The following is a 111,892-nucleotide window of genomic DNA, read 5'->3' on the forward strand; positions in this document are numbered from 1 at the left end:
GGCGCCGGAGAAAATCCATGGATGGCGACGCAGCAGGGATTTCTCGCGTCCTTTGGCTAATACTAAGCGTGGGATAATGGAATCTGTCATGGGGCTACCTTTAAGCGACGGAGCGTCGGCACCGAAATAATGGCGCGTAGATTAGCATAACTGGCTGGGGCAAGCACCATTCCTGCCGCCGTCGGGCGGATGTTTTAGCGTCAGGCAAAAGCGAGTATGCTGGCGATAATTTGCTATGCTCTGCATCAGGATAGCGCAGTTGAGGAGGTAATAATGGCGAAGGTATGCACGATGGCGTGGGTTCACGGAGTCGTTCAGGGCGTGGGATTCCGCTATTCAACGCAGCGTGAAGCGCTGCAGCTGGGACTGACCGGTTATGCGCGAAATCTGGATGATGGCAGCGTGGAAGTGCTGGCCTGCGGACAAGCGGAACAGGTGGAAAAACTGATTGCCTGGCTTAAGGCCGGCGGTCCGCGTAGCGCAAGGGTCGACAGGGTGTTAACCGAGCCCCATCAACCCACCAGAGAGTGGCAAAAATTCGCTATTCTCTATTAAATGCACTTCACCGGTTTAGGCAGGCCGGCGATTTTCGTCGCCTGCTTGGCCGGCCCTTTGGGGAATAACCGGTACAGATAGCGGCTGTTGCCTTTCTCTTCACCGAATTTATTCGCCATTGCTTTGACCAGCATACGGATGGCTGGCGAAGTGTTGAATTCCAGATAAAAATCGCGCACGAAGCGCACTACTTCCCAGTGTTCGACGGACAGGGTGATCCCTTCCTGAGCGGCGATAACTTCCGCCATCGCTTCACTCCACTGAGTCGTCTCTTTCAGATAGCCTTCGCTATCGGTCTCTATTTCACTGCCTTCAAAGATAAACATGATTTTTCACATAATGCGGAAACTGCGCGCAGTGTAGCAAAAAATAAGGCCCCGCATAAGCGAGGCCTGGTGTTGCAGGAGAGAAGGTTAGTCTCTGCTGGCGAAGCCGAGGATGCTCAGCAGGCTGACGAAAATGTTGTACAGCGAAACATACAGGCTAACGGTGGCGCGAATGTAGTTGGTCTCGCCGCCGCGGATGATGTTGCTGGTTTCAAACAAAATCGCGCCGGAAGAGATAAGGATGAACACCGCGCTGATGGCCAGATGTAGAGCCGGCAGCTGCAGGAAGATGTTCGCCACCATACCAATCAGAACGACCACCACGCCCGCCATCAGCATGCCGCCGAGGAAGGACATGTCTTTGCGCGTCGTCAATACGTAAGCCGAGCAGCAGAAGAAGACCAGTGCGGTGCCGCCCAGCGCCAGGCCGATCAAATCGCCCATGCCTGCGGAGAGGTAAGCGTTCAGCATTGGCCCCAGAATGTAGCCGAGGAAGCCGGTAAAGGCGAAGGCCGCCAGAATACCGCTTGGTTTATTAGCCAGTTTGTAGGTCAGGAACATCAGACCATACATGCCCACCAGGGTGAGGATAAGCCCCGGAGACGGCAGCATCAGCACGGTGCTGGCGGTGGCGGTGATAGCCGAAAACGCCAGCGTCAGGCTGAGCAGAAAATAGGTGTTACGCAGAACTTTGTGCGTGCTGAGCAGCGATGAACGGTCACGCGATGAAGTAATTATACGATCCATGAGTCACTCTCTTATGACAGATGTAATTAGTTATGAAGCATAAGAAAAGCGAGCCGAAAGCCATAATGCTTTTACCCATCTTTACTCAGATCCCGGCGCCGGTGGGGTAGCTTTTTATTCTGGAAAAATGGATTACGACAGTATGTTTATGCGTTCAGCGGTGGAAAGCAGATCTGAATCTTATAGGTCACTGAAAAATATTGCCTTAATGTCAGTCAGCGACTAAGTGTGGAAGGGGTATCAACGAAGCATAAAGGCAAGGGAAATGAAACTACAACAATATAACCACATCACGCACGCATTACTGGTTTTGGGGTTACTCGGCAGCGCGGCCGCGGCAATGGCCGCCCAGGTCCCGCAGGGTACCGAACTTGCAGCAAAACAGGAGCTCGTCAGGAACAACGGTAATGAACCCGCCTCGCTCGATCCGCATAAGGTCGAAAGCGACGTTGAGTATAATATCATCAGCGATCTGTTCGAAGGGTTGGTGAGCGTTTCGCCGCAGGGCGAGATTCAGCCGCGGCTGGCGCTGAAGTGGGAGAATAAAGATAACCTCGTCTGGACTTTCCATCTGCGCCCTGGCATCACCTGGTCCGATGGGACAGCAATTACCGCGCAGGATATCGTCTGGAGCTGGCAGCGGCTGGTCACGCCGACCACCGCTTCGCCGTACGCCAGCTATCCGGGTAATATGCATATCGTTAACGCCCGCGATATTTCGGAGGGAAAACAGTCGCCGGAAACTCTCGGCGTAAAAGCGCTGGACGATACCACGCTGCAGGTCACGTTGGATCAGCCTAACGCCGCCTTCCTCGCAATGCTTGCTCACCCGTCGCTGGTGCCTATTGATAAGGTGCTGGTGGAGCGCTTTGGGGATAAATGGACTAAACCGGAACATATTGTCACCAGCGGCCCTTATACGCTTTCGAAGTGGGTCGTCAACGAGCGCATCGTGGCGCAACGCAATCCTAAGTACTGGGATAATGAACATACGGTAATCAATAAAGTGACCTATCTGCCGATTACCTCCGAAGCGGCGGATGTGAATCGTTATAAAGCCGGTGAGATAGATATTGTTTATACGCTGCCGGTGAACCAGTTTGCGTTACTCAAGAAAACGATGGGCTCGCAGCTGAATGTTTCTCCACAGCTGGCGACCTACTATTACGAACTCAATACCACTAAACCGCCCTTTAATGACCCCAGAGTGCGACGGGCGCTCAACATGGGGCTAGATAAAGATATCATCGCCGAGAAGGTGATGGGGCAGGGGCAGCGTCCGGCATGGCTGATTAGCCAGCCCGATATCGGCGGCGTTACGCTTAAACAACCGGATTACGCCAGCTGGCCGCGCGACAAACGCATTGCCGAGGCAAAAAAACTGCTTAACGAGGCGGGCTTTAACGAAAGTCATCCGCTGGTCTTTAACCTGCTTTATAACACCTCGGAGACGCACCAGCGCATTGCCATCGCCGCCAGTTCGATGTGGAAGAAAAATCTTGGCGTAGAGGCGAAGCTGCAGAATCAGGAGTGGAAGACCATGCTGGATACCATGCATACGCATAATTTTGATGCTGTGCGTTATGCCTGGATCGCGGATTATGACGATGCGGCGTCATTCCTCAATAACTTCCGCACCGGCGACAGCGAAAACACCAGTCAGTACAGTAACCCGGCCTATGATAAAGCGCTGCATGATGCGGCGAAGGCGGCGGATACCGCCGCGCGAGGCAAATTCTATCAGCAAGCGGAGGATCTGTTGGCTGAGGATGTGCCCGCGATTCCGGTTTATCACTACGTGCGTACCCATCTAGTGAAGCCGTGGGTCGGTGGGTTCGAGCCGGATAAGCTGGGCTATTACTACACCAAAGATATGTACATCATAAAACACTGAGTCAAAGGGCGTTCTTAACGCCGAATTTCTGCGCGAACTGCCTGAAATTCAGACGAATAACACAGATTTGTTTGTTTTTAAGGCAGTTGAACAAAATGATGCTTTACAGCATCGGCAGAGGTGTTTATAGTGCGCCCCATACCGGAAGCGTGGCCGAGCGGTTGAAGGCACCGGTCTTGAAAACCGGCGACCCGAAAGGGTTCTAGAGTTCGAATCTCTACGCTTCCGCCAAATTAAACAAGGGGTTACCGAAAGGTAGCCCCTTGTTGCTTTGGGCTGTTGGTATAGTGTTGGTATATTCACTTGGTATATTTTGCTGCCCAACTGCCGCTTTCACTTCTCCTTGCTCATCATCGGAACGTCCAGCGTCGGCGATATTTTGACCTTACAATCATACGTCACAACTTGGCTTTCTGTTTTGTGTCCACTAAACATCTGCTTCTCTTTGCTACTACCTTCATAGTCTGAAATTGCTTTGGCTTTAATATCGTGGAACGTACCCGGAACAGGGCGACCCAGTTTCACCGCGGCTTGCTTTTTCACATTATTCCACCATGTATTGAATGTTTTTTTATTCATCCGCCCATACATGCGCAACGGTGAGAGGGTAAACGACGATCGCCTGCAGCTGGATAACAACGTAATCATGATGGACTCGCTGGCAGCGGTAAAGGTGTTGATTAAGCGAGTAGACAAACTGGAGGAGAAATTATCTGCATTAGAAATCCAGTAATCGTGTTTATTTGTCCAGACCCCAACTGACAATTTGTGCATGCAGAATGCAATTAAATCTGACAGTCTGCTTTGAGCGAGGAGCGGAAACTAAGAGCTTCGATAGGGACGTAGCATGTTATGAAGGAGAAAGCTGCTTTACAAAAAACGCTGAGAAAGAATATATCAAGCATTCTTTCTCAGCAACAATTACTGAATAAATTTTCCTTCCAAGGAGTCATGTTATTCAATATTAATTTCTTCTTCCCAAGCCAATCCATTTTCTATATGAGCAAGCTTCTCTGAAAAAGAACTGATTATTTCAGATATGTCAGAGTCAGTGGATGCAGTTTGAACAGAAATCATTAACTCTTGGCTGAGGCTTCTAATATATTCTTCGGTCGATAAATTTTGACAGTGCTCTATTATAGAATTCATCGCTAACTGAACGTTTTTCCTAACAGATTCATGTTCAATTTTGAATGAGTCAATATTTTTAGGTATATAACTTAATGGCGGGTTAAATGCAACGTTAAACCTTGAAGACTTTCCTGCTGTAGGATTTAAACACAAACATTTAGATGATATACTCGAATGATTACCTAAAATAATAGAGAAATTAAATGCACCAAAAAGCTTTATATAAGCAACCAATTGGTGATTTACATTAGTTATAAATACAGTATGTTCAAAACCACATTGAATGGCGTTTGGGGTTTTTTCGTGTGGGTGTAAATTTGTAATGACAGGAAAATCATTTGTATAGTCCCATCCGCAATAATTTGTAATGTCAGGTTCTCCACTTCGTGTTGATACCCTAAGGCCCTGATAGATATCGGTTCTTGCTCGCGAATTGCCATACAAAACAACATAGGAAACTATAGCTATTTTCGCTATAGCACGAAAAATTTTATTTCCTTCAAAATTAATGCTAGCTCTTATAACAGGAGCCTTAGTTGTAACATATTTTGCATTAATATCTCCTATATTAAGTCCGCGCTTCTTAAGAATTCCTACAATCCTATTAGCATCAGCTTCATCTTGAGCAACGAAATCAAAGACTGTATTGCTATCAGTTTCATCTTTTGAAGGTATTCTTGACTTAGACACAATAGGTGTCAAGTTTGGTGCGAGATCATACTTGATGTTATCATCAAACTGACCTGCTTCCTTTATTGTTGGTGGTGGCTTTCCTCTTCCAGACCAAACATTCAAAGCATTCCTGATATAAATAAAGTTATCAGCCAGAGCGATCTCAACCGCATCTGAACTCACTTCTGAAAATAAATTGTTGCAACTTTTGCATGTCGCATGTGTTGTGGTAATTCGTCCGCCTAACGCACTAGGGAATACATGCTCTAGGCTCCCTTTATCAAAGGGAATATCACAAAAAATACACTTCTCTGGGTTTGTTTTCATGTTTATTTAACTTTTATATTAAAATAAGAATATTTAAGCATGTTTTAACTTACCATCATTGAACTAATTTGCATCATTTTTTGTCGTTAATCCTAGCAACACAACTTGATACCTGAAGGACCGCTTTTGGCACGAAGCGGACCAGATAACTGGGCTGGAGGTCCGCTGTGAGCGAGGAGCAGACCTTCACGCTTTTCGCTGTTGAGTGACATGAATTATCAAAGAGCATTATAAAACTTCACTTTTTCTAATTTCAATGCTTTATCAAAGTCAGCGACATTCAGGCTTATCAATTCAATATTAATATACCATCAGCATTATATAAGAGGTATTATGCTAACCATTTTGGATGCTCTTTATAAACATCATTAAACCACTCGGTCATTTCAGGTGAGTTCGTATCCTTTATCCAAGTTAACTCAAAGTCATCTCCCATAGATGCAAATATTGATTTCAATTGAGTTATGATTAAACCATAGTAAAATCCAAAAGTTTTTTCTTCATCCTCATTGACTAATGATTCAATATGACAACTGAGAATGAATCGAACTCGTGCCGCCGTTGAGGGATGTGTCGATTGAAAATGTTCATGAGGTGATAAGCCATCAGAAAGTTTGAAGTAGCACAGTATTAATAGCAATGAAAATGCAATTCCGCCTTCATTGCTGCTATAAAAATCAAGCAAGTTATCAAGATAAGATACCTTCTGATCAAATGCAGACTGTACATGTTTTTTAACAATATTAAGAGCAAAACCATCTGCAACTAATTCTCTTGCGTGGCTTGATATTAGCTCTGCGCTATTGATTTTTTTATGTCCTAAAACATCATCAAAGATAGTGTCAATAGATTGCTTTTTTGCTCGGTCGCCATGTTTATTAATGAAATGGCCTACTTCGTGACTAACTATAAACAGCATTAGACAATCAAGAATAAACATAAATAAGTGTGATTCGGACTCACTTTCCTCTCTTATCTCATTGTTAAACCCAACAAATGGATTAGTAACGAGATGCAAGTCATAAAAGTTTAAATTAGTACTTTTCCCGGTTATCATCCCTGACCGAAAAATTAAGTCAGATAACTTACATAGTCTATCAAATGTGCCATAAGACATAAATATCAATTTTTCATCATAAATAATGCCGCATTGAAAATGTGAGTTGGTTGTAATGCAAAAATCCAGATCTAATTTTTGAACAGAGTCCATGTATTTACTAAAAAACGGCAGTACGAGACCATTATCTCTATCATTTATAAAATCATAGATAAGCCCCAATTGATTCTTTGAAAGAATTTCATTGATTTCATTAAGTTTTATTTCAAATCTATCCATAATTAGAACCTCTTAATTAAAATTTTAAATAATCCGCTTAAGCAGCTATGGGGATGTAATTCTAATACCCAATCCACTCATTCAATGGAAAGAATAGCATTACTTTAACCACACTTTTGGACTTGACTTACTTCCCTTAAAGCTTCTGGGCACTATGTTAGTAATGTCCGCTCTTCGCAGGCAGCGGACATTGCTAATAGCGGTCTATGTGAAACACGGGGAGTAGGTTAGTTTTAGCGTTAAACACAATAAGAGCACGATGAAGTATCAAAAAGGAAGCATTGCATAGATAATTTAGGCAAAAACCGAGCTTAAATTACATATCATTCGCTATCAATTCGGTTGAGAGAACCCTTGGAATCAAGCTACTTTTTGAACCATACTTTATATGCAGAAAGTCCATCATCTTTTCAACATCACTTTCATGCTCTACAATGACATATTTAATATCCTTATGTGAAAAGGGCAACCTGTCATCATCATAATATTCGTTATATTTTCTCTTGCCATCTTGAGTTGATATGTTTTTCGAAGCGGCGATCACTGGTTTTCCAATTGATTTTTCTATATCTGGAACAAATCGCCACTCCCTCTCATCTGCAAAAATATAGTTAGGTTTCTCCTGACCATTGCGTCGTTTCAAAGTTGCCTGGTAATTTTTCATATATCGCAAAGGATCTACAATTTTCTTGTAACTAAGAATCGCCGACTCATATTTCCGCTTTGCATTAGTTAATTGAGATTTTGTTCCTGAAGATTTTATTTCGTCCAAATGCTTTAATAACTTATTAACTTCTGCTTTTAAACGCCTAATCTCTAGATTATAATTATCAAAAACAGAAGAGTGCTTGGACATGTAAATTACTGGATTAAGTCCATTTTCGTTTGCCCAATCTTTTGATAATCCGATGCCATAATGGCCATAACTTTCAGTATGCTGGGTAAGCTGTGTTAGCCTGATATCACAAAATGAAACCATCGGTATACCGAAATTCCTATTCGTGCTCTGGCCTTGTATAAATTCTCTAGCGAAAGAAATCCGAAAATCACTTGAGTCAAGTATCTCAAATAAGGTATCTAACTTTTCAGTAAAATGAAATAAGGTGGTTGGGTATAAGCTACGCGACATAATGATCATCCATAATATGATGTATAAACTGAGTACCATAAATTAAGGTTATCAGTACTTTCCATACATCAGCAAGCGGATTTTGCGATAGTGACCTGCCCCTCATTAATCAACACTAAGAGCTGTTAGCCACTTCTGCTCCTGGCACGGAGCGGACTTTCAGATTATGTTTGGCTCTGTGACTTAAGAGTGTCAGATCAGATCTAAGATACAACAAATAATGTCATTAAATGACATGCTATCACCCAGTAACCGTCTGCAGGGGTTACCGGGTGGGGATAGTCTTCGATACCGGGGTATTTGGGGGCAGATTTTGGGGCAAAACGCGCCGTATTCAGCCTCGAAAATGACAGAGGTATACTATCTTCAGAGAAGTGGATAACTAACTGAAAAATATGGGCGTGAAAATGTCTAAATATACCAGTGGCTTATAATAACATGTTGATTTTAAATAACTTTTCCACAAGCTTGAAAACCGGCGACCCGAAAGGTAACCCCTTTTTGCTTTGGGCGCCTCCGGCACATCCCTGCTTCACCTATTCTCGTCATTAATGAGTCTCCTCCTCCCAGTAGGGCGGCATCCCAATCTTTTCAACCATAAAGTCGATAAATGCCCGGACTTTATGCGGCACTCTCCTGTTTTGCGGGTAGAGCATCCAGATGGCGGTTTCGCTGGGGAACATACTAAATTCCCACTCCGCGAATACCCGTTGAATGAGCCCTTGTTCTTCGGCCTGACGCGATAGCCAGTTCGGTAAAATCGCAATCCCGGTATGATTGACGCAGGCATAAAGCATGGCGGCGCTATCGCTAACGCTCAGTCGGTAGTGAATCGGGATGCGCTGCCATTCATCTTCTGAACCCATCTTACGCGTATACCAACCGGCGCCATGCAGACGAGAAAACATCACGATATCGATCTGCTGTTGATCGGCGCCTGGTGTTGCTGTAGGGCGGTTTTCCGCAATCCACCTTGGGCTGGCCCAGGCTGAGCGCGTTTGCGAAGCCAGTTTACGGGCATGAATCGATGAGTCAGGCAAAACACCGATGCGAATACTCAGGTCGATGCGCGTTTCAATCAGGTCCTGCACTTCATCGTTAAAACTGATATCCAGCGAAATGTTAGGGTGCAGACGAAGAAATTCATCCACGAAAGGCATCACGTGCAGACGGCCAAAGGTACTGGGGACGCTTAACCGCAGCAGGCCGGAAGGCTGTTTATCCAGTGCGGAAGTTAACTGGCGGGCTTCCTCCCATTGTAATAACAGTTGTTGGGCGTGCGAGTAAAAAAATGCCCCGGTTTCGGTTAATGCTAATCCACGGGTAGAGCGGTTAAACAACGTCACCTGTAAATACGCTTCCAGCTCGGAAATATGGCGAGAGACGGTGGATACTTCGATATTTAAGGCTTTGGCGGCAGCGCTGAAACTTTTATAGTCAGCGGCGCTAACGAAAGTTCTGATTGCGGATAAATGGTTCATCTGGTCTACGTCTCATTGATGATGAATGTTTCTCAGCAACCTATTCTGGTGTAGCCAACTACAATAGCGGTCCTGATGGCACAGCTTATCACTTTGTTTCTCTAATTATTCCCGGCAATATCTAAGGATAATTATTATGAGGGTATAAAAAAGGCTTCCCTGACTGCGGGAAGCCGGATAATTGATAGTGATATTTTATTTTGCGCTGACGCGCCAGACGGTATTACCGACATCGTCGGCAATGATTAACGCCCCTTCATTATCCTGCGCGAGTCCGACCGGCGCACCGTACAGTTCTTTCTCATCGCGCGAGACAAAGCCGGTGACTACACTCTCTGGTTTACCGACGGGTTTGCCGTCTTTAAAGGCGACGAAGCTGACTTTATAGCCATTCAGCGGCGAACGGTCCCAGCTGCCATGTTCGCTGATAAACACGCCGCCCTGATAGGTTTGTGGCAACATGTTTCCGGTATAAAACAGCATTCCCAGCGGCGCAACGTGGGAACTCAGGGCATAATCCGGCTTGATCGCTTTGGCGACCATGTCCGGGCGCGGCGGCTGTACGCGGCGGTCAACGTGCTGTCCGAAATAGCTCCACGGCCAGCCATAAAACCCGCCATCCTGCACCGAAGTCAAATAATCAGGTACCAGGTCGGCGCCGATTTCATCGCGCTCGTTGGCAATAGCCCAAAGCTTGCCCGTCTGCGGTTCCCAGCCGAGTCCGGTAGGATTCCTGATCCCGCTGGCGAAGATACGGCTTGCGCCGGTGGCCGTATCAACCTCCAGAATGGTGGCGCGACGATATTCAATATCCAGGCCATTTTCGGTGATATTACTGTTCGAGCCGACGCCTACATACAGCTTCTTACCATCCGGGCTTGCCAGTAATGCTTTGGTCCAGTGGTGATTGACGGTGCTGGGCAGGTCCGCCAGCTCGCTCCCCGCATCGCTGATACGTGTCGCCCCCGGCTGGTAGTGATAACGCATGATGTTGCCGGTATTGGCGACGTAAAGATTATTGCCGATTAGTTGGACACCGAAAGGCGAGTGCAGATGTTCAAGGAAAATATGTTTTTCCCAGCCGTTGGCGTTTTTACGCAATAGCGTAATGCGATTCCCGCCTTTCCCGCCTTTACCTGACTGATTTTTCACTATCCCGGCAATCAGCTGCTTCGGCGTAGTCAGCGGCTCCTCGCCAGGGCCGTTGCTTTCAACGACCAGCACATCGTTATTTGGCAGGACATAGACCATTCTGGGATGCAGGAATCCGTCGGCTATTTTTTCTATTTTCAGCCCCTGGGCAACCGTCGGTTGTCCATCTGTCTTCCAGCCTACGCCGCGGGGAACCTGCATCGGCGGCATCAGGAAATCCTGGGCCTTCGGCATTACGGGATCGGGCCCTACCTGCTGATCCGGGCTAAGTTTCGCTTTCTCATCGCATCCGGACAGGGCAAGCGCGGTGGCGAGCATAACGGGCAGGGGCAGTAGTAATTTATTCATGGCGAATCCCCTTATTATTAGCCAGGCAAGTGGAGCTGATAATATTGGCGACAAGCAGACAGATAACGGTAATCGATGAATAGATAACGTTCTGCGGCGCAATTGCCCATGCGTCGCGGCTATGAACAAAACAGTTTACCAACGCGGCAATAATAGCGATGAGATTTAGCCAGAAATCAATTTTTGCTGCCGGGCGTCGAGGAGTAAAAAACCAGACCTGCACCAGATTAATCAACCGCGGAATGATGGCAAAAATAAGGCCAAGGGCAATAAGCCAGCTGGCGCTTTTTCCCCACATCACGTTAGTACTGTAGAGGTAAATAATATCGAAGATAAGACCGGCGATAAAAAAGCCGTAAGGCACCGGATTGAGTAGATTATATATGACCATCGCAAGGCTATTACCTCGGTCATGAGAGCGTTCACTCATTGTCAATTCCTTGTCAGGGGGAATAAGGTAGGGTGAAAATAATGCTGACGTTCAAGCCGGAATATTGAATACCGCTTAGCAGATAAAATTATACATATCGTTAACAATTTCAGTATGCCAATCGCGGGAAATCTGTTTTGCGCAAATGGTCATACTGGCTACGGTAAGATTGTTGCAGTAGGGAGGAGGCGGGCCAGATGCTGACCGCGCAATGGTACGCTTAACTTTCTATTCGGGCAGCCAGCTGCTGGGCCATGTCGGCGAAAATCCTCGCCGCGGCTTTTGGTCGGGCGCCTTTGCGCTGCATTAACACCGCGGTTCTCTCAAGCGTTGCTTCCTCCAACAACCTGGTCACCAGGCCAGTGCGCTGGGCGGCGACATTCAGCGGCAGAATGGTCACTAATTGGGTTCGCTGGATGATATCGAGGATGGCATTGATCGAATGCATTTCAATGGTCACCCGCGGGTGGAAACCGGCTTGCTGTAAGCAGTGGTCAATTTGCAACCGGGTGGCGAAATGATGGTTGAGCAGAATAAATTCCTCCGCGGCCAGCTGGCGCAACGAAAGGGATTCTTCGCGGGCCAGCGGGTGATGGTTCGCCACAACCAGCGCCAGCACTTCCTGTAGCAGCGGGGTGGAAACAATGTCTGGCGTCACTCCCTCGGCAAAGGCAATGCCAATATCCAGCTCATTTTCCAGCAGCATGCCCTCCATTTTCTCCTGCGACATCTCCTGTATATCCAGCGTGATATGCGGATAACGCGCATGAAATTCAGCCACTAACGGCACGACGAAATAAGAAGTAAAGGTGGGCGTCACGGCAATGCGCAGAGAACCGCGACTGAGGTCTTCGACATCATGAATGGCGCGTTGGCCCTCATCCAGCAGCTGAAATGCCTGACGGGCATACTGCAAAAACACCTCGCCCGCATCCGTCAGGTGAATATACCGGCCGCTACGATCAAAAAGCTGCGCATCCAGGCTCTCTTCTAGCATCCTGATTTGTTGTGAGAGCGCCGGTTGTGAAATATGCAGGGCTTCCGCCGCGCGGGTAAAACCCTGATGTTCGGCGACGGCCAGGAAGTATCTAACATAGCGAATATTCACGCTTTCAATCCATAAGTTTTTTGGATGAATTTGATTATAAACAAGACTTTTATTTTATGCCATGCGCCGCGTAACCTCCCTGTCATTCCACAGCGAGGTAGACATTATCATGAAAGAAATCATTGATGGTTTTCTTAAATTTCAACGTGATGCATTTCCTGAACGCGCTGAACTGTTTAAAAGTTTAGCCTCCCGGCAGAGCCCCAGTACGCTGTTTATTTCCTGTTCCGATAGCCGGATGGTTCCTGAATTGGTCACCCAGCGTGAACCCGGCGATCTGTTTGTCATCCGTAATGCCGGCAATATTGTCCCTTCTTACGGTCCTGAGCCCGGCGGCGTGTCGGCATCGGTGGAGTATGCCGTAGCTGTCCTGAAGGTCGCGGATATTGTGATTTGCGGCCACTCCGATTGCGGGGCGATGACGGCAATTGCGCAGTGTAGCTGTCTGGATCATGTGCCCGCCGTTAAGCACTGGCTGCAATATGCGGATTCGGCAAAAGTGGTCAACGATGCTCGCGAGCATCGCGACCCGCAGGCCAAAACCGCGGCGATGGTGCATGAAAACGTGATTGCCCAGTTGGCGAATATTCAAACTCACCCTGCGGTACGCCTGGCGCTTGATGAAGGACGTCTGACATTACATGGCTGGGTGTATGACATTGAAACGGGGGAGATTGCCGCTTATGACGGCAATACCAGAGCTTTTATTTCGCTGGCCGGTCATCCGGATACCCGAGCGGTGCCGGTTTACGGTCAGTAATTTCATTTCACTACGATATAACGAGGTAACACCATGATTCAGTCACAAGTCAGCCGCGAAGTTCGTCTGGAGTTAGCGAATAAAATTTTGCTGATTAAAGCCAAAAAGGATCTCTCCTTTGCACAGCTTGTTGAAGGCACTGGTTTATCAGAAGCCTTTGTCACGGCCGCGCTGTTGGGGCAGCACCCGCTGCCTGCTGAAGTGGCGAAAATGGTTGGGGCAAAACTGGAACTCAACGATGATGATATTTTGCTGCTGCAAACGATTCCGGTCAGAGGCTCTATTGAGGACCGCGTGCCGACGGATCCGACCATGTATCGCTTCTATGAAATGCTGCAGGTCTACGACACCACCCTGAAAGCGTTGATTCATGAAAAATTCGGCGACGGGATTATCAGCGCAATTAATTTTAAGCTGGATGTGAAAAAAGTCAGCGATCCGGAAGGCGGACATCGTGCGGTGATTACTTTCGATGGAAAGTATCTGCCAACGAAACCTTTCTGATGACAATTAATCGTTAACAGCACGGGCCTGAACCACGATCCAGGCCCGTTGTTATCTGGCGGGTTGATAACGCATTTGCAATGTGGCGGGCAGATAACGCTGCAGCGGCTGTGGCGTTTTACCATCGATCAGCTGACTGATGAGATCGTAGCAGTGCCAGGCCAACTGGCGGTTGTCCTGCTGGATGGTGTCGATGCGTAGCGACAGCGAATCATACAGATAGTGGTCATCGAAGCTGGCTAAATGGATCCCGGAATCCAGCAGGTTATGCTGGCTCATATAGCGTAGTACCCCTTCCAGCAAGCCGCAGGCGGCGGTAAACAGCGCCCTAGGCGGCCGCCCGAGGCGGGCGCACAGCGCGGCAAACATCTCATAGCCTGAGCTTGGGTGATAGTTGCCGTTAATAATCCACTCCGGGCGCAACTCAACGCCTGCCTGGGCTAATCCCTGACTAAATCCGGCCAGCCGATCGCGCGAAGGCGAGAGCCGCGGCTGACCGCCGAGAAACCAGAACTCATCCGGGTGTTGGCCGGCGATACGGGCGATAAGTTCCGCCGTCGGCGCCAGTGAGTCGGTCATCACCAACGGCAGGGCGCTATCGTTTGGATTGCGATCGAACAGCACCACCGGCAGCTGTTCGCTGAGCTTCAGATAGTCGGCGTCGCTGTGCATACAAGAGGCGACAATCAGGCCATCGACCTGACGGGCAATCATATTATTGACCACCATGCTCTCCTGACCGGGATTCTCATCGGTGCAAGAGATAAGCAGCTGTACGCCTGCTTCGCGGCACAGGGTTTCCAGCTCGTGAGAAAAAACGGCAAAACCATAGTTGGTGATCTCGGGTACCACCAGACCAATGGTATGGCTGCGGCTATCGCGCAGTGAACGGGCGTGAATACTCGGCTGGTAGTGCTGCTCGCGGGCGATAGCCAGCACCCGTTCGCGCGTCTCTTGCGCCACGCGCAGCTCTTTGCCGCGGCCGTTCAAGACCAGGCTGGCGGTGGCTTTAGAGACGCCAGCCAGTTCGGCGATATCTTTTATGGTAATGCGTTTGGGTTTCATCACGAGCCAGGCGCCTGAAAGCAAAACGCTTATTCTACCATGCATGGCCGCAGCGGCCAGCAGCAGAATGCCACCGGCGTCGCGCCGCCGAATACCAGTTTACCTGGATAATCGGCAAAGAAGCGGCTGCTCATCGCCCCCGCACCATCATTAATAAAGATCTCGACGCTGGATCGATCGATGAGGATTTGCAGTTTATGCGCCGCGCCGCGCCAGTAACGGTAATCGACAGTATCAGCTATCAGGCTTCGACGGGCCAGGCGTACGCCGCGGCTGTCCAGCGAAAGCTGCAGCGCACCCGCGAAATCCAGCGTCAGCGCATCGCCTGGCGCAACCTCGAAGGCGAGTTCCATCGGCTGCAGCGCCAGCGGTTCGGGCTGCCAGTCCTGCGCCTCGCCGCGAAGCGCCGCCAGTTCGCGCACGGGATTTTGATACAGCGTGCCGTGGCGCCAGCTGAGTTCCCGCAGGCAGGTCATCTGATGGATCCAGCCGTGGGCCCGCGTAGGTTGCTGCATCTCTTCTCCGTCGGGAACTCCCATCCAGCCAACCAGCAGACGGCGGCCATCCTCCGCCAGGGTGGTTTGCGGCGCATAGAATTCGAAGCCGCTATCCAGCTCTTCGATCGCGCCATGGCGCCAGGTGGCGGCGGTTTGGTCGAAATGGCCCTGCATCCAGACTGCCGGATAGGTGTTCAGGAAGCGCTGTGCCTCGCGCGGCAATCCCTGCGGGCAGCTCAGTAAAATATATCGATCGCCGAGGGGGAACAGATCCGGGCATTCCCACATATAGCCGGCGTCTTTCAGGCCGTTAAGTCCGCTACCGGCTATTTCGCCATGGCTATTCCACTGCATCAAATCAGCGGAGCTGAATAGCAGAACCTTGCCGCGGTCGGCCAGATCGCGCGCGCCCAGCACCATCATCCAGCGTTCGCCATCGCGCCAGACTTTGGGATCTCGCACGTGGCCGCTATAACCTGCTGGCAGCGCCAGCACCGGGCCTTGTTTACGAAAAGTACCGTCGGGATTTTGCGTCGCCAGACACTGCCAGGCGGTACGGCTACCATCGCTAAATTTCACATTACCGGTGTAGCAGAGCGTCAGGACGCCGTTGTTATCTACCGCGCTGCCGGAGTAGCAGCCGTTGCGGTCGTATTCTTCGTCTGGCAGCAGGGCAATCGGTTCATGCCGCCAGTGCAGCAGAACCGGCGAACTCCAGTGCCCCCAGCCTTTATAGCTGTGATCGCAGGCAAGAGGATTCCACTGATAAAAAAGATGATAGCGACCGTCGAAGTGGATAAAACCGTTTGGATCGTTCAGTAGCCCGCATACCGGCGCCAGATGCCACTGCGGATAGTGGTTATCCCGCAGCGCGCGCGGCTGGTGGTTCATGACGGCCTGCAGGACCATCGGTAACAAAGAAGGCTGCGGCATTATTCAGCATCCGTTTTGTATTTGAGCGTCAGCGAAACGATAAAGGCGACCACAAACGCGATAGCCAGTCCGATGATGTAGTTAAGCAGGGAACTGGCCTGTACGATAGCCATTCCGGGGATGGCGGTCAGGCCGACGGCGGTCATATAGACGTGCATGGAGACCACCCAGGCGCCACCCGCCGCGCCGCCAATCAATGCGGCGATAAATGGCTTAACGAAGCGCAGGTTGATGCCGAATATCGCCGCTTCGGTGATGCCCAGCATTGCCGAAAAGGCGGAGGGGAGGGCAATGGCTTTCACTTTTACATCTTTGGTTTTAAACCACACCGCCAGACAGGCGCCGCCCTGGGCAATATTAGCCATCGCCCAGATAGGCAGCAGGAAATTGACGCCGATCGACGGGTTGCCGAGCAGCCCGGCTTCGATGGCATGGAAGCTGTGGTGAATACCGGTAATAACAATCACCGAATACAGCCCACCGAACAGCAGCCCCGCCAGCCAACCGGCGTGGGCAATGAGCGTGCTGAGAATAAAGGAGATACCGTCGCCGAGCGCGCGACCGGCCGGGCCGATAATCAACAGGGCGATAAAACCGGAGATAATAACCGTCAGGAACGGCGTGAGGATCAGATCCAGCGCGTCGGGAATCAGGCGTCGCAATTGCTTCTCAAGCAGGCTCATAAACCATACCGCCAACAGCACCGGGAATACCGTCCCCTGATAACCGATCATCGCCACCTCGAGGCCGAAGAAATTCATGGTGTGGAAGCCCGAAGCCACTCCCCAGGCGTTGGTCAGCGCCGGGTGGGTAAGAATACCGCCGAGGGTTGCGCCAAGATAAGGGTTGCCGCCGAATTCACGCGCGGCGGTAAACCCGATCAGGATTGGCAGAATAATAAAAGCGGCCGAACTACACATATCGAGGATCAGGTAGATGGCGTTGCCCGGATCGACCCAGCCGTAGGTTTTCACCATTCCCAGCAGTCCCATTAGCAGGCCGGAGGCGACGATAGCCGGGATAATGGGCACAAAGATGTTCGACAGCAGGCGAGCGATCCGCTGGAACGGATTCAGTTTTTTCGCCGCCAGGTCTGCGGCCTCGGATTTGCTCGACTCGCTGATACCGGCCGCCTGAATAAAGGCGGCATACACTTTATTAACCACGCCGGTACCGAAGATGATTTGCATCTGCCCGGCGTTGCGAAAGCAACCTTTTACCCCCTCAATTTTTCCGATGGCCTGCTGGTCGGCGAGCGCGTCATCGACCAGTACCAGACGCAAGCGGGTGGCGCAGTGCGCGGCGCTGGCGATATTTTCTTTGCCGCCGAGCAGCGGCAGCAGCGCGCGAGAAATCTGTTGAAAATCCATAGTACCCTCTACAAAGTCTGTCATCATCATGGGCTATTGGGGGCCTGGAATGCCCCGAATCGCCGCTTTGCTAATTTTGCTAAAACGTTTTAATTATTTTGCCTGCTTACATCGTTAAAACTGGCGGTTCACATCGCTCTGATACGGTAAGGCGGTCATCGCGCCTTTGGCGGTAGTCGCCAACGCGCCACAAGTTTGCGCCAGCGCGACGATCGGCTCCAGCGCGGTGACATTGTCAGGAAAGCCGTGTGCGCAGAGGCTGGCGAGTAGCCCGGCAACAAAGGCATCGCCGGCTCCAGTGGTATCAACGCTGACCACCGGACGGGCCGGGAAGTGAATATGCTGCTGATGGAACACTGCTTGTACTCCGGCTTTTCCTTGCGTGACCAGCAGCAGTTTTGGCTGAAAGTGCTCGCGGACTCGCGCAATACCGCTGGCAATATCATCGCTACCGCTGATAAAGGCCAGTTCCTCTTCCGACAGTTTCACCACGTCAGCCAATGCCAGCGCCCGTTCGAGACAACGGCGTAACAGCTGGGGATCCTGCCACAGATCGCTGCGGATATTAGGGTCGAAGCTGACGCTGCCGCCGGCGCGTTTAATCTGTTCCATCGCCGTAAAGGCGCTGCTACGGCTGGGTTCGGCGCTGAGGGCGATAGAGCAGACGTGCAGCCACTGCCCGGCCGCGAATTGAGGGAGATCGCCTGGTTGTAAAAAAAGATCGGCGCTCGGACGAACCATAAAGGTAAAGGTTCGTTCGCCGTGTTCATCCAGCGCCACCACGACGGTTGAGGTGCGCTGTGCGGGGTCTAAAGAAAGGTGGCTGATATCCACGTTCTCTTGTCGTAGCGTCTGGCGCATAAAATGGCCAAAAGGGTCATCGCCGACCCGGCCGATGAACCCGCTATTGCCGCCAAGACGCGCGACGCCGACCGCAACGTTAGCCGGTGCGCCGCCCGGACACTGTAATAAGCGGCCATCGCCCTCAGGCAGCAGATCGACGACCGCATCGCCGAGTACCCATACTTTACTGATCATACTTATAATCCTTGTAGCTAAACTTTGTTAAACCGGTTTAGCTAATTTAAACATAACCGAAAATCCAACGGAACGCGGAAGTGATGAAAATGCGATCGGCAACGATAAAATGTGATCCAGCCGCGATATTGCGCGCTTAGCGCTTTACTACAGCGCTGCAAATGTCTTTGTCATTTTCACCTACCAATAATAAGGGGGAGGGGGCAGAGCGATAGGTCGCTTATTGCCGAAGGAAAAATCCTCATATATCTATTTATTATTATTACTTCGCCGTATTTATACGGTTTAAAAATATATTCTTGATGGCTTTAAACTTGGGCTCAACGTCGTTAATTGATTCTCGATTTTTATTATTACAACATGTTAATAAGCTCGTTTCGTTAAAGGAATGTTAGAAAAATAACCCGGCGGAAATACCCATTTTGGGTAATGCGCCGGGCCGTAATTGTTATCGAAATTTTATCCATATCTGCAGGAGTTCAGCCACGAGAAGATGCGGGAAAATAGCGTCAGGCGCCGCGATATGAGGTTGTTAGATTGTATTTTGTACAATCATCCGCGCTGAAAGACTAGCCGATACCATCGCTTTATTGTACGTTTTTTATACTTTTTCCATAGGTGCTATTCGAGTATTAGATCTAATATCCCTGTATTACACCATGGTTATTTTTTACGGTGAAAACTAATGATTTGCGTTGAATTTACCGCTTGTTCAGATTTTTATTCTTCAATTTTTATAATGTTATTTTTTTGTTCTAAATGTACCAAAAAAAACTAATAGCAATGGTTGATAACACTTTTTTTAAGGTAATTCATTTACTTGTGATCGTTAAATGATCGAATGTTGGTTATAAAGTGATCGAAATGAGGTGTTGTTACCGGTATTATTTTTTGTTTTTGTGATCTATATCTCATTACATTCAAAATTTCCCCATACTTAATTGTGTGTGCTAATGATTCGGGAGTAGAGTTGCGCCGCCTTAAGAATATTCTTATAGAATTTCTAAAAATAGTTTCATGGCAATTCAACTCTCTCGAAGCAAATTCTTTACATCCTCCACTCCGGTTTGCACCTGTAACAAACTATTAACAGTGGGGCGAATTTGACGATTAGCTGAATTTTTAGCTATCGCGAGTGAGTGTTTTAATTGCCTCTTGGGGAAATAACTGAGGTCACGGGCGATTAAGTAACACGCCACGTGTATGTTTTCTAACATGGCTTATCGGGATAGGGATTATGGGTACCTCCGAATTACTTAAGCATATTTATGACTTCAACCTGTCGTATTTATTTTTAGCACAGCGGCTGATCAACGATGAGAAAGTGTCCGCGATGTTTCGTTTGGGAATTGACGAAACCATGGTTGATACCCTGGCGCAACTGACGTTACCGCAGATGGTGAAACTGGCTGAAACTAATCAGCTGGTGTGCAATCTGCGCTTCAGCGACCATCAGACTATCGAGCAATTGACCAAAGAGTCGCGCGTTGATGACCTCCAGCAGATCCATACCGGTATCCTGCTTTCCAGTCACCTGCTGCAAGAGCTCCGCGCCAAAGAAGGCGCTGCAGCGAAGAAAAGTGTTTGATAATGGCTGAGAAAAGTATTGTTCAGGAAGCGAAGGATATTCAGCTCGCCATGGAGCTGATATCTCTCGGCGCGCGTCTGCAGATGCTGGAGAGTGAAACTCAGCTCAGCCGTGGGCGCTTAATCAAACTTTACAAGGAGCTGCGCGGAAGCCCGCCGCCGAAAGGGATGCTGCCGTTCTCGACCGATTGGTTTATGACCTGGGAGCAGAATATTCATTCGTCGATGTTCTACAACGCCTATTTGTTCCTGCTGAAGAGCGGCAAATGCAGCGGAGTGGAAGCGGTGATAAAAGCCTATCGCCTGTATCTCGAACAGTGTCCGCAAGAAGCGGGCGAAGCGCCGCTACTGGCGTTGACCCGCGCCTGGACGCTGGTGCGCTTTGTTGATAGCGGTATGCTACAGCTCTCCGCCTGCAATAGCTGCGGCGGCTCATTTATCACCCACGCGCATCATCCGCAGCACGATTTCGTCTGCACATTATGCCAACCGCCTTCACGCGCCGTAAAAAGACGTAAACTTTCTCCGCAACTGGCCGATATAACCTCTCAACTGCTGGACGAGCAGGCTAAACGCGTCATGTAAGTCGCCGTTCCGACGACTTACGGCAATCCATTTCGACGTGTAATACGCAGGGGCGGCATGCCGCCCCCCATTCCCCGCCTGGTTTACGCCAGGGCGCGTTTGCCTCGCCCGCCATCCACATTGTTAATTTGAGGTATGCGTGTGCTAGTGATATTGGGTTATCTCGTGGTCCTGGGAGCGGTATTTGGCGGTTATTTGCTGGTGGGCGGCCACCTTGGCGCGCTGTACCAGCCGGCGGAATTCCTGATTATCGGCGGCGCCGGCATCGGCGCGTTTATCGTCGGCAACAACGGCAAAGCCATCAAATCCACGCTGCGGGCGTTGCCCAAAATGGTACGTCGCTCCAAATACAGCAAGGCGCTGTATATGGATCTCATGGCGCTGCTGTTCCTGCTGCTCGCTAAATCCCGTCAACAGGGGATGTTGTCGCTTGAGTTCGATATCGACAATCCTCAGGAAAGTGAAATTTTCGCTAATTATCCGCGCATCCTTGCCGATAACCATCTGGTGGAGTTCATAACCGATTATTTACGCCTGATGGTGAGCGGCAACATGAATGCTTTTGAAATTGAAGCGCTGATGGACGAAGAGATCGAAACCTTCGAACAGGAGAGCGAAGTGCCTGCCGGCAGCCTGGCGATGGTCGGCGACTCTCTGCCGGCATTTGGTATTGTCGCGGCGGTAATGGGGGTGGTGCATGCGCTGGCCTCGGCGGACCGCCCGGCGGCGGAGCTCGGGGCGCTTATCGCCAACGCGATGGTGGGGACTTTCCTCGGCATTCTGCTGGCCTATGGATTTATCTCGCCGCTGTCGACGCTGCTGCGGCAAAAAAGCGCCGAGACCGTCAAGATGATGCAGTGCATCAAGGTCACGCTGCTCTCCAGCCTCAACGGCTACGCGCCGCAAATCGCCGTCGAATTTGGCCGTAAAACGTTATACACCACCGAGCGCCCGTCGTTTGTTGAGCTCGAAGAGCACGTGCGCCAGGTCAAAGCGCCCGCCGCGCAGGCGACGGAAAGCGAAGAAGCATGAAACATAATCACCCGGTGGTACTGGTCAGAAAACGAAAATCGCACCAGCCTGCGCATCACGGCGGCTCGTGGAAGATTGCCTATGCCGATTTTATGACGGCGATGATGGCCTTCTTTCTGGTGATGTGGCTGCTGGCGATCGCCAGCCCGCAGGAACTGACGCAAATAGCCGAATATTTCCGTACGCCGCTGAAAGTGGCGCTGACCAGCGGCGATAAAAGCAGCTCGGAAAGCAGCCCGATCCCCGGCGGCGGCGAAGACCCGACCCGTGAAGTCGGGTTGGTCAGCAAGCAGATCAATACCGCGGATAAACGCGCCGAAGAGCTACGACTTAACAAACTGCGTGACAAGCTCGATCAGTTGATTGAGTCAGACCCGCGCCTGAAGGCGCTTCGTCCGCATCTGCTGATCAACATGATGGACGAAGGCCTGCGCATTCAGATTATCGATAGCCAGAATCGCCCGATGTTTAAAACCGGTAGCGCTCAGGTTGAAAGCTATATGCGCGATATCCTGCGAGCGATTGCGCCAATCCTCAATGATTTGCCGAACAAGATAAGCCTCTCCGGGCATACCGATGACATCCCCTACGCCAGCGGCGAACGCGGTTACAGCAACTGGGAGCTGTCGGCGGATCGCGCCAACGCCTCGCGCCGCGAGCTGATTGCCGGCGGCCTGGCGGAAGGGAAGGTGCTTCGGGTGGTCGGTATGGCGGCGACCATGAGCCTGAAGCAGCACGGCGCTGATGATGCCATCAACCGCCGCATTACCGTACTGGTGCTTAACAAAGAGACCCAGCAGAGCATCGAACATGAAAATGGCGAAAGCAATGCGCTGGAGATTAGTCAGCCGGATGCGCTGCCAAAGCTGGTCGCGCCCGCGCCGGTTAACCGCGATTCACACCCTGAGGTGACCCCATGAGCATGGATATTAGCGCTTTTTATCAGACTTTTTTTGATGAAGCAGATGAGCTGCTGGCAGACATGGAGCAACACCTGCTGGAGCTGGATCCGCAGGCCCCCGATATCGAACCGCTAAACGCTATTTTTCGCGCGGCGCACTCGATCAAAGGCGGCGCGGCGACGTTTGGCTTTTCCGTATTGCAGGAAACCACCCATCTGCTGGAGAACCTGCTCGACGGCGCCCGGCGCGAGGAGATGCGCTTGAGCACCGAAATTATCAATCTGTTTCTGGAAACCAAAGATATTATGCAGGAGCAACTGGACGCCTATAAAACCTCGCAGCAGCCTGACGCTGAGAGCTTTGACTATATCTGCCAGGCGCTGCGGCAGCTGGCGCTGGAAGCGCAGCAGCAGGACGCGCCTGCCGCGCCGCCCGTCGTGGCCCAGCCTGCGCCGACGGCCATCGCCGGCGGTATGCGCGTGAGCTTAACCGGGCTTAAAGCCAATGAAATTCCGCTGATGCTGGAAGAGCTTGGCAACCTCGGCGAGGTTCAGGATCCCCTGCAAACTGACAATAGCCTTGAGGTGACCCTGCTGACCACCGCCAGCGAAGAGGATATCTGCGCGGTGCTCTGTTTCGTTCTTGAGCCGGAACAGATCAGCTTTACCACGCCGCCACCCACTGCCGCTAAACCATCGCCGTTGGCCGAAGCTGTGCCGTCGCCGGTCGTCCAACCGCAGCCTGCTGCCGTCGAGCCGCCTAAAGCGCCGAGAGCGAAGGCCAGCGAGTCGACCAGCATTCGCGTGGCGGTGGAGAAAGTTGACCAGTTGATTAACCTCGTCGGCGAACTGGTGATCACCCAGTCCATGCTGGCGCAGCGCTCAGGTAACCTGGATCCGGTAACCCATGGCGATCTGCTCAATAGCATGAGCCAGCTGGAACGTAACGCTCGCGACCTGCAGGAATCGGTGATGTCGATTCGCATGATGCCGATGGAATATGTATTCAGCCGCTACCCGCGGCTGGTGCGCGACCTGGCCGGCAAGCTCAATAAGCAGGTGGAACTGACGCTACAGGGCAGCTCTACCGAACTTGATAAGAGCCTGATCGAGCGCATTATCGACCCGTTAACCCACCTGGTGCGTAATAGCCTCGACCACGGTATTGAGGATCCGCAAACCCGTCTGGCGTCAGGTAAGTCTGAGGTGGGCAATCTGATTCTTTCCGCTGAACATCAGGGCGGCAATATCTGCATCGAAGTGATCGATGACGGCGCCGGACTCAATCGCGAAAAAATTCTCGCCAAAGCGGCGGCGCAGGGGCTGGCGGTCAGCGACAGCATGAGTGATGAAGAGGTCGGAATGCTCATTTTCGCGCCGGGCTTTTCGACCGCGGAACAGGTGACCGACGTCTCTGGCCGCGGCGTCGGCATGGACGTCGTGAAACGGAACATCCAGGAGATGGGCGGTCACGTTGAAATCCATTCCCGCGCGGGCAAAGGAACCTCGATTCGTATTTTGCTGCCGCTAACGCTCGCCATCCTCGACGGCATGTCGGTCAAGGTCAATGAAGAGGTCTTTATTCTGCCGCTCAACGCGGTGATGGAATCGCTGCAGCCGCAGGCCGAAGACCTGCATCCGATGGCCGGCGGCGAGCGGATGCTGCAGGTTCGCGGCGAGTATCTACCGCTGGTGGAGCTCTACCGGGTGTTTGACGTCGCCGGGGCGAAAACCGAGGCTACTCAGGGCATCGTGGTGATTCTGCAAAGCGCCGGCCGCCGCTACGCGCTGCTGGTGGATCAACTGATTGGCCAGCATCAGGTAGTGGTGAAAAACCTGGAAAGCAATTATCGCAAAGTGCCGGGAATTTCCGCGGCGACGATCCTCGGCGACGGCAGCGTGGCGCTGATTGTCGATGTGTCGGCGCTGCAAATGCTCAACCGGGAAAAGCTGCTGAGCGCAGCGGCCGCATAACGACTCATCTCATAAAATTAACAGGTGCAGACCATGGCAGGATTAGCAACCGTCAGCAAATTGGCTGGCGAAACGGTAGGTCAGGAGTTTTTAATTTTTACCCTCGGTAATGAAGAATACGGCATCGATATTCTCAAGGTGCAGGAGATCCGCGGCTATGACCAGGTGACGCGTATCGCCAACACCCCGAATTTCATCAAAGGTGTCACCAATCTGCGCGGGGTGATCGTGCCGATTATCGACCTGCGGGTAAAATTCGCCCAGCAGGGCGTCTCTTATGATGAAAACACGGTGGTTATCGTGCTTAACTTCGGCCTGCGGGTGGTGGGGATTGTGGTCGACGGCGTCTCCGACGTGCTGTCTCTCACCGCTGAACAGATCCGCCCGGCGCCGGAATTCGCGGTGACGCTGGCGACCGAGTATCTCACCGGTCTTGGCGCGCTCGGCGAGCGCATGCTGATCCTTGTGGATATCGAAAAGCTGCTCAGCAGCGAAGAGATGGCGCTGGTCGATAACGTCGCCAAAAGCCACTAATCTACCGGGCGCGCTCTGCCGCGCCCGGTAAAAATAGTCCCCGCCTGGCATAAAGTTCCCCTCCCGCGCGCCGATAACCCTTTCAGTCACATACGTAAAGCCTGGCCGTTCAGGCTTCCAGGAAGGGGAAACATGTTTAATCGTATTAAGGTCGTCACCAGTCTCTTATTAGTGCTGGTGCTATTTGGCGCATTGCAGCTGATTTCGGGCGGTCTGTTTTTTTCGTCGCTGAAAAGCGATAAAGAGAACTTCACCGTTCTGCAAACCATCCGTCAGCAGCAGTTGCTGCTAAGTGAAAGCCGGGTCGATCTGCTGCAGGCGCGTAACTCCCTGAACCGCGCAGGGATCCGCTACATGATGGATACCAACAAAATCGGCAGCGGCGCGACTATCGACGAGCTGCTGGCGAAAGCGAAAGAAGAGCTGGCGCGCGCCGAACGTAACTACGCCGCCTATGAAAAAATCCCGCAGGACCCGCGTCAGGATCCGCAGGCGACGGAAAAGCTTAAGCAGCAGTATGGCATCCTGTACGGCGCGCTGTCGGAGCTGATCCAGCTGCTGGGCGAGGGTAAAATCAACGCCTTCTTCGACCAGCCGACGCAAAAATACCAGGACGATTTCGAGCAGACTTATAACGCCTATCTGCAGCAAAACGGCAAGCTGTACCAAATCGCCGTTGACGGTAGCAACAGCTCTTATAGCTCGGCGATCTGGACCTTAATTGTGGTCATCATCGTGGTGCTGGCGGCGATCGTCGGCGTATGGATGGGCATCCACCATATCCTGGTGCGCCCGCTGAACCGCATGATTGAACACATCAAACGTATTGCCTCCGGCGACCTGACCCAGCCTATCCCGGTGACCAGCCGTAATGAAATCGGCGTGCTGGCCGCCAGCCTCAAGCACATGCAGAACGAGCTTATCGAAACGGTAAGCGGCGTGCGTCAGGGGGCGGATGCCATCTATAGCGGCGCATCGGAAATCGCCGCCGGGAATAACGATCTCTCTTCGCGCACCGAACAGCAGGCGGCATCGCTGGAAGAGACTGCCGCTAGTATGGAACAGCTGACGGCGACGGTGAAACAGAACGCCGAAAACGCGCGTCAGGCTAGCCAGCTGGCGCTGAGCGCCTCCGAAACTGCGCAGAAGGGCGGCAAAGTGGTGGCCAACGTGGTGGAAACCATGCACGACATCGCCAGCAGCTCGCAGAAAATTGCCGATATCACCGGCGTTATCGACGGTATCGCCTTCCAGACCAACATCCTGGCGCTTAACGCCGCGGTAGAAGCGGCGCGCGCTGGTGAACAGGGCCGCGGTTTCGCGGTCGTGGCGGGTGAAGTCCGCAACCTGGCGCAGCGCAGCGCCCAAGCGGCCAAAGAGATCAAAGCGCTGATCGAGGACTCGGTCAACCGTGTGGATATGGGCTCGGTGCTGGTGGAAAGCGCCGGCGACACCATGGGCGACATCGTCAATGCGGTCACCCGCGTGACCGACATCATGGGCGAAATCGCCTCTGCTTCCGATGAGCAGAGCCGCGGTATCGACCAGGTCGGCCAGGCGGTAGCGGAAATGGATCGCGTCACCCAGCAGAACGCCTCGCTGGTGGAAGAGTCGGCCTCCGCCGCCGCCGCGCTGGAAGAGCAAGCCAGCTTGCTGACGCAGTCGGTTGCCGTCTTCCGTCTGAAGTCGGAAGGGCAGGAAGAGTATAAAGCGCCGGTCAGCAATAAAACCGCGCCTGCCGCCATCGCTACGCATAAAAAAACCAGCGCCAGCGACTACCAGGATAACTGGGAGACGTTCTAACGGGTACCGGCCGCCGCATCCCTACACGCGGCGGCCTCTCTTGCGTTGTAAGCCGGCCAAGACCGGCTACCAAGGAGATTGCTATGTTTAACCGAATCCGTATCTCTACCAGTCTTTTCCTGCTGCTGATCTCCTTTTGCATCATGCAACTGATCAGCACCGGGCTCTCTTACGTCGCGCTGCGCGCCGACAACCACAATCTTGAACGTATTACCGTCAGTAGCCAGCAGCGCGATGCGCTTAGCCTCAGCTGGGTATCGCTGCTACAGGCGCGAAATACCCTTAACCGTGCCGGTACCCGCGCGGCGCTGAAGGTGCCGCAGGAGCAGGTGGATGCGCTGATGGGCGGCGCCCGCAGCTCGCTGCAAAAAGCCGATCTCTACTTTAACCAGTTCCTCGACACGCCTCGCGTGGATGAGCAGGAGCAGCAGTTGGCCGATGCCACGCGTGAAAGCTACGAAAAGCTACGCGGCGCGCTGCGCGAACTGATCGTGTTCCTCGAAAATCGCAACCTGCAGGCCTTTATGGACCAGCCGACGCAGAAAATACAGGACCGCTTCGAGGCCGACTTTGTGCAATATCTGCAGCTGGCGAAGGCGACGACCGATGAAGCCAGCGCCTCCAGCCAGCGGGCCTACGGCTGGTCAATCTGGTTGGTTGCCGGGGCGGTGCTGATGCTCTTGGTGGTCACCCTCAGCGCGATGTGGTGGCTGCGAACCATGCTGGTGCAGCCGCTGAATATTATTCGTGGCCACTTTGAACGTATCGCCAGCGGCGATCTTTCCGCGCCGATTGAGGTCTATGGCCGCAACGAAATCAGCCAGCTATTTGCCAGCCTGCAGCGCATGCAACACTCGCTGATTGGTACCGTCGGCGCGGTGCGCGACGGTGCGGAGTCAATTCTTATCGGCCTGCAGGAGATTTCAGAAGGCAACAACGATCTCTCCTCGCGTACCGAACAACAGGCGGCTTCGCTGGAAGAAACCGCCGCCAGTATGGAGCAGCTAACCGCGACGGTAAAACAGAATGCCGATAATGCCCGCCAGGCATCGCAGCTGGCGCGTGATGCTTCTTCAACCGCCGCCAAAGGCGGCGAGCTGGCGGATGATGTGGTCACCACGATGCACGACATCGCCAACAGTTCGCAAAAAATCGGCGCCATTACCAGCGTCATCGACGGCATCGCCTTCCAGACCAATATTCTGGCGCTTAACGCGGCGGTAGAAGCGGCGCGCGCCGGTGAACAGGGGCGCGGCTTTGCGGTGGTGGCTGGTGAAGTGCGTAACCTGGCCAGCCGCAGCGCCCAGGCGGCAAAAGAAATTAAGCTGCTGATCGACGAATCCGTCAGCCGCGTCAAACATGGCTCGGTGCTGGTGGAAAATTCCGGCGCCACCATGCAGGACATCGTGCGCTCGGTAACCCGGGTCACCGACATCATGGGTGAAATCGCCTCCGCCTCTGACGAGCAGAGCCGCGGCATTGAGCAGGTGACGCAGGCGGTTACCCAGATGGATCAGGTCACGCAACAGAACGCCGCCCTGGTGGTGGAATCGGCTTCCGCCGCCGCTGCGCTGGAAGAGCAGGCGATTACCCTCGCCGATGCAGTGGCGGTATTCCGTCTGGCGGACGACAACTTCGTCGCGCCGGAAACCTCATCCACGGTAAAGGAGACCCTGGATTGTCAAACCGCATAAACCGCTCGTATTTTGCCGGTGCGTCGGCATGAAGCAGACAACATCAACCGCGCCGCGCGAAAGCGGCTCGGCGCTGGCGCAGATGGCCCAGCGTCTGCCGCTCTCCGACGCGCATTTTCGCCGCATCAGCCAGCTTATCTATCAGCGCGCCGGGATCGTGCTGGCGGCGCATAAGCGCGAGATGGTGTACAACCGGCTGGTGCGCCGTTTGCGTCTGCTGGGCATTCATGATTTCGGCGACTACCTGGCGCTGCTGGAAAGCGACCCGCACAGCGCCGAGTGGCAGGCGTTTATCAATGCGCTGACCACCAACCTGACGGCCTTTTTTCGCGAGGCGCACCACTTTCCGATTCTGGCGGAGCATGCGCGCTCGCGTCCCGGGAACTATAGCGTGTGGAGCACCGCCGCCTCGACCGGCGAAGAACCTTATTCCATCGCCATTACGCTCGGCGATGCGCTCGGGGAACGTGCGGGCAGTTGCCAGGTCTGGGCCAGCGATATTGACACCCAGGTACTGGAAAAAGCCGAAGCGGGGATTTATCGCCATGACGATCTGCGCACTCTGACGCCAATCCAGATGCAGCGCTATTTTCTGCGCGGCACCGGGCCGCATCAGGGGCTGGTGCGCGTGCGTCAGGAGCTGGCGGCGCGGGTCAACTTCCAGCCGCTGAATCTGCTGGCGCCGGAGTGGGCGCTGCCGGGGCCGTTCGACGCGATTTTTTGCCGCAACGTGATGATCTATTTCGATAAACCGACGCAGGAACGCATCCTGCGCCGCTTTGTCCCCTTGCTTAAACCGGGGGGACTGTTGTTTGCCGGTCACTCCGAGAATTTCAGCCAGATCAGCCGGGATTTCTACCTGCGTGGACAGACCGTGTATGGGCTGACCAAGGAGAAGTAATGAGTAAAATCAGAGTGTTATGTGTTGATGATTCGGCCCTGATGCGCCAGCTGATGACCGAGATCGTCAATGGCCACGCCGATATGGAGATGGTGGCGGTGGCCCCGGACCCGCTGGTCGCACGGGATCTGATCAAAAAATTTAACCCGCAGGTGCTGACGCTGGACGTCGAAATGCCGCGCATGGACGGCCTCGATTTCCTCGAAAAACTGATGCGCCTGCGGCCGATGCCGGTGGTGATGGTTTCGTCGCTGACCGGTAAAGGTTCGGAAATTACCCTGCGCGCGCTGGAGCTGGGGGCGGTGGATTTCGTCACCAAACCGCAGCTCGGGATCCGCGAAGGCATGCTGGCCTACAGTGAACTGATCGGTGAAAAGATCCGCACCGCCGCGCGGGCGCGGCTGCCGCAGCGCGCCAATGGCCAGCCGCCGGCTATTTTAAGCCACGGACCGCTGCTGAGCAGCGAGAAGCTGATCGCCATTGGCGCTTCCACCGGCGGCACCGAAGCCATTCGTCAAGTGCTACAACCGTTGCCGGCCACCAGCCCGGCGCTGCTGATCACCCAGCATATGCCGCCGGGATTTACCCGCTCGTTCGCCGAACGGCTGAACAAGCTGTGCCAGATCACGGTGAAAGAGGCGGAAGAGGGCGAACGCGTGCTGCCGGGACACGCCTATATCGCACCTGGGGATCGCCATCTGGAGCTGGCGCGTAGCGGCGCTAACTATCAGGTCAAGCTGCACGACGGCCCGGCGGTGAATCGCCATCGCCCATCGGTGGATGTGCTGTTTCGCTCGGTGGCCCGCCACGCCGGGCGCAATGCGGTGGGGGTGATCCTCACCGGCATGGGCAACGACGGCGCGCAGGGAATGCTGGAGATGCATCGCGCCGGGGCCTATACCCTGGCGCAGAGCGAAGCGAGCTGCGTGGTGTTCGGCATGCCGCGCGAGGCCATCGCCAGCGGCGGGGTCAGCGAAGTGGTTGAGCTGGAGCGCATGAGCCAACGCATGCTGGCGCAGATAGCCGGCGGCCAGGCGCTGCGAATTTAATTTCACGCCGCCGGGATGTCCCGGCGGCGTGGTGTGACGTGAGTTAAAAATGACACTGTTCAGGGGTAGTAATGGCAGATAAGAATCTCCGTTTTCTGGTCGTCGACGACTTTTCCACCATGCGTCGTATCATCAGAAATTTGCTTAAAGAGCTCGGTTTCAACAACGTCGAAGAGGCGGAAGATGGCGCAGACGCGCTAAATAAGCTGCGGGCCAGCAGCTTTGATTTCGTGGTCTCCGACTGGAATATGCCCAACGTCGACGGTCTGGAACTGTTGCAAACCATTCGTGCAGATAGCGCGCTGGCGGCGATGCCGGTACTGATGGTGACGGCGGAAGCGAAAAAAGAAAATATTATTGCCGCCGCGCAGGCAGGCGCCAGCGGTTATGTGGTGAAACCTTTTACGGCGGCGACGCTGGAAGAAAAGCTCAACAAGATTTTCGAAAAATTGGGCATGTAAGGAGAGGGCGATGAGAGAGATTCCAATGCCTGCCAGTGATGCAGCGACCGCGGGAGAGATAATCTCCCGTATCGGCCAACTCACCCGCATGCTGCGCGACAGCATGCGCGAGCTGGGGCTCGATCAGGCGATTGCCCAGGCGGCCGAGGCGATCCCGGATGCCCGCGACCGTCTTGATTACGTTGTCACCATGACGGCGCAGGCGGCGGAACGGGCGTTGAGCTGCGTGGAGGCGGCACAGCCGCGCCAGGCCGAACTGGAGTCCGGCGCCAGCGCGCTAAAATCGCGCTGGGATGAGTGGTTCGCTAATCCGATCGAACTGGACGACGCGCGCGCGCTGGTGACTGACACCCGTGAGTATCTGGATCGGGTGCCGGGCCATACTTCCTTTACCAACGCCCAACTGATGGAAATCATGATGGCGCAGGATTTCCAGGACCTGACCGGTCAGGTTATCAAGCGCATGATGGACGTGGTGCAGGAAATTGAAAAGCAGCTGCTGATGGTGCTGATGGAAAACATGCCGGAACCGCCGGTGAAAGAGAAACGGGCCAACGATAGCCTGCTCAACGGCCCGCAGCTTGACCAGAACGGCGTCGGTGTCATCGCCAACCAGGCGCAGGTTGACGATCTGCTCGATAGTCTCGGTTTCTGACCAGGCGGGGCGCAGGATGCTGCGCCCCAGCCGCCTTTCCCTCATCCGTGAAATAACCCCTCTTTTTCGCCGTTGTTCCGCCAATGACTTCGCCATTTTTTTGGCATGCTGACCGCCATTCTTTACCCTCCCGACACAGGAACTGCAGGCTTGGCGGAAGACAGCGATCTGGAAAAAAGCGAGGCCCCCACCGCCCACCGGTTGGAGAAGGCGCGTGAAGAGGGCCAGATCCCGCGCTCGCGCGAGCTGACCTCGGTGCTGATGCTGGTGGCCGGGCTCGCCATTATCCTGATGTCCGGCAGCAATATCACTCGCCAACTGGCGGAGATGCTGACGCAGGGTCTGCATTTCGACCACGGAATGGTCAGCAATGACAAACAAATGCTGCGCCAACTGGGAATGCTGCTGCGTCAGGCGGTGCTGGCATTGCTGCCGGTAATGGCCGGGCTGGTGCTGGTGGCGCTGGCCGCGCCAATGCTGCTTGGCGGCATTTTATTCAGCGCCAAGTCGCTCAAATTCGATCTTAAACGGCTGAATCCGCTTTCTGGTCTGAAACGCATGTTCTCCACTCAGGTGCTGGCGGAGCTGTTAAAAGGGATCCTCAAAGCCACGCTGGTCGGCTGGGTAACCGGGCTGTACCTGTGGCACAACTGGGCGGCGATGCTGCATCTGATGACCCAACAGCCGCTCGACGCGTTGGCCAATGCGCTGCAGATGATCCTCTATTGCGGATTTCTGGTGGTGCTCGGATTGACGCCGATGGTGGCATTTGACGTTTTTTATCAGCTGTGGAGCCACTTCAAAAAGCTGAAGATGACCAAACAGGATATTCGCGACGAATTCAAAGATCAGGAAGGCGACCCGCATGTTAAAGGGCGGATCCGCCAACAGCAGCGGGCGATTGCCCAGCGGCGGATGATGGCCGATGTGCCGAAAGCGGACGTGATAGTCACTAACCCGACCCACTATGCCGTCGCCCTACAGTACAACGATAAAAAAATGAGCGCGCCGAAGGTGCTGGCTAAAGGGGCGGGGGAGATTGCGCTGCGCATTCGCGAGCTGGGGGCGCAACACCGCATTCCGATGCTGGAAGCGCCGCCGCTGGCCCGCGCGCTCTATCGCCATAGCGAGATTGGCCAGCATATTCCCGCCACCCTCTATGCCGCGGTCGCCGAAGTGCTGGCCTGGGTTTATCAGCTGCGCCGCTGGCGGCGCGAGGGCGGTCTGATCCCGAAAAAACCTCAACGTTTACCGGTGCCGGAAGCACTGGATTTTGCAAAAGAGAGTGACTCTGATGGCTAATTTGGCCTCCCTGCTGCGTTTGCCGGGGAATGTTAAAGATACACAATGGCAGGTTCTGGCAGGCCCAATCTTGATCCTGCTGATTTTGTCGATGATGGTGCTGCCGCTGCCGGCGTTTATTCTCGACCTGCTTTTCACCTTCAATATCGCGTTGTCGATTATGGTGCTGCTGGTGGCGATGTTTACCCAGCGCACGCTGGACTTCGCCGCGTTTCCGACCATTCTGCTGTTCTCGACGCTACTGCGCCTGTCGCTCAACGTCGCCTCGACGCGCATCATTTTGATGGAAGGGCACACCGGGGCCGCCGCCGCGGGGCGGGTCGTGGAGGCCTTCGGTCACTTCCTGGTCGGCGGTAATTTCGCCATCGGTATCGTGGTGTTTATCATTCTCGTACTGATCAACTTCATGGTTATCACCAAAGGCGCCGGGCGTATCGCCGAAGTGGGGGCGCGTTTCGTGCTCGACGGCATGCCGGGTAAGCAGATGGCGATCGATGCCGACATGAACGCCGGGCTTATCGGCGAAGAAGAGGCGAAAAAACGCCGCGCCGAAGTCACGCAGGAAGCCGACTTCTACGGTTCGATGGACGGCGCCAGCAAGTTTGTTCGCGGCGATGCCATCGCCGGGCTAATGATTATGGTGATTAACGTGGTCGGCGGACTGCTGGTCGGCGTGGTGCAGCACGGTATGGAGCTGGGCGCGGCGGCGGAAAGCTACACCTTGCTGACCATCGGCGACGGGCTGGTGGCGCAAATCCCGGCGCTGGTGATCTCTACCGCCGCCGGGGTCATCGTTACCCGGGTGGCGACCGATCAGGATGTCGGCGAACAGATGGTCGGCCAGCTATTCAATAACCCAAAGGTCATGCTGCTGTGTGCCGCGGTACTTGGGCTGCTGGGGCTGGTGCCGGGGATGCCGAACCTGGTTTTCCTGCTGTTTACCGCCGCGCTGCTCGGGCTGGCCTGGTGGCTGCGCGGCCGTGAAAAACAGGCGCCGAAAGCCGCCGACGAACCCATCGTGCAGGAGAATACCCAGGCAGCGGAAGCCAGCTGGGCCGATGTCCAGTTGGAAGATCCGCTGGGTATGGAAGTGGGCTACCGGCTAATCCCGATGGTCGATTTTCAGCAAAATGGCGAGCTGCTGGGGCGAATCCGCGGGATCCGCAAGAAATTCGCCCAGGAGATGGGATATCTGCCGCCGGTGGTGCATATTCGCGATAACCTCGAACTGGCGCCCGCCCGCTACCGCATTCTGATGAAAGGCGTGGAAATTGGCAGCGGCGAAGCGCAGCCTGGGCGTTGGCTGGCGATTAACCCCGGCAATGCCATCGGCGAGCTGGCGGGGGATAAAACCATCGATCCGGCCTTCGGTCTGGAGGCGGTATGGATCGATAGCGCGTTGCGCGAGCAGGCGCAAATCCAGGGCTATACGGTGGTGGAGGCCAGTACGGTGGTGGCAACCCATCTCAACCACCTCATCGGCCAGTTCGCCAGCGAACTGTTTGGCCGCCAGGAGACGCAGCAACTGCTCGACCGCGTGTCGCAGGAGATGCCGAAGCTGACCGAAGATTTCGTACCGGGCGTGGTGTCGCTGACCACGCTGCATAAGGTGTTGCAGAACCTGCTGGCCGAGCGGGTATCGATCCGCGATATGCGTACCATTATCGAGACGCTGGCGGAGCATGCGCCGACGCAAAGCGATCCTTACGAGCTGACCACCGTCGTGCGCGTGGCGCTGGGGCGGGCCATTGCCCAGCAGTGGTTCCCCGGCAACGGCGAAATTCAGGTTATCGGCCTGGATACCCAACTGGAACGACTGCTGCTACAGGCGCTGCAGGGAGGCGGCGGTCTCGAACCGGGGCTTGCCGACCGCCTGCTTGAGCAGGCGCGGCAGGCACTGCAGCGCCAGGAGATGCTCAGCGCGCCGCCGGTGCTGCTGGTTAACCACGCGCTGCGCCCGCTACTGGCGCGCTTCCTGCGTCGTAGCCTGCCGCAGATGGCGGTACTTTCCAACCTGGAGATCAACGACGATCGCCAGATTCGCATGACCTCAACCATTGGAGCGGCCTGATGACGCGCTTTCTTCCTTTATTGTGCCTTTTATTGCCGGTTGCCGCCGGCGCGGCGTCGGGCTCATGGATTGCCGAAGGGCCCGGCGTCACTCTTGAACAGGGCGGGATGAGTGATTCTTCCGCCGCGCTGCTGCCGCCCAATACGCTACCCGGCGGCAATGCGCGCATCGAGACCGTTAGCTGGCGCTATCGCCTGCTGTCAGCGGAGCCGGCGGGGCTGCAGGTGCATTTATGTAGCCTGAATCGCTGTATTCCGCTGACCAGCGCCAGCGGTACCAGCCACGCGTTGGCAGGCGAGGCGGCAGAAGGGCCGCTGCGGTTTGTCTATTCCGTACAGACCCGCGGGCCGTTAAACCCGCCGCTGCGGGCGATTGCCAATCAGGTTATCGTTAATTATCAGTAGTCGCGGGGGAAAGTTTTGTATTAATACAGACCGTAGGCCGGATAAGGCGCAGCCGCCATCCGGCACGAAAATGGCTCGTTATCCGCGGTTATTGCCCGGCGGCGCTACGCTTGCGCGGGCCTACAGATCACATGCCGGCGTAGGTCAGGTAAGCGTAGCGCCACCTGACAAAAAACGGCGCTACGGGTAATCGTCACCAGCGGGGAAAATACAGAGAAAGGCGTTCAGACGCCGATTTTACGGCCCAGCAGACTCGCGGCGCGCGACTGGCCATCCGGCCCGTACAGCGATTTATTATTCTTGCTAAGAATTGCCAGCGCCTGCTGGTTATGGGCGATCTGTTGATTGAGCAACAGGCCGTTATGCTGATTCTTTTCACGCAGGCTCTGGCTTAACTGTTGGATCTGCCGCCAGCGTTCGCCGAAGCTTTCATTGCCGGGGTAAGGCGCGCGTAGCGCAAGGTTAGCTTCCAGCGCCGGCCGCTGTTGCTCAAGCCAGGCCACCGTCGCCAGCAGCTGGCTCTTGCTATCGGTGATGCGCTGCAGTGCTACGCCGGGCAGTTCATCCGCACACAGCAACTGTTGCTCTTGCGCCAGCACGTCATCCAGCGTCCGCAGGGTTTCCGCCAGTTTATCCAGCAGAGTGCGTAATCTGTCCATCATCAGGCCTTATCTGTTTTGCTACCGGCAAGGCGCTGGATATCGTTGTGCGCATCCTGCAGCAGGGCGTCGGCGATTTTGCCCGCGTCCATTTTCAGTTCGCCGCTGCGAATCGCCTGTTTGATGGCCTCAACCCGGTTCATATCAATATCCTGGGTGCCTGGCTGCATCAGCCGCGCCTGCGCATCGCTCAGTTTCACTTTGGTGGCGCTAACGGCGGTTTCCGCCACGGCGGCCTTACGCGGCTGAAGCGGGTTGTCGGCCGGGGTTTCACGCGGCTGCACCGTGGAAACCGGCTGTAACCGTTGGGTGCGATCGATACTCATGGTCCATCTCCAAAATGGGTTTCTAATGGGGTTATCGGCAGGGGCTGGCAAACCTTTACTTTTTTATAACGTAATACGGATGGATCCATCCTCCCCGGCGATACCGCTGACGATTTTGCCGGAAACCATGCGTACGCGCACGCTATCTTCGGCCGCCGCGTTATTCATCGCCTTACCGGCACCGCTGATGCTAAAGCCGTCGCCCTCGGCCATGACCTGCACCGGCTGACCGGCTTTAATCACCCACGCGCGACGCAGCATCGACAGCGTCAGCGGTTGCCCTGGGCTGATATTTCGCAGCGTCACGGCGCCCAGCGCTTTCTTACTGTCGGTCAGCGTACGCGGCGGCAAGGTATCGAGCCTGCCTGATTTTAGCACCACATCCGCCGGGGTCAGCGGCGTTCCGCCGCTAATACCGCGCGCCGCCGTCAGATAACGGCCAAATACCTGCACCTGGGTCTGAATAAACCGCCGCTCCTGTCCGCAGCGGGCGGAGACGCTGATATTGCCGCCGATTCGCGCATTGGGCGCCAGCGACAGCTGCGGTAATTCACACGGCGGCCACTGGGCGGGCGGCGTTCGTACCAGCACTTTCACCTCCACGGCATTAGCGTTGAATTTGCTTTTAATGAAGCTTTCGATTTGCGTCGCCAGCGTGTCGGCGCGGGCGCTCAGGCTGCACAGCAGGCCGACCAGCAGGATTTTACTTTTCATCGCGTTCCCCTCACGCCACCCGGAAAGGGGTTAAGTGTAACGGCTGCCCTGAGGGACTAAACAGATAAATAGCGCTCCATTTAGCCCCTATTCCCGCGATAGGTTGGCGCAGGGGGCGTTTATGCTGTCGGCTCCAAATTCTAACCTTGCGGAGGGAGCATGCTCGACAAACTGGACGCTGCTCTGCGTTTTGGCCAGGAGGCGCTGAACCTGCGCGCCCAGCGCCAGGAAATACTGGCCGCCAATATCGCCAACGCAGACACGCCGGGCTATCAGGCGCGGGATATCGATTTCGCCAGCCAACTGAATAAAGTCCTGCAACAGGGGCGGGTAAACGGCAACGGCATGGCGCTTAACCTGACGGCGGCGCGCCATATTCCGGCGCAAACCATGCAGCCGCCGGAGCTGGATCTGCTGTTCCGGGTGCCGGACCAGCCGTCGATGGACGGCAACACGGTGGACATGGATCGCGAACGCACCAACTTCGCTGACAACAGCCTGAAATATCAGACCGACCTGACGCTGCTCAACGGTCAGATCAAAGGGATGATGTCGGTGCTGCAACAAGGATAAGGCGAATGTCTTTACTCAATATTTTTGATATCTCCGGCTCGGCGCTCTCGGCCCAGTCGCAGCGGATGAACGTCAGCGCCAGCAATATGGCCAACGCCGATAGCGTCACCGGCCCGGATGGCGAACCCTATCGCGCGAAGCAGGTGGTGTTCGAAGTGGCCGCGGCGCCAGGGCAGCAGACCGGCGGCGTGCGCGTCTCGCAGGTGGTCGATGACCCGGCGCCCGCGCGGATGGTTTATCAACCGGGCAACCCGTTGGCTGATGCTAAGGGTTATGTGCGGATGCCGAACGTCGATGTGGTGAGTGAAATGGTTAACACCATCTCCGCCTCCCGCAGCTATCAGGCCAACGTCGAAGTGCTCAACACCACTAAGTCGATGATGATGAAAACCCTGACATTGGGTCAGTAACCGGAGATCCCGATGGCTATCGCCGCAACCACCAATGAATCGACCAATAACGCGGTTCTTGATTCCGCCAGCAAAAGCAGCACCAGTCAGGATCTGCATAACAGCTTCCTGACGTTGCTGGTGGCGCAGTTGAAAAATCAGGACCCGACCAACCCGATGCAGAACAACGAGCTGACCTCGCAGCTGGCGCAGATTAATACCGTACAGGGCATCGAAAAACTCAACACCACCCTTGGCGCGATCTCCGGGCAGATCAACAGCAACCAGTCGCTGCAGGCCAGCGCGCTGATCGGCCACGGCGTGATGGTACCGGGTAATAACATTCTGGTCGGCAGCAAAGAAGGCCAGGTCAGCACCACGCCGTTTGGCGTCGAACTGGAGCGCGCCGCCGATCAGGTCACGGCAACCATTACCAACGCCAACGGCCAGGTGGTGCGGACCATTGAGATTGGCGGCCTCACCGCCGGGGTGCACGCCTTTACCTGGGACGGCTCGCTGGATGATGGTACCGCCGCGCCGGACGGCGCCTATAAAGTGGCGATTAACGCCAAGGGCAACGGCGAGCAACTGGTGGCGCGCAGCCTGCATTTCGGCATGGTTAACGGCGTGATTAACGACAGCAACGGCGCGAAGCTGGATCTCGGCCTTGCCGGTAACGCCAGTCTCGAAGAAGTGCGGCAGATCCTGTAATTCGCACCTGATTTTATCGATATCCTCAATATTTGGAGAGTAACATGGCCTTTTCTCAGGCAGTCAGCGGCTTAAACGCGGCGGCCACCAATCTCGACGTGATTGGCAACAACATCGCTAACTCCGCGACCGCGGGTTTCAAATCCGGCAGCGTGTCGTTCGCCGATATGTTTGCCGGTTCGCAGGTCGGGCTGGGGGTTAAAGTTTCCGGGATCACCCAGAACTTTAAAGGCGGCACCACCACCGGCACCAGCCGCGCGCTGGATGTGGCGATCAACGGCAACGGCTTCTTCCGCATGCAGGATAAAGACGGCGGTATTTTCTATACCCGCAACGGTCAGTTTAAGCTGGACGAAAACCGCAATCTGACCAATATGCAGGGGCTGCAGCTTACCGGCTATCCGGCCGCCGGCACGCCGCCGACCATTCAGCAGGGCGCCAACCCGGTACCGCTGAGCATACCGGAAGGGATGATGAACGCCAAAGCGTCGACTTCCGGTGAAATGGTCGCCAACCTGAAGTCCACGCATAAAGTGCCGGAGAACAAGACCTTCGACCCGGCGAAGCAGGATAGCTACAACTACGTCAACACCATCACCGCCTACGATTCGCTGGGTAACGCCCACAACATCAACGCCTATTTCGTGAAAACCGACGATAACAAATGGCAGGTCTATACCCAGGACGGCAGCGCGGCTGCGGTCAGCGCGGGCACCATGGAGTTCAATACCAGCGGCAACCTGGTGAGCGTTAACGGCCAGGCGGGCGAGTTTAGCATGACCATTCCGATGAGCGCGAAAGACGGCGCACCGGCGCAGAACTTCACGCTTAGCTTCGCCGGGAGTATGCAGCAGAACGTCGGTAGCGATTCGGTGAGTAAAGTGGCGCAGGATGGTTATGCCGCCGGCGAATACACCAACTTCCAGATTAATGATGACGGTACCGTCGTCGGTATCTACTCCAACCAGCAGACCCAGGTCCTGGGGCAGATTGTGATGGCCAACTTCTCCAACCCGGAAGGTCTGGCGTCGCAGGGCGATAACGTCTGGCAGGAGACCGGCGCGTCCGGCCAGCCACGCGTGGGACTCTCCGGCGGCGGCGGTTTTGGCAAACTGACCAGCGGCGCGCTGGAATCGTCCAACGTCGACCTGAGCCAGGAGCTGGTGAACATGATTGTCGCCCAGCGTAACTATCAGTCCAACGCCCAGACCATCAAGACGCAGGATTCGATCCTGCAGACGCTGGTCAGCCTGCGCTAACGGAACTGAGTTATGGATCACGCGATTTATACCGCGATGGGCGCCGCGCGCCAGACGCTGGAGCAACAGTCGATTACCGCCAACAATCTCGCCAACGCCTCGACGCCGGGCTTTCGCGCCCAGCTCGCCGCGCTACGCGCGGTGCCGGTTGACGGGCCGAGCCTCGCCACCCGCACGCTGGTGGCGGCCTCGACGCCGGGCGCCGATATGAGCCAGGGGGCGCTGAACTACACCGGGCGCCCGCTGGACGTGGCGCTGCAGCAGGACGGTTTTCTGGCGCTCAGCCTGCCGGGCGGCGGCGAAGCCTATACCCGCAACGGCAGCATTCAGGTTTCAGCTAACGGTCAGTTGACGGTGCAGGGAATGCCGCTGCAGGGCGACGGCGGGCCGATTGAGGTACCGCCATCGGCGGAAATCACTATCGCGGCCGACGGCACCATTTCGGCGCTGAACCCCGGTGACCCACCGAACACCATCGCGCAGATTGGCCGCCTGAAGCTGGTGAAAGCCGATGCGCGCGAAGTGATGCGCGGCGATGACGGCCTGTTCCGCCTGACCCCGGAAACCCAGCAGCGCCGCGGCAATCTGTTGGCCAACGACCCGCAGGTGCGGGTCATGCCGGGCGTGCTGGAGGGCAGTAACGTCAAGCCGATGGAGACCATGGTCGATATGATCGCCAACGCCCGTCGCTTTGAAATGCAAATGAAGGTCATCCACAGCGTGGATGAGAACGAACAGCGGGCGAACTCTCTGCTGTCAGTAAGCTGATAGCCAGTCGGCCCGCGGCCAAAGGAAATAACCAATGATTCCCTCTTTATGGATTGCGAAAACCGGTCTTGATGCGCAGCAGACCAATATGGACGTGATCGCCAACAACCTGGCGAACGTCAGCACCAACGGTTTTAAACGCCAGCGCGCGGTATTTGAAGACCTGCTGTATCAGACCATGCGCCAGCCGGGGGCGCAGTCCTCCGAACAGACCACGCTGCCTTCCGGCCTGCAGATCGGTACCGGCGTGCGCCCGGTCGCCACCGAGCGTCTGCATAGCCAGGGCAACCTGTCGCAGACCAACAACAGCAAAGACGTGGCGATTAAAGGCCAGGGCTTCTTCCAGGTGCTGCTGCCGGACGGCAGCCAGGCTTACACCCGCGACGGCTCGTTCCAGATCGATCAGAACGGCCAACTGGTGACCGCCAGCGGCTTCCAGGTGCAGCCGGCGATCACCATACCGGCCAACGCGTTGACCATTACCATCGCCCGCGATGGCATCGTGAGCGTCACCCAGCAGGGTCAAACTGCCGCCCAGCAGGTCGGGCAATTGACGTTAACCACCTTTATTAACGACAGCGGCCTTGAAAGCGTGGGCGAGAACCTCTACCAGGAAACTGAAAGCTCCGGCGCGCCGAATGAGAGCACGCCGGGCCTGAACGGCGCCGGTATGCTCTACCAGGGTTATGTCGAGACCTCTAACGTCAACGTGGCGGAAGAGCTCGTCAATATGATCCAGACCCAGCGCGCCTATGAGATCAACAGCAAAGCGGTTTCGACGTCGGATCAGATGCTGCAGAAGCTGACCCAACTGTAATGTTTGATGACGGGCGTCGCCTGCCGCGCCCGTCGCTTTTTTGGTGTAACAAAGGCGATACCCCGTGGTAACCACACATTCGATGGCCACCCTGCCGCGCCAGGGACAACGCTTGCTGGCGGGCATGGTGATGCTGACGCTGAGCGGCTGCGCGTACATTCCGCATAAACCGTTGGTCGATGGTTCGACCTCGGCGCAGCCCGCGCCGCCGACCGCGCCGGTACCGAACGGCTCAATTTTTCAGGCCGCGCAGCCGATGAACTACGGCTATCAGCCGCTGTTTGAGGACCGCCGCCCGCGCAACGTTGGCGACACGCTGACCATCGTGCTGCAGGAAAACGTCAGCGCCAGCAAGAGTTCTTCCGCCAATGCCAGCCGTAACGGTTCCAGCAAGTTTGGCGTCGCCACCGCGCCGCGCTACTTAGACGGCCTGCTGGGCAACGCCCGCGCCGATATGGATATTTCCGGCGATAACAGTTTCGGCGGTAAAGGCGGGGCGAATGCCAATAACACCTTCAACGGCACCATTACCGTCACCGTTAATCAGGTGTTGAGCAACGGCAACCTGCACGTGGTGGGGGAAAAACAGATCGCCATTAACCAGGGCACCGAGTTCATCCGCTTCTCCGGGGTGGTTAACCCGCGCACCATCAGCGGTAGCAACTCGGTTACCTCAACGCAGGTGGCGGACGCGCGCATCGAGTATGTCGGCAACGGCTACATCAATGAAGCGCAGACGATGGGCTGGCTGCAGCGGTTCTTCCTCAACGTCTCCCCGTACTAATGAGCGGGCCATTGGCGCTGTTACTGAAAAGAGATTCACATGGTTAAAAAACTCATCATTGCGCTATTAATCGGCGCGGCCAGCTTACCGGCGACGGCGGAGCGTATTCGCGATCTGGTGACGGTACAGGGCGTGCGAGATAACGCCTTAATCGGCTACGGCCTGGTGGTGGGGCTCGACGGCTCCGGCGACCAGACCATGCAAACGCCGTTTACCACCCAAAGCCTGAGCAACATGCTATCGCAGCTCGGTATTACCGTGCCGCCGGGCACCAACATGCAGCTTAAGAACGTCGCCGCGGTGATGGTCACGGCGAAGCTGCCGCCTTTCGCGCGCGCGGGGCAGAATATCGATGTGGTGGTCTCATCAATGGGCAACGCCAAAAGCCTGCGCGGCGGGACCTTGCTGATGACGCCGCTCAAAGGGGTGGATAACCAGGTTTATGCGCTGGCGCAGGGCAACGTGCTGGTGGGCGGCGCCGGCGCGGCGGCGGGCGGCAGCAGCGTACAGGTCAATCAGTTGGCCGGCGGACGCATCAGCAACGGCGCCACCATCGAGCGCGAACTGCCGACCACGTTCGGCAGCGGTGGGGTGCTCAACCTGCAGCTCAATGATGAAGATTTCACCCTCGCGCAGCAGATTAGCGATGCGATTAATCGCCAGCGCGGCGGCGGCACCGCATCGCCGCTCGATGCGCGTACTATTCAGGTACTGGTGCCGCAGGGCAATAGCTCGCAGGTGCGTTTCCTCGCCGAGATCCAGAATATCAACGTTAACGTTGGCGCCATGGACGCCAAAGTGATCATCAACTCGCGTACCGGTTCGGTGGTGATGAATCGCGAGGTGATCCTTGATTCCTGCGCGGTGGCTCAGGGCAACCTGTCGGTGGTGGTCGATAGACAAACCAGCGTCAGCCAGCCGACGACGCCGTTTGGCGGCGGCCAGACGGTGGTCACGCCGAATACCCAGATTTCAATGCAGCAGCAGGGCGGTTCACTGCAGAAAATCAACGCCAGCGCCAACCTCAACAACGTGGTGCGCGCGCTGAACGCGCTGGGAGCGACGCCAATCGACCTGATGTCGATTCTGCAAGCCATGCAAAGCGCCGGCTGCCTGCGCGCCAAACTGGAAATTATCTAATGGCCAGCGATGTTATGGCGATGTCGGGCGCCGCCTATGACGCCCAGGCGCTGAACGGCCTGAAGCGCGATGCCGCCGCCGATCCGCAGGGCAACCTCAAGCAGGTGGCGCAGCAGGTCGAAGGCATGTTTGTACAGATGATGCTAAAGAGCATGCGCGCCGCGCTACCACAGGATGGCGTACTCAGCAGCGACCAGACCCGGCTCTACACCTCGATGTACGATCAGCAGATTGCTCAGCAGATGTCGCAAAAGGGATTAGGGCTGGCCGACATGATGGTCAAGCAGATGAGCAACGCCAACGCGGCCCCCAGCGAAACGGCGGGCACCGCGCCGATGGCGCTGGATAATGAGGTGCTGCAGACGCTGCCGAATCAGGCGCTGGAGCAGATGATCCGCCGGGCGGTGCCGAAAGCGCCGCCGGTCGCCGCGCCGCTATCGCTCAACAACGGCAATTTCGTTGCCCGTCTGTCAATGCCGGCGCGCGCCGCCAGTGAGCGCAGCGGGATCCCGCATCAGCTGATTGTCGCCCAGGCGGCGCTGGAATCCGGCTGGGGGCAGCGCGAAATCCCGACCGCCGACGGCTCGCCGAGCTACAACCTGTTTGGTATTAAAGCCGGGGGCAACTGGAAGGGGCCGGTTACCGAGATCACCACCACTGAGTTTGAACAGGGGGTGGCGAAGAAGGTGAAGGCCAAATTCCGCGTTTACGATTCGTATTTCTCGGCGATTGCTGACTACGTCAAGCTGCTGACCAACAACCCGCGTTATGCCTCGGTTGCTGAAGCATCGACTCCGGAGCAGGCGGCGCACGAGCTGCAGCGCGCAGGCTACGCCACCGACCCGCAATACGCCAGCAAGCTGGTCAGCGTGATTCAGCAGATGAAGCACGCCGGGGCGCAGGCGGTGAAAGCCTATGCCGCGGATATTAACGATCTGTTCTAGGTTCGAAGGTCGCGCCTTCTCCGGGCTACCAAATCGCACAGCGCGTAGGCCGGATAAGCGTAGCGCCATCCGGCATAAAAGCGGCTGCGGAATTTTGCAGGCAGATTTACTCAAGTTTTTACTTCTCTGACCGATAACAAGGGCAAGCTGAGCGAATTGACTTGGCAGCATAAGGAACCCTGATGTCCAATAGCTTAATCAATACGGCGATGAGCGGACTGAATGCGGCGCAGGTGGCGCTCAGTACCGTCAGCAACAATATCTCTAACTACAACGTAGCGGGTTATAACCGGCAGACGGCGATTCTGGCCCAAAACGGCGGCCTGGCCACTATGAACGGTTTTATCGGTAACGGCGTGACCGTGACCAGCGTGAACCGCGAATATAACCAGTTCATCACTAACCAGTTGCGCGGCGCGCAGAGCGCGGCCGGTTCGCAGAACGCCTACTACGAAAAGATTTCGCAGATCGATAACCTGCTGGCCAGCAAAACTAATACCCTCTCGGGGAGCCTGCAGGATTTTTTCACCAATTTGCAGAACCTGGTGAGCAACGCCGGTGACGACGCGGCGCGACAGACGGTACTGGGTAAGGCTAACGGCCTGGTCAACCAGTTTAATAATACCGATAAATATCTGCGCGACATGGACAGCGGCGTTAATCAGCAGATTAACGACACCGCCCAGCAGATTAACAGCTATAGCCAGCAGATTGCCCGTCTTAACGATGAGATTACCCGCCTGCGCGGCAGCGCCAGCGGCGAACCGAACGCGCTGCTCGATCAGCGCGATCAGCTGGTCAGCGAACTCAACCAACTGGTGGGCGTTCAGGTAACCCAGCAGGACGGCGACGCCTATACCGTCTCCTTCGCCAACGGCCTGACCCTGGTGCAGGGCAACAACAGCTATCAGGTGGAAGCGATCCCTTCCAGCAGCGATCCTTCGCGCCTGACTCTCGGCTATAACCGCGGCAGCGGCGCCAGCGAAGTGCCGGAAGGACAGATCACCAGCGGCAGCCTGAGCGGCGTGCTGCGTTTTCGCAGCGAGACGCTGGACGGCGTGCGCAATCAGCTCGGCCAACTGGCTCTGGCGATGGCCGATAGCTTTAACCAGCAGCACCGCGAGGGCTTCGATCTCAACGGTGAGCAGGGGGGCGATTTCTTCAGCTTCAGCGGCGCGCGGGTGGTTGATAACACGCGCAATACCGGCGATGCCTCGCTGTCGGTCTCGTATACCGATACCAGCAAGGTAAAAGCCAACGACTACCGCGTGGAGTATGACGGCGCCAACTGGCAGGTCAGCCGTCTGCCGGACAACGTCAAAGTCAACGCCACCGCCGGTAAAGATGCAGACGGTAACCCGACGCTGAGCTTTGATGGTCTCGAAGTCAGCATTGATGGCAACCCGCAGCAGAAAGATAGCTTTACGGTGAAGCCGGTCAGCGACGTGGCGGGCAACCTGAAAGTGGCGATTACCGATTCAGCGAAAATCGCCGCCGCCGGTAAAGATGACAGCGGCCGCGGCGATAACGATAACGCTAAAAAACTGCTCGACCTGCAGACCAAAAACCTGGTGGATGGCAAAGCAACGCTCAGCGGCGCCTACGCCGGGATCGTCAGCGGCGTGGGCAACCAGACCGCCGCTGCGAAGGTGAGCAGCGAATCGCAGTCCAGTATCGTCACCCAACTGGCCCGTCAACAGCAGTCGCTCTCCGGGGTAAACCTCGACGAAGAGTATGGCGAGCTTCTGCGTTTCCAGCAGTACTACATGGCGAACGCCCAGGTGATCCAGACCGCCAGCTCGCTGTTCGACGCGCTGCTGAATATTCGTTGATTGTATTGAGGAACTGACAGCATGCGCATGAGCACCAGCATGATGTACCAACAGAACATGACCGGCATCACCGGCAATCAGTCGCTGTTTATGAAGGCCGCCGAGCAGCTTTCAACCGGCAAGAAGGTGATTAATCCCTCCGACGATCCGCTGGCGGCATCGCGCGCGGTGATGCTGTCGCAATCGCAGGCCGAGAACAATCAGTACACCCTGGCGCGCACTTTCGCCCGCCAGAGCGTATCGATGGAAGAGACCGTGCTTTCCGGAGCCACCTCGACGATTTCTGATATCAAGGCGCTGATCGTTAATGCCGGCGGCACCGAGAGCGATAACGACCGCGATTCGCTGGCGACCCAGCTACAGGGGCTGAAGGATCAACTGCTGAACCAGGCCAACAGTACCGACGGCAACGGACGCTACCTGTTTGGCGGCTATGAGAATGACAAGCCGCCGTTTGTCGATACTAACGGCAAGATTAGCTATCAGGGCGGCAATAAAACCGTGGAACAGAAGGTTGACGCCAACCGTACGATGACCATCGGCCATACCGGTAATTCGGTATTTATGGCGCTGACCAGCAATCCGAAGCCGGAGCCGGACGGCAGCGCGCCGGTCGCCGATGTGTTCGCCAGTATCGATATTGCGCTGGAAGCGTTGAAAACGCCGCTGCAGGGGGCCGATGACGCCACCAAACAGCAGGTGAACGATGCGCTGGCGAAGGCTAATCGCGGCCTCGATAACTCCTACAACAAGGTATTGAGCGTGCGCGCCGAGCTGGGCAACCAGCTGCAGGAAATGGATCAGCTCGATAGCATCGGTAAAGAGCGTGATATGACCAACCAGCTGCAGATGAGCGCCCTGACCGATGCTGACCTTGCGGAATCTATCTCTTCTTATTTTATGCAGCAGGCGGCGCTGCAGGCATCTTATAAAACTTTCAGCGATATGCAGGGCATGTCGCTGTTTCAGATGAATCGCTAATCACGAATAACCACTTTTTCATTTAGCACCTTGGCACGTCATCCCGTTCTCTCTGTGTACGCGGGGTGAGGTGCCCTTTTTTTATCAGGCGGAAGTGGGGGGCTCTCAGCGACAAATTCACCACCTCATAGCGTGTAAACTCAAACCGGATCCCAACCTTCACACCATATCCTCTCAAGGAGAATTCCGGATGTTTACTCATATGCGTATCGCCAAACCCGTCACCGATCTTGCAAGGTCCTGTTTGATGTACTGTCAAGGATTGGGCTTACACAAAATTGCTGAATTTAACGATCACGATGGTTTTAATGGAATAATGTTAGGGCGAGAGGGATTGGGCTGGCATATAGAATTCACCTGGTGCCAATATCATCCAGTACAACCCTTGCAGACGGAGGAGGATCTACTCGTGCTGTATTACCCGGATAAGAAAGGGTGGTTAGATGCTTGCGCCAGAATGCGCGAAGCAGGCTTTAATTTGACGAATTCTTTTAACCCTTATTGGGATATCAATGGCCAAACGTTCGTTGATCCAGATGGCTACAGGGTGGTACTCCAGAACAAGGCGTGGCGATAATGGTTTGCGCCTCAATGCGCTAATTCTCATCCATCAAGCCATAGTGCTGGAGTGTTTATTTAAACAATCTAATGCCCTTTGCCACAATTTTTTTAAATTCAGGGCATTGCATATGTTCCGGCGCAGTACAGCGGGCAGCGTGTTTTAGCCCCTGACTTAACAGCTGTAATCGGCGAATGGTGTTATCAATCTCCTTCGCGCGCTGCTCAAGGCGTTGGTGATCAATCGCTATCTTGCCGTCAGCGTTAACTATCTCGGCTATCTCCGCAAGCGAAAAACCGGCGGCCTGTCCCAGCACGATCAGTTCCAGCTTACTCAACACATTTTCATGGTACTGCCTTCGCAGACCATGGCGACCGATCGGCTTGATTAAGCCTTTCTTTTCATAAAACCGCAGCGCTGAAGGCGTGATGCCGGAAAGCGCCGAGACCTCGCTGATATCCAGTTCTTTCATGATTGACTTGAACCTCGCTTTAAGTTGCACACTCTTCGACAGAGTAGCATTGACGCATAAAAAGGAAGAAGAAATTGAATATCATGGTTGTTGTGCAAATTTTAGTAACGGGGATCGGCGCGACGTTAGTCATGGATTTATGGTCGCTCTTTCAGAAGCATATACTCAAGATTGCGCCGTTGAACTATGCGCTGGTCGGTCGCTGGGCGTTATGGCTTGCGCGGGGGACAGTGCGACATAACACCATCACCGCAACCCCTCCGCTACACGGAGAGCGTTTTATCGGCTGGTTATGCCATTATATGATCGGTATCGCTTTTGCGGCGGTGCCGCTTGTGTTGAGCGGCGCCGATTGGTTTTATGCCCCCACTCTGGCGACAGCGCTGCTGTCAGGGGTCGTAACCTTATTGGCGCCGTTCTTGATCCTGCAGCCCGCATTTGGTTTTGGCATCGCGGCGTCACGGCTTCCCCGACCGTGGCTGGCGCGTTCGCTGAGCCTGCTCGCGCACCTGGCCTATGGCATTGGGCTGTGTCTGACGGCGAGCGTACTTTCACGGTGCCCATTACTTTGATAGGTATTCGCTGGTACACGTTTTACCGTCAGCGAATGCTGGTATAGCAGGCGTATCGCAGCAGACTCTTTTTACACGCCGGAGATGTGCTTTTTGTAAAAACAAGAGTAGGCAAATAATGCCTACTCTCTTATAGTCTTTTAAATAAGTCGATCATCTACCTTGATTGGGTAAATAGGCTTATTCTGACTTTTTGTATTGATAAGATGCAGAAGGGGATGAGTTATTAAATATTCCGTCAAAGTATGAATCTGTATCTTTAATTGATTTTCCTTCATATTTATCCAGAAAATCATCAACTGCTGCCTTAAACTTATCATTGCTCATGTATTCTTCAATTTTAAATGTCCCGCCGATTGTGTTTACACCAAAGTTAAGGTTGACTTCATTATATGAAGCACAGGATGTAGATATTTTCTTTTGCTCCTGGCTAAAGTAAGTTCCATATACAAGAAAGCTAGGTTTGTAAAATACGTTACCGCTTTGATCTTTGAATAAATCATGAGTAGAATATGCATATAAATAATTATAGGCAGCTTGCGTTTTACTCATTTGTGCACTGAGGCCGTCACCAAATCCCTTCAGGAAATTTGCGAAGGCTGTAACATCGCCTGCTATAACGTTACATGCAAAGTTAATTACACTTTTTGCAATCTCAATACCTTGTACTGACGTATTTAAACTTCTGTCACCTGAAACAGGATCTGTGAAAAACGCATTAGTAAGATGCTTAGTGACTTCTTGCCATTGCTCGAAATTATACTTGTCGGTGCTGCTGGGTGCCTTTTTATTAACAGCTGCACTGGCTACACCTACGAAGCGTTCCATTAATAAACGGCCTACTTTGACCTGTTCCTTCAAGGCTTCTGGAGCATCATTAAATTGATATGTTTGATATTGAACAGCGCCCTCCTTAGAAAGCCCTTGAACAAGCGGAAGATCCTCTGAAAGAAGCTCAGCATCTTTTAAATCATAAATTTTTCTGAAATATTCATGTGCCGACTGTACTGCATTTTCATTGAACATAGCAAACTCCTATAATATTGTTTTTCCTAAACATCAAATGAAATCAACATGAAAACATTTGATTTAGGTTAGATGTAGATGATGATATAACCTTACATGGCAAGTTATTTGTTAAATTACTAGCCATATAGTTTGAGCCTTCGCTTATGCTGAAAATGAAACACTCGAATTAAAAATAATTACATTAATTATATATGTTTATAAGCATATTACATCTTTCAGTAATGCATATCCCCTCCGTAATTAGTGAAGTGTATTTTTTTTTGAATTGATAGTAGATACACATTAGAGTCCAATCATGATAACCCGTGGCATATATCTACCCATCATTTGTTCTATACCAACAAATGCAGTTCTTTTAAGACCGCGAGTTATTGTCCATGAACACTTAACTCTGGGGGGTTAACATAAATAACCCATGTCCCTTTGATATTCGCTAAGCTAATGTTACTGATTAAACAATGATTCGGATTCTTTGGTAGCGGGTCTGATTCAATTTTGGCATTTTTATTTATTAAAGTTGAGGCTTTAGTCGCTCCTGCTTTTTTCCAGATGCTCTTTCGGGTCTTATCCGAGCCTATTAACTCATTTACTAAACCCTGGTTCGCGCCAGAGTCTTTTCGGGAGCAAAGAGCCGAAACATTTTGCAAATTATCAGGGTATCCATCCTGATTTTCATAATTCTCATCCATATTTGCGGCGCCGTAACGAACAACTAACGCACCTTTCGGTACTTTTTCGCTTGCGTAAGTCGTTGTTGACATAATGAAGATAATGCCAGCTATAACATACAGAATATTAGATATTCTCATTTAAACCTCTTCATTTTAAATTTATTAGTTTATAGATGTGTTGTGGTTGTTTTTATCATAAAGCAGAGTTGAAACATCCACGGTAGACGTTACATGTTTTTTTGATTAAAAATACTTAAATGAAAAACCTCTCTCGTTATGACTGTTATAGGAATGCTGATCTAAGAGATGTACCATATTTATTAAGACGCATGCCTGCACCATTGATTAATATCAACAGCGGTTTTTTTAATACAGCAGATGACTCGCATTTAACAGCAAGTGTCTTTACCTTGATTGGTAATCATCTATCCATTGAATCGCCTAATGCAAAAGTTTAGGTTCATTACTTTTTTATACAACTCGTTTAGTATTTAGAGTTAGAAAGCATTGCTTATTTAAGCCGTTGAATTTCAAGGGGGCTAAAAAGCATTGAATTGTGTGGTGTATATACATAACTAGTTGATGCAGAGTGCATTTGTCGGCTCTGATGGTTGCAGGATTTCATATTGCACAAATAAGATGTTAATCTCGGAATAATCTAATATTCGATCTAATAAACTATTTGTCTATTTTTATAAGGATAATGTGCTGCATGTGATTCAATTGCTCTCCTTTGTTAGGTAAATCTGGTATGAGTTAAGTGGTCCCTTGCTGTTACCCCTGCTCTTAAATATGCATGTACAACCATTAAATCCTCTGCAATATGATGTTCATAAATGGTTTCAGAGTGTGAATGGACGACCCTGCGCTACTCACTTCTTGACCTTATCGGTATTTGGCGTGATTCAGTCACTTAAAGCAGGTGATTTTACGTTATGGATCTTCGCGCAGTTCAGATATCAGGAAGGTCAGAGTCGATAACATAAAAGAAACCCTGAACCATCAAGCTCATATCATGGGAAATTTTCCAGCCTGATGTTAAGCGCAGGAGTCTGCGCTAAGAGGACGGGTGAATAGGCATGGCTTCGGCAGTTCCAGCTTCCGTTTCTCGCGTAAAGCATCTCTCCCGAGCGATGCCAGAGATGGGCATCATTTATCGGCCAGGATTATCTCGAACTGATAGCCAGTTTCACCGCAAAACATAAAAATAAACCGCCGGTTGCTCTGTCCATGATGCTAACAACGCTGCTTTTTTTCAGGATGGTTGAAGCAAAATGCGTGGATAAGATAAGCGTCACTGACCAGAGAGTGCCAATCGTGACGTGAATGCTGACCAGGATAAATGTCCATAGTAAAGGGGAGTGCCCGGCAGGAATAAACTGAGGCAAAAACGAGATATAGAATATGCCCATTTTGGGGTTAAGCACATTCCCAAGCATCCCTCTGATAAACCAGTTGTTGTGTGAAGCTACGCTGCCATTATCGTGGTTGAAAGACGAACGAGGCCGCATCAGAAGCTGTATGCCAAGCCAGCTCAGATAGGCGGCTCCGCCGATTTTCAGAAGTGTGTAAGCCAACGTTGAAACCGCCAGCAGGGCGCCGAGGCCCAGTGCAACAATCGCTCCCCAGATGAAACAACCAGTATCAATGCCCAGCGCCGCCTGAAATGCTTTTTTACCACCTTCAGCACAGGCGGTGCGCAAAATGAGTGCCGTGTCCAGGCCGGGAGTCAGGGTAAGCAAAAGCGCAGCAAGGGAAAAAGCGAGAAGTGAATCGGTAACAGACATTTTCTTTATCCGAAAGAGCGGATGCTACCCGATTATTGCTAACCGTTCAATCTCATGCCGGGGTGATCCGCTGCGGGCCGCCAGAAAATGCGATCGGCCCGCAGCAGATTGTCCCCTGAACTCAGATTTTCTGCGGTATCGCGCTCTTACCGTCACGACCAATAATAATTCCGTCTTTCAATACCAGCTTGCGCGGCGGCGTGTATAACACCGCTGCCGGCACGTCGCTGGCTTCCAGCACCACCAGGTTGGCGGCGTTACCTTCCTTCAGATGTTCCAGCCCGTGGTTCGGCAGATTAATATGCTGGGCCGGAATACGCGTTATCATCTCGAAGGGGCGCATCAGCGGCGCATCTGCACGGTAATTGGCGCTGTAGGCGAACGTTTTCGCACGTTGTAGCTGATCGCCATCTCCCCAGGGGGACCACATATCCTGAATATTGTCGTTCGCCGCAGCGTAGAGAATTCCGGCATCTAATAGTGGTTCGATAGGCGGGAATGCGACATTGCCCGGAGCCGTGCCGATAACGCGGACGCCTAAGTCAGCCATGTCGGCCAGAACGGCGTTCAGTTCGCTTTCGGATATTTGTCCGAGTGAAAACGCGTGCGAGAGAGTGATTTTATCCTTCATCCCCAGCGCCTTGCCGCGAACAATAATCTCTTTGATGGAAGCCAGCCCCATCTGACCCGGCTCGTGCAAATGAATATCGATCGGCTTACCGGTCTTTTCCGCCAGGGCAAAGAGGACATCAAGGTGGCCTTTGCGGTTGTTATCAAAACCCTGCGGGTCGAGGCCGCCGATGTATTCCACGCCCATATCCAGCGCCTGAGCCATGTAATCCGCAACGCCTGGCGATTTAATAATCCCGGATTGCGGAAAAGCGACGAACTCCATGCTCATGTAGCCCTTAAAATCCTCACGAATGCGCATCAGCGCTTCAACATCGGACAGCTTAGTTAGCGGGTCGATGTCGATATGGCTACGCAGATGCGTCGTTCCCATTGCCGCCATCTGCCGTACAAGGTTGGAGCCATAAAGGTAGGGGTCATGTTTAAGCTCTACGCGCAGTTTGCGTTCGTTGGCCGCTCGTTCCGCTACGCTGGCGGTGGCGATATGGTGTAGACGCTCCGGCGCGCCGAAGCGCGTTTTGTCGAGGTGGACGTGGGTATCAATGAAAGAGGGTAACAGCAGACAACCCGTGCAATCTATCGATTGCGCATTCGCGGCGGATAAGGCGTGGCCCGTACGGGCTATTTTGCCTTCGGCAATCAGGACATCCGTTGGCGCGCTTGCCGTTCCAATAACGATGTTCTTTAGCAAAATCGGCGACGCTGACGCAGGCAGCTTCGGCTTATTGTCGGCCGCCTGCGCTGGCGCATTTTGCGCAAACGCACGTCCACTCGCTACGGCCATTAGCGCGCTGCTGGCAATGGCGCTGCCGATAAGCGATCTCCGGGATATCATCATCTTAATTGATTCCTTATTTTATTATTGCCCTGAACGCGGAAAATAACCCGCTCACTGAATAGCACAGGTATTTGTGTATGCGTCAGTAGTATCCATCCGTCAAATGTGTGATCTGTTTTTGTGAGGCGAGAGGGCTAAAACAGCATAGTAACAATGGGTTACTAACTTCCCGTGGAGGAAATGTTCTTTTTAGCCGCAGGAGAGGGGAGAAAAGCGATCTATGCGAAGGTACGGTAACGCCTGTTGTACATGGTATTGTAAGTATCCCGGCAAAACGAACCATGCGCTGATAGAATTCTTCCGGGATACTAATTATGTCGGCAGTTAACCGTCATGGCTTTGGTTTGATATCTCCAGGCAGAGTAAAGTCCCCACTGCGATCTACGTAGCTCAGCCATGCCGCCATCTGGTTCGAGCACTCCAGACACATCATCTTGCAAACGTAAGCCCCTGATGGGGAAATACGGCTTTACTCTGCAAATTTCAACAGCGCTTCGCCATCGAGGCGATAGCGGACCCATTCGCTTTGCGCCGCGGCGCCAATACTGAGGTAAAAATCAATGGCCGGCTGGTTCCAGTCCAGCACGCTCCACTCAAGGCGTCCGCAGCGGCGCGCAACCGCATACCGGGCAATGGTTTTTAGCAGCGCTCGACCCGCGCCCTGGCCGCGATAATCCGGTGAGATATACAAATCTTCCATATAAATACCGTTGCGTCCGAGCCAGGTTGAATAGCTGGTGAAGAACACGGCATAGCCCGCCGTTTTACCGTCAATTTCGCAGATCAGCGCTTCGGTCTTACTGTCGTCGCCAAACAGGGTTTCGCGGATCTCTTCGGGGGTGGTAACCACTTCCTGTGGAGCTTTTTCATACACCGCCAGCTCATAAATCATGTTGTAGATGGCAGAAGCGTCATCCGCACGGGCCTGTCTAATCGTAATACTCATCATTTTTCCTGTCGTTTTCACACGTTAACGATATTGATGACGCTAAGCATAGGGGGTATTGTCAGAAGAATTAAGTGCAATGAAATCACCCAATGATGAATATTATGCATCCGGCGCTCAGACGCCTCGATCTCAATCTGTTGCTCGTTTTTGATGCCATCTATCGCCACAGTTCCGTTCGTCTCGCCGCCGATGAGCTGGCGATGAGTACCTCCGCGTTGAGTCACGCGCTGTCACGGCTGCGCGTGGCTCTGAACGATCCGTTGTTTTTTCGCGAAGGGCATCGGATGTGCCCGAGCGTCTATGCCACTCAGCTCGCGCCCTCCATCGCTTCAGTATTGAAATTACTTAATCAGGAACTCACGCGACAGCCGGAATTTAGTGCCGCCGACAGCACAGAGCGGATCCAGATAGCCATTACCGATTTCACCGCGTTATGCATTTTCCCTGCGCTGATGCAAAAGCTGCAGCATGAAGCGCCGGGCCTGCGTTTTGAGCTCCGTTATTTGCCACATAGCCCGGCACTGACGGAGCTGCTGGCGGGGGAGGTGGATCTGGCGCTGGGCTTCAGCACCGCTGAAGATATCCGGCATCATGAACTGGACGAAATTGACTGGTTTGAGGATGAGTATGTGGTTATTAGCAATACCCGTCGCACGGCGCTGACGCTGGCGGATTATCTCGCCGCGCGGCATCTGGTGGTCACGCCGTGGAACGAAAAGCAGGGGGTGTTGGATTTACGTTTGCAGGAATTAGGCTATACGCGGCAAATAGCGCTCAAAACTCCCTCAATGCTCAGCGCGCCGTTTATTGTGGCGCAAAGCGATCTGTTAATGGCGATTCCTCGTTATGCCGCAGAGAAGTTCCTTCATGCCGCCCCGATCGCGATTTTTCCTTTGCCGTTCACCATAAGCCCGTTCACCGTGAAGATCTATTCCCATAAACGCGGCGGGCAGCGAGGAGCAACCAAATGGCTGAAGACGGCGCTACAAAGCCTGGCATTGGCAGCGGATGCCGGGAGTTTTTAACCTCAAAAAACCGAACTTAAAATAACTATCGCAATAGTAACCGTCGCGACAAAACCGCTCTGAAAGGCGAGAGTCCGGATAACGGGGATCCCGGCGGTATACGCAATATAATGGACGATGCGCGCGAGCAAAAATATTGAAGCCGCAATTAACGTTATGGCGTTATTGACGTTAAGCAACGCGGCGACCACCACCAGTGGGGCAAAAATAACCAGGTTTTCTACCGCGTTGGCATGCGCCTTTTGCGCACGCTGCACCCAGGGCGCTGGACCGGTTGATAGCGAATGAGCACTCCCCGCTGCGGACGCGGCGTTAGCACGCGTGGCTCTGGCAATAATATAGGGGATCCACATCATAACCGTTAGCAGGCAAATTAACGTAAGGATAATCAGTTCGGGGTTATTTTTCATGGCAATAGGCTCTGGTGATTAATAACGATAGAGGAAAGTCTATGGCTAAGGTTAAAATAGAACCATATGCAAAAATGACAATTTTAATACCATTAACGACATGAAGATAAATATTCTGACTCTGGATGGCGTGTTCGATACCGGCTTAGCGACGTTGCTGGATACGTTCGCTGCGGCTAATGATATGGCGCGACGCCAGAGCATGAATATTTCTCGCTTCGAGGTACAGATGATTGCCGTGGCCGGGCAGGTTAAATCAGCCCATGGACTGAGTATTCCTGCCCATCAGGCATCGGGTTTGGATTCTCCTGACTGGATTGTGGTACCGGCGCTCAACGTTCACGCACGACAATCGCCACCGGATGGCTGGCACGATATTGCTGACGCTAAGCGGTTTTTGCAAAACATGGCGAAGAACGGCGTTAAAATTGCCGCGGCCTGTTTAAATACCTTCATCCTGGCTGATCGCCGTTTGCTCAATGAACAGGCCGCCACAACGTCATGGCTCAATGCGGCGCCGCCAATCCTTCCCGGCGCTATGATGGGTCATGTGGAGCTGGCGCTGTGGCTGATTCGCCAGAGTAGCCCGCCGCTTGCGGATTTGTTGACAACAGCGATGGCGGGGGATAGCCGCCATCCTCAGGTTTCCCGCTCGCCGGCGGGTTATCCTCAGCATGCCGATGCCCTGATAAACCGCTTTGAGCACTGGTCGCGGGCGCATCTGGCGCAGGGATTTTCCCTGCAGGCGGCTGCCGGCGCGCTTAACGTGCATCCGCGCACCTTACAGCGCAGAATGGAAGCCGCGCTGGGTAAATCACCGTTGGCTTTTTTTCAGCAATTGCGGGTCGAACGAATAAAGCAGCTGCTTGCCGAGGGGAAAGATATAGAGTCGATTACCGCTGACGTGGGTTATTCGGAGGTGTCAACGCTGCTTGCGCTGCTGCGACGTCAGACTGGAAAAGGAATTCGGGCGTTGCGTCGTGCTGTGTGATTTTATTTATAAGTCAGGGTAAGATGCGGTAAGTTATTATTCTGAGCAGGCTGCCAGTGAATGCGACCAAAAGTAAGATCATCATTTAATAGCACCTTTATTACTTTTCCTTGAGGCTATAACTATTTTAATAACACCATAAATGATTATTGTAAATATACTGCATAGAAACCAAAATTCTGGAATTGCAAAATAATAAAATGTAAAAAGAGAAATGATAATAACATAAACTTTAAGGTCGTTAAGTATTTCTTTAAAAAAAGAAGATAAACAGGACATTACATCACCTTTTTAACCTTTAAAGATACCACGCTGCTGATAATAATAGCACCTATGAATGATAATATAACCAAAAAGATAAACCATGAATTAAATGAATTGATAAAAACTGATTTTTCCATAAAGTTGATAACTTCATCAGCCTTTAATAGACGAAACGCTAATTCAAACATCAGGGTAACCAAGATGATAAATGATAGGATGAAAGAAAAAATAATAAAAATCCATTTCTTCATAATTCATTCCTCATGATATGGTGCTAATTACATTTCGTGTTTTTATCATGAAAAGGGAATTCAGGCAATGTCTATATCTTCGATGGTCAAATTTAGAATGGAAACCGACAGGGATGCTGCTATAGCACTCTACCGTGCTGTAAGAGGTGTTCAACAGAATAGTATCAGTGTCCTGGAAGATGTTCGATCTGGTTTAGAGAGGGCTACATGGTACAGTACATGTCTTTTGGATGAGTATAAGTCCATATGCTCGGAATTATCAGAAGAGGATATCCGTTTCATAAAATGTATTTACGAGATATATAAAAGAAAAAATATCATTGCAGATATGATGAGAATGTATATTGAGGAAGAACTTAAATATTTAAAAGTGAGTGAGATAAAATATCTTGATATCAGTCTTGCAAAAGGTCTATCAAGTTATCGAAGTGGATTGCTAACAAGGGGCGCAATTGCAAATGCTTTATCTATCATCATTGTTAACTCATTTAATTTCAAAAATGATGTCATGATGCAACTTAACCGATCCAGTTTTGTGGTAGTGACAGCCGCATCTCTTTATGGAAAGGTTCAGACGGCAGCGATTTCTGCAAGAAAACTCAGAGATATATCGCCTCAGTTATATTTGGCACTCTACAACAATAATATGGAAATGCTTTATTTTCTTGTCAGCGATAAAATTGATAGAGCATTGATAAATGCAATAGGGCTTCGCGGAGAAGAGCGCATTCTTTCCGTAATGAAAAGCTTAGCGTATTAATCGTCATTGAATAAGTTTGAGTTACGTAGGGCGGAAAATATTCACAGCATCTACCCGCGGTACTTTTTTGTCGGGTGGCGGCTAACGCCTTACCCGACCTACGGAACTACTGGTGCTGGTGATCTCAAAATCCCCCGCTGGTGCTGCCGCTTACCGGGGCTACTGCGCTTTGCGATTTGGTAGCCCGGAGAAGGCGCAACGCGCCGCGTCCGGGAAAAACCATTAAAAAAGTTGCACACTGATAACAGTGCGGACTGCCTTTAATTTATTCACCATGCTGGCTGAAACTGCCGGTGTGGGTGGCCTCAAAATCCCCGGTGGCGCGAGCGCTTACCGGGGCTACGGCACTGTGCAATTTGGAATTATGTTGCGCAAAGATCAATTGCCAGTCAGGATTATTTCTTTTTCTTCACCACTTTCCATTTTCCGCCAGCGGCGGTGTCGGCCAGCACGATTTTAAATCGGTTACTTTCCCAGTGGGGCAGGCCTAATACACGCCGCGCTATACGGTTACCTTTCGCCTTAATCATGATGTCGCTCCTTATTTTATTAAAGATGCACTAAACCCACGCATAAAAATATTCTGCGTTTCCCAAGGTTTTAATTTTCTAAAAAATAAAATTCACTAACAATTAAATTCAGGCTTTATTGTAGGGTGGCTATTTTTTAATTCAAGCCGCTATGAACATTCGGACCTTAGTAGCAATAAAAACGTTTTTCCAGGCTTTTATCCCAGTAAACGTTTTTTATTGCCATTTTGTCCGGCGAAAAAGAGGGAAATAACGGCAGGGTTAAAACGTCATACCGCCGATAACGGCCGCCAGGCGATCGAACATCTCGCCAAACAGGTGTTCGCAGAAGGGGGCCAGCATCGGCATCATCATGCCGAGGGTCATAATGCCAAAGGTCATGGTCACCGGGAAACCGATCACGAATACCGATAGCTGCGGCGTCATGCGGTTGAGCAGACCCAAAGCGATATTGAGCGTGAGCAACAGACAAATCAGCGGTAACGCCAGCATCATGCCGTTGATAAAGATTAACGAACCCAGTTGGGCGAGCGCCAGGAAACCGTTGCCGTTTAGCGGCTGGCTCTGGATCGGCAGGGTATGGAAGCTGTCGGCCAGCAGCGAGATAAGCCACAGGTGGCCGTCAAAGCTTAAAAACAGCAGCATTGCCAGCAGGTTCAGCAGCCGCGCTAGCACCGGCATATTGGGGCCGCCGCTGGGGTCGAAGAAGGTGGCGAACGATAGCCCCATCTGCATGCCGATGACTTCGCCGGCGAGCCGTACCGCGGCGAAAGCCAGCTGCATCGTCAACCCCAGCGCCGCGCCGATCAGGATCTGCTGAATCGCCAGCCATAAACCGGCAGCAGAGATAATGGGGATCGCGTTGACGGGCAGCGTTGGGGCGATCAGTATCGCAATCAGGCCGCCGAGGCCGATTTTCACCTTTTTGCTTATCTGCTTTTCACTCAGCACCGGCGCGGTGCTGATGAGGGCCAGAATACGCAGCAGCGGCCAGAAATACTGGCTGAGCCATTCGCTAAGCTGGGCGCTGTCAAAGGGGATCACGGCTAGCCAATAATATTAGGCAGGTTGCTGAATAACGTGCGCATATAGTCCAGCAGCAGGTTCAGCATCCACGGCCCGGCGATAATAATCGTCGCCACTACCGCGAGAATTTTGGGGATGAACGACAGGGTCATCTCGTTAATCTGGGTGGCGGCCTGCAGCAGGCTGACCACCAGCCCGCTGATTAGCGCCGCCAGCAGCAGCGGGGCGGCCAGCGCCAGGGCGACCTTCATCGCTTCGGTGCCAATGGCCATCACGGATTCTGGCGTCATGATTGTTCTCCGGCGGTTCAGGAATAGAAGCTCTGCGCCAGCGAGCCCAGCAGCAGCTGCCAGCCATCCACCAGCACAAAAAGCATTAGCTTAAACGGCAGCGAGATCGTCGCCGGCGGCACCATCATCATCCCCAGCGCCATCAGCACGCTGGCGACCACTAAATCGATAATCAGGAACGGAATAAACACCGTAAAACCAATCTGGAAAGCGGTTTGCAGTTCGCTGGTGACGTAGGCGGGCAGCAGAATACGCATCGGTACCGCCTCCGGCCCGGCCAGCGGCGGCTGGTTGGCCAGACGAGCGTACAGTGCCAGATCGCTTTCGCGGGTCTGGCGCAGCATAAATTCGCGTAGCGGCTGCGCGCCTTTATCCAGCGCTGCGTCGAGACCAATTTTATCCTGACTAAAGGGCAGGTAGGCGTTCTCATAGACCTTGTCGAACACCGGCGACATGATAAAGAAGGTCAGGAACAGCGCCAGCCCGAGCATTACCTGGTTCGGCGGCGCGGAGGGGGTACCCAGCGCATTGCGCAGCAGGCCCAGTACGATGATGATGCGGGTAAAACTGGTCATCATCAGCAGCATCGCCGGTAGGAAGGTCAGCGAGGTCAGCAGCACCAGCGTCTGCACCGGCAGCGACCAGCTCTGGCCGCCGTTGGCCAGCGGCTGACTGATAAGCCCCGGAAGCTGTGCGAAGGCGGCAGGACTCAGCAGCAGTAACGCGGCGGCGAGCCACGGCGCCCGACGGCGAAGGCAAGCGAACAAAGTAGGGAACATGGCTATTTTTCCGGGCGGTTGAGGACGTTTTGCATCAGCTGGCGGAAGTCGTTCGCAGGCCTTGCCCCTGCGGTATCTTCATCGCGCGGCGGGGCCGGAAATTGATGAAGCGGGGTGATCTGCTGGGCGGTAACGCCCAGCACCAGCAGGGTATTATCGACTTCCACTACCACCACGCGTTCGCGCTGGCCAACCTGGCAGCTGGCGCGCAGGTTAAGCAGCCGGCTGTCGCGCGCCTGCGGCGCAAAGCCGAGGCGGCGGAACAGCCAACCGGCCAGCAGGATCAGGAGCAGAATCGCGCCGAGCGCGCTACTCACCTGCATGAGCGCCGAGCCGCCGGATATTGCCGGTTCGGTAACCGGTTGGCTGGCCTGCACGGTAACGGGGGCGGTCATTAGCGGCTCAACCGACGCATACGTTCGGACGGGGTAATGATATCGGTAATACGCACGCCGAATTTATCGGCCACCACTACCACTTCGCCCTGGGCTATCAGATAGCCGTTGATCAGGATATCCAGCGGTTCGCCCGCCAGGCCATCCAGCGCGACAACCGATCCCTGCGACAGGCGCAGCAGCTCTTTGATAGTCATTTTGGTGCGCCCCAGTTCAACGGTCAGCTTCACCGGAATATCGAGGATCAGATCGATATCCTGCAGGCTGCCGAGCGCATCCTGGGCCTCCAGCGATTTGAACACCCCATCGGTGGTGGCGCTGGATTTTTCAGACGACTGCTGTTCATTAAGCGCATCAGCCCACAGATCGTCTACGGATTCCTTTCCTGCGCCAGACGGTTGCTTAGGATCACTCATTGGGCTGTTCCTCACTCAGAGCATTCAAAATAGGGTTAATCAAGTGTTCAACACGAAGGGCGTACTGCCCGTTTAAGGTGCCATATTGGCTGGTCAGCACCGGCACGCCGTCGACATGGGCGATAATGCGATCCGGTTTATCTATCGGTAAAACGTCGCCAGGCTGCAGCTTAAGTATTTTCGATAAGCGCATCGGGATATCGACGAAGTTGGCAATCAGCTCCAGCTCAGAGTGCTGCACCTGCTTGACCAACGTTTCGCGCCATTGGCTATCTTCCTGGCGGGAATTCTCCAGCGGCGGATTGGTCAGCAGTTCACGCAGCGGTTCAATCATGGCGAAAGGAATACAGATATTGAATTCGCCGCTTAGCGCGCCAATCTCCACCTGGAACGGCGTGGTCACCACGATATCGTTCGGCGAGGTGGTGATGTTGGTGAATTTGACCTGCATTTCCGCACGCACGTATTCGACGTCAATCTTATAGATTGCGCTCCACGCGTCGCCGTAGGCGTCCAGCGCCAGGCGCAGCATGCGTTTGATGACCCGCTGTTCGGTGGGCGTGAATTCGCGGCCTTCGACCTTGGTCGGAAAACGCCCGTCGCCGCCGAACAGGTTATCGACGGCGATAAATACCAGGCTCGGCGCGAAGACGAACAGCGCCGTGCCGCGCAGCGGGTTCAGGTGTACCAGATTAAGATTGGTCGGCACCGGCAGGTTGCGGGCAAACTCGTGGTACGGCTGAATTTTAATCGGCCCGACGGTGATGTCCGGACTGCGGCGCAGCAGGTTGAACAATCCCATGCGGAACTGCCGGGCAAAACGTTCGTTGATAATTTCCAGCGCCTGCAGGCGTTCACGCACCACGCGGCGCTGGGTATTCGGATCGTAAGGCTTAACCTCGCTCTCTTTACCGCCGACAACCGTCTCGGGCTCGTCGCCCGTGTTGTCGCCGTTGAGCAAGGCGTCGATCTCTGCCTGTGAAAGAATGCTATCGCCCATGGTGATTACCGCAGTATGAAGGCGGTGAACAGCACATCGCTGACCACCTGCTTCGGTTGTCCCTTAACCAGCGGCGCGCTCAGCGTCTCTTTGATCTGCGCGACCAGCTGCTGCTTGCCTTGTTCATTGGCCAGATGACCGGCCTCCTGACGCGAGAGCAGCATCAGCAGGCGGCTGCGCACCTCCGGCAGAAAATCATTAAGCTGACGGCGGGTTGCCTCATCCGGCAGGCGCAGCGTCAGGCCGATATACAGTACGCGGTCCGGATCGTTGTCCGGGGTCACCAGATTGACGGTGAAGGTATCGAGCGGCATAAATACCGGCGGCGCGGGCGGTTTTTCCTTTTCGATGGCGGTTTGCGCGCCGCTGTCGCGCTGTTGCAGCAGCCACCAGCTGTAGCCTGCGGCTGCGCAGGCGGCCACGGCGACGATCGTCAGCAGGATGATCAGTAAGGGGCGTTTGGGCGCGGTTGCCGGAAGGGAGTTTTGAGACATAGCCAAATCAAATTCCTGTTGTTCCGCCCGCCGCGTTGCTGACGGGCATCACGCGCGGCGGCGCCGCACGTATGACATATAAAGGTATTATCGCGGCTAATGCGCGAGGCAATAGCCGGAATAAACGGGCAAATGGGGGCCAGATTGGCCGTTTAGCGTCCTCAGGCGAAAATATCGACGCCGTTGAGCTGGTTGGCCATTCGCTGCAGGGCTGCCGGGGCGCTGACTGGCTCAATCGGCGCGGCATCGCTGCCGCCGCCATGGCGTTCAGCGTAGCTGGCGCGGCCTTCACCATTACCGTTTTGCTGCTGCCATTGCGGCGTTGCCTCGCCGCCAACGCTGCTCTGACCGAGGTTGATTCCGCTTTCCGCCAGCGCGTGACGTAGCTGCGGCATCGCCGCCTCGACCGCCGCGCGTACCTGACCGTGTGCGGAAGCGATATGCAGTTGCGCCTGTTTATCGTCGAGCTGTAGGGTGATCTGCAGCGCGCCCAGCTCCTGCGGATGCAGGCGCAGTTCGGCGCTCTGCTGGCCGTTGCGATGGAACATCAGCACCTGCTGGCTCAGCGCCTGCTGCCATTCCGGGCTGCCGAGCTGGGCATTAAGCTGCGGTGTCGGCGGCGCGGTCACCAGCGCATTGGCGGGCGTGGCGCTTTGGCTGGGGCTGGCGGCGGCGAAAGCGACGGCGGCTGGCTGCGCTGGAGTATTCTCCGCCGGGCGTTCGGCCATATCGTGCTGCGGCGTGGTCGCGGCCTGCGCGACAGGGGAAGGCAGATTTTGTCCGCTAAGGGGATCCGTGCCCGGCTGCAATTTCGCCGCCGGCTCGCCTGGCGGCAGATTCCCGATATCCTGAGTAGTCGCGTTGCCGATACGGAGCGCGGCTTTATCGCCGGTAAGCGCAGGTTGTTGATCCTGCGGTAGCGCGGTCTGCGGCGGCTGAGCGACGATTGTCGCCGGCAGCATGGCGTACAGCGCCTGCAGCGTCGCCGGATCTACGGTTTTCGCCTCGCTGAGCGGCGGCGTATCCGGGTCGGCATCCTCTTTTTTCACTGTCGCGTCGACGGCGTTTTCCGCCGATGCCGGTTGCGCATTGACCAGCAGCGCGCCGCGTTCGCCGAGCGCGGCCAGCAGTTGGTTAAGCTGGTTACGGCTTAGCGGCGGGGCGCTTTCATCGTCGACGCTCAGCGCAGCGGGCGGCAGCGTGCCGCTTGGCGCGGGCGTGAAGCGCGCGCCAAGCAGTTGCGCGAAGGCCGACGACAGCTGAACGTCATCGAGCGCCAGATCCGGCAGGGCGCTAGCGTCGCCGTGCAGGCTAAGGGCGGGCAAAGCATTGAGATTCATGAAGCGGTATTCCTTTGTGTACTGCGTTGCGCGAACTCATCCATCAATTTTTGATTACGTTTGTTTTCCAACTGCAGCTCGGCGTTTTGCGCGCGCGTGTGCAGGGTATCGTAGGCGTTCAGCCGCTGCTGATGGTCCTGCCACTGCTTCACGGCGTGATCCACCTTTTGCCCCCACTGCAGCAGCTGCTGGCGCTGTTGTTCGATGGCCTGTTCGAGGGTGGCGATAAACTGCTGGTAGTTCTGCCAGCGGGAGCTTTCCATGCCGCCGGAAAGGGTGCTGTTGAGCTTCTGCCGGTACTCGTCCTGATAGTTAAGCAGCATCGTCAGCTGTTGCTCGGCGGCCTGTTGCGCCTGACGCGCCTGACCCAGGCGCTGCGCCGCCTGTTCAACGGCCTCCTGGGCCAGATTGCGCAGGGTAATCAAAGGGGACTGTGCTTTCATCGCGTGGCGTCTCCGATGGCGTTATACAATCAACTGCTGTAGCTGCTGGCAGGCTTCGTCATAACCGCAGCGCTCGAAAATTCCCTGCTGCAGGTAGGTCTCCATTTGCGGATACAGGGTAATGGCTTTATCCAGCAGCGGGTCGCTACCGGCGGCATAGGCGCCGACGCTTATCAAATCGCGGTTGCGCTGGAAGCTGGCCAGCATCTGTTTAAAGGTGCGTACCCGGCGATAATGTTCGTCATCGATAAGCGACGTCATCGCGCGGCTGATCGAGGCTTCAATATCGATGGCCGGGTAGTGACCGGCCTCCGCCAGACGTCGGGACAGCACCACGTGACCATCGAGGATCGCGCGTGCCGAATCGGCGATCGGATCCTGCTGATCGTCCCCTTCGGTGAGTACGGTATAGAAGGCGGTGATCGAACCGCCGCCGCTGATACCGTTGCCCGCGCGTTCAACCAGCGCCGGCAGTTTGGCGAATACCGAGGGCGGATAGCCTTTGGTAGCCGGCGGTTCGCCGATCGCCAGCGCGATTTCGCGCTGCGCCATCGCATAACGGGTGAGCGAATCCATGATCAGCAGCACGTGCTGGCCGCGATCGCGAAAATCTTCGGCAATGCGGGTGGCGTAAGCGGCGCCCTGCATGCGCAGCAGCGGCGATACATCTGCCGGGGCGGCGATCACCACCGAACGCGCGCGGCCTTCGGCGCCAAGAATATTCTCGATAAAGTCTTTGACTTCCCGGCCGCGTTCGCCGATCAGGCCGACGACGATAACGTCGGCCTGGGTGTAGCGGGCCATCATGCCCAGCAGTACGCTTTTACCGACGCCGGAGCCGGCGAACAGTCCCATACGTTGGCCGCGTCCAACGGTCAGCAGGCCGTTGATGGTGCGCACGCCGACGTCCAGCACCTGCTCGATAGGGGTACGCTGCAGCGGGTTAAACGGCGCGGTAATCAGCGGCGCGCGATAGCCGGTTTCCGGCGCGGGCAGGCCGTCAAGCGGCCTGGCGCCGCCGTCGAGCACGCGTCCCAGCAGCGCCGGGCCCAATGGCAGTTGTTTACCGGCGTGCTGGCCGTCCGCCGCACTGCGGGCGTAAACCCGCGCTCCCGGCACAATCCCTTCGACCTCTTCCAGCGGCATCAGATACAGCCGCTGATCGTTAAAGCCGACCACTTCGCTCTCCACTTCCTGCACACCGTCGCCGCCGTCGCGTTCGATAAGGCAGGTCGCGCCGAGCGGCAGCTGCAGGCCGGTGGCTTCCAGCACCAGGCCGGTGGCGCGGGTCAGCCGACCGTAGCGTCGCACGGTCGGCGTTCGGGCGATACGCTGTTCCAGCGCTTCAAGCGAATTCAGCCAGCGGCCGAGACGGGCGGTCATCACAGCGCTCCCGGCGCAGCGAGGCGACACAATTCATGCCAGCGGGTGGCGAGACTGGCGTCGAGATCGCCCTCTTCGGCGCTGACCTTACAGCCGCCGGGGTGTAGATCGCCGTCCGCCAGCAGCCGCCAGCCGTGCAGGCTGAGAGTGGTGCCTAACTGCTGCTCAACGCGCTCATAATCTTGCGGGTGTACGCGCAGCTGCGGCTTGCCGTTGAACATAGGCTCTTGCTGGATCAACTGTTGAATTTGCGTCAGCAGGGCGGTGCCGTCGCAGACCGGAGGCTGGCCAAGCACCTGTTTCGCGGCGGTCAGCGCCAGCTGCATCAGGCGTGAGGCGATGACCGAATCGAGCGCGTCAAGGGTGTGCTGAAACTCGCTCACCAGCTGCTGCCAGTGGTCGGTCAGCGGCTGTTGCTGCTGCTGTGCTTCCAGCAGCCCCTGCTGGCGCCCCTCCTCAAGCCCCTGCTGAAATCCGGCTTCATAGCCTTTTTGCTGGCCATCGGCATAGCCGGATTGCTGACCTTGCTGCTCGGCCTGTAGGCGCAGGGCGGCAAGCTGCTGCTGCAGTTCCGCCTGAGCGTCAGGCTGCAAGGCTTCGTTATCCAACGTCGGTAGCGGCGGTTCGAAAGCTGGCGCCGCGTCGCCAAGGTCGTTGAGCGACCAGGGCTGCCAGGGCATGGAATTAATGCGATCAGACATAGGTGTCCTCGCCGCCGCCAATGATCATTTCGCCGCTCTCCGCCAGCCGTCTTACCACCAGCAGAATCGCTTTCTGTTCGTTTTCCACCTGCGACATGCGCACCGGCCCGCGGTTGGCGAGATCGTCGCGCAGAATATCGGCCGCGCGCTGGGACATGTTTTTGAGGAACTTCTCGCGCAGCGGCTGCTCGGCGCCCTTCAGGGCAATCAGCAGCGATTCGCTGTCCACGTCCTGCAGCAGGCGCTGGATACTGCGATCGTCGACCTCCACCAGGTTTTCGAACAGGAACATCTCGTCGATGATCTTCTGCGCCAGCTCGCCATCGTATTCGCGCATCGCGTCGATAACGGCTTCTTCCTGCTGGGTTTTCATCAGGTTGATAATCTCGGCGGCGGTACGCACTCCGCCCATTTTGCTGCGCTTGAGGTTCTGGCCGTCGAGCAGGTTGTTGAGCACTTCGGTCAACTCCGCCAGCGCCGCTGGTTGTACGCCGCCGAAGGTGGCGATACGCAGCATCACGTCGTTGCGCAGGCGCTCATCGAACTGCGCCAGAATATCCGCCGCCTGGCCGCGCTTGAGGTGTACCAGGATGGTGGCGATGATCTGCGGGTGTTCATCGCGGATCAGATCGGCGGCGCTCTGCGGCTCCATAAAGTTGAGTGTTTCCATCCCGGAGGTGGTTTCACGGGATTCGAGGATATCCTCCAGCAGGCTGGCGGCGCGCTCTTCGCCCAGCGCTTTCACCAGCACCGATCGCAGGTAGTCGCTGGCGTTGACGCTCAGGGCGGCGAACTGTTCGGCATCGTCTTCAAATTCAGACAGGATCTCGCCGAGCTGTTTATGCGAGACCTGGCTCATGCCGGCCATGGTGCCGCTCAAAAGCTGGACTTCGCGGGAGGAGAGGTGCTTGAGCACCTCCGCCGCGCGGTCTTCCCCCAGCGTCATCAGTAAAATGGCGCTTTTATCGGTTCCGGTCAGGCTCATAGTTCGTTACTCATCCATTGGCGGATTACCAGAGCGACGACCCGCGGATCTTTATCCGCCAGTTCGCGGATGCGTTGGCTCTGGACTTCTGCGCTGACGCGCTGCTGCGATTTACGACGCAGCGCCAGCTCCTCATTGCTTGGTTTATGGCTGTCGTTTGCTTTAGCGACCGGCGCGCTGGCGGCGGCGACCGCAGCTTGCTGTGCGGCCTGACGCTGCTGCAGCTGTGGCTTAATCAGCTTGCGCCACAATACCCAGCCGACCAGCAGCACCAGAAGGTAACGTCCCAGCTCGAGCAGCAAATCGATAAACGCCTGGCTCTGCCAGAATGGCAGCTCGCCGCCGGTCATCTGATTGTCGGTAAACGGCGTATTGACCACCTGCAGGCTATCGCCGCGGGTGCTTGAGTAGCCCATCGCTTCGCGCACCAGCGCTTCAATCTGCGCCAGTTGTTCCTTACTCATCGGCTGCGCTTTGCCGTCGGCGTTGAGGCTATAGTTCACCACCACGGCGACCGACAGACGTTCCACCGTCCCGGCTTTTTGTTGGGTATGGCGGATCGTGCGATCGAGTTCGTAGTTGGTGGTGGCGTCGCGTCGGGTGCTTAACGGGCCGCTGTTGGCCGCGGCGCTACGGGTGTTGGTCGCGTTGTTGGCGTTATTGGCCGCCGGTTTAGCGGTTTCAATCGGCGCGGTGGCCGGCGCGCTCGGCTGGTTGGATAACGCCCCAGGGACGCCGCCCACCTGCGGCCCGCCGATTTGCTCGTTGCTGCTGGTTTGCTGCGAACGGATCGCCGCTTTCTCGGGCTGCTGGTTCGGCTGATACTGTTCGTCGGTCTGCTCGCGAGAGGCGAAATCGATCTGTGCGGTCACCTGAGCGCGAACGTTGGCGCTGCCGACCACCGGCGCCAGGATGGTTTCAATGCGTCGCTGATAGCCGTTTTCCACTTCGTTGGCATATTTCAGCTGCGAGGCGTTGAGGTCGCGTCCGGTGCCGTCGGACTGCGTCAGCAGGCGTCCGGCCTGATCGACCACGGTGACGTTGCCCGCCGGCAGGCCGGCGACGCTACTCGATACCATATAGACGATAGCGTTGATTTGGCCATCATCCAGCGCACGACCCGGCTGCAGCGTCAGGGTGACAGAGGCGGAAGGGGATTTTTGCTCGCGGACGAACAGCGAGGGTTTCGGCAGCGCCAGGTGCACACGCGCATTCTGCACCGGCCCCAGCGACTCGATAGTGCGTGAGAGTTCGCCTTCGAGAGCGCGCTGATAGTTAATCTGTTCGCTGAACTGGCTGATGCCGAATTTTTCCTGATCCAGCAGTTCGAAGCCAACGGCGCCGCCCTTCGGCAGCCCCTGCTGCGCCAGGCGCAGGCGGGTTTCATGCACTTTCTCCGCCGGGATCATCAGCGCCGCGCCGTTTTCGGCGAAGCGGTAGGGGATGTTCATCTGCGTCAGCTGGGTGACGATAGCGCCGCCGTCGCGATCGTTCAGATTGCTGTACAGCACGCGATAATCCGGGCTTTTCGCCCACAGCAGCAGCGCGACGATAATGGCGATAGCGGCGGAGGCGGCGACCAGCAGCGGTATTTTTGGATTGGCGCGCAGACGGCTCCAGATGGCCTGCAGGCCGTTGTCGCGGCTTTCGCCGGCGGATAACGAGGCACTCATGGTTGGCGGTATCCTTCGCTGGCGTTCAGGCGGCGACGCGCGCTGGCGTGCTGACGAACGGTATGGATAGCGTTATGTGACAAAACAGACTCCCTGATACACATCTTTTCTCAATAGCGGCGCTCCCATTTCTGGGCAGGCCATTATTCGTCTTATCAGATGATTCTGATTGCCCGATAAGCCGGGTTTTTTGCAGCTAATTAACCGCTTTAAGTAAAAATCGCTGTGTTAGGGTGTGCAGCATTGGAGAAGTACAGGGTGAAATAGCGCCTGGCGATCACGATAGTATTGAGGAAAAGATGGCGATTCAGGGTATTGAAGGCGTACTGCAACAGATGCAGGCGATGGCGATTCAGGCGGGAAATAACGGGCAGAATAGCGTACTGCAGGGAGTCAGTTTTGCCAGTGAACTCACCGCCGCGCTGGGTAAAATCAGCGATACCCAGCAGGCTGCGCGTCAACAGGCGCAGAACTTCGAGCTGGGCGTGCCGGGCATCAGCCTGAATGATGTGATGGTCGATTTACAGAAATCTTCAGTTTCATTGCAGATGGGTGTGCAGGTGCGCAATAAGCTGGTGGCGGCCTATCAGGACATCATGAATATGCCGGTTTAGTCATAAAATCTCGACGCTACTTCTTCCTGCAAACCGCTATGCTTAACGCTGGCGGTTTTGTCTATTTACGGCGACAACGACAAAAATTGCTCGCCTCTGCATTGATTTTAATCCATCAACCGGTGAATGAATGAGACTGAAATATCACTACAATTGATAGGGGATACAGATCAATAGCGGCTCATCGATCGATACAAACGATCTGACTACTACCACTACAAACTGTATGGTCTTGCCAAAATAATTCTAATTTGGAATAGCAGATGTCCGAAAAAGTAGACCATCAATTGCGGCGTAAGGTATGGATAGGGATTTTTCTCGGTTTATTGGTCTTTTGGGGAACGATTGCGACGATTGTGGCCTTCGCGTTGGCTTAACAAGGACAACTTACACCATTATTAAATATCGGCTCTTCAGCCAGAAGAGAGGGTATCTTTGTTTTAGCAGTGTAAGGCGAAAATTTAAATTTGGATGGCAATTCACTATCGTTTCTCGGCCCGGTGGCAAATAATCTGCGCAAATTTTGCTCCGCGGAGGCGTTATGCTGTGGCTTCAGACCGTTGTATTTTTTGTCGTTTTAGCTTTTGTTGCGATAGCGATGTTTCATGAAACCTGGCGACAGGATAGCGAGTAATCGCCGCTTTTACTCTTCTTGATATACCCCCTCCTTACCAACAACTAAACTTAGATCGTGTCTAACAATCGTCTGGAGGTTGTTGTGAATAGATTCCACGATGAATACGACGAGCGGGAGCTGTACCATATGGTCTGCCGTTGGGAGGATGAAGGCGGGGCGCTAGCGTGACGTTTTTCCTTTAAACTGACAGCATTCTGGCGGTTCGGGCGTGAAACCGTTGTAGGGTATGAACGCGCGCTTGACCCCTGGCAACTTCAGGGGCAATATTCCACGGACTGTGGTAACCCCGGCAGTGGCATTACATCTGAGCATTTGGCTGAGCAACACAATGGGTATCTTCAGTCGGAAATATTGGAAAAATATATAACCAGCATGGAGGAGCCGGGCGTGGGAAAGCAGCTAACAGAAGATGATCTTCGTGAACATGGCTTCACCGAAAAAGAGATTGCGCGCCTGCGTGAAATCCTGGCGCGGCAAGAAAGCCAAAACAAAAGCTATTTTGATTTAATCGATGAACTTCGCAAAAGACTTTGGGCTGGAGTCTTAGGTTTTTTTATTGTTTTTATAGTGCTCATTCATTGGTGTTATAATTATGAGTCAATTAATCATTTTGCCTATTTTTTCATTTTATTATTCGGTTTCTCGGTAGTTTACAAACTAACTCCGTTTCCAATGGCGCTCAAAGCATACAAATTGTATCTAAAAATAAGATAGTCATTTATCTTTAACTTCATACATCGTGTTACCTATCTGTATCCCTTTTACCGTTGAGGATATCCCTTTTAACACCATGGCTGGCTTACTCATGGCTGTTACTTTTCGGTAAAAATCTGGGCCAGTGAAATAAAACAAGCGCCACGCTTCTGGTTTTAAGGTAAGTTTGGCAAGGCCATAAAAAGAGGTTGAAAGATCGACTACCTGATATGAAAGCTTTCCCAACTCTCTACTAAACCCTAAAAATTGAGATGCATCTTCATAATATTTTTCTGCAAAATTAACACCATCTAACTTTTCAGCCATTGTGCCAAAGCCATGAAACATCAATGTTGCACCAGCAATAACGCCAATAACGTTTCCTGTCATTAATGAGCTAGCCGTTATTCCAAAACCTCCGATAACCTGCATACCGCCAAGAACAACACCGATTCCGTCGATGATGTAGCCGATGACTTTTTCGTTTTCCCGGTAGAACCGCGCGGAGGCAGTGAGCATGGCTTCACCGGTTCGCAACATTCTGTCCTGAATAAGCAGATTTTCCCGCTCTTGCCTGATTGCCTGAATGCACTGCTGGCACTGCTTATCATCACTGCTATGACGGATAATGTTAATCTGTGAAAGGGCAAATCTTTTAACGCTGTCCTGAAACCTGACTCGGGTTAGGGGATCATGAAGGTGATAAGCAGAAACCGCCAGCGCGGTATTCATTAATCCGTTAGTTTCAGCTTGCGCCATGGCCATAAAATAATTGGAAAAACGCGTTTTCCCGAAGAATACATCCATGTTTTATCCCGTGAGTAATATCATATTAATCCGGTCAAGATAACACAGTATATTTTACAGGCATATTTCCTTAAGCCCGTGAGTGGCTTATTTTAGCTGGTGCGATGTTTGGAATATTTAATTGATGAATGTATGAAGCGTAAATGAAATAATAGATTATATATTATTGCTTATTAGCCCTGTAAAATCCGCCGATGGCTTACCAGGCAACACTCTGCATTGCCCTGGTGAGACCCATCATGCGCTTCCTGGCCGGAATATCTGGCTGTGAGGCTGTTGTTGTTATTGTAATTCTTCGCTTTTGCTCTTGATGGCGACCACATTATCGGACTGCAGTTCGCCAAGCAGGAGCGAGCGATCGTCGAACTGGCCGTAAGCGTTGTTGACCGCGTTCTGGCGGGTGGATTGATCGATCAGCGTTTTTAATTGTTCCATCCGCTGTTGCAATAGCCCTTTCAGTACTCCCTCATTGTCGATAATCTGCTTCAACTTAGCGTTGAGCATCTCTTGCAGAGCCAGCGATGGCCCCGCTTTGCCGGTAAATTCGGCGGTTTTCTCGACCGCCGTCACGTAGGCAAACTGCATTTCCACCAGCGCTTCCCATTGCCCGGCGCGCGCCAGGGCAATCATCTGACTGCTCAGGGTATGGATCTGCTGATAGGCGGCTAAAAGCTGCTGTTGGCGTTCCATCACAATGTACCCTGAGCAGGTTGATAGTTTGGCCCAATTTGCCGCCAGGCATCGGCGATATTCTCCAGCAGCTTGACCACTTCGACGATCGCCGCTTCGTCATTATGCAGGTTGGCCTGCATCAGGCGCCGCTTCATATAATCGTACAGCGCCGCCAGATTATCGGCGATTTTGCCACCTTGCTGGTGGTCGAGGCCGCTTTTCAACCCGTTGTCGATGATGTTGATAGCCTTCGACAGCGCCAGGCCTTTACCGGCGATATCACCCTGATTCATCAGGATGCGTGCGCGAAGCAGGGCGTTAAGCGCCCCGTCGAACAACATTACGATTAACTGGTGCGGACTGGCGCTCATCGCGCTGCTTTCCAGACTGACCTGTGCGTAGGCTTGCGTGCCGCTACGGTTATACATGCTGTTTCATTACCTGATTAAGGGTTACTGGGACGAGAACTGCTGTTGTAAGTAGTTACCCGTGCTGCTCAGCTTGGACATCATGGTATCCAACTGAACAAACTGTTGTTTATAGCGATCGATAGTGTTCTGGATGCTATCGGAAACGGTGTCGATCTGGATATTCAGGCGATCGAGATTGGTGTTGATGCTTTTGGTCGAGTTCTCGATGATGCCGCCCGCTTTAATATAGTTCTGGATTTCATTATGGATTTCGGTGGCCATCCCGGTGTCTTTACCGTTGCCGGCGAAGAAGTTGGCGACCTGATCCGGTTTCTCGTCGAGCGCTTTATTGAGTTTCGTGCTGTCGACTTCAAGCTTGCCGGTTTTGGGATTGGTTGAGATCCCGAGGTTACCAAGGCCTTTCAGCTCCGGGTTGTCCTGAGCGGCGCTGAGCGCGCTTTTAATCGAGGACTGAATGCCGCGCAGGGTGTTATCGCCCAGCAGCGCGCCGTTCTTGGCGCTTTGCGCTTCACCGCTTTTCACCGGGGTGTATTTGGTCAGCGAGCCGAAGGTGTCGAGCAGCGAATTGTAGTTATCGACCCACTCTTTGATTTTGTCGGCGGTGCCGCTCTTATCAATGCCGATCACCAGGTTTTGCGGTTCGCCGGCTTTGGTGGTGGTTTTCAGGTCAATGGTGACGCCCTGCAGCGCATCGGCAATCGAGTTGGTGCTGCGCTTAATTTTGGTGCCGTTGACGACGATCTCCGCATCCTGCCCGGCGACGGTTTGCTTCATCGCGCCGCTTTTGCTGCTGCTGTCATAGTTGAGGATGGCGCCGAGTTTATCGTCGTTATTCACCTGCACCGACACGGTGTTTTTCTCGCCGGTGGTGGTGGAGCTCAGCGCCAGCTGATAGTCATTGTCGCCGACGCGCATAATGCTGGCGGTGACGCCGGCTTTAGCGCCGTTAATGGCATCGCGCATCTCCAGCAGCGAGGTCTGGTCGTCGCTCAGCGGAATCGTGGTCTGTTTTGGCGGGTCGCCGGCGGTGATCGTAATGGAGCGGTCGCTGTTGCCGGCGGTTCCTAGTTTCTCTTGTTGGTCGGTAATTGTCGCCTGGGTGGTCAGGGTTTGCGGCTGCGCCAGCTTCTGCACTTCAACGCTATAGTTGCCCGGCACCGCCTTATTGGTGGTGGTGATGGTGAACTGGTCGTGCTTGGTGGCGGTGGTGCTGTTGAAAAACTCCGGCTTAGCCAGCTCCTTGCTCAGGTTATCGAATTTTTCCAGCGAGCTTTTTAACGTGCCGTAAGCCGTTAGCTGCGCGTTATAGCTGGTTTGCTGAGTGGTATACGGCGTCAGGCGCTGTTGTTCCGCCTTGCTGAGTTTGTCCAGTAAACCGTTGAGGTCGAGTCCTGAGCCGATGCCTAAGGAACTGATCGATGCCATTGGTGTTTCTCCTTACTAATGACGTTATTCGCTTATTGCGTTATCGGCCCAGTGGAGAAAAAGTTTACCGAAAAAGTGAAAAAGGCGATGGCGTAATAGAAGAGGGAAAAAGCGCGTTATTTTCGCCATTGGCGGAGGGGCAAAAATTTTTCAAAAAATGGCTAAAGGTTGCAGAGGATACGTCGATACCAGAAGGGACGGTGGTTGACGCCGTGGGCAAGCAAGCCCGAACCTTTTAACCACGTTGCACAGAACGCAACTGACTCGTAAGGAATGCATATAATGGCACAAGTAATTAATACCAACAGCCTGTCGCTGATGGCGCAAAACAACCTGAACAAATCCCAGTCTTCCCTGGGCACGGCGATTGAGCGTCTGTCTTCCGGTCTGCGCATCAACAGCGCCAAGGACGATGCCGCGGGTCAGGCGATCTCCAACCGTTTCACCGCTAACATCAAAGGCCTGACTCAGGCTTCCCGTAACGCTAACGACGGTATCTCCCTGGCGCAGACCACCGAAGGCGCGCTGAACGAAGTCAACGATAACCTGCAGAACATCCGTCGTCTGACCGTACAGGCGCAGAACGGCTCTAACTCTTCCAGCGACCTGCAGTCCATCCAGGACGAAATCACCCAGCGTCTGTCTGAAATTGACCGAATTTCTCAGCAAACCGATTTCAACGGTGTGAAGGTACTGAGTAGCAATCAGAAGCTGACCATTCAGGTCGGTGCTAATGATAATGAAACAATTGATATCGACCTGAAAGATATCAATAAAAGTACTCTAAATTTAGATACTTTCTCTGTTGCATTCGGCGTCAATAAAGGTGATGTCGGTAAAACTGCTGTTGCTGCAAATGATTCCATTCAACTGGATAAAACAGTAACAATCGCTGCCGGGCAAAAAGCAAATTCTAAAGACGTTACTGGTTATGTTAAAGATGATAAGGGTGATATTTATGCTCGTACTGGCGCTACAGAGTATTACAAAGTAGATAGTATTGACAAAGATGGAACAGCAACTTTTGCAGCGACATCGGCAACACCATCTGGTGCGACTAAAGCAGTAACCGAAGGTAAGATTTCTGTTAAGGCAACCGATAATGCAGATAAAGATTTAGCCAATACTTTCGCATATACGGGTACAGAAAAAGGTGCTCCTAAATATGTGATTAAAGATACTAGTGGCGCAACTGATCGTTACTACGCCGCAACTTTTGATGCAGATGGTAAAGTGGTTCGTGGTAATGAACTCAATTCAACTCCGGCCACTAAAGATCCGCTGGAAGCATTAGACAAAGCGCTGTCCCAGGTTGACCAACTGCGCTCCTCCCTGGGTGCGGTACAGAACCGTTTCGATTCTGTTATCAACAACCTGAACAGCACCGTTAACAACCTGTCCGCTTCCCAGTCCCGTATTCAGGATGCTGACTACGCGACCGAAGTGTCCAACATGAGCCGCGCGAACATCCTGCAGCAGGCGGGTACCTCCGTGCTGGCGCAGGCTAACCAGTCGACTCAGAACGTCCTGTCTCTGCTGCGTTAATCGCACGCCTGATTACTGTCGCATCGCAACCCCGCTTCGGCGGGGTTTTTGCTTTATGCCATAGCCACCCGGCGCAAAACGGCGCAACGGCGGAGCATGTCGTAAATAGAGACGCTTTTATGCGGTTTTTCCGGCGATTGGCATTTTTGCCCCTGCGCATAATAGCGCTGACTCTCTTATCCGCAGGTTTCAGAAATAGTGAGCGATTTGTATACCGCCGAAGGCGTGATGGACAAAAATTCCCTCTGGCTGCGCTACGTTCCGTTAGTGCGGCACGAGGCGTTACGCCTGCAGGTCAGGCTGCCCGCGAGCGTCGAGCTTGACGATCTGCTGCAGGCCGGGGGAATCGGGTTGTTGAACGCCATCGAGCGTTACGACTCGCTACAGGGAACGGCCTTTACCACCTATGCGGTGCAACGTATCCGCGGCGCAATGCTCGATGAACTGCGTAGCCGCGATTGGGTGCCGCGCAGCGTGCGGCGTAACGCCCGCGAAGTCGCCCAGGCGATGCAGAAGCTGGAGCAGCAGCTGGGCCGCCCGGCCACGGAAAGCGAACTCGCGCAGACGTTGGGTATCACCCTTGCCGAGTACCGACAAATCCTGCTGGATACCAATAACAGCCAGCTGTTCTCCTATGACGAATGGCGGGAAGAGCAGGGCGAGAATGCCGAACGACTACTGGAAGGGCATGAAGAGGCCAATCCGTTGCATCATCTGCTGGAAGGCAGCCTGCGCCAGCGGGTCATCGAGGCGATTGAAGCCTTGCCGGAACGCGAAAAAATGGTCCTCACCCTCTACTACCAGGAAGAGCTAAACCTTAAAGAGATTGGCGCGGTGCTGGAGGTGGGAGAATCCCGCGTCAGCCAGCTACACAGCCAGGCGATTAAGCGCCTGCGCGCGAAGCTGGCCAACGAAGGCTAATAACCACCTGCCGGGCAGGTGGTTAGCGGATTACGATTTACGCAAATCAATGCGCAGAATGCGCTCCTTCGCCCCTTCGACAAATACCTCAGGATCCCACTCGCGATTGAACCCTTCTTTAATGCCGACGTACAGGGTATCCATGTCCGGCGACAACACCATTTGATTCGGATAAACCGGGGTGCGGAATTCATGTGTCACGCGCCAGGTTTTGCCGTCCACGACGCTAATGGTGCCGCTGGTGAAATTACTAACGTACAGCTCGTTATATTTCGGATTGAAACGCACCGCGTTGGCGCCGACGCCGGTACGCACGTAACCCAGCGATTTGCCGTCTTTCAGATCGAAAATATACAGGCCGTCGTGCGGGCCGCTGCGATCGTCGTGATCGAAGGCGACGACGAAAATACGCCCTGAGTCGGAATCAACGATCAGGTTTTGCGCGCTGGCCAACTGCGGCGCGTTAAGCGGGATAGTGCGGACAACCTGCTGGGTTCTGGCATCGATCTCGTTGATATAGTCGCGGCCGCCAACGTAGATCTTCTGCGTCTTTTCATCCAGCGTCAGGCCGTAGGCGGTGCCGCGATAGGCGCCTTTGACTTCCCCTTTCAGCTGCAACGTCGTGCCGTCGAGCATCAACAATTTATGCAGCGGACGCATCCCGTCCTGGGTTTTCAGCATATGGCTGTAGCTGACAAATAACAGGTTAGCGGCGCGGCTGTATACCATATGCCGCAGATGTTCGAAGCGCGCATCGGCGGCGCCGTCGGTGGGGAAGCTCAGGCGCGGACTGGTACGGGTGATTTTACCGCTGGCGGCGTCGAACTGGCTGATACGCAGCGAAGCCGCCTGGGTATGGCCGACGTAAAGCACGCGCGCCGGCTGATTCATCGCCAGCGAGAAGGCACGCCTGGGCATATCGTAGCGCTGGATAACCTGCAGGGTGGCCGGATTAAAGGCGTAGAGATAACCTTTATTGGCCGCGCGGTTAACCCGGTCGGTCGCCGCGGCGAATAGCAGGTTGTCGCCATTATCGAACGCCAGCTCATAAACCCCTTCGTTGGCTTCCTGCAGATAATTGGTTTTCATCGCAAAGCGCGATGCCTCCCGCGGCGGTGGATCGATGGCGAAAGCCGGCTGGGGGAGCAGGGCGGCGAGCAGCAGCGCAGCCAGCGGTTTTATCAAGTTGCGATTAGTCATGATGGTTATCCTTGTTGATAAATAGGGATCAGAACTGGATTTCGCCGCCGAAAATATAGGTGCGGCCGCGGGCGGTGGTGTTAACAGAGGCGCCCTCTTTGGCGTTATCGAGACTCTGGTTCATACGGTTTAGCGCTTCGGAGTAGTCACGATTCGTCACGTTCTGCACGCTAAAGCGCAGCAGTACGTTATCGGTCATCTGCCAGCTGCTATAGAGGTCGATAATGGTCGGGATATTCGGCATGCTCTCTTTAGGCACCGTGTTGGTGTCGAGGCTAATGCCTTCGGTACTCAGGCGTTTTGATTTACCGGTGAATTTCACCAGGCTGCCGACGGTGAGTTTGCGATCGAACAGGCGCCCGCCCACATCCACCGTGGCGTAGCTGCTGGGGAGATCGCTAAGGTCGCTATAGGCGAAGCTATAGACCGTACTGGCAATAGAGGTGGGCTGATCGGTACGCTGCTTGCTCCATGACACATTGGCGTAGGCAAAACCGATGTCGTATCCGGCTTCAATCTCATAGCCCTCGGTGGTCACCGGCGAGGTGACGTTAACCGAGATATTGGCGTTGAAATCCGGTGAAGCATTGGCGACATCTTTACACAGCCCGCCGTTACTGCACAGCAGGAAGGATTCGCTGGTGATGTAATCTTTAATCCGCGAGCGGTAGGTCAGAGCTTTCAGATGCAGGCTATCCTGCTCGCTCAATAACCCTTGTTTGATAACGTTAAAACCGGCCTCCCAGGTCTCGGCTTTTTCCGGCTTCAGAAACGGGTTCATCGATGCGCCGCCCTCATTGGCGAAGAACACTTCCTGAACGTTCGGCGCACGCGAGGAACGGCTCCAGCTGACAAACGGCTGCAGCCATGGCGTCACCTGCGCGGAGAAGGTCGCCGAGGGATTAAAACCGTTATCTTTGACGTTGAGTTGGGTTGCCCCTTGCGGGAAGCATTTTTCGTTATCTGCACAGGCCGGTTTATAGCCCTGTACCCGGCTACGGGTATAGTTAAGATTAAGATCGAGCTGATAAATATCCTTGTTTAATGTCAGCCCGCTATAGAGCGAGGCGATCTTCTGTTTGCCCGCCGGGGCAAAGGCGTTATGGTCGGTCTCATTATCCTGCACGAAGCGGCGGGAATAGCGGGTATCCATTAATTTACCGCCGAGCTGGAAAGCGGCATACAGATCGTCGGTAATACGAAAACGGCTGGTGTTGTTCATATCCAGCGCGTTGGACTTATTGGTGGTCGAGGAGTCGTTAAAGTTATACAGCGACTCCGGTTTATATGACTGATTGCCGCGGCTGGTGCTGGCTAAAACATTGAACTCGACCAGTTCATTGAGCGGCGCATAGTTATAGCGCAGATAGTAGTCGTCGCTGCTAATATCGCGACGGGTAAAGCTATTGCGGTAATTACGCCCGGAAAACTCGAAGCGGTTAAATTGATCGACGTTGAAATTGATTTTATACAGCTGCGAGCGCGGCTCCTGGCGCAGATATTTATTATCTTCGCCGATAAACTCTTCGCTGCTGCGTCCGCCGCCGTTTTTATAGGTCGCATAGGTGCGGGTGCCGCTGATGCCGAGTAGCGCGCCAAGGCCGCCGCCGTTATCGAAGGCGTCGGTTTTGCCGGCTACCGTTACCATACCGGTGCGGCCGAGTCCGTTATCGCCTACGGAAAAACGCGACAGCAGGCCGACCTGATGCCCCGGTTTTAACACATCATCGATACCGATCGTGCGCAGGTTGGCGCTGCCCGCCAGCGCGTTGACGCCTTGCGAACCGGCGCTGTTGCCGCGGGTGATATCCACTTCGGCCAGGAAGTTGGGGTCAAGCGGCACCCCGGCGGCGGTATTCGCCCCGCCGTGATAGTTAGCCGGCGCCATGCCGAAGAAGGTCTGGGTGACGCCATCCACCATGGTGTTTACCCGGCCCAGCCCGTTCATGCCGCGAATATTGACGCTGATGGTGCCCTGCAGCGGGTCGATTTGCGTATAGGTGCCCGCCATGCTGCGCAGCGAGGCATCGAGGCTTTGCAGATTCTTATTGAGCGTTCGCGAACTGTAGGCGCCGGGACGGGTATAGCTCTCCTCTGAGGAGCCGACCTGGCCGGCATTTTCCGCCAGCGGGTTATCGGTAATGGTGATAGGAGAGAAAACCGATTCTCCTTCGCTTTCGGCGGCGAAAGCCTGGCCGTTGACGATAAGTAGCCCGGTGACGAGCCCCGTGATTATTTGTGATTTTTCCATAATCCAATCCTGAGGTAATAAATAGTTAACGCACAAAAAGGGCAGCAGCGTGCATCGCGCTTATTGCTAAGTGCGATGACACATTGCCCAAAATAAAAAATTATTAGCGGTCAGTGACCGTTATAAATAACGTCCGGGTTGCCTGAATAAATAACAGGGAACCTGGGGTTTATATTTTTAATAAGCCGAACTCCACCGGCAGGGTGACCTTATTAATACCGTTACGCAGCAGCTCTTTTGGCGGCGGCGGAAGCGGACGCGCATTTTCCAGCGCCATCAGCGCGGCGCGATCCAGCGAATGGGTCCCTGATGAGTTCGCCAACTGCGATTGCAACACCTCGCCGCGTTCGTTGACGCTGAAGGTAATAATGACGGTACCGGTACGTTTACGGCGGCGCGCATCTTCCGGGTAGTGGCGCATTTTGTTGATTTTGCCTTTCACCAGCGATTCCCAACTGATCTTGTTGTGGCTCAGGCGCGCGGCATCGCTATCGAGCGGCGCGGTGGTGCGCTGAGTAAGGACGGCCGGCGCCGGGGGCGCGGCGAAGCTGGTGATGGTTGAATTGCCCTTTTCCTCTTGTTGCTGGCGGCGGGACTGTTTTTTAACCTCGATTTTCTTTTTCCGCTGCGGTTCGGGTTTGCTGGCGGACAGCTTTATTTGCGCATTGTCGTGAATTTGTAGCTTCGGCGCCTCTTTCACCGCGGCTGTTTCCTGCTCGGTCATCGCCTCGACTTTGCGCTGCTGGGTGACGCCCGGCGGCAGCTCGGGATGAATAAATGACACTTCCAGTTCCGGCGCGTACTCCACCATCACCGCGGCAGGGGGCGCGGCATCCGGCGGCGAGGCGAAGTGAATGATAAAAGGCACGGCCAGCGCCAGGTGGCCAAGCACGCTTGCCGTTGTCCCCGCCAACCAGCGGGGACGCGATGCTATCAATGGCGTGGAGAGAGGGATATTCATTTTTCTGCCGCTACCGACCAGACATAATCAGCCTGCTTCGCCGTCGGCGTGGCGCCGTCGGTGGTCAGCAGTAACACCAGCGGTTTTTCCGCCTTGAGATCGGCCAGATGCAGCGGTACGCCAATATCTTTCGCCGCATGATAACCGCCGGCAATTAACAGCGCAGGGCGCGGCGCGGCTTTCATTTGCATCGCCATCAGGCGATCGCGCTGCTGTTGGATAGCGAGCATAGAGGTAACCTGCTCGCCATCGATTTGCCCGTTATGCATCAGAAAGATAATGGCCGATAGCGATTCATGTACCTGCGGGCTGTTGGAAAGTGCTCCGCGGGGAAACGTGGGATGTTGATAAATATCGCTCACCTGCTGGCGGCTGAGGTTAGCTGCCAGCAGTGGATAAGGCGCTTGCAGCGCGGTCATCACGACATCGCGATAAAGCGCCCACGGCCAGCCGGGATTCCAGCGCAGCGTTTCCGCCGCGCGAGTGGCGGAAACGGTCGTTCCGCTGAGGCTGGCCTGCTTGACCCGATTAACCGCCTCCTGCTGGCTTAGGTCAATCATCTCCATCAGTACGCTGCCCTGCGGGCGAAGGGTGTGAAGGTTCTGCAGCAGCCAGCGCTCAATCTGGTGATGCTGGGTGTTAGTATGTTCTTCGCCGACAATAACCAGCGGCGCCTGAGCGAGTTGGTTCAGCAATTGTTGCGGCGTCAGGGAGCGTCCGCTGGCGGTATCGCGAATATCCGCCTGCTCTACCAGCGCGCGCTCCCCGGCAGGGGAGAGGGGATAAACCGGGCTGTGACAGGCGCTGATGAGCAACGCGCAGCCTATAACCAGAGTGTTTAAAAGGGTTTCCTTAAACATAAAATATCCATTTTCGGCTTTTTAGTCGTCTTTTCTTCGTATCTTGCTGCTGGAACAGGATGATATGTGATATTGAGAATGATTATCAAGATCATTCTCATTTAAAATTATTGGCAAGAGTGATGGTTTCACCTGGCAAACAGCTGTCCGTTGCCGTGTTGTGGGTAGAATCTGTGAAGACGATCAAGATTTTAAACAGCGATAATATTTAAAGCTGCTGGCTTAATGTTGTCTTAATGTTTGTTTCAGTCGCGCGTCGAAATAAGCATTTTGTCATCAGGAAATTCTAATTGGCGGTGTTTTTCACTTTTTTAAAATGATGGTAATTGTTTTCATTATCATTCACATTCCTCTGTGATTTAATCCGTGCCAACCCGGTTTCTCCACGGCTTTTCGACTACCCATACTAAGGATTAGCTTATGAATTTCCGCTTATCGGCATATTGCGCGGCGATGCTCGCTGCTTCGGCTCTGTTTACCGCTCCGCAGGTTATGGCGGCTGACAATGGCGACGGCATTGTGGTGTATAACGCCCAGCATGAAAACCTGGTGAAATCCTGGGTTGACGGCTTTACCAAAGAAACCGGTATTAAAGTCACGCTGCGCAACGGCGACGATAGCGAATTGGGTAATCAACTGGTGCAGGAGGGGTCAGCCTCGCCGGCGGATGTCTTCCTGACTGAAAACTCGCCTTCAATGGTGCTGGTTGATAACGCCAAACTGTTTGCGCCGCTGGATGCCGCGACGCTGAATCAGGTCGCGCCGCAGTATCGTCCTGAGCACGGCCGCTGGATTGGCATTGCTGCCCGCAGTACCGTTTTCGTCTATAACCCGGCGAAAATCAGCGAATCTCAGCTGCCGCATTCGCTGATGGACCTGGCGAAACCTGAGTGGAAAGGGCGCTGGGCCGCCTCTCCATCGGGCGCAGACTTCCAGGCCATCGTTAGCGCCATGCTGGCGTTGAAGGGCGAAAAAGCGACGCTCGACTGGCTGAAGGCGATGAAAACGAACTTCGTGGCCTACAAAGGCAACAGCACGGTAATGAAAGCTGTCAACGCCGGACAAATCGACGGCGGGGTGATCTACCACTATTACCGCTTTGTCGACCAGGCGAAAACCGGCGAGAACAGCAAAAACACCAGGCTGTATTACTTTAAAAACCAGGATCCGGGCGCTTTCGTGAGTATCTCCGGCGGCGGCGTACTGGCGTCCAGCAAACATAAAGAGCAGGCGCAGGCGTTTATCAAATGGATTACCGGCAAGCAGGGTCAGGATGAGCTGCGTACCAATAATGCCTTCGAATATGCGGTGGGCGTGAATGCCGCCTCTAACCCGAAACTGACGCCGCTGAAAGAGCTGGACGCGCCGAAGGTTGAGCCATCAACGCTGAATAGCAAAAAAGTGATCGACCTGATGACCCAGGCTGGCCTGCTGTAATTTGATGCTGAAGTGATTTATCTATGTCTGTCCTGAGTCTGGTACTCGGAAAGAAAACAGGACGCCTGCCCGAGCGCAGGCGTCCTGCATTTCCGATGGTTGCCTTAGCTGTACTGTTTTCTGTAATGGCGTTACTGCCCTTAGGTTTTGTGGCCGCGGTGGGGATTGAGACCGGCTGGCCGACTATTAAAGCCCTGGTGTTTCGCCCGCGGGTGGCCGAACTGCTCAGCAATACGCTGTGGCTGACGCTGCTGGCGGTGCCCATCTGCATCACGCTTGGCGTGGCGGTGGCCTGGCTTACTGAACGCACCGCGCTTGCCGGGCGTCAGCTGTGGTCGGCGCTGGCGGTCGCGCCGCTGGCTATCCCGGCATTTGTCCAGAGCTATGCCTGGGTTAGCGCGGTTCCCTCGCTGCACGGCCTGTCCGCCGGGGTGTTCCTTTCGGTGCTGGCCTACTATCCCTTTATCTACATGCCGGTGGCGGCGGTGCTTCGTCGTCTCGACCCGACTCTGGAAGATGTTGCCGCCTCGTTGGGCACGCCGCCGTGGAAGGTTTTCTTCCGCGTGGTGCTGCCGCAACTGCGGTTGGCTATCTGCGGCGGCGCGCTGCTGGTGGCGCTGCATCTGCTGGCGGAATATGGCCTGTATGTGATGATTCGCTTCGATACCTTCACCACCGCCATTTATGACCAGTTCCAGTCCACCTTTAGCGGACCGGCGGCGAATATGTTGGCAGGGGTACTGGCGCTGTGCTGCCTGGCTATCCTGCTACTGGAGAGCCTCTCGCGCGGCAAAGCGCGTTATGCGCGCATCGGCGCCGGCGCGGCGCGAGAACAGAAGCGTCGTCCTCTGGGCAACGTGGCCGCATGGGGCGCGCAACTGCTGCTGTTGACGCTGGTGATGCTGGCGATGGGCGTCCCGCTGCTGGTGCTGTGCCGCTGGCTATGGCTTGGCGGTGTGGAGAACTGGCTGCATGCCGATCTTTGGCATTCGCTGCGCCAGACCCTGCTACTGGGAGCGGGCGGCGCGCTGCTGACCACCGCTTGCGCGATTCCTATCGCCTGGCTCGGCGTGCGTTATCCGCGCCGGCTGTTCCGCGTGATGGAAGGCTGTAATTATATCACCAGCTCACTGCCGGGCATCGTCACCGCGCTGGCGCTGGTGACGGTCGCCATCCACTATGCCCGTCCGGTGTATCAGACCGAAGTGACGCTGTTCCTCGCTTACCTGCTGATGTTTATGCCGCGAGCGCTGATTAACCTGCGCGCCGGTATCGCCCAGGCGCCGGTTGAGCTGGAAAACGTCGCCCGTAGCCTTGGCCGCAGCCCGGCTCGCGCCTTATGGAGCGTTACCATGCGGTTGGCCGCGCCGGGAGCGGCCGCTGGCGCCGCGTTGGTGTTTCTTGGCGTGAGCAACGAGCTCACCGCGACGTTGCTGCTATCGCCGTTAGGCACCCGCACGCTGTCGACCGGTTTTTGGGCGTTGACCAGCGAGATCGACTACGTCGCCGCGGCGCCCTATGCGATGCTGATGATCGTGATTTCGCTGCCGCTGACGGCGGTTCTTTATGTGCAGTCGAAAAAAATTGCAGGGTTGTAACATGCTGGAATTGTCCTCTATCTCGAAATCCTTCGCCGACGCGCTGGTGCTTGATAACCTTAATCTGACCGTGGCGCCGGGAAGCCGTACCGCCATTGTCGGCCCGTCGGGTTCCGGTAAAACCACGCTGCTGCGAATTCTTGCCGGTTTTGAAACCCCGGATAACGGGCGAATCGTTCTGCAGGGCAACACCCTGTTTGCCGAAGGCGTGTTTGTGCCGGCGCATCAGCGCGGGATCGGTTTCGTGCCGCAGGAAGGGGCGCTGTTCCCCCATCTTAACGTCGCGGACAATATTGCCTGGGGGCTGGATTGTAACCGCGAAGAGAAACGCCGTCGGGTCGCTGCGCTGATGGAGATGGTGGCGTTAGATTCGACATTAGCGAACCACTGGCCGCATGAAATTTCCGGCGGCCAGCAGCAGCGGGTTGCGCTGGCGCGCGCGTTGGCCCAGCGGCCATCGCTGATGTTACTGGATGAACCTTTCTCGGCGCTGGATACCGGGCTGCGGGCGGCAACGCGTAAAGCCACCGCCGACCTGCTGGCCGAGGCTGGCGTAGCGTCGATTCTGGTCACTCACGATCAGACGGAGGCGCTGTCGTTTGCAAGCCAGGTCGCGGTGATGCGGCAAGGACGTTTTGCTCAGGTAGGAACCCCGTTCGAGGTCTATTCGCGCCCGGTTGACGAGGCCACCGCGCTGTTTCTTGGCGATGCGCTGGTGCTCGACGCCGAACTCATGGAGGGGCGCGCGCGTTGCGCCATCGGCGAATTGCCGACTGACAATCCTCACGCCAGCGGCCGCGGGCGCGTGATGCTGCGCCCGGAGCAACTGCGGGTGTCGCCGTGCGCGCCGCAGGAGAGCGCCTTTCGCATCGTAGATGTCGATTTCGCCGGCCATATCTCGACGCTGACGGTGACGGTGGCAGGGCAATCGATGCCGCTGGTGCTGAAAACCGTCAGCCAGGCTGCCTGGCAAACTGGCGCCGCGGTTCGCCTGGACGTTATTGGCCAGGCGAGGATATTTTGCGCATAGCGGTGAAAAGGTGAACGTTCAGCCGGGATAAAAATTGATTTGGCGCGGAGATACGTTAATTAGCTGCTGATGTAGCACATTGTGCTAATTACACTACCAGCGAACGCTTTAGTATCCGCGCCACTGATCTCGTCGCCATGGAGTGGTAGGTCGTTGGAATAATTCCGCGAGGTCAGTCCATTCTTATTTCCCCTGGGATGATTATCGTTGCTGCGCGCTACGGCAGTGCCGACGATATTCCGAGGGTGAACGTTCAGTATTACGTTTAAACACCCGGCAAAAATAGTTGCTATCGATAAAGCCGCAATTATGCGCAATTTCTTTTACTTTTAAATCATAACCGCGTAATAGTTGCTTGGCTTTTTCCAGCCGCACGGCGGTTAGATATTCATTAAAGCCCACCGAGCCTGACTTCTGAAATATATGCGAAAGATAGTTCGGGGTAATATGAAAGCGTCTGGCCACCGATTCTCGGGTCAGCGGCTGGCTTAGATTTTCTTGTAGATAATCCTGAACGGCTAAAAACAGATCGCGGCTGCGGCTAACGCGCATTTCCAGCCCGACTAGTTGTTCAAGGCAGTGGCTTAACAGCGCGGAAACTACCAGCCGGGCGGTTATTGGGTCAGGCTGCAGGCAGACCTCATTCAACGCCAGCAGCAGATAGGAGCCAACGCGGGGGCCCAGCCTGGCGACGTTTTGCTTTTCAGTATGTAGTGTTTTACCGTCCCAGCGCTGGAGGCAAAAGCCGAGCTTTTGGCGGCCGAATAAAATGCTGAGCGTGGCCGCCGGGCCGGTCCACTCGGGTAGCGTCCACTTTCCCGCCTGTACGTAGAGTACCTGGGATGTGGCTAAGACCGCCGCGGATAGCGGCAGCCCCTGTTCATGAAGCTCGCCTTCAAGGACAATCTCCAGGCGCGGGAAGGGCACCTTCAGCGCCAGCGCCGGAACGGGAATATCCGGCTCCGGAAAGCGGACTTGCAGCCTATCTTTTTGATTAACTAAACGATTTAGTATGCCCGCCAGATCATCAATCATCCTGTCGACCCCGAGTTAAAATTATCTCTTTGATTATAATCTTTTTTATCCTGATGTTCCGCCTTACGGCGCGCTACGGATGCATTATTAAATGGGTGAATATTTTCGACGAATTCACCCTCCGTCAATTATTGATAAGGCTCACATTTTTGTGTCTGGCGTACGGATATCCAGTTTTTCGTAGTTTTTCCTTCCTGCCTGGTCGTTGGCCGCATCGTAGAGTTTGATTGTGTTATCTAAAAGTTAAAAGGAAGGCAATATGGACTCACAATCGATGATTCATCTGGAGGCGCTTGGCGCGACCCGGACGCTAAGCGACCAAATGAAACATGAACTTGATACGCTTGGCTATACCGTGGTGCACAACGTCGTTGATCCTCAGTGGCTGAGCGAAATGCGCGAGCGCATTGACGCGCTAGTGGAACGTGAAGGCGAGAATCTGGCGATGGAACACCATCAGGAGGCGACGGCGACGCGTATTGCCAACCTCATCAACAAGGGCGTTATCTGGGAGAAAGTGTGGTCGCATCCGCTCATTCTTTCCGCCTGTCGTTATATTTTTAATGGCGCGTTTAAAGTTTCCAGCCTCAATGCCCGCGAGGCGCTGTATAACGGTGGTCATCAACCGCTGCACGCCGACTGGAAAAAGCCACGGGTAGACTTCCCGAAAGTGCATCTGGTCAATACGATATGGGCTATTGATGATTTGAGCGCCGCCAACGGCGCGCCGCGGATTATTCCCGCGACCCATCTGCGCCCGGAGCTGCCGGAAGAGGTTTTGGCGGATCCTGAAAAGACGCATCCTGATGAAATTGTTTTTGCCGCGCCGGCCGGCAGCGTAATGATTTATAACGCGCATGCCTGGCACGGCGGCACCCGCAATCGTGAAGGCAGCAGAAGGCGCGTGCTTCATGGCTTATATATTGATCGTGCTGATACCGCGCAGCAGGACCAGCAGCGCTGGCTGACGCCAGAAACGGCGAGCCGCCTGACACCCGCGCAAAAGTGGCTGCTCGACGTGCAATAAACGCCGTGGCCGGTCAGGGAACTTCCAGGTAAACGACCGGCTTTTTCATAATGCTATTAACGGCTTTGACAATCTGCTGTGGCTGCAACAGGAAGGTGGCGATACTGGTTTTAATGGTACGGAGTCCGTTAAAGCGCTGAGCGCCATCGATTTCGATATCGGTTACCAGTAATACCACCGTGGCGCGGGCAATATCCTCTTCGCTAATTCGGTTTTCCACGCCGAGCGCGCCCTGGGTTTCCACTTTCAGAGACCATTTTTCATGATGACCGACTTTTTCCAGTAGCTCGGCTGCCATATAGGTATGTGCAACCCCGCTCACGCAGGCGGTCACCGCGACAATGTTGAAGTCCATAACATCCTCCAGGCGTTAACCGCCGATAGTGACGTGATATCCTGCTGCTTCAGCCAGCGCTTGATAAGGATGAATATCCGCCTCTCGGGGAGCGTTGACGTTGGCCAGCGGCCAGGTTTTACCCAGCAGACGGTATTTCGCCTCGCCATATTGATGAAACGGCAACAGATGAATCTCCGTCAGACCGAACGGCGCGAGGAACTTTAAGATCTGCTTAAAATTCTCCGTGTTCATCGTGTAGCCAGGGATCAGCGGCACGCGCGGGATAAGATTCATTTTGCGGCTGGCCAACTGACGGAAGTTGTCCAGCACTCGCGGCTGATTCATCTGCAGTAGTGAATGGGCCTGCTCGCTATTCATGATTTTCAAATCAAACAGTATTTCGTCACAGGCTTCGGCCACCGGGAGAAAACGGGTAAAGGCGCAGTCGCCCGCGGTCTCGATAGCGGTGCGCACCCCCCAGTGGCGCAGGTGCTGGAGGAAGCGGGCGGCAAACACGGCCTGCATCAGCACTTCGCCCCCAGACAGGGTGACGCCGCCGCCGGAGGCGCGGAAGAAGACCTCGTCCTTAAGCACCTCGCGCAGCAGGGCATCGAGCGTAACATCCCGGCCAATCTGCTCCCATGCCCCGGAGGGACACTCGGCGACGTCCTGCAGGCAGCGCGTGCAGCGCAGGCATTTACTCTCCCGGCGCACGGTCTGGATCTTTGGCGAGATCGATTCAGGATTGGCGCACCACGGGCAGGTGTGGGGGCAGCCTTTGAAAAACACCACCGTGCGGATCCCTTGCCCGTCATTAAGCGAGTAGCGTTGGAGGTTAAAAATGCGCGCCGTATCGGCGCGCGTTTCGATGACCTCACAGCTGATGCGCGGTGCGGCGGATAATGTCATCCTGTATCTCCTTCGACAGCTCAACAAAGAAGGCGCTGTAGCCCGCGACGCGCACCACCAGGCCTGCGAAGTCCTGCGGCCGCTGCTGCGCTTCACGCAGGGTGTCGGCGTTGACCACGTTAAACTGGATGTGCTGCAGCTTGAGCTTGCAGAAGGCCTGTAAAAAGTCTGCCAGTTTGTTCAGGCCGCCATCTCCGGCAAGCGTTGCCGGGGTGAATTTGACGTTCAGCAACGTACCGTTCGACAGCAGATAGTTATCCAGCTTGCTGACCGATTTCAGCACCGCCGTCGGCCCCTGAGCATCCTGTCCAACCATTGGCGACAGGCCGCCGTCCGCCAGCTGTTCGCCAGCCAGTCGACCGTCCGGCGTCGCGCCGACGACCGAGCCCAGCGGCACATGCGCGGAGACGGTATAGGAGCCAGGGGTAAAATGGCCGCCGCGCGGGTTCAGATACCGTTCTACCTCTTTACAGTAAAAACGCAGCAGATCGGCGCTAATATTATCGACTTCGTCGATATCGTTGCCGTATTTCTCGTAACGGTTGATCAAGCGGGCGCGGATTTTTTCTCCTTCCGGCGTGCGGAAGTTGGCTTTTAGCACCGCCATCAGCTCGGCAAAACTGAGGCGCTGTTGCTCGAAGACCATGCCCTTCAGCGCGTGCAGCGAATCGCTCAGGTTAGCGATTCCGATACCCTGAACGCCGGAGAAGTTATAGCGCGCGCCGCCTGCGGTGATATCTTTGCCGTGCTGCACGCAATCTTCGATAAAGGATGACAGCAGGGGCACCGGCGCCCAGTCGCGATGGCCGATATCGCAAATGTTGCTGCCTTCAACCATCAGCTTGATGTAATAGCGGATTTTGTCGCGGATTTGGCTGATGAGGCCGTCCCAGCTGACATCGGGCTGCTGTTCATTTTCCTGCAGCACAATTTCCATCACCTTCAGCAGATTAAACATCGCGATATCGTGCAGGCCGTAGGTACGCCCCGGAATAGAGAGCTCCACGCAGCCGACCACCGCGTAATCGCGGGCATCTTCCAGCGACACGCCGCGGTTGAGGAAGGCCGGGACGACCACCTCATCGTTGAAAATCTGCGGGATCCCGGTGCCCAGGCGAATGGTCTCAGCGGTTTTGCGCAGGAACGGGCGATCTATTAGTTCATTGACCCGCACCCCCAGGTTCGGCTGCGGTAGCTGCACATTCTGGTAAGCATCGAGAGAAAGAAAGGACAGTACGTTTACCGCGCTACGCCCGGTTTCCGTCAGTCCGCCAAGCAGGGCGGTGTAGCCGGTGGGAAAACCGGCGAAATAGCGCGCGCTGCTGGACGAACGCAGCAGAACGATATCGTTACACTTCACCCATAGCGACTCCAGCAGCTCCTTGAGATACGCGGGATCCTGACCCTGAGTCAGCGACGCCTGATAAAAAGGCAGCATGTACTGGTCAAAGCGTCCGAGCGAAATCGAGCTGGCGTTGGATTCATACTGCAAAATAATGTTCATATACCAGAACAGCTGGCAGGCCTGGGCAAAATCCTGCGGCCGATGCTGCGCGTTATGGCGTGAGGTCGCGGCGATGGTTGCCAGCTCCCGCTGACGCTGGGCATTCGCGCAGTTCGCGGCCATCTCTTCCGCCAGCGCGGCGTAGCGCAAAATATGACGCTGCGAAGCTTCAAGCAAGATCAGGACCGCCTGATAAAAGTGGTTATCAGGCTGCCGGGCGCAGTGTGATTTCAGCTCGGCGATCAGCGCGTCAAGGCCATTATTCAGCAGCCGCGGATAGTCGATAATAATATGGCCCTGGCCTTTATCCGTCTGGTTAACGCTGAAAATCTGCGTGCTGATAGCAGCCTTTACTTCCTCGGTCATTTGACCATTGATGAAATCTTTCATTGAGCGCTTTTCCCAGTAAGGGAACAGCGTTTCGCGGTAAATTCGTTTATCTTCTTCGCTTATCGCGAAGCGGTCCTGCGGGCGGGTCGGGAAGGTGTCGAGTTCGTTGAGCAGCCAGTATGGATCCATCTCCGGCGATATAATTCCCGCACGTGGTTTAACGGTGCGGTTGCCGGCAATCAGTTCATCATCACGAATCGAAATGGCCACCTTATCGAGGATCCACGCCGTGGCTTTCGCCCGGCGGATAATCACCGGCTCGCCCTCCGTCAGCCGATGGCTGGCGGTATAAAGCAATGCGCGTTCAAGGGAGATTTCGCGCGGCTGGGCGAACAGGCTGGTTTTCAGGCGTTGCGTACGATTCGTCATGACAAACTCCATGTTGTGGCGAAGAGGCGCGTAGCGCCTCTGAGATTAATGACAAACCTCATGCAATCATTGAGCTTGCAAATTGCACCAGGCAAATAACAAGGAAAATCAATTTATTGATTTTCGGCTGATAACCACAAAGAAGGAAAAACCACGCTTTTTCCTTCTTTGTCAGCAGTCTGAGAGGCGCGTAAGCGCCTCTTTTGGGCTTCAGGCGTTCTGGGAAAGGTGGCTGTCTATCTTGTTCATGATGGCGTCGGCGCGTTTTACCGCATCGCTGATATTGACGCGCACAATGGTTTTCCCGGCAAAACGTTCTTCAAACTTAATGCCGATATCTTTGGTCAGAATGACCATATCGGCAGCGGCGATATCCTCCGCCGTGAGTTCGTTCTCAATGCCGATGGAACCCTGGGTCTCAACCTTAACCTGCCAGCCTTTGGCTTTAGCGGCGCTTTCCAGCGACTCGGCGGCCATATAGGTATGGGCGACGCCCGATGGGCAGGCGGTGACGGCGATAATGTGGGTCATAAGGTGTTCCTTCCAGTCTGTTAGTTAATTTCGAAATCAAGATCTAATTCATCGTCGGCCTGGGCGTCGGACGGTTGCTTTTTGGTGAATGCTTTCAGGGCGATGACGCAGGCCGCGCTGACGCAGGCGCCGACAAAGAGTGCGGTGACAAAGGCGAGTTTGCCCTGGACCACCGGCAGCACGATAAGCCCGCCCCAGCCGGCATAGCACTGCGCGCCCATCAGCGCGGCGGTGACGCAGCCGCAGGCGGCGCCAATCATGTTGGCGGGAATAACGCGCAGCGGGTCGGCGGCGGCAAAAGGAATGGCGCCTTCGGTCACCCCGACGCAGCCCATCACCAGCGCGGCCTTGCCGGTTTCACGCTCTTCGGCGGTAAAATATTGGCGACCAATTAACGTCGCCAGCCCCATGCCCAGCGGCGGTACGGCGATGCCGACCGCGGCGATTGCCACGACGCTGTAGACGCCCTGAGAGACGCAAATCAACATAAAGGCGTAGGCCACTTTGTTAACCGGGCCGCCCATATCAAAGGCCAGCATCAGGCCCATAATGATGGCCAGCACCACGATGCTGCCTTCGCGCATCCCCTGCAGCCAGCTGGTCAGGTTTGCGGTCAGCGCGCCCACCGGTTCGCCGAGGCCCCACATCATGATCCCGGCGGTGATAAAGGTGCCGATGATGGGAATAATGAAGATAGGCATCACCGAGCGTAGAACTTTATGAACGGGAATTTTTTTCAGGTAATAGACCACCAGACCGCCAATCATTCCGGCTATCAGCGCGCCGAAGAAGCCGGCGCCGAAGCCGTTGCCGACCCAGGCGCCAATGGCGCAGGGGGCCAGCGCGGCGCGGTCAGAAATGGAGTAGCCGATGTAGGCGGCAAGGAAAGGTACCATCAGCGTCAGCCCGGCGACGCCGATATCAAAGAGCTTCTTCAGATTAGGGTCGGTGGCGGCATCGGGCACCGCGCCTTTGCCATATAACATGACGGACACCGCCAGCAGGATCCCGCCGGAAACGACGAAGGGGATCATGTGTGAGACGCCGGTCATCAGATGCTGGCGGGTATTTTTTAGTATGTGCACCAGTTCGTTCATTGCTTGCTCCTGAGCGCTGTGTGGCCCGTGACAGTATTGATGCCTCAACATTAGAAAAAGGGCGGGGTATAAAATAGTAGAGAAAAAGTGCATTTACTGGATATTTGTAAGGTGAGAAAGGAATTGCGATCCACCTCAAATCTTAGCTGTTATTAGGGCTACGTACGCCTGAACTGATGAATTGTGATGGCGAGCATAAAAAAGATGTATGTGTACAATAGTCCAGTAATTGCCAGTTTTATCACGTAGTTCATTGCCACTACTTTCATTACCTTTGGCTGAAATAACGCATTGCTCAGGAGGAAGGCGATGGCACTGGTAATTGAATTCATATGTGATTTGCCAAATGGCGTGCATGCGCGCCCGGCGAGCCTGGTCGAAACGCTGTGTAACCGTTTTTCGTCGGCGGTTGAGTGGCGGAATCTGCGGAGCGACGGTCGCGGGAATGCGAAAAGCGCGCTGGCGATTATCGGCAGCAACACCCTAAAAGGAGACGCCTGTCAGCTGATTATCAGCGGGGAGGATGAAGACGAAGCGTATGCCGCGTTAACCGCGTTTATTGAAAATGAATTTCCGCACTGCGATGCGCCGCTGCCCTCTGCGCAAACGCTGGATGTCCAGCCGGTGCCGGAATCGCTGTCGCGGCTGAACCCAACGCTGTTCCCTGCGCGCCCGGTGTGCGCCGGCAGTGCTGGCGGTAAGCTGGTTCATCTCAAATCACGCGATCTTCACGACCTTGGCGAACTGCCGATGGTCGCCAGCCTTGAACAGGAACAGGCGGCACTGGATACCGGTTTGCGTCTGTTGGTGCAGGATATCGATCTGCGGTTACTGGACAATGACGGCACCGCCAGCGCGATTCTGCAAGCTCACCGTTCGCTGGCGACCGATGCTTCGCTGCGCCAGCACCTGCTTGGCGGTATTCTCACCGGCCTTAGCTGCGCACAGGCTATTGTCGCCACCGGCGACCACTTCTGCGCCCAGTTCCGCGATTCCGGCAACAGCTATCTGCAGGAACGAGTGCTGGATGTCCGCGACGTCTGCTTCCAGCTATTGCAGCATATCTATGGCGAAGATCGCTTTCCGGCACCGGGACAACTGCGGGAAGCGGCTATTTGTCTTGCCGATGAACTGACCCCAAGCCAGTTTCTGGAACTGGATAAGTCGCAGTTGAAAGGGCTACTGCTGCGCAGCGGCGGCACAACTTCACATACTGTCATTCTGGCCCGTTCGTTCAATATTCCTACGTTGGTGGGCATTGACCTGCCGGCGCTGCTGCCGTGGGTCGAAACTCAGGTACAGATCGACGGTAATGCCGGGCTGCTGGTGGTGGACCCCAGCCCAGCGGTAGCGCGCTATTATCAGCAGGAGTCCTGGCTACAGGGGCAAATTCAGCAACAGCAGCAGGTATGGCTTGATAAAGCCGGGCAGACGCAAGACGGCATCCGCGTAGAGATCGCCGCCAATATCGCGCATTCGGTGGAAGCGGTGGCGGCATTTAATAACGGCGCGCAGTCGGTTGGGCTGTTCCGTACCGAAATGTTGTATATGGACCGTCCCGGCGCGCCGTCGGAAAATGAGCTCTACAACATCTTTTGTCAGGCGCTGGAGCCCGCTAACGGGCGCAGTATTATCGTGCGCACCATGGATATCGGCGGCGATAAGCCGGTGGCGTATCTCAATATTCCGGCGGAAAACAATCCGTTCCTCGGCTACCGCGCGGTACGCATCTATGAAGAGTATCAAGCGTTGTTTCATACTCAGCTGCGGGCCATTTTACGCGCCTCGGCGCACGGCTCGCTGAAAATTATGATCCCGATGATTTCATCAATGGAGGAGATTCTGTGGGTGAAAGAGCGGCTGGCGGAGGCCAAGCAGTCGCTGCGCGCCGAACAGATCCCGTTTGATGAAAAGATCCCACTCGGCATCATGCTGGAGGTGCCTTCGGTGATGTTTATCATCGATCAGTGCTGTGAAGAGGTCGATTTCTTTAGCATCGGCAGCAACGATTTAACGCAGTATCTGCTGGCGGTCGATCGCGATAACGCTAAAGTGACGCGTCATTACAACAGCCTGAACCCGGCCTTCCTGCGCGCGCTGGACTATGCCGTGCAGGCGGTGCATCGTCAGGGAAAATGGATTGGCCTGTGCGGCGAGCTGGGGGCGAAAGGATCGGTGCTGCCGCTGCTGGTTGGCCTCGGTTTAGATGAATTGAGTATGAGCGCGCCGGCAATCCCGGCGACCAAGGCGCGCCTGGCGCAACTGGATAGCCGCGCCTGCCGCCAGCTACTGAATCAGGCGATGCAGTGCCGTACCTCACTGGAAGTCGAGCATCTGCTGGCCCAGTTCCGCATGCGTCAGCAGGATGTTCCGCTGGTGAGTACCCAGTGCATTACGCTTAATAGCGACTGGCGCAGCAAGGAAGAAGTGCTGAAAGGGATGACTGATAATCTGCTGCTGGCCGGGCGTTGCCGCTATCCGCGTAAGCTGGAGGCAGACCTGTGGGCCCGCGAGGCGGTGTTCTCCACCGGTCTGGGCTTTAGCTTCGCCATTCCGCACAGTAAATCCGAGCATATTGAGCAGTCGACCATCAGCGTCGCGCGGCTGGCGCAACCGGTGATGTGGGGCGATGAAGAAGCGCAATTTGTCATTATGCTGACGCTGAACAAACACTCGGCGGGTGACCAGCATATGCGGATCTTCTCACGGTTGGCGCGGCGCATTATGCATGAGGGTTTTCGTACCGCTCTGGTAAATGCGGCAAGCCCCGAGGATATCGCCGAACTGCTGCGCCGCGAGCTGGAATTGTGATTGTCTCTCCGGCCAGCGCCGCTGGCCGGAGAGCGAGCTATAAATCCAGCACTAACCGGCCGCCTTTAGCGCGTGAGCAGCAGATCAGCATACTCTGCTGGCTGGCTTTCTCTTCATCGCTGTAGTACTGATCGCGGTGGTCGGCTTCGCCCTCCAGAATCATCGTTTCGCAGGTGCCGCACACCCCTTCGCGGCACAGGCATTCCACCTTCGCCGCTTTGTTATTCTCAATCACCTGTAAAATGGTCATATCCTGCGGCACGGTAAATTCGCGTCCGGAACGCGCCAGCACCAGCGTAAATGCCTCTCCGCCTTTATCCTCAAGGATAAATTGCTCAAAGTGCAGCTGGCTGGCGGGAACCTGATACCGTTCGGCGGCGGCTTTCACCGCCTCGTTAAGTGCAGCCGGGCCGCAGGTATAGACGTGGGTTCCGGGCTCGATGTCGGCGAACAGGCGCGACAGATCGAGACGGCTGCCGAGCGCTGATATGTGAATATTGACCCGGTCGCGCCACGGCGCTGCGCTGAGCGCATCGACGAAAGCATTATTGTCGGCGTCGTGGAAACAGTAGTGCAGTTGCCAGTCGGCCTGCAGCTGTTCCAGTTCAGGAATATGCGCTAAAAATGGCGTGATGCCGATGCCGCCGGCGATCAGCAGATGTTTTCGCGCCTGCGGTTCGATGGCGAACAGGTTGTTGGGGGTGGACACCGTCAGGGTATCGCCCGGTCGCACCTGCTGATGCATAAAACGCGAGCCGCCTTTGGAAGGCGACTCAAGACGCACCGCAATCTGCCAGCTTGTGGTATCCAGCGGCGAGCTCATGAGCGAATAGGCATTGCTGTAGCGCTGCTCGCCATCCTGCATCTGGACGATTATATGGCTGCCGCCGCTGAACTCCGGCAGCGGGGAGCCGGTCGACGATACCAGCGTAAAACGCTTAACCTGGGCGGTGATCTGTTCAACATCGCGAACGATCGTCTCAAACATTTGATAATCAGACATCGCTGAACTCCATCAAAAATCCCGGCGTGGCCAGAGCCGCCGCCGGGAGAATACAGTTACAACCCCTGGCAGAGATACTTCATCTCCAGGTAATCTTCGATTCCGTGTTCCGAGCCTTCGCGGCCAAGACCCGACTGTTTCACCCCGCCAAATGGCGCGACTTCGTTGGAAATCAGCCCGGTATTGATGCCGACCATGCCGTATTCCAGCTGCTCGGAGACGCGCCAGATACGGGCGGCATCGTTGCTGTAGAAATAGGAGGCGAGGCCGTAGATGGTGTTATTGGCCTGCTCAATGACCTCTTGCTCATCCTCAAATTTCACCAGCGCGGCCACCGGGCCGAAAATCTCTTCCTGCAGCAGCAGTGACCCCGGCTGTACGTTGCCGATAACCGTCGGGGTGAAGAAATTACCGCCCAGCGGATGTGCTTTTCCGCCGGTTAACAGCGTCGCGCCGCGGGTGAGCGCATCGTCGAGCAGGGACTGGACTTTGCGCCCGGCGTCGGCGTTGATAAGTGGGCCAATCTGTACATCGGACTCGCTGCCATCGCCGACTTTCAGGGCGGCGACGCGGGCGACGAACTTATCGCAGAATTGGTCGTAGACGGCGCGATGAATATAGAAGCGGTTGACGCAAACGCAGGTTTGTCCGGCGTTGCGGAACTTGGCGATCAGCGCTCCCTCGACGGCTTTATCGATATCGGCGTCGTCAAAGACGATAAACGGCGCGTTACCGCCGAGCTCTAAAGAGAGCTTTTTGATGGATTCAGCGCACTGGCGCATCAGCACGCGGCCAACTTCGGTCGAGCCGGTAAAGGAGAGCTTTCGCACCCGCTCATCGCCGGTGAACACCGCGCCAATTTCACGCGACTGCCCGGTGACAACGTTAATCACGCCCTGCGGGATCCCGGCCTGATTCGCCAGTTCCGCCATCGCCAGCGCGGTAAATGGCGTTTCGTTGGCAGGCTTAATTACCATCGTACAACCCGCGGCCAGCGCCGGGCCGGCCTTACGGGTGATCATCGCCGCCGGGAAGTTCCACGGGGTGATCGCCGCGCAGACCCCCACGCCCTGGCGGATCACCATCAGGCGTTTATCGGCGCCGGGGGAGGGGATTATCTCGCCGTTGGCGCGTTTCCCTTGTTCGGCAAACCACTCGATAAACGAGGCTGCATAGGCGATTTCGCCTTCCGCTTCCGCCAGCGGCTTGCCCTGCTCGGCGGTCATTATCTGCGCCAGCGCGGTCTTGTTTTCGAGGATCAGGCGGTGCCAGTTCTTCAATAACGCTGCGCGCTGGGCGGCGGTAAGCGCGCGCCATGCCGGCAGCGCGGCAGCGGCGGCATCCACCGCCTGCTGCGCTTCCGTCCGTCCCATATTCGGGATCTGGCCGAGCGCCTCGCCGGTGGAGGGGCTGCTGACGGCAAGCGATGTACCGTCGGCGGCGTCGCGCCAGCTTCCGGCAATCAGCGCCTGCTGGCGAAACAGATTTGAGTGAAATACGGACATGGCTAACTCCTTCAACAATTACGGCTGGAACACCTGGGCGACCAGATTGTGGAAATGGGCGATCCCGTGCTCGGAGATCCCGCTGCCGCTGTTATCCGCCATAATCCGTCCCTGTCCACGATAGCCGCGGGACTTCAGCCCCTTCTGCACGCTTTCCACCAGGCGCAAATCTTCCGGGCGGAACACGTCGCGATACCACTCAATCAGCGCTTTCTGATCGTCGGTCAGCTCTTCGTTGGTGAAATAGATGTCGTAATTCTGCAGGGTGGTCTCTTCATCCACCGGGAATTCATAAATGACGGTCATCATGCCCTTGATCGGCGTGACGTTGAGCATGGTGCACGGCCACAGCCAGAAGCCGTGAAACGCGGCGTCGGTGCCTTCTTCGAATTTAAATGACTGCTCGGACGGTTTGGCGAAGCCATACTGCAGCGTCCATTTGCCGTGCATGGTGTGCCAGTAACGGTCAACCTGCACGGAATCCGAGAAGCCCGGGTGCGCCGGGCCGCAGTGGTAACATTCCAGATAGTTATCGACGATATTTTTCCAGTTCGCCGGGGTAAGAGTGGTAAAGCGCGCCGCCAGTTTCAGCTCATGCACATCCGGGCAGGCTTCCAGCACTTTGTCCTGCAGCCCCGGTAGCTGCGTTTCCACGCTCTCCGCTTGCGGGTTCATATTGATAAACACAAAGCCGGCATACTCTTCAAGGCGAACCGGCACAAGCGTTGCCTTATCGCTATCGAAATTCTCCACGTTTTCGCAGTTGCGGGCGTGGGCGAGATTGCCGTCCAGCTTGAAGGCCCAGGCGTGATAGGGGCAGGTAATCACGTTTTTGGCTTTACCCTCGCCGCTCAGCAACTGGTGGCCGCGGTGTGGGCAGACGTTATAGAAGGCGCGCAGAATGTTGTCGCGCCCGCGGACGATAACGATATTTTCGCCGATGATCTCTCGGGTAATGTAATCGTTCGGCCTGGCGACTTCGCTGCCGTGGGCGACGCAAATCCAGCTATTGGCGAAGATACGCTCTTTCTCGTGCTCAAACGCCTGGCTGTCAGTGTAAAAACGGGCCGGAATGGTCCAGGCGTCCTGCGGATTGGCGCAAAAGTTAATCGGCAGGGTAAAGTCAGGGCTTAAATTGCTCATGTAGGGTCACCTTGTGATTATTGTCAGTAAGCGTTTTTTACAGCGACTGGCCGTCGCCTTTGAGTACCGCGCCAACCGGCAGCGTCTCGGCTTTAACGATCGGCTCGGGCGTATGGGTTTCTATCTGATGCACAGGCACGTGGGCGTAGTCCTGTTTTAGCCAGCGTACGAAGCCGCCGGTCTTGATCAGTAAAATGGCAAGGAACGGTAAGGCGGTTAGCACCACGGTGGTTTTCATGGTTTCCAGCGAAGCGCCGGTAAACAGAATCGATAGCGGGATGAGGGTTATCACCACGCACCAGAACAGGCGCATGCCGCGATCCGGATCTTCGCCTTCGCGCAGGTTACGGGTACTGGTCGCCGCCATGGTGTAAGCCACCGCATCCATGTGCGAAGCGAGGAAAACAATCATCACGAACAGATAGGCGGCGAGGAACAGCTTGCCCGCCGGCAGCGACATCAGCACCTGCTGGACGGCGGTTTCGCCGCCGAGGGTCTGCATGACCTGCGGCACGTTAATCACGCCGTTGACGAACTGATGCATGGCATAGCTTTCCATCACCCCGAAGAAGAACCAGCAGCCGACGGTGCTGCCGAGGATAAGCCCCCAGATCACCTCTTTAATCTTACGTCCGCGGGAGACGCGGGTGACGAACATCGCCACTCCAGGGGTATAGGAGATCCACCACAACCAGTAGAAGACGGTCCAGTTGCGGGTAAAGGCGCCGTCGCCGAGCGGGTCGGTAAACAGGCTCATCTGCAGGAAGTTTTGGGTCGTCAGACCGATGGCGTTGATGATGTTATTGGTGATGAATTCGGTCGGGCCAACCAGTAATACCACCAACGGCAGCAGGAACGCCCCCCAGCCGACCATTTTGCTCAGACGCTGCAGGCCGTTGTTGATGCCAATCCACGAACTCATGCAGAAAATACCGCCGGAGAGCAGGATCACAAACGCCTGGACGGTGAAGTTATCCGGCAGTCCGGTGAGTGCTGACAGGCCGCGGGTGAAGGTGGCGGCAGTGACCACCAGCGAAATGGTTAACGCGCCGACGGTGGCTATCAGGAACATCAGGTCAACCAGACGACCCCAGAAGCCCTGCGGATTGACGCCGGTGATCGCCGAAATGATCCCGGAGAGGCTGAGGCCTTTGTTTTTCCGCACGTGGAAGTGATAGGCCATGATCAGCGAGGCGAGGGTGTAGGTCGCCCACGCGCTAATACCCCAGTGGAAGAAAGAGTACGGGATGCTGTATTCCAGCGCTTTTGCTGAATGCGGCGCAATATTCAGGCCAGGGGTCTGGTAGTAATAAGCCCACTCGGCAACACCCCAGTACAGCGTAGAGGAGCCGAGCCCGGCGCAGATAAACATAAACAGCCATGAGAGAGTGCTGTACTCGGCTTTGCCTTCGCCGAGCCGGATATTGCCGTATTTGCTGGTGGCCAGATACAACACCAGTCCCAGCGCCAGCAGCACCAGCACTTGTACCGCGGAACCCAGCAGGCGGGTAACGCCGTTAAAAATCGAATTAGCCGCCTGCGCGGTTTGCTGGGGGAAGAGACTTAATGTAGCGGCGATGAAAACAATGGCCGCGAGACTGATGACAATCAGCGGCACATCTTTTTTCTTTACGTTGCTCAACATGAGTGATCTCCTGGGCACGGTTGCCCGTCGGTGGCTTTAGCCTGTCGTTGTTATCACGCTGTAGGGTCAGGGTTCGTAGTAAAATGCTATTAACAATTGGATTATTTCTTCGTTACATGAATTAAACAATTGGCCGATTCGTGAAGCAATAAAACACGGAACGGAAATAATAAAAGGTGAATTGGCGCAGGTTCTTTCCTTTCGGGAATGAATAAAGTTCGCCGCTGTGATGCGCTTCACTTGTCAATCGTGGGGGATTCTGCATTCAGAGGAGAGAGGGGAGTTGGCGCGAGTTTTCCCGGGTAGCGGCTACGCCTTACCCGGGCTACGCGATCGGGCGATATTCTCGTGCCATTGTAGCCCCGGTAAGCGCAGCGCGACCGGGGAGCGGCCGGGTAATTACGCCAAAATGGCCTTGCAGATAGCGTCGCTGACCTGCTGCGTTGAGGCGGTGCCTTTCATGTCCGGAGTTTTCGGCCCGCTGGCGATCACCTGTTCTATCGCTGCCAGAATACCGTTATGCGCGGCGTGGTAGCGCTCATCGCCGTTGCCGAGGAAATCGAGCATCATCGCCCCGGCCCAAACGGTAGCGATCGGGTTGGCGATATTTTTACCGTAGATATCCGGCGCCGACCCGTGAACCGGTTCGAACAGCGACGGGAAGGCGCGCTCGGGATTGAGGTTAGCCGACGGCGCAATACCGATAGTGCCGGTACAGGCCGGGCCGAGATCCGACAGAATATCGCCAAACAGATTGGAGCCGACGACCACGTCGAAACGTTCCGGCTGCAGCACGAAGCGGGCGCAGAGAATATCGATATGCTGCTTGTCCCAGCGAATTTCGGGATAGCTTTTGGCCATCTCTTCCACGCGCTCATCCCAGTAGGGCATGCTGATCGCAAGACCGTTAGATTTGGTTGCGGAGGTCAGCGTTTTGCGCGGGCGGCTTTGCGCCAGCTCAAAGGCGTAGCGCAGGATCCGGTCAACGCCGCGGCGGGTGAAGACCGACTCCTGAATCACCACTTCATGCTCGGTGCCTTCATTGGCGCGACCGCCGAGGGCGGAATATTCACCTTCGGTATTTTCGCGCACCACGTAAAAATCGATATCGCCGGCCTTTTTACCCGCCAGCGGGCAGGGGACGCCGGGGAACAGGCGCACCGGACGCAGGTTGACGTACTGATCGAACTCACGGCGGAACTTCAGTAGCGATCCCCACAGGGAGATATGGTCGGGGACGGTATCCGGCCAGCCGACGGCGCCGAAATAGATAGCATCGAAGCCCTGCAATTGCTCGCGCCAGTCGTCCGGCATCATCTTGCCGTGATGGGCGTAATATTCGCAGCTTGCCCACTCCATCTGTTCGAAGCTCAGCGACAGATCCCAACGCTGCGCGGCGGCTTGCAGCACGCGAATACCTTCAGGCAGAACTTCTTTACCAATTCCGTCACCGGGGATGGCGGCAATACGACAGGTTTTTTTCATTCCGGTTCTCACTTTTTAGCGATGATGTTTGACCACCTGCCTATCCTATAATTGACTGGTTCATAATTAATCACGCTAACTGGTGAAACATAAAACACAGATCATGAATAATCTGCCGCTGCTAAATGATTTACGCGTGTTCATGCTGGTCGCTCGCCGGGCCGGTTTTGCTGCCGCCGCCGAGGAGCTTGGCGTCTCACCGGCGTTCGTCAGCAAGCGGGTTTCGCTGCTGGAGCAAACCCTGAATGTGATGTTGCTGCACCGTACCACTCGTCGGGTCACCATTACCGAAGAAGGGGAGCGGATCTACGAATGGGCGCAGCGCATTCTGCAGGATGTGGATGAGATGATGGACGAGCTTTCCGACGTGCGTCAGGTACCGCAGGGAACGCTGCGTATTATTAGCAGCTTCGGTTTTGGCCGTCGGGTGGTGGCCCCCGCGCTGTCGGCGCTGGCGCGCCAGTACCCACAACTTGAGCTGCGCTTCGATGTCCAGGACCGGCTGGTGGATTTAGTCAATGAAGGGGTGGATCTCGATATTCGCGTCGGCGATGATATCGCGCCGAATCTAATTGCCCGCAAGCTGGCGACCAACCATCGTATTCTCTGCGCGTCGCCGCAGTTTCTTGCCCGCTATCCGCAACCGAAGCAGCTTAGCGATCTGGCTACCTTACCCTGCCTGGTGATCAAAGAGCGCGACCATCCGTTTGGCGTCTGGCAGTTGCACAGCAAAGAGGGTCAGCACGCGATCAAGGTGACCGGGCCGCTCTCCTCCAACCATGGAGAGATTGTGCATCAGTGGTGTCTGGATGGGCAGGGCATTGCGTTACGTTCCTGGTGGGATGTCAGTGAAAATATCGCCAGCGGCCATCTGGTGCACGTGCTGCCTGACTACTTTCAGCCCGCCAACGTCTGGGCGGTCTACGTGTCGCGGCTGGCGACCTCAGCCAAAATTCGCACCACCGTGGAGTTTCTACGCCACTATTTTCAGCAGCACTATCCCCAGCAATGTATCGTCAGCAGCGAGGAAAACAGCCGGCGACCAGCGCCGCCGGCGGAGGGCGTTACAGACGCGTGACGCTCTGCAGAATCGTCAGCGCGCGGGAGAACTGCGCATCCGGGATGGTCAACGGATAGAGGAAGCGAATGACGTTGCCATACTGACCGCAGGTCAACAGCAGCAGGCCTTGCTCCAGCGCCTGCTGCTGGATTTTCTGCGCAATCGCCGCCGACGGTTCGCCGGTCGCCGGATCGAAGAACTCGGCGGCGATCATCGAACCCACGCCGCGCGCTTCCACCAGCGCTGGACACCAGCCCTTAACTTCCTGTAGCGTCGCCAGCAGGCGCTCGCCGAGGAACTGCGCGCGCTCGCACAGCGCTTCGTTATCAATGATATCCAGCACTGCATGCGCGGCCGCCACCGCCAGCGGGTTGCCGGCGTAGGTGCCGCCTAAGCCGCCCGGCGCCGGGGCATCCATGATCTGCGCGTTACCGACCACGCCGGAAAGCGGCATGCCGCCCGCCAGGCTTTTAGCCATCGTCATCAGATCCGGTTTATCGGCATAGTGATCCATGGCGAACAATTTACCGGTGCGGGCGAAGCCGCTCTGTACTTCATCGGCAATCATCACGATGCCGTGCTCATCGCAGAGGCGGCGTACTGCGGCAACCAGCTCTTTCGGCGCGACGTTAAAGCCGCCTTCGCCCTGTACCGGTTCGAAAATAATCGCTGCCACCTGTTTGGCTTCGATATCGGCTTTGAACAGGCGTTCAAGGGCGGTAATCGAATCGGCGGTGCTGATACCGTGCAGCGCTGACGGGTACGGCACGTGGTATACCGAGCCGGGGAACGGCCCGAAGCCCAGTTTGTACGGCGCGACCTTACCGGTTAGCGCCATCGTCATATAGGTACGGCCATGGAAACCGCCGCCGAAGGCGATAACGCCGGGGCGTCCGGTATGGGCACGGGCGATTTTCACCGCGTTTTCGACCGCTTCCGCGCCGGTGGAGAAGAAGGCGGTTTTTGCCGGGCCTTTCACCGGCGCCAGTTCGTTGAGCTTCTCCGCCAGCGACACATAGCTTTCATAAGGCACGATCTGATAGGCGGTATGGGTAAATTGCTGTAGCTGCTGTTCAACCGCGGCGACCATCCGCGGATGGCGATGGCCGGTATTCAGCACCGCGATGCCGGCGGCGAAATCGATATATTCATTGCCTTCGACATCGGTCAAGGTGGCGTTTTGCGCGCTCTGGGCAAAGAAGTTGCACATAACGCCCACGCCGCGCGGGGTAGCGGAAAGACGACGCTGATGGAATTCATTGTTGCTCATAATAAACACCCTTTAGCAAAAGTTAATCACGGAACCGAACGGCAAATCAGACCCCAAGGCGATCGCGCAGGCTGTAGTAGGCGGCGCCCATGGCGGTAAAAGGAATTCGCAGGCTGCGCCCGCCCGGGAACGGGTAGTGCGGCAGTTTGGCGAAGGCATCGAAGCGCTCGGCATCGCCGCGCAGCAGTTCTGAAATCAAGCGTCCGGCCAGATGGGTACAGGTCACGCCGTGACCGCTGTAGCCCTGCATGTAGTAAATATTGTTATCCAGACGGCCGAACTGCGGCATACGTGACAGGGTCAGCAGGAAGTTGCCGGTCCAGCGGTAGTCAATTTTCACCCCCTGCAGCTGCGGGAAGGTTTTCAGCAGCTTCGGCATAATCAGCCGCTCTACGTCGTCCGGGTCACGGGCGCCGTAGACCACGCCGCCGCCGTACAGCAGGCGGTTGTCGCCGGTAAGACGGTAGTAGTCCAGCAGGTAGTTACAATCTTCCACGCAGTAGTTTTTCGGGATCAGCGAGCGGGCTAAGTCTTCCGACAGCGGAGCGGTCGTCACGACCTGAGTGCCGCACGGCATGCTGCGTTTTGCCAGCTCCGGTTCAAGCTTGTCGCCGAGATAGGCGTTACCGGCGACGATCACGTAGCGCGCGGTTACCTGGCCGCGCGCGGTACTGACCACCGCCGGGCTGGTGTGCTGAATTCGGGTCACCGGCGACTGCTCATACACCCGGCCGCCGTTAAGACGAATGGCGTCCGCTTCGCCGATGGCGAGGTTCAGCGGGTGAATATGGCCGCCGCTGTGGTCGAGCAGGGCGCCGACGTAGCGGTCGCTGTCTACTTCGCGACGAATGGCATGGCTGTCGAGCAGTTCCAGTTGGGTATTACCGTAGCGCTCCCAGTTGGCTTTTTGCTCTTCCAGCGTTTCCATTTGCTTATGGTTCATGGCCACAAACAGGCCGCCTGGGCGGTAATCGCACTGGATCTGGTAGCGCTGGATGCGCTCGCGAATAATATCGCCGCCTTCGAACATCATGCTGCCGAGCATTTTGGCCGCATCCGGGCCGTAGTTCTTCTCAATAACGTCGATATCGCGGCTATAAGAGTTAACCAGCTGTCCGCCGTTGCGGCCGCTGGCGCCGAAGCCGATACGCGCGCCTTCCAGCACTACTACGTCGTAGCCCATTTCGGCCAGATGCAGGGCCGAGGAGAGGCCGGTGTAACCGCCGCCGACGACGCAGACGTCACAGTTGATTGATTCCTCCAGCGTTGGGAACGGTTCATACTTGTTGGCGCTGGCGGCGTAGTAGCTAGTGGTATGTTCAGTCATGATCAAGACTCCAGAGCAATCCAGATGGTTTTCAGTTCGGTGAATTTTTCCAGCGCGTGCAGCGATTTATCGCGCCCGTTGCCGCTCTGCTTATAGCCGCCGAACGGGACGGTCATATCACCATCGTTGTAGTTGTTGACGAAGACCGAGCCGGCCTTCAGGCGGCGACTCATGCGGTGGGCGCGCGACAGATCGCGGGTCCACACCGCGGCGCCGAGACCGTAGTCGCTGTCGTTGGCCAGTTGCAGCGCCTGTTCTTCGCTTTTGAAGCACGTGACCACCAGCACCGGGCCGAAGATCTCTTCGCGGCTGAGGGTTGAGGACGGGTCGACATCGACGAAAATGGTTGGGCCGACGGCGGCTGGCCACGGATTTTTCCGCCCGTCGAGGAATAGCGTGCTTTTGGCCTCACCGCCGCGGATAAAGCTGTGCACGCTGTCGGCATGGGCGTTATCAATTAACATCCCCATGGTGGTATCGGGATCGAGCGGATTACCCGGCTGCCAGTTTTGCGCCTGCGCTTTCAACAACGTCAGGAACTCGTCGGCGATGCTCTCTTCCAGTAGCAGGCGGGTGCCGGCGATGCAGACCTGTCCCTGGTTATAGAAGATACCGCCGGCGGTGGCGTTGACCGCTTTTTGCAGATCCGGACAGTCGGCGAAGACGATATTGGCGCTCTTGCCGCCGGCTTCCAGCCACACGCGCTTCATGTTGCTGTCGCCGGCGTCTTTCAGCAGCTGTTTGCCGGTACGGGTGGATCCGGTGAAGGTGATGACTTCAACGTCAGGATGCAGCGACAGCGCCTGCCCGGCCTCGTGGCCAAAGCCGCTGACCACGTTTAACACCCCGTCCGGAAGTCCGGCTTCTTTTGCAAGCCCTGCCAGACGCAGGGCGGTAAGCGGCGATTTTTCCGAGGGTTTGAGGATTACGCTATTGCCTGCCGCCAGCGCCGGACCGAGTTTCCAGCAGGCCAGCAGCAGCGGGAAGTTCCAGGGGACTATCGCGGCCACCACGCCAATCGGTTCACGAACGATCATTGCCAGCTCGTTGCCGCCGGTGGGCGCCACTTCGCCATAGACTTTATCCAGCGCTTCGGCGTACCAGCGAATGGCGCGGGCGGCGCCGGGAATATCGTCGCGCAGGCTGTGGCGGATCGGTTTGCCGGTATCGAGCGTTTCCAGCAGCGCCAGCTCTTCACGATGGGTTTCCATCAGGTCGGCAAATTTCGTGAGAACCGCTTTACGCCGGGCCGGGGAGGCCTGCGACCAGTCGCCGTTATCAAAGGCCTGGCGCGCGGCTTTCACTGCCCGTTCGACGTCGGCTTTTTTACCGCGGGCGACCTGCGCTAATGTCTGCTGCGCGGCAGGGTCGATAGTCTCGAAGGTGGTATTATCGGCCGCGGCGCAATATTCGCCGTTAATAAATAAGCGCGTTTCAATGGCCAGGTTTTTCGCTTTTTCCTGCCAGTAAGCCAGGTGCTGAAAATTCATCATGACTCCTTAAAAACATCATCGGCAAAATATAGGGTTCGGCGTTTTCAGGCTGCTCAGGGCGCAGGGCGTCCCCGGGGTAGAAAACCGTCTCTTCGCCATTCACTGGCGTTAATTATCTTTGGGCCAGCAGGAAATAAGATTTCCGCGCTGCGCAGGTATTATTACTGCGAGTTCTTCGCCGCGGCGGAAATATTACATCCGCCGCGACAGGCCTGAAGAAAGCCTGAAACCTGCTCAGGCTAAGAAATTAGAATGTGGTGGGGGTGTGGGCACTGATAATGCGGCAGATACCTGCCGAGGTGTTGCTGAAGCTATGAGGGATGCCGGTATTAATGGCATAGCTCTGTCCAGCCACCAGGTGGTACGACTGACCGTTAATCGTCAGCACGATTTCACCTTCCAGTATGGTGCCTATCTCCTCACCCTGATGCTTTATTCTCTCCCCGGTTGTGGTCCCAGGCTGGTAAGTTTCAAAAATCATCGCCAGCGTACGGTTCGGATTTCCGTTATGAACCAGTTTCATTGAAACGCCCTGACTCCCCATTTCGATAAGGTCGTCCTGATTAATGACGACCTGCGGTTCATCCGGCTTTTCGGGTTCAGAAAAGAATTCCGAGAGCGACAGCCCATATACTTTCAGCAGCTTTTGCAGCGTACTGATGGCAGGACTGACTTTGTCCTGCTCTATGGTGCTGATGGCACTATGTGTTAACCCAGACAGTTCGGCGGCACGACGCTGTGAAAGACCCAGCTGTTGGCGGATCTCTGACAGACGTTTCCCTGGCGCCAGTCCGTCATCGCTCATATTTGCATTTCCTTAACTGTAGTGGTCAGAGCCGCCGCTTTTCGGCGACATGGCTCTGACAGGCGGTGATAAAACCATCAAACAACATACGCGACAGGGCGTATTCGCTACTGTTCCATTCAGGATGCCATTGTACGCCCAGCGCGAAAGGGTGGTCGTTGACGCTGACCGCCTCAACCAGCCCATCCGGTGAACGGGCCTCCACGCGCAGACGCGAACCCAGCGTTTTTGCGCCCTGGCCGTGTAGCGAGTTTACCCAAAACGTGTTGCAGCCCGGTATTAACTGAGAAAGTAAACCTCCTTCCTGCACCTCCACCTGGTGGGACGGCGCATACTGCTGCTCCACCGGTAGTTCAGGATCTTCGCGATGCTCCAGCAGTTCCGGCTGTTCAAACAGACGACGATACAGAGTCCCGCCAGTGGCGACAACCAGTTCCTGCAGCCCTCGGCAGATGGCGAAAATGGGGATGCGCCTTTCGAGCGCGGCGTTAATTAGCGCCATGCTCAGAAGATCACGCCCGGGGTCGGCGTCAGGCTCATCGCCGTTTTCACCATAAAGGTGCGGCTGCACGTTGCTGGGGCTGCCTGGCAGGTAGATCCCGTCCAGTTTATCGACTAACGCATCCAGTAGTTCCGGCTCGGCCAGCGCGTGCGGCAGGGCAATCGGCAGTCCGCCAGCGTTAACAATGGCATTCAGGTACTTTTCTTGCAGAGTCTGGGTCTGGTGACCCTTAAGCCTGTTTCTACACATCACGACGCCAATAACTGGCTTGTACATTATATTTTCCATGATCGCCCTCACAAAGTGGACTAAATTATGACCGCCAGTGACTGATAAACGGCCATATCGTTCAATATTTTCTCAATCTAGCAGTGGAAATAGCCGTTTGCAAACTTAATTTAACATTTGACAAACATTTTGTTTGCATACACATTCGAAGGGTGGACATTATATTTGACGTTTTCAGTCAGGGTCCGAAAACTAAAACAACGGCGGTGAATCATGGAAACCAATATCGTAGAAGTTGAGAATTTTGTTCAGCAGACGGAAGAGAGACGGGTAAGCGCGTTCGCTAAAGAAGTGAAGCGCTACCTCGAAACCTACCCCAACACTCAGTACGTCGATGTACTCCTCACAGACCTTAACGGCTGCTTCCGCGGCAAACGCATTCCGGTCGCCAGCCTCAGCAAGCTGGAGAAAGGCTGCTACTTCCCGGCGTCCGTTTTCGCGATGGATATTCTCGGCAACGTGGTGGAAGAGGCCGGGCTTGGCCAGGATATGGGCGAACCGGACCGCAGCTGCGTCCCGGTATTAGGTACGTTGACCCCTTCGGCCGCCGATCCGGAATACATCGGCCAGGTCTTGTTGACCATGGTTGATGAAGATGGCGCTCCCTTTGACGTTGAGCCGCGGAACGTACTCAACCGCCTCTGGCAGCAGCTCCGCCAGCGCGGATTGTTCCCCGTGGTAGCGGTAGAGCTGGAGTTCTATTTACTCGATCGCAAACGCGATGCCGAAGGCTACCTGCAGCCGCCGTGCGCGCCCGGCACCGACGACCGCAATACCCAAAGCCAGGTCTATTCCGTTGATAACCTCAACCATTTTGCCGATGTACTGAATGATATTGATGAACTGGCCCAGTTACAGCTGATCCCGGCGGATGGCGCGGTGGCTGAAGCCTCTCCGGGGCAGTTCGAAATCAACCTCCACCACACCGATAACGTGCTGGATGCGTGCGATGATGCGC

The 111,892-nt window shown here is 55.1% G+C and carries 111 protein-coding genes, 1 tRNA gene and 2 pseudogenes (2 of these 114 running past the window's edge); 49 read left to right on the forward strand and 65 right to left on the reverse strand.

Translation table 11 applies throughout. The annotated features are described in order from the left end of the window. A protein-coding gene (rlmI, locus tag PGR29_RS10345) for a 23S rRNA (cytosine(1962)-C(5))-methyltransferase RlmI (RefSeq protein ID WP_015367414.1) crosses the window boundary here: on the reverse strand, positions 1-90 show its 5' end (the start). The gene continues 1,113 nt to the left of window position 1, outside the view; the window shows 90 of its 1,203 coding nt (coding positions 1-90); it begins with the start codon at positions 88-90; the stop codon falls past the left edge of the window. Positions 91-273: 183 nt separating this feature from the next. On the opposite strand from rlmI, the gene yccX reads away from it, so the two are divergent. Beyond that, positions 274-555 (forward strand): acylphosphatase, encoded by a 282-nt coding sequence (yccX, locus tag PGR29_RS10350; RefSeq protein WP_113374274.1) that lies wholly within the window; start codon positions 274-276, stop codon positions 553-555. On the opposite strand, the gene tusE is transcribed toward yccX, so the two are convergent. Then, entirely contained in the window at positions 552-881 is a 330-nt protein-coding gene (tusE, locus tag PGR29_RS10355; RefSeq protein WP_045360166.1) for a sulfurtransferase TusE, read from the reverse strand. The genes yccX and tusE overlap by 4 nt on opposite strands. 87 nt (positions 882-968) lie before the next feature. Next, on the reverse strand, positions 969-1,628 hold the full coding sequence (gene yccA / locus PGR29_RS10360; RefSeq protein ID WP_015704916.1) for an FtsH protease modulator YccA: 660 nt from the start codon (positions 1,626-1,628) through the stop codon (positions 969-971). Between the two features lie 265 nt (positions 1,629-1,893). On the opposite strand from yccA, the gene PGR29_RS10365 reads away from it, so the two are divergent. Together PGR29_RS10365 and PGR29_RS10370 are read left to right on the forward strand one after the other, a co-directional pair. Continuing rightward, a complete protein-coding gene (locus PGR29_RS10365; RefSeq protein ID WP_316424486.1) occupies positions 1,894-3,522 on the forward strand; it encodes an ABC transporter substrate-binding protein in 1,629 nt (542 codons plus the stop codon). Positions 3,523-3,665: 143 nt separating this feature from the next. Then, positions 3,666-3,753: transfer RNA gene (locus PGR29_RS10370), tRNA-Ser, on the forward strand. A 102-nt stretch (positions 3,754-3,855) separates the two neighbouring features. On the opposite strand, the pseudogene PGR29_RS10375 reads toward PGR29_RS10370, so the two are convergent. From PGR29_RS10375 to cynR, 8 genes and pseudogenes are all read right to left on the reverse strand, one after another. Continuing rightward, positions 3,856-4,107 (reverse strand): annotated as a pseudogene (locus PGR29_RS10375) (integrase); the annotation flags it as partial. A 369-nt stretch (positions 4,108-4,476) separates the two neighbouring features. Beyond that, the gene (locus PGR29_RS10380) at positions 4,477-5,652 is read right to left on the reverse strand and encodes an HNH endonuclease (RefSeq protein WP_316424487.1); all 1,176 of its coding nucleotides are present in this window, start codon (positions 5,650-5,652) and stop codon (positions 4,477-4,479) included. 331 nt (positions 5,653-5,983) lie between these two features. Further along, positions 5,984-6,988, reverse strand: a complete 1,005-nt coding sequence (locus PGR29_RS10385) for a hypothetical protein (protein WP_316424488.1) — start codon at positions 6,986-6,988, stop codon at positions 5,984-5,986. A 316-nt stretch (positions 6,989-7,304) separates the two neighbouring features. Further along, on the reverse strand, positions 7,305-8,117 hold the full coding sequence (locus PGR29_RS10390) for an abortive infection system antitoxin AbiGi family protein (RefSeq protein WP_115259908.1): 813 nt from the start codon (positions 8,115-8,117) through the stop codon (positions 7,305-7,307). A gap of 548 nt (positions 8,118-8,665) precedes the next feature. Beyond that, positions 8,666-9,598: a LysR family transcriptional regulator gene (locus tag PGR29_RS10395; RefSeq protein ID WP_316424489.1), complete on the reverse strand. Its 933-nt coding sequence runs from the start codon at positions 9,596-9,598 to the stop codon at positions 8,666-8,668. A gap of 195 nt (positions 9,599-9,793) precedes the next feature. Beyond that, entirely contained in the window at positions 9,794-11,098 is a 1,305-nt protein-coding gene (locus PGR29_RS10400; RefSeq protein ID WP_316424490.1) for a PQQ-dependent sugar dehydrogenase, read from the reverse strand. Further along, entirely contained in the window at positions 11,091-11,528 is a 438-nt protein-coding gene (locus tag PGR29_RS10405) for a DUF2231 domain-containing protein (RefSeq protein ID WP_087858116.1), read from the reverse strand. The genes PGR29_RS10400 and PGR29_RS10405 overlap by 8 nt, the downstream gene beginning before the upstream one ends. A 220-nt stretch (positions 11,529-11,748) precedes the next feature. Then, positions 11,749-12,636: a transcriptional regulator CynR gene (cynR, locus tag PGR29_RS10410; protein ID WP_316424491.1), complete on the reverse strand. Its 888-nt coding sequence runs from the start codon at positions 12,634-12,636 to the stop codon at positions 11,749-11,751. A gap of 109 nt (positions 12,637-12,745) precedes the next feature. On the opposite strand from cynR, the gene PGR29_RS10415 reads away from it, so the two are divergent. Continuing rightward, positions 12,746-13,396, forward strand: a complete 651-nt coding sequence (locus PGR29_RS10415; protein ID WP_113374301.1) for a carbonic anhydrase — start codon at positions 12,746-12,748, stop codon at positions 13,394-13,396. 33 nt (positions 13,397-13,429) lie between these two features. Then, complete coding sequence (cynS, locus tag PGR29_RS10420; protein ID WP_015704922.1) at positions 13,430-13,900, forward strand: cyanase; 471 nt, start codon at positions 13,430-13,432, stop codon at positions 13,898-13,900. 51 nt (positions 13,901-13,951) lie between these two features. Here cynS and PGR29_RS10425 read toward each other — a convergent pair whose 3' ends face one another. The 4 genes from PGR29_RS10425 to PGR29_RS10440 form a co-directional block, all read right to left on the reverse strand. Beyond that, positions 13,952-14,965 (reverse strand): LacI family DNA-binding transcriptional regulator, encoded by a 1,014-nt coding sequence (locus PGR29_RS10425; protein ID WP_316424644.1) that lies wholly within the window; start codon positions 14,963-14,965, stop codon positions 13,952-13,954. Positions 14,966-14,994: 29 nt separating this feature from the next. Continuing rightward, entirely contained in the window at positions 14,995-16,395 is a 1,401-nt protein-coding gene (locus PGR29_RS10430) for a sucrose-6-phosphate hydrolase (protein WP_316424492.1), read from the reverse strand. Continuing rightward, on the reverse strand, positions 16,395-17,765 hold the full coding sequence (locus tag PGR29_RS10435; protein WP_113374267.1) for a sucrose-specific PTS transporter subunit IIBC: 1,371 nt from the start codon (positions 17,763-17,765) through the stop codon (positions 16,395-16,397). The genes PGR29_RS10430 and PGR29_RS10435 overlap by 1 nt, the downstream gene beginning before the upstream one ends. Before the next feature lie 114 nt (positions 17,766-17,879). Next, the gene (locus tag PGR29_RS10440; protein WP_087858111.1) at positions 17,880-18,803 is read right to left on the reverse strand and encodes an aminoimidazole riboside kinase; all 924 of its coding nucleotides are present in this window, start codon (positions 18,801-18,803) and stop codon (positions 17,880-17,882) included. A 1,237-nt stretch (positions 18,804-20,040) separates the two neighbouring features. Here PGR29_RS10440 and flhD point away from each other — a divergent pair. From flhD to PGR29_RS10515, 15 genes are all read left to right on the forward strand, one after another. Next, positions 20,041-20,391 carry a flagellar transcriptional regulator FlhD gene (gene flhD, locus PGR29_RS10445; RefSeq protein ID WP_015367348.1) on the forward strand — a complete coding sequence of 117 codons (351 nt, stop codon included), beginning with the start codon at positions 20,041-20,043 and terminating at the stop codon, positions 20,389-20,391. 2 nt (positions 20,392-20,393) lie between these two features. Continuing rightward, a complete protein-coding gene (gene flhC, locus PGR29_RS10450) occupies positions 20,394-20,975 on the forward strand; it encodes a flagellar transcriptional regulator FlhC (protein ID WP_045397765.1) in 582 nt (193 codons plus the stop codon). A gap of 141 nt (positions 20,976-21,116) precedes the next feature. Continuing rightward, the gene (gene motA / locus PGR29_RS10455) at positions 21,117-22,007 is read left to right on the forward strand and encodes a flagellar motor stator protein MotA (protein ID WP_015704927.1); all 891 of its coding nucleotides are present in this window, start codon (positions 21,117-21,119) and stop codon (positions 22,005-22,007) included. Then, positions 22,004-22,927, forward strand: a complete 924-nt coding sequence (gene motB, locus PGR29_RS10460; protein WP_042892855.1) for a flagellar motor protein MotB — start codon at positions 22,004-22,006, stop codon at positions 22,925-22,927. The genes motA and motB overlap by 4 nt, the downstream gene beginning before the upstream one ends. Continuing rightward, a complete protein-coding gene (gene cheA / locus PGR29_RS10465; RefSeq protein WP_316424493.1) occupies positions 22,924-24,882 on the forward strand; it encodes a chemotaxis protein CheA in 1,959 nt (652 codons plus the stop codon). Before motB ends, cheA begins: the two co-directional genes overlap by 4 nt. Positions 24,883-24,915: 33 nt before the next feature. After that, entirely contained in the window at positions 24,916-25,416 is a 501-nt protein-coding gene (gene cheW / locus PGR29_RS10470) for a chemotaxis protein CheW (protein ID WP_316424494.1), read from the forward strand. Positions 25,417-25,548: 132 nt separating this feature from the next. Next, a complete protein-coding gene (locus PGR29_RS10475; RefSeq protein WP_047065481.1) occupies positions 25,549-27,219 on the forward strand; it encodes a methyl-accepting chemotaxis protein in 1,671 nt (556 codons plus the stop codon). An 83-nt stretch (positions 27,220-27,302) separates the two neighbouring features. Further along, positions 27,303-28,913: a methyl-accepting chemotaxis protein gene (locus PGR29_RS10480; protein ID WP_213317018.1), complete on the forward strand. Its 1,611-nt coding sequence runs from the start codon at positions 27,303-27,305 to the stop codon at positions 28,911-28,913. Between the two features lie 28 nt (positions 28,914-28,941). Further along, positions 28,942-29,814, forward strand: a complete 873-nt coding sequence (gene cheR, locus PGR29_RS10485; RefSeq protein WP_113374266.1) for a protein-glutamate O-methyltransferase CheR — start codon at positions 28,942-28,944, stop codon at positions 29,812-29,814. Then, positions 29,814-30,863: a protein-glutamate methylesterase/protein-glutamine glutaminase gene (locus tag PGR29_RS10490; RefSeq protein WP_045397782.1), complete on the forward strand. Its 1,050-nt coding sequence runs from the start codon at positions 29,814-29,816 to the stop codon at positions 30,861-30,863. The genes cheR and PGR29_RS10490 overlap by 1 nt, the downstream gene beginning before the upstream one ends. Positions 30,864-30,934: 71 nt before the next feature. Next, positions 30,935-31,324 carry a chemotaxis response regulator CheY gene (cheY, locus tag PGR29_RS10495; protein WP_213793862.1) on the forward strand — a complete coding sequence of 130 codons (390 nt, stop codon included), beginning with the start codon at positions 30,935-30,937 and terminating at the stop codon, positions 31,322-31,324. Positions 31,325-31,334: 10 nt separating this feature from the next. Further along, on the forward strand, positions 31,335-31,979 hold the full coding sequence (gene cheZ / locus PGR29_RS10500) for a protein phosphatase CheZ (protein WP_087858106.1): 645 nt from the start codon (positions 31,335-31,337) through the stop codon (positions 31,977-31,979). Between the two features lie 150 nt (positions 31,980-32,129). After that, a complete protein-coding gene (gene flhB / locus PGR29_RS10505; RefSeq protein ID WP_063410449.1) occupies positions 32,130-33,281 on the forward strand; it encodes a flagellar biosynthesis protein FlhB in 1,152 nt (383 codons plus the stop codon). Next, on the forward strand, positions 33,274-35,352 hold the full coding sequence (gene flhA / locus PGR29_RS10510; protein ID WP_020079225.1) for a flagellar biosynthesis protein FlhA: 2,079 nt from the start codon (positions 33,274-33,276) through the stop codon (positions 35,350-35,352). Before flhB ends, flhA begins: the two co-directional genes overlap by 8 nt. Further along, on the forward strand, positions 35,352-35,756 hold the full coding sequence (locus PGR29_RS10515) for a flagellar protein FlhE (RefSeq protein ID WP_045397788.1): 405 nt from the start codon (positions 35,352-35,354) through the stop codon (positions 35,754-35,756). Before flhA ends, PGR29_RS10515 begins: the two co-directional genes overlap by 1 nt. Positions 35,757-35,980: 224 nt before the next feature. Here PGR29_RS10515 and PGR29_RS10520 read toward each other — a convergent pair whose 3' ends face one another. From PGR29_RS10520 to flgA, 3 genes are all read right to left on the reverse strand, one after another. Continuing rightward, entirely contained in the window at positions 35,981-36,415 is a 435-nt protein-coding gene (locus tag PGR29_RS10520) for a flagella synthesis protein FlgN (RefSeq protein WP_316424646.1), read from the reverse strand. Between the two features lie 2 nt (positions 36,416-36,417). Next, positions 36,418-36,741 carry a flagellar biosynthesis anti-sigma factor FlgM gene (flgM, locus tag PGR29_RS10525; RefSeq protein WP_045397841.1) on the reverse strand — a complete coding sequence of 108 codons (324 nt, stop codon included), beginning with the start codon at positions 36,739-36,741 and terminating at the stop codon, positions 36,418-36,420. A gap of 63 nt (positions 36,742-36,804) precedes the next feature. Beyond that, complete coding sequence (gene flgA, locus PGR29_RS10530; RefSeq protein ID WP_213317021.1) at positions 36,805-37,455, reverse strand: flagellar basal body P-ring formation chaperone FlgA; 651 nt, start codon at positions 37,453-37,455, stop codon at positions 36,805-36,807. Between the two features lie 159 nt (positions 37,456-37,614). Between flgA and flgB the strand changes: the two genes are divergently transcribed. The 12 genes from flgB to PGR29_RS10590 all read left to right on the forward strand — a co-directional run bounded on the left by flgB (position 37,615) and on the right by PGR29_RS10590 (position 48,230). After that, a complete protein-coding gene (gene flgB / locus PGR29_RS10535; protein ID WP_015367330.1) occupies positions 37,615-38,028 on the forward strand; it encodes a flagellar basal body rod protein FlgB in 414 nt (137 codons plus the stop codon). Between the two features lie 5 nt (positions 38,029-38,033). Then, positions 38,034-38,438 carry a flagellar basal body rod protein FlgC gene (gene flgC / locus PGR29_RS10540; protein ID WP_015367329.1) on the forward strand — a complete coding sequence of 135 codons (405 nt, stop codon included), beginning with the start codon at positions 38,034-38,036 and terminating at the stop codon, positions 38,436-38,438. A 12-nt stretch (positions 38,439-38,450) separates the two neighbouring features. Next, positions 38,451-39,128 (forward strand): flagellar hook assembly protein FlgD, encoded by a 678-nt coding sequence (gene flgD, locus PGR29_RS10545; protein ID WP_015367328.1) that lies wholly within the window; start codon positions 38,451-38,453, stop codon positions 39,126-39,128. Between the two features lie 44 nt (positions 39,129-39,172). Beyond that, complete coding sequence (gene flgE, locus PGR29_RS10550; RefSeq protein WP_015367327.1) at positions 39,173-40,387, forward strand: flagellar hook protein FlgE; 1,215 nt, start codon at positions 39,173-39,175, stop codon at positions 40,385-40,387. Positions 40,388-40,399: 12 nt separating this feature from the next. Further along, positions 40,400-41,155 carry a flagellar basal body rod protein FlgF gene (locus PGR29_RS10555; protein ID WP_015704934.1) on the forward strand — a complete coding sequence of 252 codons (756 nt, stop codon included), beginning with the start codon at positions 40,400-40,402 and terminating at the stop codon, positions 41,153-41,155. 34 nt (positions 41,156-41,189) lie between these two features. After that, a complete protein-coding gene (flgG, locus tag PGR29_RS10560) occupies positions 41,190-41,972 on the forward strand; it encodes a flagellar basal-body rod protein FlgG (protein ID WP_015367325.1) in 783 nt (260 codons plus the stop codon). An 82-nt stretch (positions 41,973-42,054) separates the two neighbouring features. Beyond that, entirely contained in the window at positions 42,055-42,756 is a 702-nt protein-coding gene (gene flgH / locus PGR29_RS10565) for a flagellar basal body L-ring protein FlgH (RefSeq protein WP_015367324.1), read from the forward strand. 39 nt (positions 42,757-42,795) lie between these two features. Beyond that, positions 42,796-43,896 carry a flagellar basal body P-ring protein FlgI gene (locus PGR29_RS10570; protein WP_015367323.1) on the forward strand — a complete coding sequence of 367 codons (1,101 nt, stop codon included), beginning with the start codon at positions 42,796-42,798 and terminating at the stop codon, positions 43,894-43,896. Beyond that, positions 43,896-44,840, forward strand: coding sequence for a flagellar assembly peptidoglycan hydrolase FlgJ (flgJ, locus tag PGR29_RS10575; protein ID WP_316424495.1), 945 nt, complete (start codon positions 43,896-43,898; stop codon positions 44,838-44,840). Before PGR29_RS10570 ends, flgJ begins: the two co-directional genes overlap by 1 nt. A 182-nt stretch (positions 44,841-45,022) precedes the next feature. Beyond that, the gene (gene flgK / locus PGR29_RS10580; RefSeq protein ID WP_015704937.1) at positions 45,023-46,672 is read left to right on the forward strand and encodes a flagellar hook-associated protein FlgK; all 1,650 of its coding nucleotides are present in this window, start codon (positions 45,023-45,025) and stop codon (positions 46,670-46,672) included. Positions 46,673-46,693: 21 nt separating this feature from the next. Continuing rightward, positions 46,694-47,653: a flagellar hook-associated protein FlgL gene (gene flgL / locus PGR29_RS10585; RefSeq protein ID WP_015704938.1), complete on the forward strand. Its 960-nt coding sequence runs from the start codon at positions 46,694-46,696 to the stop codon at positions 47,651-47,653. A 190-nt stretch (positions 47,654-47,843) separates the two neighbouring features. After that, positions 47,844-48,230: a VOC family protein gene (locus tag PGR29_RS10590; RefSeq protein WP_087858100.1), complete on the forward strand. Its 387-nt coding sequence runs from the start codon at positions 47,844-47,846 to the stop codon at positions 48,228-48,230. Positions 48,231-48,285: 55 nt separating this feature from the next. Here the strand turns inward: PGR29_RS10590 and PGR29_RS10595 are convergent, their stop codons facing one another. After that, positions 48,286-48,684, reverse strand: a complete 399-nt coding sequence (locus tag PGR29_RS10595) for a helix-turn-helix domain-containing protein (RefSeq protein WP_410477031.1) — start codon at positions 48,682-48,684, stop codon at positions 48,286-48,288. A 74-nt stretch (positions 48,685-48,758) separates the two neighbouring features. Between PGR29_RS10595 and PGR29_RS10600 the strand changes: the two genes are divergently transcribed. Further along, a complete protein-coding gene (locus PGR29_RS10600; protein WP_316424496.1) occupies positions 48,759-49,256 on the forward strand; it encodes a DUF2938 domain-containing protein in 498 nt (165 codons plus the stop codon). A 180-nt stretch (positions 49,257-49,436) separates the two neighbouring features. On the opposite strand, the gene PGR29_RS10605 is transcribed toward PGR29_RS10600, so the two are convergent. The 5 genes from PGR29_RS10605 to PGR29_RS10625 all read right to left on the reverse strand — a co-directional run bounded on the left by PGR29_RS10605 (position 49,437) and on the right by PGR29_RS10625 (position 55,157). Further along, entirely contained in the window at positions 49,437-50,282 is an 846-nt protein-coding gene (locus PGR29_RS10605; protein WP_316424497.1) for a hypothetical protein, read from the reverse strand. 371 nt (positions 50,283-50,653) lie between these two features. Continuing rightward, entirely contained in the window at positions 50,654-51,094 is a 441-nt protein-coding gene (locus tag PGR29_RS10610; RefSeq protein ID WP_316424498.1) for a hypothetical protein, read from the reverse strand. Between the two features lie 1,028 nt (positions 51,095-52,122). Next, the gene (locus PGR29_RS10615) at positions 52,123-52,743 is read right to left on the reverse strand and encodes a LysE family translocator (protein ID WP_316424499.1); all 621 of its coding nucleotides are present in this window, start codon (positions 52,741-52,743) and stop codon (positions 52,123-52,125) included. Positions 52,744-52,864: 121 nt separating this feature from the next. Then, complete coding sequence (locus PGR29_RS10620; RefSeq protein ID WP_316424500.1) at positions 52,865-54,211, reverse strand: amidohydrolase; 1,347 nt, start codon at positions 54,209-54,211, stop codon at positions 52,865-52,867. A 469-nt stretch (positions 54,212-54,680) separates the two neighbouring features. After that, positions 54,681-55,157 carry a GNAT family N-acetyltransferase gene (locus PGR29_RS10625; protein ID WP_087858093.1) on the reverse strand — a complete coding sequence of 159 codons (477 nt, stop codon included), beginning with the start codon at positions 55,155-55,157 and terminating at the stop codon, positions 54,681-54,683. Between the two features lie 92 nt (positions 55,158-55,249). Between PGR29_RS10625 and PGR29_RS10630 the strand changes: the two genes are divergently transcribed. Then, entirely contained in the window at positions 55,250-56,185 is a 936-nt protein-coding gene (locus PGR29_RS10630; protein ID WP_087858092.1) for a LysR family transcriptional regulator, read from the forward strand. Positions 56,186-56,187: 2 nt separating this feature from the next. On the opposite strand, the gene PGR29_RS10635 is transcribed toward PGR29_RS10630, so the two are convergent. Next, positions 56,188-56,595 (reverse strand): MAPEG family protein, encoded by a 408-nt coding sequence (locus tag PGR29_RS10635; protein WP_316424501.1) that lies wholly within the window; start codon positions 56,593-56,595, stop codon positions 56,188-56,190. Positions 56,596-56,695: 100 nt separating this feature from the next. Here PGR29_RS10635 and PGR29_RS10640 point away from each other — a divergent pair, with 100 nt between their 5' ends. Continuing rightward, complete coding sequence (locus PGR29_RS10640) at positions 56,696-57,586, forward strand: helix-turn-helix domain-containing protein (RefSeq protein ID WP_316424502.1); 891 nt, start codon at positions 56,696-56,698, stop codon at positions 57,584-57,586. Between the two features lie 278 nt (positions 57,587-57,864). Here the strand turns inward: PGR29_RS10640 and PGR29_RS10645 are convergent, their stop codons facing one another. Then, entirely contained in the window at positions 57,865-58,101 is a 237-nt protein-coding gene (locus PGR29_RS10645; protein ID WP_316424503.1) for a hypothetical protein, read from the reverse strand. Between the two features lie 67 nt (positions 58,102-58,168). Between PGR29_RS10645 and PGR29_RS10650 the strand changes: the two genes are divergently transcribed. Then, positions 58,169-58,861 carry a hypothetical protein gene (locus PGR29_RS10650; RefSeq protein WP_316424504.1) on the forward strand — a complete coding sequence of 231 codons (693 nt, stop codon included), beginning with the start codon at positions 58,169-58,171 and terminating at the stop codon, positions 58,859-58,861. A gap of 395 nt (positions 58,862-59,256) precedes the next feature. Here the strand turns inward: PGR29_RS10650 and sra are convergent, their stop codons facing one another. From sra to fliF, 14 genes are all read right to left on the reverse strand, one after another. Next, a complete protein-coding gene (gene sra, locus PGR29_RS10655; RefSeq protein ID WP_072251507.1) occupies positions 59,257-59,391 on the reverse strand; it encodes a stationary-phase-induced ribosome-associated protein in 135 nt (44 codons plus the stop codon). 261 nt (positions 59,392-59,652) lie between these two features. Beyond that, complete coding sequence (fliR, locus tag PGR29_RS10660) at positions 59,653-60,435, reverse strand: flagellar biosynthetic protein FliR (protein ID WP_045397375.1); 783 nt, start codon at positions 60,433-60,435, stop codon at positions 59,653-59,655. A gap of 2 nt (positions 60,436-60,437) precedes the next feature. Beyond that, positions 60,438-60,707 carry a flagellar biosynthesis protein FliQ gene (fliQ, locus tag PGR29_RS10665; protein WP_015367302.1) on the reverse strand — a complete coding sequence of 90 codons (270 nt, stop codon included), beginning with the start codon at positions 60,705-60,707 and terminating at the stop codon, positions 60,438-60,440. 17 nt (positions 60,708-60,724) lie between these two features. Beyond that, positions 60,725-61,486 carry a flagellar type III secretion system pore protein FliP gene (fliP, locus tag PGR29_RS10670; protein ID WP_316424505.1) on the reverse strand — a complete coding sequence of 254 codons (762 nt, stop codon included), beginning with the start codon at positions 61,484-61,486 and terminating at the stop codon, positions 60,725-60,727. A 2-nt stretch (positions 61,487-61,488) separates the two neighbouring features. After that, the gene (fliO, locus tag PGR29_RS10675) at positions 61,489-61,881 is read right to left on the reverse strand and encodes a flagellar biosynthetic protein FliO (RefSeq protein WP_047076268.1); all 393 of its coding nucleotides are present in this window, start codon (positions 61,879-61,881) and stop codon (positions 61,489-61,491) included. Continuing rightward, on the reverse strand, positions 61,881-62,297 hold the full coding sequence (fliN, locus tag PGR29_RS10680) for a flagellar motor switch protein FliN (RefSeq protein WP_015367299.1): 417 nt from the start codon (positions 62,295-62,297) through the stop codon (positions 61,881-61,883). Before fliN ends, fliO begins: the two co-directional genes overlap by 1 nt. Next, positions 62,290-63,297 (reverse strand): flagellar motor switch protein FliM, encoded by a 1,008-nt coding sequence (fliM, locus tag PGR29_RS10685; RefSeq protein ID WP_015367298.1) that lies wholly within the window; start codon positions 63,295-63,297, stop codon positions 62,290-62,292. The genes fliN and fliM overlap by 8 nt, the downstream gene beginning before the upstream one ends. A 5-nt stretch (positions 63,298-63,302) precedes the next feature. Then, on the reverse strand, positions 63,303-63,791 hold the full coding sequence (fliL, locus tag PGR29_RS10690) for a flagellar basal body-associated protein FliL (protein WP_308958852.1): 489 nt from the start codon (positions 63,789-63,791) through the stop codon (positions 63,303-63,305). A gap of 161 nt (positions 63,792-63,952) precedes the next feature. Continuing rightward, a complete protein-coding gene (locus PGR29_RS10695) occupies positions 63,953-65,131 on the reverse strand; it encodes a flagellar hook-length control protein FliK (protein ID WP_316424506.1) in 1,179 nt (392 codons plus the stop codon). Then, positions 65,128-65,574: a flagellar export protein FliJ gene (gene fliJ, locus PGR29_RS10700; protein ID WP_015367295.1), complete on the reverse strand. Its 447-nt coding sequence runs from the start codon at positions 65,572-65,574 to the stop codon at positions 65,128-65,130. The genes PGR29_RS10695 and fliJ overlap by 4 nt, the downstream gene beginning before the upstream one ends. Positions 65,575-65,595: 21 nt before the next feature. Further along, entirely contained in the window at positions 65,596-66,957 is a 1,362-nt protein-coding gene (gene fliI / locus PGR29_RS10705; protein ID WP_213317037.1) for a flagellar protein export ATPase FliI, read from the reverse strand. Continuing rightward, entirely contained in the window at positions 66,957-67,658 is a 702-nt protein-coding gene (fliH, locus tag PGR29_RS10710; protein ID WP_047065439.1) for a flagellar assembly protein FliH, read from the reverse strand. Before fliH ends, fliI begins: the two co-directional genes overlap by 1 nt. Then, complete coding sequence (fliG, locus tag PGR29_RS10715) at positions 67,651-68,643, reverse strand: flagellar motor switch protein FliG (protein WP_087858080.1); 993 nt, start codon at positions 68,641-68,643, stop codon at positions 67,651-67,653. Before fliG ends, fliH begins: the two co-directional genes overlap by 8 nt. Continuing rightward, entirely contained in the window at positions 68,640-70,316 is a 1,677-nt protein-coding gene (fliF, locus tag PGR29_RS10720) for a flagellar basal-body MS-ring/collar protein FliF (protein WP_271032310.1), read from the reverse strand. The genes fliG and fliF overlap by 4 nt, the downstream gene beginning before the upstream one ends. A gap of 299 nt (positions 70,317-70,615) precedes the next feature. Here fliF and fliE point away from each other — a divergent pair, with 299 nt between their 5' ends. The 3 genes from fliE (at position 70,616) to PGR29_RS10730 (ending at position 72,281) form a co-directional block, all read left to right on the forward strand. Continuing rightward, a complete protein-coding gene (gene fliE, locus PGR29_RS10725; RefSeq protein WP_316424507.1) occupies positions 70,616-70,930 on the forward strand; it encodes a flagellar hook-basal body complex protein FliE in 315 nt (104 codons plus the stop codon). 263 nt (positions 70,931-71,193) lie between these two features. Continuing rightward, positions 71,194-71,307: a YmiA family putative membrane protein gene (locus PGR29_RS24925; RefSeq protein WP_410477028.1), complete on the forward strand. Its 114-nt coding sequence runs from the start codon at positions 71,194-71,196 to the stop codon at positions 71,305-71,307. Positions 71,308-71,954: 647 nt separating this feature from the next. Next, complete coding sequence (locus tag PGR29_RS10730) at positions 71,955-72,281, forward strand: hypothetical protein (RefSeq protein ID WP_289576837.1); 327 nt, start codon at positions 71,955-71,957, stop codon at positions 72,279-72,281. Here the strand turns inward: PGR29_RS10730 and PGR29_RS10735 are convergent, their stop codons facing one another. From PGR29_RS10735 to fliD, 4 genes are all read right to left on the reverse strand, one after another. After that, the gene (locus PGR29_RS10735; RefSeq protein ID WP_316424508.1) at positions 72,282-73,067 is read right to left on the reverse strand and encodes a DUF4225 domain-containing protein; all 786 of its coding nucleotides are present in this window, start codon (positions 73,065-73,067) and stop codon (positions 72,282-72,284) included. Positions 73,068-73,349: 282 nt separating this feature from the next. Then, positions 73,350-73,757 (reverse strand): flagella biosynthesis regulatory protein FliT, encoded by a 408-nt coding sequence (gene fliT / locus PGR29_RS10740; RefSeq protein WP_045397410.1) that lies wholly within the window; start codon positions 73,755-73,757, stop codon positions 73,350-73,352. Continuing rightward, positions 73,757-74,167 (reverse strand): flagellar export chaperone FliS, encoded by a 411-nt coding sequence (fliS, locus tag PGR29_RS10745; RefSeq protein ID WP_316424509.1) that lies wholly within the window; start codon positions 74,165-74,167, stop codon positions 73,757-73,759. The genes fliT and fliS overlap by 1 nt, the downstream gene beginning before the upstream one ends. A 24-nt stretch (positions 74,168-74,191) precedes the next feature. Beyond that, on the reverse strand, positions 74,192-75,595 hold the full coding sequence (gene fliD, locus PGR29_RS10750) for a flagellar filament capping protein FliD (protein ID WP_316424510.1): 1,404 nt from the start codon (positions 75,593-75,595) through the stop codon (positions 74,192-74,194). Between fliD and PGR29_RS10755 the strand changes: the two genes are divergently transcribed. From PGR29_RS10755 to PGR29_RS10765, 3 genes are all read left to right on the forward strand, one after another. Further along, positions 75,589-75,834 (forward strand): hypothetical protein, encoded by a 246-nt coding sequence (locus tag PGR29_RS10755; protein WP_015367282.1) that lies wholly within the window; start codon positions 75,589-75,591, stop codon positions 75,832-75,834. The genes fliD and PGR29_RS10755 overlap by 7 nt on opposite strands. Positions 75,835-75,877: 43 nt before the next feature. Continuing rightward, on the forward strand, positions 75,878-77,140 hold the full coding sequence (locus PGR29_RS10760; RefSeq protein ID WP_267983592.1) for a FliC/FljB family flagellin: 1,263 nt from the start codon (positions 75,878-75,880) through the stop codon (positions 77,138-77,140). A 198-nt stretch (positions 77,141-77,338) separates the two neighbouring features. Beyond that, on the forward strand, positions 77,339-78,061 hold the full coding sequence (locus PGR29_RS10765) for an RNA polymerase sigma factor FliA (RefSeq protein WP_113374243.1): 723 nt from the start codon (positions 77,339-77,341) through the stop codon (positions 78,059-78,061). Positions 78,062-78,091: 30 nt separating this feature from the next. On the opposite strand, the gene PGR29_RS10770 is transcribed toward PGR29_RS10765, so the two are convergent. The 4 genes from PGR29_RS10770 to PGR29_RS10785 form a co-directional block, all read right to left on the reverse strand. Further along, positions 78,092-79,261: a YncE family protein gene (locus PGR29_RS10770; RefSeq protein ID WP_316424511.1), complete on the reverse strand. Its 1,170-nt coding sequence runs from the start codon at positions 79,259-79,261 to the stop codon at positions 78,092-78,094. A gap of 28 nt (positions 79,262-79,289) precedes the next feature. Beyond that, a complete protein-coding gene (locus PGR29_RS10775) occupies positions 79,290-81,512 on the reverse strand; it encodes a TonB-dependent receptor domain-containing protein (protein WP_087858068.1) in 2,223 nt (740 codons plus the stop codon). 169 nt (positions 81,513-81,681) lie between these two features. Next, positions 81,682-82,473 (reverse strand): energy transducer TonB, encoded by a 792-nt coding sequence (locus PGR29_RS10780; RefSeq protein ID WP_228302376.1) that lies wholly within the window; start codon positions 82,471-82,473, stop codon positions 81,682-81,684. Beyond that, the gene (locus PGR29_RS10785) at positions 82,470-83,333 is read right to left on the reverse strand and encodes a ChaN family lipoprotein (protein WP_308958916.1); all 864 of its coding nucleotides are present in this window, start codon (positions 83,331-83,333) and stop codon (positions 82,470-82,472) included. Before PGR29_RS10785 ends, PGR29_RS10780 begins: the two co-directional genes overlap by 4 nt. A 420-nt stretch (positions 83,334-83,753) precedes the next feature. On the opposite strand from PGR29_RS10785, the gene PGR29_RS10790 reads away from it, so the two are divergent. Genes PGR29_RS10790 through PGR29_RS10800 form a run of 3 tightly spaced genes read left to right on the forward strand, consistent with a single transcriptional unit; the run spans position 83,754 to position 87,398 of the window. Next, on the forward strand, positions 83,754-84,770 hold the full coding sequence (locus PGR29_RS10790) for an iron ABC transporter substrate-binding protein (protein ID WP_015704968.1): 1,017 nt from the start codon (positions 83,754-83,756) through the stop codon (positions 84,768-84,770). A 23-nt stretch (positions 84,771-84,793) separates the two neighbouring features. Next, positions 84,794-86,368: an ABC transporter permease gene (locus PGR29_RS10795; RefSeq protein WP_316424512.1), complete on the forward strand. Its 1,575-nt coding sequence runs from the start codon at positions 84,794-84,796 to the stop codon at positions 86,366-86,368. A gap of 1 nt (position 86,369) precedes the next feature. Then, positions 86,370-87,398 (forward strand): ABC transporter ATP-binding protein, encoded by a 1,029-nt coding sequence (locus PGR29_RS10800; RefSeq protein WP_316424513.1) that lies wholly within the window; start codon positions 86,370-86,372, stop codon positions 87,396-87,398. 201 nt (positions 87,399-87,599) lie between these two features. Here the strand turns inward: PGR29_RS10800 and PGR29_RS10805 are convergent, their stop codons facing one another. Beyond that, entirely contained in the window at positions 87,600-88,433 is an 834-nt protein-coding gene (locus tag PGR29_RS10805; RefSeq protein WP_087858062.1) for a helix-turn-helix transcriptional regulator, read from the reverse strand. 236 nt (positions 88,434-88,669) lie between these two features. Continuing rightward, positions 88,670-88,789 (reverse strand): annotated as a pseudogene (locus tag PGR29_RS24930) (hypothetical protein); the annotation flags it as partial. On the opposite strand from PGR29_RS24930, the gene PGR29_RS10810 reads away from it, so the two are divergent. Next, on the forward strand, positions 88,756-89,460 hold the full coding sequence (locus PGR29_RS10810; protein ID WP_410477032.1) for a phytanoyl-CoA dioxygenase family protein: 705 nt from the start codon (positions 88,756-88,758) through the stop codon (positions 89,458-89,460). The pseudogene PGR29_RS24930 and the gene PGR29_RS10810 sit on opposite strands and share 34 nt — an antisense overlap. 13 nt (positions 89,461-89,473) lie before the next feature. On the opposite strand, the gene PGR29_RS10815 is transcribed toward PGR29_RS10810, so the two are convergent. From PGR29_RS10815 to PGR29_RS10835, 5 genes are all read right to left on the reverse strand, one after another. After that, positions 89,474-89,815, reverse strand: a complete 342-nt coding sequence (locus PGR29_RS10815; RefSeq protein ID WP_047065412.1) for a PTS fructose-like transporter subunit IIB — start codon at positions 89,813-89,815, stop codon at positions 89,474-89,476. Positions 89,816-89,830: 15 nt separating this feature from the next. Continuing rightward, a complete protein-coding gene (locus PGR29_RS10820) occupies positions 89,831-90,706 on the reverse strand; it encodes a [formate-C-acetyltransferase]-activating enzyme (RefSeq protein ID WP_316424515.1) in 876 nt (291 codons plus the stop codon). Beyond that, positions 90,672-92,969: a formate C-acetyltransferase gene (locus PGR29_RS10825; protein ID WP_316424516.1), complete on the reverse strand. Its 2,298-nt coding sequence runs from the start codon at positions 92,967-92,969 to the stop codon at positions 90,672-90,674. The genes PGR29_RS10820 and PGR29_RS10825 overlap by 35 nt, the downstream gene beginning before the upstream one ends. A 210-nt stretch (positions 92,970-93,179) precedes the next feature. Then, the gene (locus tag PGR29_RS10830; RefSeq protein ID WP_087858058.1) at positions 93,180-93,500 is read right to left on the reverse strand and encodes a PTS fructose-like transporter subunit IIB; all 321 of its coding nucleotides are present in this window, start codon (positions 93,498-93,500) and stop codon (positions 93,180-93,182) included. Between the two features lie 20 nt (positions 93,501-93,520). Beyond that, a complete protein-coding gene (locus PGR29_RS10835) occupies positions 93,521-94,597 on the reverse strand; it encodes a PTS fructose transporter subunit EIIC (RefSeq protein ID WP_087858057.1) in 1,077 nt (358 codons plus the stop codon). 309 nt (positions 94,598-94,906) lie between these two features. Here PGR29_RS10835 and ptsP point away from each other — a divergent pair, with 309 nt between their 5' ends. Beyond that, positions 94,907-97,408 (forward strand): phosphoenolpyruvate--protein phosphotransferase, encoded by a 2,502-nt coding sequence (gene ptsP, locus PGR29_RS10840; protein WP_316424517.1) that lies wholly within the window; start codon positions 94,907-94,909, stop codon positions 97,406-97,408. Positions 97,409-97,445: 37 nt separating this feature from the next. Here ptsP and PGR29_RS10845 read toward each other — a convergent pair whose 3' ends face one another. The 5 genes from PGR29_RS10845 to PGR29_RS10865 form a co-directional block, all read right to left on the reverse strand. Continuing rightward, positions 97,446-98,411 carry a PDR/VanB family oxidoreductase gene (locus tag PGR29_RS10845; RefSeq protein ID WP_316424518.1) on the reverse strand — a complete coding sequence of 322 codons (966 nt, stop codon included), beginning with the start codon at positions 98,409-98,411 and terminating at the stop codon, positions 97,446-97,448. 56 nt (positions 98,412-98,467) lie between these two features. Continuing rightward, positions 98,468-99,916, reverse strand: a complete 1,449-nt coding sequence (locus PGR29_RS10850) for an NAD-dependent succinate-semialdehyde dehydrogenase (protein ID WP_316424519.1) — start codon at positions 99,914-99,916, stop codon at positions 98,468-98,470. An 18-nt stretch (positions 99,917-99,934) separates the two neighbouring features. After that, the gene (gene yeaW / locus PGR29_RS10855) at positions 99,935-101,059 is read right to left on the reverse strand and encodes a carnitine monooxygenase, oxygenase subunit YeaW (protein WP_032711373.1); all 1,125 of its coding nucleotides are present in this window, start codon (positions 101,057-101,059) and stop codon (positions 99,935-99,937) included. 37 nt (positions 101,060-101,096) lie between these two features. Further along, a complete protein-coding gene (locus PGR29_RS10860; protein WP_213317049.1) occupies positions 101,097-102,704 on the reverse strand; it encodes a BCCT family transporter in 1,608 nt (535 codons plus the stop codon). A gap of 399 nt (positions 102,705-103,103) precedes the next feature. Beyond that, entirely contained in the window at positions 103,104-104,189 is a 1,086-nt protein-coding gene (locus tag PGR29_RS10865) for a tartrate dehydrogenase (protein WP_087858052.1), read from the reverse strand. Positions 104,190-104,271: 82 nt separating this feature from the next. Between PGR29_RS10865 and PGR29_RS10870 the strand changes: the two genes are divergently transcribed. Then, a complete protein-coding gene (locus PGR29_RS10870; protein WP_271032328.1) occupies positions 104,272-105,267 on the forward strand; it encodes a LysR substrate-binding domain-containing protein in 996 nt (331 codons plus the stop codon). Here PGR29_RS10870 and puuE read toward each other — a convergent pair. The 5 genes from puuE to puuD all read right to left on the reverse strand — a co-directional run bounded on the left by puuE (position 105,254) and on the right by puuD (position 110,922). Further along, on the reverse strand, positions 105,254-106,519 hold the full coding sequence (gene puuE / locus PGR29_RS10875; RefSeq protein ID WP_045386357.1) for a 4-aminobutyrate transaminase: 1,266 nt from the start codon (positions 106,517-106,519) through the stop codon (positions 105,254-105,256). The genes PGR29_RS10870 and puuE overlap by 14 nt on opposite strands. 46 nt (positions 106,520-106,565) lie before the next feature. Continuing rightward, positions 106,566-107,846 (reverse strand): NAD(P)/FAD-dependent oxidoreductase, encoded by a 1,281-nt coding sequence (locus tag PGR29_RS10880; RefSeq protein WP_045397003.1) that lies wholly within the window; start codon positions 107,844-107,846, stop codon positions 106,566-106,568. A gap of 2 nt (positions 107,847-107,848) precedes the next feature. Continuing rightward, positions 107,849-109,336, reverse strand: coding sequence for an aldehyde dehydrogenase PuuC (gene puuC / locus PGR29_RS10885; protein ID WP_316424520.1), 1,488 nt, complete (start codon positions 109,334-109,336; stop codon positions 107,849-107,851). Positions 109,337-109,586: 250 nt separating this feature from the next. Beyond that, complete coding sequence (gene puuR, locus PGR29_RS10890; protein ID WP_002898590.1) at positions 109,587-110,144, reverse strand: HTH-type transcriptional regulator PuuR; 558 nt, start codon at positions 110,142-110,144, stop codon at positions 109,587-109,589. Positions 110,145-110,169: 25 nt separating this feature from the next. Further along, positions 110,170-110,922 carry a gamma-glutamyl-gamma-aminobutyrate hydrolase gene (gene puuD / locus PGR29_RS10895; RefSeq protein ID WP_161798760.1) on the reverse strand — a complete coding sequence of 251 codons (753 nt, stop codon included), beginning with the start codon at positions 110,920-110,922 and terminating at the stop codon, positions 110,170-110,172. A 225-nt stretch (positions 110,923-111,147) separates the two neighbouring features. On the opposite strand from puuD, the gene PGR29_RS10900 reads away from it, so the two are divergent. Continuing rightward, positions 111,148-111,892: the 5' portion of a glutamine synthetase family protein gene (locus tag PGR29_RS10900; RefSeq protein ID WP_045396993.1), read on the forward strand. It continues 674 nt past the right edge of the window; only the first 745 of its 1,419 coding nucleotides appear in the window; it begins with the start codon at positions 111,148-111,150; its stop codon lies off the right edge, out of view.

Origin of the sequence: Klebsiella sp. 141203 (assembly GCF_032601985.1) — a bacterium.
Classification (GTDB): Bacteria; Pseudomonadota; Gammaproteobacteria; order Enterobacterales; family Enterobacteriaceae; genus Klebsiella; species Klebsiella aerogenes.

What these genes read in the sequence shown, in the direction of transcription:
- yccX (WP_113374274.1), top strand. Translation starts at nt 274, where the DNA reads ATGGCGAAGGTATGCACGATGGCGTGGGTTCACGGAGTCGTTCAGGGC.
- tusE (WP_045360166.1), bottom strand. Translation starts at nt 881, where the DNA reads ATGTTTATCTTTGAAGGCAGTGAAATAGAGACCGATAGCGAAGGCTAT.
- yccA (WP_015704916.1), bottom strand. Translation starts at nt 1,628, where the DNA reads ATGGATCGTATAATTACTTCATCGCGTGACCGTTCATCGCTGCTCAGC.
- PGR29_RS10365 (WP_316424486.1), top strand. Translation starts at nt 1,894, where the DNA reads ATGAAACTACAACAATATAACCACATCACGCACGCATTACTGGTTTTG.
- PGR29_RS10380 (WP_316424487.1), bottom strand. Translation starts at nt 5,652, where the DNA reads ATGAAAACAAACCCAGAGAAGTGTATTTTTTGTGATATTCCCTTTGAT.
- PGR29_RS10385 (WP_316424488.1), bottom strand. Translation starts at nt 6,988, where the DNA reads ATGGATAGATTTGAAATAAAACTTAATGAAATCAATGAAATTCTTTCA.
- PGR29_RS10390 (WP_115259908.1), bottom strand. Translation starts at nt 8,117, where the DNA reads ATGTCGCGTAGCTTATACCCAACCACCTTATTTCATTTTACTGAAAAG.
- PGR29_RS10395 (WP_316424489.1), bottom strand. Translation starts at nt 9,598, where the DNA reads ATGAACCATTTATCCGCAATCAGAACTTTCGTTAGCGCCGCTGACTAT.
- PGR29_RS10400 (WP_316424490.1), bottom strand. Translation starts at nt 11,098, where the DNA reads ATGAATAAATTACTACTGCCCCTGCCCGTTATGCTCGCCACCGCGCTT.
- PGR29_RS10405 (WP_087858116.1), bottom strand. Translation starts at nt 11,528, where the DNA reads ATGAGTGAACGCTCTCATGACCGAGGTAATAGCCTTGCGATGGTCATA.
- PGR29_RS10415 (WP_113374301.1), top strand. Translation starts at nt 12,746, where the DNA reads ATGAAAGAAATCATTGATGGTTTTCTTAAATTTCAACGTGATGCATTT.
- cynS (WP_015704922.1), top strand. Translation starts at nt 13,430, where the DNA reads ATGATTCAGTCACAAGTCAGCCGCGAAGTTCGTCTGGAGTTAGCGAAT.
- PGR29_RS10425 (WP_316424644.1), bottom strand. Translation starts at nt 14,965, where the DNA reads ATGAAACCCAAACGCATTACCATAAAAGATATCGCCGAACTGGCTGGC.
- PGR29_RS10430 (WP_316424492.1), bottom strand. Translation starts at nt 16,395, where the DNA reads ATGCCGCAGCCTTCTTTGTTACCGATGGTCCTGCAGGCCGTCATGAAC.
- PGR29_RS10435 (WP_113374267.1), bottom strand. Translation starts at nt 17,765, where the DNA reads ATGGATTTTCAACAGATTTCTCGCGCGCTGCTGCCGCTGCTCGGCGGC.
- PGR29_RS10440 (WP_087858111.1), bottom strand. Translation starts at nt 18,803, where the DNA reads ATGATCAGTAAAGTATGGGTACTCGGCGATGCGGTCGTCGATCTGCTG.
- flhD (WP_015367348.1), top strand. Translation starts at nt 20,041, where the DNA reads ATGGGTACCTCCGAATTACTTAAGCATATTTATGACTTCAACCTGTCG.
- flhC (WP_045397765.1), top strand. Translation starts at nt 20,394, where the DNA reads ATGGCTGAGAAAAGTATTGTTCAGGAAGCGAAGGATATTCAGCTCGCC.
- motB (WP_042892855.1), top strand. Translation starts at nt 22,004, where the DNA reads ATGAAACATAATCACCCGGTGGTACTGGTCAGAAAACGAAAATCGCAC.
- cheA (WP_316424493.1), top strand. Translation starts at nt 22,924, where the DNA reads ATGAGCATGGATATTAGCGCTTTTTATCAGACTTTTTTTGATGAAGCA.
- cheW (WP_316424494.1), top strand. Translation starts at nt 24,916, where the DNA reads ATGGCAGGATTAGCAACCGTCAGCAAATTGGCTGGCGAAACGGTAGGT.
- PGR29_RS10475 (WP_047065481.1), top strand. Translation starts at nt 25,549, where the DNA reads ATGTTTAATCGTATTAAGGTCGTCACCAGTCTCTTATTAGTGCTGGTG.
- PGR29_RS10480 (WP_213317018.1), top strand. Translation starts at nt 27,303, where the DNA reads ATGTTTAACCGAATCCGTATCTCTACCAGTCTTTTCCTGCTGCTGATC.
- cheR (WP_113374266.1), top strand. Translation starts at nt 28,942, where the DNA reads ATGAAGCAGACAACATCAACCGCGCCGCGCGAAAGCGGCTCGGCGCTG.
- PGR29_RS10490 (WP_045397782.1), top strand. Translation starts at nt 29,814, where the DNA reads ATGAGTAAAATCAGAGTGTTATGTGTTGATGATTCGGCCCTGATGCGC.
- cheY (WP_213793862.1), top strand. Translation starts at nt 30,935, where the DNA reads ATGGCAGATAAGAATCTCCGTTTTCTGGTCGTCGACGACTTTTCCACC.
- cheZ (WP_087858106.1), top strand. Translation starts at nt 31,335, where the DNA reads ATGAGAGAGATTCCAATGCCTGCCAGTGATGCAGCGACCGCGGGAGAG.
- flhA (WP_020079225.1), top strand. Translation starts at nt 33,274, where the DNA reads ATGGCTAATTTGGCCTCCCTGCTGCGTTTGCCGGGGAATGTTAAAGAT.
- PGR29_RS10515 (WP_045397788.1), top strand. Translation starts at nt 35,352, where the DNA reads ATGACGCGCTTTCTTCCTTTATTGTGCCTTTTATTGCCGGTTGCCGCC.
- PGR29_RS10520 (WP_316424646.1), bottom strand. Translation starts at nt 36,415, where the DNA reads ATGGACAGATTACGCACTCTGCTGGATAAACTGGCGGAAACCCTGCGG.
- flgM (WP_045397841.1), bottom strand. Translation starts at nt 36,741, where the DNA reads ATGAGTATCGATCGCACCCAACGGTTACAGCCGGTTTCCACGGTGCAG.
- flgA (WP_213317021.1), bottom strand. Translation starts at nt 37,455, where the DNA reads ATGAAAAGTAAAATCCTGCTGGTCGGCCTGCTGTGCAGCCTGAGCGCC.
- flgB (WP_015367330.1), top strand. Translation starts at nt 37,615, where the DNA reads ATGCTCGACAAACTGGACGCTGCTCTGCGTTTTGGCCAGGAGGCGCTG.
- flgC (WP_015367329.1), top strand. Translation starts at nt 38,034, where the DNA reads ATGTCTTTACTCAATATTTTTGATATCTCCGGCTCGGCGCTCTCGGCC.
- flgD (WP_015367328.1), top strand. Translation starts at nt 38,451, where the DNA reads ATGGCTATCGCCGCAACCACCAATGAATCGACCAATAACGCGGTTCTT.
- flgE (WP_015367327.1), top strand. Translation starts at nt 39,173, where the DNA reads ATGGCCTTTTCTCAGGCAGTCAGCGGCTTAAACGCGGCGGCCACCAAT.
- PGR29_RS10555 (WP_015704934.1), top strand. Translation starts at nt 40,400, where the DNA reads ATGGATCACGCGATTTATACCGCGATGGGCGCCGCGCGCCAGACGCTG.
- flgG (WP_015367325.1), top strand. Translation starts at nt 41,190, where the DNA reads ATGATTCCCTCTTTATGGATTGCGAAAACCGGTCTTGATGCGCAGCAG.
- flgH (WP_015367324.1), top strand. Translation starts at nt 42,055, where the DNA reads ATGGCCACCCTGCCGCGCCAGGGACAACGCTTGCTGGCGGGCATGGTG.
- PGR29_RS10570 (WP_015367323.1), top strand. Translation starts at nt 42,796, where the DNA reads ATGGTTAAAAAACTCATCATTGCGCTATTAATCGGCGCGGCCAGCTTA.
- flgJ (WP_316424495.1), top strand. Translation starts at nt 43,896, where the DNA reads ATGGCCAGCGATGTTATGGCGATGTCGGGCGCCGCCTATGACGCCCAG.
- flgK (WP_015704937.1), top strand. Translation starts at nt 45,023, where the DNA reads ATGTCCAATAGCTTAATCAATACGGCGATGAGCGGACTGAATGCGGCG.
- flgL (WP_015704938.1), top strand. Translation starts at nt 46,694, where the DNA reads ATGCGCATGAGCACCAGCATGATGTACCAACAGAACATGACCGGCATC.
- PGR29_RS10590 (WP_087858100.1), top strand. Translation starts at nt 47,844, where the DNA reads ATGTTTACTCATATGCGTATCGCCAAACCCGTCACCGATCTTGCAAGG.
- PGR29_RS10595 (WP_410477031.1), bottom strand. Translation starts at nt 48,684, where the DNA reads ATGAAAGAACTGGATATCAGCGAGGTCTCGGCGCTTTCCGGCATCACG.
- PGR29_RS10605 (WP_316424497.1), bottom strand. Translation starts at nt 50,282, where the DNA reads ATGTTCAATGAAAATGCAGTACAGTCGGCACATGAATATTTCAGAAAA.
- PGR29_RS10610 (WP_316424498.1), bottom strand. Translation starts at nt 51,094, where the DNA reads ATGAGAATATCTAATATTCTGTATGTTATAGCTGGCATTATCTTCATT.
- PGR29_RS10615 (WP_316424499.1), bottom strand. Translation starts at nt 52,743, where the DNA reads ATGTCTGTTACCGATTCACTTCTCGCTTTTTCCCTTGCTGCGCTTTTG.
- PGR29_RS10620 (WP_316424500.1), bottom strand. Translation starts at nt 54,211, where the DNA reads ATGATGATATCCCGGAGATCGCTTATCGGCAGCGCCATTGCCAGCAGC.
- PGR29_RS10625 (WP_087858093.1), bottom strand. Translation starts at nt 55,157, where the DNA reads ATGAGTATTACGATTAGACAGGCCCGTGCGGATGACGCTTCTGCCATC.
- PGR29_RS10630 (WP_087858092.1), top strand. Translation starts at nt 55,250, where the DNA reads ATGATGAATATTATGCATCCGGCGCTCAGACGCCTCGATCTCAATCTG.
- PGR29_RS10635 (WP_316424501.1), bottom strand. Translation starts at nt 56,595, where the DNA reads ATGAAAAATAACCCCGAACTGATTATCCTTACGTTAATTTGCCTGCTA.
- PGR29_RS10640 (WP_316424502.1), top strand. Translation starts at nt 56,696, where the DNA reads ATGAAGATAAATATTCTGACTCTGGATGGCGTGTTCGATACCGGCTTA.
- PGR29_RS10645 (WP_316424503.1), bottom strand. Translation starts at nt 58,101, where the DNA reads ATGAAGAAATGGATTTTTATTATTTTTTCTTTCATCCTATCATTTATC.
- PGR29_RS10650 (WP_316424504.1), top strand. Translation starts at nt 58,169, where the DNA reads ATGTCTATATCTTCGATGGTCAAATTTAGAATGGAAACCGACAGGGAT.
- sra (WP_072251507.1), bottom strand. Translation starts at nt 59,391, where the DNA reads ATGATTAAGGCGAAAGGTAACCGTATAGCGCGGCGTGTATTAGGCCTG.
- fliQ (WP_015367302.1), bottom strand. Translation starts at nt 60,707, where the DNA reads ATGACGCCAGAATCCGTGATGGCCATTGGCACCGAAGCGATGAAGGTC.
- fliP (WP_316424505.1), bottom strand. Translation starts at nt 61,486, where the DNA reads ATGTTCCCTACTTTGTTCGCTTGCCTTCGCCGTCGGGCGCCGTGGCTC.
- fliO (WP_047076268.1), bottom strand. Translation starts at nt 61,881, where the DNA reads ATGACCGCCCCCGTTACCGTGCAGGCCAGCCAACCGGTTACCGAACCG.
- fliN (WP_015367299.1), bottom strand. Translation starts at nt 62,297, where the DNA reads ATGAGTGATCCTAAGCAACCGTCTGGCGCAGGAAAGGAATCCGTAGAC.
- fliM (WP_015367298.1), bottom strand. Translation starts at nt 63,297, where the DNA reads ATGGGCGATAGCATTCTTTCACAGGCAGAGATCGACGCCTTGCTCAAC.
- fliL (WP_308958852.1), bottom strand. Translation starts at nt 63,791, where the DNA reads ATGTCTCAAAACTCCCTTCCGGCAACCGCGCCCAAACGCCCCTTACTG.
- PGR29_RS10695 (WP_316424506.1), bottom strand. Translation starts at nt 65,131, where the DNA reads ATGAATCTCAATGCTTTGCCCGCCCTTAGCCTGCACGGCGACGCTAGC.
- fliJ (WP_015367295.1), bottom strand. Translation starts at nt 65,574, where the DNA reads ATGAAAGCACAGTCCCCTTTGATTACCCTGCGCAATCTGGCCCAGGAG.
- fliI (WP_213317037.1), bottom strand. Translation starts at nt 66,957, where the DNA reads ATGACCGCCCGTCTCGGCCGCTGGCTGAATTCGCTTGAAGCGCTGGAA.
- fliH (WP_047065439.1), bottom strand. Translation starts at nt 67,658, where the DNA reads ATGTCTGATCGCATTAATTCCATGCCCTGGCAGCCCTGGTCGCTCAAC.
- fliG (WP_087858080.1), bottom strand. Translation starts at nt 68,643, where the DNA reads ATGAGCCTGACCGGAACCGATAAAAGCGCCATTTTACTGATGACGCTG.
- fliF (WP_271032310.1), bottom strand. Translation starts at nt 70,316, where the DNA reads ATGAGTGCCTCGTTATCCGCCGGCGAAAGCCGCGACAACGGCCTGCAG.
- fliE (WP_316424507.1), top strand. Translation starts at nt 70,616, where the DNA reads ATGGCGATTCAGGGTATTGAAGGCGTACTGCAACAGATGCAGGCGATG.
- PGR29_RS24925 (WP_410477028.1), top strand. Translation starts at nt 71,194, where the DNA reads ATGTCCGAAAAAGTAGACCATCAATTGCGGCGTAAGGTATGGATAGGG.
- PGR29_RS10735 (WP_316424508.1), bottom strand. Translation starts at nt 73,067, where the DNA reads ATGGATGTATTCTTCGGGAAAACGCGTTTTTCCAATTATTTTATGGCC.
- fliT (WP_045397410.1), bottom strand. Translation starts at nt 73,757, where the DNA reads ATGGAACGCCAACAGCAGCTTTTAGCCGCCTATCAGCAGATCCATACC.
- fliS (WP_316424509.1), bottom strand. Translation starts at nt 74,167, where the DNA reads ATGTATAACCGTAGCGGCACGCAAGCCTACGCACAGGTCAGTCTGGAA.
- PGR29_RS10755 (WP_015367282.1), top strand. Translation starts at nt 75,589, where the DNA reads ATGCCATTGGTGTTTCTCCTTACTAATGACGTTATTCGCTTATTGCGT.
- fliD (WP_316424510.1), bottom strand. Translation starts at nt 75,595, where the DNA reads ATGGCATCGATCAGTTCCTTAGGCATCGGCTCAGGACTCGACCTCAAC.
- PGR29_RS10760 (WP_267983592.1), top strand. Translation starts at nt 75,878, where the DNA reads ATGGCACAAGTAATTAATACCAACAGCCTGTCGCTGATGGCGCAAAAC.
- PGR29_RS10770 (WP_316424511.1), bottom strand. Translation starts at nt 79,261, where the DNA reads ATGACTAATCGCAACTTGATAAAACCGCTGGCTGCGCTGCTGCTCGCC.
- PGR29_RS10775 (WP_087858068.1), bottom strand. Translation starts at nt 81,512, where the DNA reads ATGGAAAAATCACAAATAATCACGGGGCTCGTCACCGGGCTACTTATC.
- PGR29_RS10780 (WP_228302376.1), bottom strand. Translation starts at nt 82,473, where the DNA reads ATGAATATCCCTCTCTCCACGCCATTGATAGCATCGCGTCCCCGCTGG.
- PGR29_RS10785 (WP_308958916.1), bottom strand. Translation starts at nt 83,333, where the DNA reads ATGTTTAAGGAAACCCTTTTAAACACTCTGGTTATAGGCTGCGCGTTG.
- PGR29_RS10790 (WP_015704968.1), top strand. Translation starts at nt 83,754, where the DNA reads ATGAATTTCCGCTTATCGGCATATTGCGCGGCGATGCTCGCTGCTTCG.
- PGR29_RS10795 (WP_316424512.1), top strand. Translation starts at nt 84,794, where the DNA reads ATGTCTGTCCTGAGTCTGGTACTCGGAAAGAAAACAGGACGCCTGCCC.
- PGR29_RS10800 (WP_316424513.1), top strand. Translation starts at nt 86,370, where the DNA reads ATGCTGGAATTGTCCTCTATCTCGAAATCCTTCGCCGACGCGCTGGTG.
- PGR29_RS10805 (WP_087858062.1), bottom strand. Translation starts at nt 88,433, where the DNA reads ATGATTGATGATCTGGCGGGCATACTAAATCGTTTAGTTAATCAAAAA.
- PGR29_RS10810 (WP_410477032.1), top strand. Translation starts at nt 88,756, where the DNA reads ATGAAACATGAACTTGATACGCTTGGCTATACCGTGGTGCACAACGTC.
- PGR29_RS10815 (WP_047065412.1), bottom strand. Translation starts at nt 89,815, where the DNA reads ATGGACTTCAACATTGTCGCGGTGACCGCCTGCGTGAGCGGGGTTGCA.
- PGR29_RS10820 (WP_316424515.1), bottom strand. Translation starts at nt 90,706, where the DNA reads ATGACATTATCCGCCGCACCGCGCATCAGCTGTGAGGTCATCGAAACG.
- PGR29_RS10825 (WP_316424516.1), bottom strand. Translation starts at nt 92,969, where the DNA reads ATGACGAATCGTACGCAACGCCTGAAAACCAGCCTGTTCGCCCAGCCG.
- PGR29_RS10830 (WP_087858058.1), bottom strand. Translation starts at nt 93,500, where the DNA reads ATGACCCACATTATCGCCGTCACCGCCTGCCCATCGGGCGTCGCCCAT.
- PGR29_RS10835 (WP_087858057.1), bottom strand. Translation starts at nt 94,597, where the DNA reads ATGAACGAACTGGTGCACATACTAAAAAATACCCGCCAGCATCTGATG.
- ptsP (WP_316424517.1), top strand. Translation starts at nt 94,907, where the DNA reads ATGGCACTGGTAATTGAATTCATATGTGATTTGCCAAATGGCGTGCAT.
- PGR29_RS10845 (WP_316424518.1), bottom strand. Translation starts at nt 98,411, where the DNA reads ATGTCTGATTATCAAATGTTTGAGACGATCGTTCGCGATGTTGAACAG.
- PGR29_RS10850 (WP_316424519.1), bottom strand. Translation starts at nt 99,916, where the DNA reads ATGTCCGTATTTCACTCAAATCTGTTTCGCCAGCAGGCGCTGATTGCC.
- yeaW (WP_032711373.1), bottom strand. Translation starts at nt 101,059, where the DNA reads ATGAGCAATTTAAGCCCTGACTTTACCCTGCCGATTAACTTTTGCGCC.
- PGR29_RS10860 (WP_213317049.1), bottom strand. Translation starts at nt 102,704, where the DNA reads ATGTTGAGCAACGTAAAGAAAAAAGATGTGCCGCTGATTGTCATCAGT.
- PGR29_RS10865 (WP_087858052.1), bottom strand. Translation starts at nt 104,189, where the DNA reads ATGAAAAAAACCTGTCGTATTGCCGCCATCCCCGGTGACGGAATTGGT.
- puuE (WP_045386357.1), bottom strand. Translation starts at nt 106,519, where the DNA reads ATGAGCAACAATGAATTCCATCAGCGTCGTCTTTCCGCTACCCCGCGC.
- PGR29_RS10880 (WP_045397003.1), bottom strand. Translation starts at nt 107,846, where the DNA reads ATGACTGAACATACCACTAGCTACTACGCCGCCAGCGCCAACAAGTAT.
- puuC (WP_316424520.1), bottom strand. Translation starts at nt 109,336, where the DNA reads ATGAATTTTCAGCACCTGGCTTACTGGCAGGAAAAAGCGAAAAACCTG.
- puuR (WP_002898590.1), bottom strand. Translation starts at nt 110,144, where the DNA reads ATGAGCGATGACGGACTGGCGCCAGGGAAACGTCTGTCAGAGATCCGC.
- puuD (WP_161798760.1), bottom strand. Translation starts at nt 110,922, where the DNA reads ATGTACAAGCCAGTTATTGGCGTCGTGATGTGTAGAAACAGGCTTAAG.